Origin of the sequence: Segatella buccae ATCC 33574 (assembly GCF_000184945.1) — a bacterium.
GTDB classification, from domain to species: Bacteria; Bacteroidota; Bacteroidia; order Bacteroidales; family Bacteroidaceae; genus Prevotella; species Prevotella buccae.
Genome location: NZ_GL586311.1, coordinates 2,169,436 through 2,259,600, shown reverse-complemented (window position 1 = coordinate 2,259,600; position 90,165 = coordinate 2,169,436). Strand labels below are relative to the sequence as shown.

The following is a 90,165-nucleotide window of genomic DNA, read 5'->3' as shown; positions in this document are numbered from 1 at the left end:
GGGCCCGAATTGGCTTGTCAAAGGGCCACAGTTGACATGCAACTGTGGCCCTTTGAACTTTCAAGTGTGGCTCTTTCACTGACTCGAAAAGCCAAAACCGGAAAACGGCTGGGACTTTATCGTCTTGAAAGACCAATCTCCCACTTTATTTGACGGATTTTATCGGCAGTGTTTTCGTAAAAGAAAATCATCATACCCCGACATCTTGCACCGCTGCATTCCGTCTAAATTTATAGGTGAATGGCCTGAATACGGGATGTTCCCGAAACAAGAGGTTGGTCATTGACGGCCCAAAAGGCAAAAAGGTGCGGTAGATAGTAGGGAGACATATCGACGGAGATTTGGGCTATTCTGCCATTCTCAATTCTTTCCTGATATAGCTGCGGACTTCTTTTCTGGCAATTCCCAACCCGTTTTCTGCACTCTTATAGTTGATGCCGAGCCTTTTCGAGATTTCAGAAACGCGCAGACCCTCATAGATGTTCAGACTATACACAGCCTGTTGTTTATCCGTAAGCCGGGCAATGCCTTGTTCCAATAGATTCGTGATTTCGTGGGCAGAATAGACCGACTCTGCATCGGCACCAAATGTCTGTCTAACATCTCCGCTTATGATATAATGCTCATATTCTTCGATTGTACGGCGGTGACGCCAGAAGTCACAGATGAGATTCCGGGCAGTCGTATAGACCAGGCAAGGCAGTGTCACTTCGGTAATCATCTTGTGGGAAGAAAGCAGACGGAGGAAGACATTTTGTACAATGTCTTCGGTAGCTTCATCAAATGCCAAGCGTTTACCCACGAAGTTTTTTAACTCTTCGTAGTGCCGAGAATAGTATTCGGCAATGATTTCGTTTTTAGAGCCTGTACCTTCCATGATCAGTCGTTCATGTATGTTTTATCGTTATCGCAAAGTTAATGATTTTTTTGAGTACCATGATGCGATTTCCAATTAAAAAAGCAGAAATGAAACATATTTCACCATCTTATGATACATTTACACTGCCATTTTGTGGCAAATACAACGTTTGGCATAAAGTTTGCGAACATGAGGGGTAAAGTTTCAAAAATAAATCTATATACATATTATGTCACAAAAAGGTAATATTGGGGTTACGACCGAGAACATCTTCCCCGTCATCAAAAAGTTTCTGTATTCCGATCATGAGGTGTTTCTGCGTGAAATGGTGTCAAATGCCGTGGATGCGACTCAAAAGATGCGCACCCTTGCAGCCCAAGGCGAGTTTAAAGAAGATTTGGGAGATCTGACAGTCCGTGTTGCATTGGATGAAAAGGCAGGGACATTAACTTTCAGCGACCGCGGTATAGGGATGACGGAAGAGGAGATAGACAGATATATCAACCAGATTGCTTTCTCCGGTGTAACCGACTTCCTTGATAAATACAAGGAGAATGCCAATGCCATTATTGGGCATTTCGGCCTCGGTTTCTACTCGGCTTTTATGGTGGCCGACAAGGTGGAAATCATCACCAAGAGCTACAAGAAAGGCAGCAAGGCCATCAAGTGGTCGTGTGACGGTAGTCCGTCATACGAGATTACCGATGCCGAAAAAAGCGATCGGGGAACCGATATCGTGCTTCATATCTCAGACGATTGCAAGGAATTCCTTGAAAAGCAGAAAGTGGAAAGCCTGCTCAACAAGTATTGTAAGTTTATGGCAGTCCCCGTTGCTTTCGGCAAGAAAATGGAGTGGAAAGACGGCAAGCAGGTGGAGACCGGGGAAGACAACATCATAAACAGCGTGGAACCGTTGTGGACGAAGGCTCCATCAACATTGAAGGATGAAGACTACAAGGCTTTCTATCGCACTCTTTATCCCATGCAGGATGAGCCTTTGTTCTGGATACATCTCAATGTGGACTATCCGTTCAACCTGACAGGCATTCTGTATTTCCCGCGGGTTCAGTCAAACATCGAATTACAGCGCAACAAGATTCAGCTCTATTGCAATCAGGTGTTCGTGACCGATCAGGTGGAGAATATCGTACCGGAGTTCCTGACTCTGCTGCATGGTGTGCTTGATTCGCCGGACATTCCTCTGAATGTGAGTCGTAGTTATTTGCAGAGCGATGCCAATGTGAAAAAAATATCGACTTACATCATCAAGAAAGTTGCCGACCGGCTCAGTTCTATCTTTAAAGAAGATCGCAAAGGTTATGAGGAGAAATGGGATAGTCTGAAACTTTTCATCGATTACGGTATGCTCTCTCAAGAGGATTTCTATGATCGTGCAAAAGATTTTACCCTGCTCAAAGACGTTGAAGGAAAATACTTCACCCTTGATGAATACAAAACCCTCATTAAGGACAACCAAACAGACAAGGACGGAAATGTTGTCTACCTTTATGCCAACAACAAGGATGAGCAGTATTCATACATTGATGCAGCAAAGTCGAAGGGTTACAACGTACTGCTTTTGGACGGTCAGCTGGATACACCTTTGGTGGGATTGCTTGAACAAAAACTTGAGAAAAGCCGTTTCACCCGTGTGGATGCTGACATCGTTGAGCATCTGATTGTGAAAGATGATGAAAAGAAAGAACCCTTGGAACAGGGATCGAGTGACAACTTGTCAGAGGTGTTCCGTTCTCAGATGCCAAAATTGGACAAGGTAGAATTTATGGTAGAGGTTCAGCAGCTTGGTGAAACCAACTATCCGGTCATGATTACGCAAAATGAGTACATGCGTCGTATGAAGACCATGAGCCAATTCCAACCCGGAATGAGTTTCTATGCGCAGATGCCCGATAGTTACACGCTCGTCTTGAACAGCGACCATCCGTTGGTGAAGAAAGTGATTGACGATGCCGACGCTTCCGTTAAGGAGCAACTGACACCCATTGACAGCGAAATCAAGGGGCTGCAAGCACGCCTTGCAGTGCTTCAGCAGTCAAAATCAGCCAAAAAACCGGAAGAAGTGACACAAGAGGAGAAAGATGATATCGCTTCGACCGAAAAGGCTATCAGTGAGCAACGAAGCAAGAGAAATGCCGTCCTCGCTGATTATGCGAAAGGCAATAACGTGGTGCATCAGCTGATAGATTTGGCACTTCTTCAAAATGGCATGTTGAAGGGAGCTGCCCTCAACGACTTCTTGAAACGTAGTGTCGATTTGATTAAATAATCGGTGAGTTTCCACTCTCGAATTTTGTGGAGGCGTATATATTCTGAGAGAGAATATATGCGTCTTCTTTTTATTGTCATCATGAAACATTACTATTTGTCATTAAGCCCAAAAACTATCATTGAAGATTATTGCTGTCCGGTAAAACTTAAAATGAATATCCGCAATCATCCATAGAAAAGGTTTACCGGACTGCAATATTTCCGAATATTTACTTTAATTTTGCACTTGCTTTTGGAATCTGTCGAATCCGCCGAGATAGTTAAAAACGTTAAATCATCATATATTTTGCATTGGGAACTGATGATAACAAACATAAAATGCTTATCTTTGCATTGATATCGAAGTTAAATAAGCTTATGACAAAACAGATACTCACCATTGTGTTTGCATCATTGGTTGCGTGGGGGACACCAACTCTGATGCGTGCGACACACGCGATAGAAATCATTGATAACGAATCTCAAATGCCGGTTATATCTGTTACCGGTTCGAGTTTGCGCATAGTCGGTGCCAATGGGCAGTCGGTGTCAATATTCAACGTCACGGGGGTGAGGGTTCTTGCTTTCAAAGTAGAAGGAAACGACAAGCATTATGAACTGAGCTTACCTAAAGGGTGTTACATCATCAAAGTCGGTAAAACCGTCCGTAAAGTTTCTATCAGTTAGGCTTTATAATTAAAAGGTAAGCGTGTAATCTCTAATTTTGTGAGTCAATGAAAGTGTCATGCACGGCGATGGTCATGCTGCCATTGGTGGCAATCATGTTGCTATCGTCTTGCCGAAAGGAAAAAATAAATATAAACAAAAATCTTGATATTGAAGCGTATCAACGATTTTCCGTTCCACAATACAGACTCAACGCCCGCCATATAAAAAACTATTTGCAACGCTTAACTCGTAATGACCGTGATTCGATGCTTCCTGACCGGTACACCAAGCGGTATTATTTGGACAAAAAAGATTTTTTGTGGATAAATAGATGCGGCATAGATGCGGCTCAGATAAGATCTCTTGTAGACTGTGCTGACATCATTGTACAGATGGGATTTGATACCGAGAAATTTCGTGTTGGTCAAATAATTGAAGATTTACGGCGCATAGAGAAATTATCCTTTGATTCTGCCCACAATAATATAAATCATGTTTATGCGCGGTTGGAATACAATCTGACCAAGTTTTATTTGCGTTACACCTACGGTCAACGGTTTGGTTTCGTGAATCCCATCTATTTATATAACCGGATCGATGTCCGGGATTCTACTGACGGCAATGTCATTTATCGCCAACTTTTTGCTTTAAAAATGGAACGTCCGGGGCCTTATTTCGCGGAATTGGCCATGAATAAGATTCGTAAAGACAGTCTGACCTACTTTTTGAAGGCAGTTCAACCAGTCAGCCCTTTGTATGCCCGATTACTCAAACGCCTCCACCAAGTAGATGTTGGAAGATATGAAAAAGCTAAGATTTTATGCAATATTGAGCGCTGCCGATGGCGTTTGAAAGATTATCCCCAGCGGTATAAGAAATATGTTCTTGTCAATATTCCTTCCTTTAAGCTTTGTGCTGTTGATGGTGACAGTGTCCTCGAAATGAGAGTGGGGTGTGGGACATTTGAAACCAAGACTCCGTTGTTGTATAGCCAGATCAAGCGGATGGATATAAACCCTCAATGGATCATCCCCCGCAGCATTGTAAAAAAGAGTATCATCAAACATGTTGGTGACAAAAATTATTTTGAGAGTAGGGGATATCTTATAAAAAACATACATACCGGTGAAGAAATAGACCTTGATAAAGCATCTCTCGGCATGTTGGAAAACAGAGAGTTTGCTGTAATACAACGTGGGGGAAAAGGAAACTCGTTAGGGCGAATAGTCTTCCGCTTCGACAACGACTTCTCTGTTTATCTTCACGATACACCTTCACGTGACTTCTTCTCACGTGAGGATAGGGGAGTCAGCCATGGATGTATCAGGGTACAAAAGCCGTTTGAATTAGCTAAGTTTATATTGGGAAACGCCAATGACGAACTCATAAGAAAGATTGCATATTCAATTCAAGCAGACATTTCCATCCATCGGGATGACAAAAACAAATCACTTCCTATAGATACATTAAATCGAAAACTGCTAATCAGAACATGTTATGTCAAGCCAAAAGTGCCCCTGTTTATCATATACTTTACCATCTATCCTGATAAGAACGGGGTGTTGACGTTTTATGATGATGTTTATGGTTATGATCAAGTAATTTATAGACAACTCAAAAATTACATGTAACACACCTTAGAATGACAGAGCAACAGCTTCTTGATAGTTTATCGCAACCATCTACTCGCCGGCAAGGTTTTTCAGAGGTTGTCAAGCAATATAGCGAACCGTTATATTGGAAGATCCGTAAGCTTGTGCTCTGTCATGACGATGCTAACGATATTCTCCAAAACACCTTCTTGAAAGCATGGAATAATATCCAATCTTTTGAGGGTAAATCAAAATTGTCTACCTGGCTTTTCAGAATTGCCATAAATGAGTCGCTTGATTTCCTTCGCAAACAAAAAGCAAATGAAATGGTGAGCAGTGATGCTGATTGTAATGTAGCCAACAAACTTTTGGCAGACGATTTCTTTGATGGAGACGAAACACAAGCCCAGTTGCAGCAAGCTGTAGCACTGTTGCCTGAAGTACAACGTACAGTGTTTACCATGCGGTATTTTGATGACATGCCATATAGTGAGATAAGCCTGATATTAGGAACATCCGAAGGAGCCTTAAAGGCTTCTTATCATCTTGCAGTCAAGAAGATTACTGATTATTTCCACCACATAGATTAAACTTTCTATAGAGAGGTGCGTCAAATAAAATATAAACGAAAAAATAATATCGGTAATGAATCAGGAAGAATCAATTCTCTACAAAACCGTTGGAAGGAAGAATCATTTCAAAGTTCCCGACGGCTATTTTTGTGATTTCAATGATCGTATGATCGCGCTATTACCGGAGTTGGAGAGCGGGAAAGTGAAGCATACTCCCAAAATCATTAAGCTCAGACATGCACATAATATGCAGCTCAAGATTGTCGCCGCTGCTTGTTCGTTGGCATTCATTTTGGGGATAGGAGTTCTCTCTTTGAGACAAGTCGACAATCAAATGGCACAACAAAATTCTCATAATAATTCTCACCACCACAAGGCCTCTCCGCAAATGGGGGCCACATATACGGCTACTGATGCAGCAGCAGATTATAGCATGCTTGACAATGAGGATATCTATGCTTTTGTCTCTGAATATTAAGTCTTAATGAATAAGAATCATATACAATGAAATCTCTTTTTCTCCTCATATCATTTTCCATTTGTCTGTCCATGCCTGTGATTGGTCATGAGGCTGAAGCTGTTGGTTGGCAAAGACAAAATGTTTGTACGAAACACCAGAAGGAGACCTTTGATCCGGCACGCTTTCAGAGAGAGTTGGAGCAGTTTATTGTAGGAGAAGCTTGTCTTTCACCACAAGAGGCGTCAGTATTCTTCTCGGTTTATCGTGAATGGAAAACCAAAGAACGAGCTTTGTGGGGGCAACGCCGACGCTACCGACATATTGATCCTTCAAATGACACAGAGGCCCTGGAGGCGATTCGTCAACAAGACAAACTCGACATAGAAACAAAAAAGCTGCAACAGCAGTATCATGAGAAAATTCTGAAAATGCTTCCGGCAGGCAAAGTTTTGCAAATCATTATAGCCGAAGATAAATTCCATCGCAAGGCTTTTAGGCGCGCATTCAAAGTCGAAGGAGAGCGGAAGGAATAATGCAACTTGTTTTTATCTATCGTATTTTGCTTTCATTTATTTCTCGAGAAAGTAGTGGATTATTTCCCAACACTTGTTTGCTATTTATCATAATGCCAATTATAACAAAACGTGGCCTCGAAAATATATTATTGTTGGTAGAGTCAGGCATATTCCAAATATCATGGTAGTAATAAGGAAATGCTCTGTTGGCATTTGAGGCACATCATGATGCGAAAACGAACTTGCTAATTGCCGATATGGAGAAAGGTGCATGGCTGTTGCACGCATCGTGCGAGAACTCTGCACCATTTGTGCAAGGGTCATGCGCAAATAGTGCAAGAACTTCGAACAAAGGCTGAATGTAGCTGCTGACATTAGCATGTTAAGGCAAACGGCAATCAATCATGATGATGTTATGCCATTGCTCGTTGCCATTGTAGATGAAGGGCTGATAAAACTACGATGAATTCGGTGTCGCCAACAAATCACAAGATGTGTAGACGGAGGATGTTCTTTGTAGACGGACTTATGCGAAAACGGTTGTCCGGCCGTTCTTTGACAAGCCAAATGATATGGTCATTTTGTTCGGTAATGACTAATTGATTGCGTCTTTGGATTACGGAAGCTTTGATATTGGTGAGATAATCGCTCACTAATTTTGTGCCGGACATCCCGAAAGGGATAAATCTATCACCGTTTTGGATGGCTCTTATTTTCAAGGGGAATGCAGTCTTTTCTGCATCCAAACATGCAACACTTTTATCTTTCTCCAGTTTAAATGATTTTATGGGGATGGGGTCCACATTGAGTTTCTGGCCTGTAGGCAAAATGTAGACACCCGGTTCGGGAATGCTCATTTCCCGAAATTTTTCCTTGGACTTCTTGGTTATGATAAGTTGCTGACGGTCAATGATTGCTTCATATTCGTTAGAGAACCAAGTGCGACTACAAAAGTCTCCTTCACTGTCGCGAATCTTTAATTTGCTTACGATATCATCAATCTGTGAGGAATTAAAGTGATACCCTTTAATCAATTCATATAAAAGAAATCTTGCAGAAGGTGATGCCAGCAACTTGGGGATGTCAATGGATAAATATTGGCTGTCAGACAAGGTGTTGGTGTTCACATCATTAGACGGACAAGAGGAATATGAATCCATGACAGCAACTCCATGTGACATAAATTGTTTGGTAACATCGTCTAAAACTACCTTGGCATCAACAAGATTGTGAATGGTTTTGGCTATATTATCTACAACGGCCGGATTCAGGCCTTCAAGCATGGGGATAACGTTTAGTCTGATTTTATTCCGCAACACATCATCTTCCAAATTGGTACTGTCAATGACAAAAGCCTGATTTATAGAATGCAAGTATTCTCTTATTTCTTCGTGTCGCACATCCAGAAGCGGCCTCAACACAAAACCATTCCTTGAAGCCATTCCTGTAAGTCCTTGAATACCTGTTCCTCTAATGAGATTTAGAAGCAATGTCTCCACATTGTCGTTTAGATGATGTGCTACGCAAATGCCCTTTGCCCCTATCGCTAATCTAAGTTGGTCGAAATAGTGATAACGCAGATTACGTGCGGCCATCTCGATGCTGACTTTATGCAGATGCGCATATTCGAACGTATCAAAATGAGCGCGGTGGAGTTTTATCCCCCTACTTGCACACAAAGACACACAAAAGTCTTCATCCCTTTTCGACTCCTCACCGCGGAGATTGAAATTACAGTGTGCAGCTTCGACAGAATAGCCCAATTCTTTGAGAATCAAGAGTAATGCTACACTATCAGCTCCCCCCGATAAGGCTACAATGTAAGTTTCACCACTTTGCAATAATTGATGCGAGTGGATATATCCCTTTACCTTATCTATTAACATCATATCAGTTGTTCTGCACGCTTCAGATCTTCCGGGGTGTCAATCCCTACGGTTTCGATGTCGGTCAGCCCCACCTTAATTTTATAACCATTTTGCAACCAACGTAACTGCTCCAGGCTTTCTGCCTTTTCAAGACTACTTTGAGGGAGTTTGGTGATATTCTTCAACACTTCTTTACGATAGGCATAGACACCAATGTGCTTTAAGAAAGGAAATCTCTCTATCCATTCATTCTCCTCCACATTGCGAACAAAAGGAATAACACTCCGGGAAAAATACATGGCAAAACCTTGGTTGTCAACGACGATTTTGGGGCTATTCACATTTCGTACGGCTTCCATGGTTGCAAAAGGCTTGCCCAAGGTGGCTATCTGTGTCGATTCGTCCTCAAAGCAACGGCAAACTGCTTCCACTTGTTCCCGTTGGATAAATGGTTCGTCACCTTGCACGTTGACTATGACATCCCAGTCACCTCCTATCTTTTCAATGGCTTCCGCTATGCGGTCTGTACCACTTTGATGGCTGCTGCTTGTCATTACCACCTTGCCTTCAAAGCTAAGCACCATATCAAATATCCGCCTGTCATCAGTGGCTACATACACATCATCCAACACATCTTTCACCTGTTCATACACGCGTTGTATAACTGATTTGCCCCCAAGCATGGCTAAAGGTTTGCCCGGAAAACGGGTACTGGCATATCGCGCCGGGATAATTCCTATAAACTTCATATACGATATTGGATGATTAGTTTGTTTTTTATGTGAAAATCAAGAAACGGGATTACTCACCGCCGAAGTCCCCTACTCCACATAGAGAACGAGGCCTTTAAGGTATTCACCTTCCGGATGATAAATATTGATGGGATGATCTGCCGGCTGGTGCAACTGATGAAGGATGCGAACCCTGCGTCCTGCTTGTGCTGCAGCAGTAAATACCGCATTGCGGAAATGGTCTTTTGTCACCACCTGAGAGCAACTGAAGGTGAATAGAATCCCCCCTTTCTTTATGCGCTGCAATCCTTTCACATTCAGGCGGGTATATCCTTTCAGGGCGTTGTGCAAAGCCCCACGGTGTTTGGCAAAAGCCGGCGGGTCGAGAACTATGAGATCGTATTTGGCGTCATTGGCGTCGAGATACTTGAAGGCATCCTCGCAAAAAGCCTCATGACGCATGTCGCCGGGGAAGTTCAACTCAACATTTTTCTTGGTCAATTCTATGGCCTTCGCCGAGCTGTCTACAGAGTGTACCAACTCTGCCTCCCCCCGCATGGCATAGACGGAGAAACCACCGGTATAACAGAACATGTTCAACACTCGTTTACCCTTAGAGTAATGCTCTAATAAAGTGCGATTCTCCCGTTGGTCGACAAAGAATCCTGTCTTTTGACCTTTCAGCCAATCCACATGAAATCTCAATCCATTTTCAAAGGCCGTATTCTCATTGGTGTTGCCGTAAATAAAACCGTTTTCCTGCCCTAAATCCGCCTTGAAAGGGAGCGTGGTTTCACTCTTATAATAGACATTTTTGATACGATTGCCCATCACCTGAACAAGCGCTTCGCAAATATCCATTCTTGACACATGCATACCCACACTATGGGCCTGCATGACGGCTGTGTCACTATAGCAATCAATAACCAGTCCCGGAAGGTTGTCCCCCTCGCCATGCACAAGGCGATAGGTGTTGTTTTGCGGACTGTCTGCGATTCCTACAGCAATGCGCATTTGCAAGGCAGACTCAAGGGAAGCACGCCAAAAGGAAATGTCGATATGCTCATCGTGAAAGCTTAATACCCTTACGGCGATAGAACCTATCTGGTAATGGCCAACGGCGATAAACTCTCCGTCGGCAGTGATAACTCTTACAATTTCGCCTTCTTCTATTCCCTCATCTGCATGGTGGATGGCTCCCGAAAATATCCACGGGTGAAAACGCTTGAGACTTTCCTCCTTGCCTCGCTTAAGATATACGTTTTTGTACATAAGTCAATTTGTTCGTTTGATATGGTCTCCTTGCCTCATTGTTCCTCTATCACGGGTACAATTGGTTTGTCGACTTTGATAAGTTCATAATCTCCCGTTCTTTTCAGCCGTTCAATCTCTTCATAGAGTTTGATGCAGGTCCAGGCATCAGTTGCTGCATATTGCTTTTGCGAATCTTTCAGCACATCCGCCTCCCAGTTTGTCAATCGCTGGTTCTTGCTTATCTTCTCTTGGAACAAGTTGGCATAGAGCTTTTGCAGGCTCCGGTCTTCAATTCCCAGATCGCCCACAATGTCCTGCAAGTCTATGAAACTTCCTACTTGAAAGGGCTTTCTACGCTGAAGGCTCAGTATGTCATCATGCCACGACAGCCCTATTTTTTTGACGGTATTGTCCTCCAACAGGCGAATGATATCAGAAGTCATGCCCGTATAGTTCAATCGGAACAGGATGCAAGCGTCTCTGTTGGCCACTTGCAGCAGCGCCACCTTGGAGTGCTGCCCCCGCCTGAACACGGGCTTGGTCTCTGTGTCAAATCCCAAGATGTCGCTCGACAACAGATAGTCGACAGCCTTCTTGGTGTCATCGGGAGATATAATCGTGACAATCCGTCCGGGAAACACTGCACGAGGCATCGACTGGATGGAATTCTTGTCAACCTTGTTATAGATTCTTTTCTTCATGATGCAGTTGTAACAATCTGCAAAATTAGAAAAAAGTCATGGAAAAATGCGCATGTTTCGGTTTTTTCCTCTATTTTTGCAATGAAAATTATAAATATAGGTTTAAATGGTTAGAAAAAAAACTGAACGTAAACCCAAGAGCCTTGGCGAAGCGGTCGGCTTCAAAAATATATTCAGTAACGAAAAAGCTGATTTCTTTCTCGGTATTGTACTCTTTCTGTTTGCGATTTATGTTACAATAGCCCTGGTCTCTTATTTTTCAACGGGACAAGCAGATCAAAGTCTTTTAGAGAATCTCAGACCGGGAGAATGGCTGAACCCGAATCACGAGTTTGAAAACTATTGTGGCTCCATTGGAGCAATTCTATCATATAAACTGATTACCGTCAACTTCGGCCTATCGGCTTTCCTCATTCCGGCATTCATTTTTATGGTGTCACTGCAACTCATGCAGGCATATAAGGTCAATCTTTGGAAATGGTTTTTCGGCATGGCCTTGGTCATGGTGTGGTGTTCCGTGACATCTGCCAAATTTCTGACTCCCATTTTTGGAGGTCTTGTATTCAACCCTGGTGGCAAACATGGTCTTTTCTGTGTCCAGCAACTGGAAAACATTGTCGGCCCTCCGGGACTGACTGCCATTTTGATGGTCGTAGCCATTGCCTTCCTCACTTATTTGAGTGCCGAGACCATCACCGTTATTCGTAAGGCCCTCAACCCGATAGGGTATATCTCAAGTAAAGTGAAGTTTACAATCACCAATCATCAAAAGACATCCGGAGGCGACTCGACAGATGAAAGCGAAACCACCGTCCAAGATGAACAGGAAGAGAAACTTTATCCCCTTCATGAAGAGGAAGCACCCGTAGAAATAGATTTGACCGATGTAGGTACACCAAATGTATCGATGGCTGGAAATGACATTTCGCCCGAAAATGCGGTTGTAGATACCAACTTGGGAAACCCTGAAGCAAACCCGGAGAGAAATGACGATATCGGTATCAAAATTACCCCTACCCAAGAGAACGAGAAAGCCAAGGGAGTCATATTGGACAATTTCAATGCCCTCGACGCTCCTATCAATCCGCGTGAACCTTTTACAAGATACAAGTTTCCTTCGCTCGACTTATTGAAAAAGTATGATAACGATGACAAACCGTATATTGACGAGCAAGAGCAGATAGCCAACAAAAACCGCATTATTGAGGTGTTGGGCAATTTCGGTGTGCAGATCAAGACTATACGCGCGACCGTCGGACCGACGATCACCCTCTATGAAATCCAACCCGCAGAGGGTGTGCGCATATCCAGAATCAAAAATCTGGAAGACGACATAGCCTTGAGCCTTGCCGCACTCGGTATCCGCATCATTGCCCCCATCCCCGGCAAAGGCACTATCGGTATCGAAGTGCCCAATGCCAAACCGAATATCGTGTCAATGGAGAGTATCCTTAACTCGCGCAAGTTTCAAGACACGAAAATGGAACTGCCCGTGGCTTTGGGTAAGACCATCACTAACGAGGTGTTTATGGCAGACTTGGCCAAGATTCCCCATTTGCTCGTAGCCGGTGCCACCGGTCAAGGTAAGTCTGTCGGCCTGAATGCCATCATCACATCGCTGCTCTACAAGAAGCATCCAAACGAACTCAAATTCGTGCTCATCGACCCCAAAAAGGTAGAATTCTCCATCTACTCTCCCATCGCCGACCATTTCATGGCAGTAGTCGACGATGAGGACGAGCCCATCATAACGGATGTGACCAAAGTGGTGCGCACCCTCAACTCGCTATGCGCGTTGATGGATCATCGCTACGACTTGCTTAAACAGGCCGGAACAAGAAATATCAAGGAATACAATCAAAAATTTGTCAACCATAAACTCGATCTCACCAAAGGACATGACTTCATGCCTTATATCGTGGTCATCATCGACGAGTTCGGAGACTTGATAATGACCGCGGGCAAAGAGATTGAACTGCCCATCGCGCGCATTGCCCAGTTGGCACGTGCCGTGGGCATCCACATGGTCATTGCCACCCAGCGCCCCACGACCAGCATCATCACCGGTAACATCAAAGCCAACTTCCCGGGACGCATTGCGTTCAAGGTGAGTGCCGGTATTGACTCAAAGACCATTCTCGACCGCACCGGTGCCCAACAGCTGATTGGACGGGGAGACATGCTCTACCTCAATGGCAATGAACCCGTTCGTGTGCAATGTGCCTTTGTGGACACGCCCGAAGTGGAACGCATCAATGAATATATCTCCGACCAGCCCGGCCCCGTAGAGCCCCTGCTTTTGCCCGAACCGCAAGAGGGAGATGGAGGTGCCATTGGTGGCGGTGGTGTTGATGCCCGTAGTCTTGACCCCTACTTTGAAGAAGCAGCCCATGCCATTGTCTTGACCCAGCAGGGTTCTACAAGCATGATACAGCGCAGATTCTCCATCGGATATAACCGTGCCGGGCGTTTGATGGATCAGCTTGAGAGTGCGGGAATAGTGGGTATAGCCCAAGGTAGCAAACCACGCGATGTCTTGGTGCAAGATGAAAACCAACTCAACGCTATCATTGCTCAATTAAGGGGTAACGCATAACTCCGTTTGAGATATTGGCATTTAGCTAGCGACACTTTCAAACAGAGTAGAAACAAAACATACGCAAATATGAAAAAGAAGATTGTTTTGATGGCACTGGCCATCGTCGTAAGCCTCTGCTCCCAAGGACAGACAGCCCGGCAGGTACTTGACAAGACCGCAGCAGTCATAGGCCGCAAGGGAGGTGCGCAGGCAAACTTCAAATTGACAGGCTCCCAATATGGGACAATCAGCGGCACATTGGCCATTAAAGGCAATAAATTCCAAGCCAACACCTCAGAGGCCATCGTCTGGTACGACGGCAAAACGCAATGGAGCTATTTGCGAAAAACAAATGAGGTGAATGTCACACATCCCACGCAGGCACAGCAAATGGCCATGAATCCGTATAGCTTCATCAACATCTACAAGACCGGATATGATGCCACGCTTACCACCACCGGCTCCAACCATGTGGTGCATCTGTCAGCGCAAAACAAAAATCGCACGGTTCAGGAACTATATATCACCATAAACCGCACGACCCATGTGCCCTCGCTTGTGAAGATGAGGAATGGCACTAACTGGACTACTATCAACATTTCCAATTTCAAGGCCAAGAACCAGTCGGATGCTACCTTTGTGTTCCGTTCGAAAGATTTCCCCCATACCGAGGTCATTGATCTCAGATAAGAGAGCAGGCCTACAGAGAGGCTCCATTCCTCCACTTGACCGCCTAAAGGGTTAATACTTCTTAAAATATCAGTCATACTTGCGCGGTTCTCTCGCTTCTATCCGCAAAAATTAGTAACTTTGCGCGCGATTTAGTCCGTGGAGGCTTGGGAAAGTATGGGCATGATGCCTGTCGCCTTGCGGAGAAACCCGTTTATATTATATAAATAATGTACGCAATTGTAGAAATTAACGGTCAGCAGTTCAAGGTAGAGCAGGGCAAGAAGCTCTTCATCAACCACATCAAAGATGTTGAAACCGGTAAGACTGTTGAATTTGACAAGGTGCTTCTCGTTGACAACGACGGCACGGTCACAGTCGGCGCGCCTACTGTAAATGGTGCAAAGGTAGTAGTAGAAGTTGTGAACCCGCTCGTGAAGGGAGACAAGATCATTGTCTTCAAGATGAAGCGCCGCAAGGGCTATCGGAAACGCAATGGCCACCGCCAGCAGTTCACAGAGGTTGAAGTTAAATCAGTAATCGCTTAACGTTAGGAGGAACAAGAAATGGCACATAAGAAAGGTGTAGGTAGTTCTAAGAACGGCCGTGAATCAGCTTCACAGCGGCTTGGTGTTAAGATTTGGGGTGGTCAGAAGATCATCGCCGGCAACATCATCGTGCGTCAGCGTGGTAACAAGCATTTCCCCGGCGAGAACGTAGCTCAAGGCAAAGACGACACACTCTATGCATTGACCGACGGTGTTGTGTACTTCCACAAGGGACGTCGCGACAAGAGTACAGTCTCAGTGCTCTCTCCTGAGGTTTACGCCGAGAAGACCAAGAAAGTCGAGGCCTAAAAGCAAAACACTATTCCAAACAAACATAGAATGCCAATTCCCACCCGGGAGTTGGCATTTCTGCGTTTATGAGACACCAGTTCAAAAGTTCTTGCTGCCGGGAGGCCGGTCTCTCCCCTATTGCCCTGTACTGAAGTGACAGGTTTGCCCTGATGGTAGCGATTCCGCCTCATCCTCTTCCTTCCCTAAGTGATTTTGTCAATACAATTCTGCACACGTTTGCATTTGGTGACATTTTATTGTAACTTTGCACCGGCAAGGGAAGCATATAAGTGCTTCCCTTTTTCTTTATACGACCGTTTGGGGGCTCCATTCGGGCCAAACAGCACGGTAATCCAGCTACAGTGAGCTTTTGACTAAGCCCAAATTGCGTGTCAAGTGTGGCCCTTTTACTTTGCCGTTAGGGCCCCGTGACCGTGAAGTTGCATAAATCCGAGTTTCCACATCCGGTCAGCACACATGGGCATTCTTCCACAGAGGGAAAGTGTGTAAATTATTTTCAAAACTTAGATAAGTTTCGCTATATACGATTCATCCTGCTATTTTCCGGCAAATAAAGTTGACAGAATAAAGCAAACAGCCCCATGCCGGCTTGTTTTTAACAGCCGCACATGCATTTAACCGTCTCCTTGATATTTTTCTCCAAAAAAAACTGTATCTTTGCAAGCAAGAAAAAGATTACGTAATTAAAAATATTAACAAGCTATGCTTACACTTAAACTCATCAGTGAGGAAACCGAGCGTGTTATCAAAGGGCTTGAGAAAAAGCACTTTGATGGAGCCCGTGAAGCTATTGAAAAGGTCTTGGCCATCGACACCCGGCGTCGGGATGCCCAACAGAAGTTTGACCTCAACAAGCAAGAGGCCAACAGATTGTCAAAGCAAATCGGTGCCTTGATGAAAAGCGGAAAAAATGAGGAGGCAGAAGCTGTCAAAATGAAGGTGGCTGAATTGAAAACCACTTCAAATGAGCTGAAAGAAGAACAGGAAAAAGCGGAAAAAGAGCTGGTGGAACAGCTCTGCGCCATTCCCAATATTCCCCATGAGGACGTGCCCGAAGGTAAGGACGCGTGCGACAATGTTGTCGTGAAAGAGGGCGGAGAGAAACCTGAATTGCCTGCCGGTGCACTCTGCCATTGGGATCTTCTGAAGAAATACAATCTTGTGGATTTCGACTTGGGCGTGAAAATCACGGGAGCCGGATTCCCCGTTTATCTTGGCAAGATGGCCCGTTTCCAACGTGCCCTTGAAGCTTTTTTCCTTGAAGAAGCCCGCAAAGCAGGCTATCTGGAGGTACAGCCCCCGTTTGTCGTCAATCAAGCTTCGGGCTATGGCACAGGACAGTTGCCCGATAAGGAAGGCCAAATGTATCATGCCAACTTGGACGATCTCTACCTCATACCGACTGCCGAGGTGCCGGTAACCAACATTTTCCGCGACGAGATACTCGACGAGAAAGAACTCCCCATCAAGCGTTGTGCCTATTCGGCCTGCTTCCGCCGCGAAGCCGGAAGTTACGGTAAGGATGTGCGCGGACTCAACCGTCTGCACCAATTTGACAAAGTGGAGATAGTGCGCATCGACACTCCTGAACATTCTTATGATAGTCTCAACGAAATGCTCAATCACGTAGAAGGTCTGTTGCAGAAGTTGGAACTACCCTACCACATTCTTCGCCTGTGCGGTGGAGACATGAGCTTTACCTCTGCCATTTGCTACGACTTCGAGACATGGAGTGCAGCACAGCAGCGTTGGTTGGAAGTTTCTTCCGTCTCCAATTTTGAAAGCTATCAGGCCAATCGTCTGAAGTGCCGCTACCGCCACTCCGACGACAAGAAGATAGAACTTTGTCACACCCTGAACGGTTCGGCACTCGCCCTACCGCGCATTGTGGCCACTATCATTGAGAACAACCAGATGCCCGAAGGCATCCGTGTGCCGAAGGTGTTGGTTCCCTACTGCGGTTTTGAAATGCTCGACGACAAGAACTTCTAAGCAGTTCTCGCGCCAAGTTTCATAAACTAACATAAGAGGGGTTCCTAAGAGAATGGAGGGCTTTTAGCCTCACTCTGCTATTTTTTCGTCACGTGTGGCAGACACGCAGTTTGGCATTCTCTTAGGGACCTTTTTAATAATCTCCACAACCCGAAAAACATTATGAACAAGATTATCCGAAAAGAGCAGTTTTCCGAAAAGGTCTATTGCATCGAGGTTGAAGCACCGTTGATAGCCAAGAGCTGCAAGCCCGGCAATTTCATCATCGTCCGTGTAGACAAAAAGAGTGAGCGGGTTCCTTATACCATAGCCAAGTCTGACGCGCAGCGAGGCACACTGACACTCGTCATCCAGACCGTCGGCCTGTCATCCCTCAAACTCTGCCGACTCAATGTGGGAGATGAGGTGCAAGACATCGCGGGCCCCCTCGGTACGCCGTCGCACATAGAGAATTACGGTACGGTGCTCTGTGCAGGAGGCGGAATCGGCATTGCCGCCATTCTTCCCATACTGACGGCATTCAAACAGGCCGGAAACAGAGTGGTATCGGTATTGGCCGGCAGGACAAAAGACCTGGTCATCATGGTTGATGAAGTGAAGAAATATTCCGACAAGGTGATTATCATGACCGATGACGGCTCATACGGCGAAAAGGGTGTCATTACTGTGGGCATGGAAAAGATCTTCAATGAAGAGCACGTAGACAAGGTATTGGCCATCGGTCCACCCATCATGATGAAGTTCTGCTCGCTCATGGCCAAAAAATATGGTATCCCCAACGATGTGTCCCTCAACACGATTATGGTTGACGGTACGGGGATGTGCGGTGCCTGCCGCCTGACGATAGGCGGCAAGACCAAGTTTGTGTGCATTGACGGGCCAGAGTTCGATGGTGATCTTGTTGACTGGGATGAGATGTTCAGTCGCATGGGCACATTCAAGCGTGTGGAGCAAGAAGAGTTGGAGCACTATCATCCGGAACTTGCCCGACAGGCCGGCCAAACTGATGCCACACGCCACAGCGACGCTAATGCAACTGTCGGCAGCCCCCACTCTATGGAGGCAGAGAGTGACAGTCAGTCACTCACCGACCGAAGTGCGGCATGGCGTGTCGCCTTACGAAAAAGCATGAAGCCTAAAGAGCGTACTGCCATTGAGCGCGTCACAATGCCGGAACTGGATCCGGTCTATCGCGCCAAGACCCGTCTGGAAGAGGTGAACAAGGGCCTAACTAAAGAGTTGGCCATGAGAGAAGCCAAACGTTGTTTGGATTGTGCCAAACCCTCATGTGTCGAAGGCTGTCCGGTCAACATAAACATTCCTTCGTTTATCAAAAATATCGAGCGTGGGGAAATACTCAATGCAGCCAAGGTGCTGAAAGAAACTTCTGCTCTACCCGCCGTATGTGGGCGCGTTTGCCCTCAAGAGAAGCAGTGCGAGAGCCGGTGCATCCATCTGAAGATGAACGAACCGGCCGTGGCCATAGGTTATCTTGAACGTTTTGCGGCCGACTATGAGCGGGAAAGTGGCTGCATGGCCTTACCCGATGTGGACCCGGCCAATGGCATCAAGGTGGCTGTTGTTGGTTCGGGGCCGGCCGGTTTGAGCTTTGCCGGCGACATGGTCAAGCGCGGTTTTGACGTTTATGTGTTTGAGGCTCTCCACGAGATAGGGGGTGTCTTGAAATATGGCATTCCGGAATTTCGACTCCCCAACAAGATCGTCGATGTCGAAATTGACAATCTGCGAAAGATGGGAGTCCATTTCCAGACCGATGTCATTGTCGGCAAAACCATTTCTATTGCCGAATTGCAAAGCAAAGGATTTAAGGGAATCTTTGTGGGCTCCGGTGCCGGACTGCCCAATTTTATGGGCATTCCCGGAGAGAACTTCATCAATGTCATGTCGTCCAACGAATATCTCACACGTGTCAATCTTATGGATGCAGCCAATCCCGAAACGGATACGCCCATCAATATTGGCAAAAAAGTGATTGTTGTGGGGGGCGGCAACACAGCGATGGACTCTTGTCGCACGGCCAAACGCCTTGGGGCAGATGTAACGCTCGTCTATCGTCGCTCTGAAAAAGAAATGCCGGCACGCCTTGAGGAGGTGAAACATGCCAAGGAAGAAGGTATACGTTTCCTCACACTCCATAATCCCAAAGAATACACGGCGGATGAGGCCGGGCGCGTTAATGGAGTTATTCTTGATGTCATGGCCTTGGGAGAGCCCGACTCCTCCGGTCGTCGTAGGCCGGAGGCAACGGGTGAAACCGTCAAGTTGGAATGTGATCAGGTGGTGGTGGCAGTCGGCGTAAGTCCCAATCCACTTGTTCCCAAATCCATAGAAGGACTCGAACTTGGTCGCAAAAACACGATAGTCGTAGATGAACAGATGCGCAGTTCGCGACCGGAGATTTACGCCGGTGGTGACATCGTGCGCGGTGGGGCCACCGTGATTCTTGCCATGGGCGACGGACGGCGGGCGGCAGCCAATATGGCAGGACAGCTCCTTGCGTAGGGCTTCAATAACCGTAATTACAGTTTTCCATATCCTATCTGCAAACGTTTAATACTTTTATGGCATTTGCATAACATGATATGACAAATAATGGCAAACAGAAAGGCTTTCATTGACAGCCTCTGTTTGCCACATCTTACTTTCTCTGAAAAAGGCGAATTAGGCCTTCAGAAAAGGGTGTCATCGCGTTCTTAAAATAAAAAAACGCCAAATGTTTTCTTGTCTCGTTTTTTTTTCTTACCTTTGTAATTCACGAGAAGAATGGAAGAAAATTTTAATAACTAAAATCTAAAAACGCATGAACAAGTATTTTGCCGAATCTGAATTGATTATCAATGGTGACGGGAGCATTTTCCACCTTCACCTCAAGCCGGAACACCTTGCCGATAAGATTATTCTTGTAGGTGATCCCGGGCGGGTATCATTGGTGGCATCGCACTTCACAGATATTGAAGAAGAGGTCGAAAATCGGGAGTTCCGCACCGTGACCGGCCGATACAAGGGGAAACGCATTACCGTCCAGTCCACCGGCATCGGATGCGACAACATAGACATTGTCGTTAACGAAATGGATGCTTTGGCCAACATCGATTTCGCTACACGTACGGAGAAGTCGGAGTTCCGCCAATTGACTTTTGTCCGCATCGGTACATGTGGTGGACTTCAAATGTACACTCCTACCGGAACGTTTGTTGCCAGCCAAAAGAGTATCGGTTTTGACGGACTGCTCAACTTCTACGCCGGGCGTAATGAGGTTTGTGATCTGGAGTTTGAAAAAGCTTTCAAGGCACACATGAACTGGAACCCGCAACTGTGTGATCCCTATACGGTTGATGCCGATAAGGAACTGCTCGATCGCATAGCTCAGGATGATATGGTGCGGGGCGTGACAATAGCCTGTGGTGGTTTCTTTGGACCGCAAGGACGCGAACTCCGCATTCCATTGGCCGATCCGAAACAAAATGAAAAAGTGGAGAACTTTACTTACGACGGCCTGCACATCACCAATTTTGAGATGGAGAGTAGTGCCGTTGCCGGTCTTTCAAAACTCATGGGTCATAAGGCTCTTACATGTTGTCTGGTCATCGCTAATCGCCGTGTCAAGGAGGCGAATACAGGATATAAAAATACGATAGATCAGCTTATCGTTAAAGTCCTGGATAGAATTTAATCCGGACCGTTGTAATTTCGCATAAAAAGAGAATGCCGAATAATTTGACAACCAATACCATTTGCGCTCTCGCCACTCCGGCGGGAGGGGCAATTGGTGTTGTCAGGGTCAGCGGATCCGAAGCCATCAAAATTGCAGACCACATATTCAAGGCAAAAAGTGGACGGAAACTGGCAAATGCTAAGGGAAACACGCTCCACTATGGAGAGATCGTCAATCACAACCGTGAAACTATTGATGATGTAATGGCAAGCGTCTATCGGGCCCCTTTTAGCTATACAGGAGAAGATGCTGTTGAATTTTCTTGCCATGGCTCACAATACATCTTACAAGAAGTACTTCACCTGTTAATCCAAAATGGGTGCAGACAAGCAGAACCGGGAGAATACACCCAACGAGCCTATCTAAATGGGAAAATGGATCTCTCACAAGCAGAAGCCGTTGCAGATTTGATAGCATCGACAAACCGTGCAACCCATAAAATGGCAATCAGTCAATTGAAAGGGCATTTTTCAAACGAACTTATATTATTACGCGACCGACTTCTGAAAATGACATCTTTGCTTGAGCTTGAACTCGATTTTTCAGACCACGAAGAACTGGAATTTGCAGATAGGAAGCAACTTTTGGAGTTAGCTTGTCAGATTGACGAGAAGATTACATCTTTAATACAAAGTTTTGAAACGGGAAATGCTCTCAAGAATGGTATTCCCGTTGCCATTGTCGGCAAGACTAATGTCGGAAAATCAACCCTTCTCAACCGACTTCTTCACGAAGAGCGTGCCATCGTGTCTGACATTCATGGTACAACCCGTGACACTATAGAAGACACCACCCTGATCAATGGTGTCGCTTTCCGCTTTATCGACACGGCCGGCATACGGAAGACAGAAGATGAAGTTGAACGGATAGGCATTGACAGGACATATCAAAAAATAGATCAGGCTACCGTTGTTGTCTGGATGATTGACACTTCTCCCTCCGCTTTGGAACAAGAAGATATGAGGAGCAAATGTATCGGGAAAAACGTAATACTTGTGCATAATAAAGTGGATATTGCCCTGACACATTCTCCTTCTTACCCTCAAGAATGTCTACATGGTTTTCAAGAAAGATCGCATTGCATCAAAGAGAAAAAAGAAGCACCATCTTACTCTAAGAAAACACAACTTTATTCCAAGGAGAGGCCAGATTCTGATAACGCATCAGGGTCTCCCATTCTTTATCCCTCTCCCACTCAACTTGAGTGGATATATGATGAGGTTTTCATATCAGCCAAACAAGGCTTCAATATATCTAATCTTGAGGCAGCTATCTACAAAGCTTCCAATATTCCAAATATCTCAGAAAACGACATTATTGTCACCAATGCACGTCATTACGATGCCCTTCTCCATGCCAAACAAGATATTATCCGTGTGCAAGATGCCCTTCATGCTAATCTTAGTGGCGATCTCGTCAGCGAAGAACTTCACATCTGCCTCGACCAACTATCCGAAATTACAGGTGGGCAAATCACCCCTAACGAAGTCCTCGCCAACATTTTCAAACACTTTTGCATCGGCAAATAACTTTGCAAAACAACCATTAACAAAACACCTATAATTTAAAGTAAGTAGCTCATATAGAATTTACTTACTTCGTTTTATTTGCTATGAAAAGGCGAACTTCTCAATTTTATGATAACACCAGGAGATGTTGATGACCGTAAGCCTTTGGAATACAAGGCGTTTGTAGATTTCATATATGGGAAGCTGGTCGGTGACAAGGGCTACATCGGCAAGAACCTCTTCCAAAAACAGTTCGTTGATGGAATACAACTTATCACCAAGTTGAAAAGTAACATGAAAGGAGCTTTAATGAGCGTTTCTGACAAACACTTACTCAGAAAAAGATCCATTATAGAAACCGTGAATGATGAGCTTAAGAACATTGCGCAAGTAGAGCATTCCGGACATAGGTGCTTTGATAATTTCATCGTCAATTTACTGGGAGCCATTGTTGCATATTGCTTGTTCCCAAAGAAGCCGTGTGTCAATGTACAAAGGACTATTGACACACAGTTCTCGCTTTGTTCTAAATTCGTCGAACTCACGTTAATTTAAGTCGAATTTACCCGGCTCGATTACATCCTGTTATCGGAATCAGATAATTATCCGATTGAAAATATCAATACAAAGGAGTTGTCTTCATATTTTTAGCTTGTCAGAATCAAAATCTTAGATTTTTTATTTATTTTTGCAATATAAACAGACTAAATCCATCAAAATGAAATATCTGTATTCGCTTCTTATTATACTCTTTACTGCACCTGTAAGTGCCCAAAAGAATGAAATATTTAGCCCACGCATTGCGACATTGCAAGTTGTGGCAGGCCAAAACTGGTTGTCCCCTCCTGTTGTCGATTTGTACAGCAATCAACCGTTAAATATCTCTTTTGATGATCTCACGCACGAATATCACCGTTATGTATATAAAATAGAACATTGCGAAGCCGATTGGTCTGTCTCTCAGGGGATCTTCCTGAGCGATTACCTTGAAGGCTTTACCGATGCTCAAACGATAGACGACATGGCAGAATCTGTTAATACCAATGTCTTATACACTCATTACCGACTGAAAATACCCAATGAGCGATGCAGGATAAAGATGAGCGGCAACTATCGACTGAGCGTTTATGACGAGAACAACGATAATGAGCTCATGTTTCAAGCATGCTTTATGGTTGTCGAGCGGGAGACAACCGTCACAATGGAAGCAACTGCAAATACAGAACTTGGGATGAATAGTGCCTATCAACAGATAAATTGGCAACTGAACTATAACAATATAAGCGTGGCGGCTCCAGACAGCCAGATTAAGACGGTTGTGATGCAGAATGGGCGTTGGGACAATGCAGTGATAAATGCACGGGCGCAATTTGTCATGAGAGATGGTCTGCGGTGGTCTCACAACCGCAATTTAATATTTCCTGCAGGCAATGAGTATAGGAAGTTTGAAATGCTTGATGTGAGTCACACGACCATGGGGCTTGAGCGGATCGGTTGGGATGGCCACACATATCATGCCTACGTTGGGGCGGATGAACAGCGCAGAAATTATATCTATGACGAGAGTGCCAATGGCTCTTTTTATATAAGGAATAGCGATAATTGGGAAAACGATGTGACCTCAGAATATCTCATGGTGCATTTTACTTTGTTTTCCCCCCGAATAGAAGGTGACATATATCTTAATGGCACATGGACTAACGACCAATTCATTGACAGGTATAAAATGGTATATAATGAGGAAAAGCATCTATACGAAGCCTCTGTCATGCTCAAGCAAGGTTATTACTCCTATCAGTACCTTCAACAGAAAAAAGATGGCTCCCTTGCACCATTGCCAAGTGAAGGCTCTTTTTATCAAACTGAGAATCAATATCAAGTGTTGGTTTACTATCGTGGCAATAATGACAGGACAGATCGCTTAGTTGGATATCAAGAAATTAGGACAAAATAAAAGGAGGGACTCACAAGAATATGGCCCCTCGCATTTTTATCGTTCTTATTTTCCAAAATAGCGTTTGTACAGTCCGGCAAAGCCTGCACAATGGCGTGCTTCGTCCTTGGCCATCTCATGTACAGTATCATGGATAGCATCGGAGCCTTGTTCCTTGGCCAACTTTGCAATGCGGAACTTGTCTTCACAAGCCCCTTTCTCCGCAGCGATGCGAGCTTCCAGATTGCTCTTGGTGTCACCGAGCACTTCCCCCAACAGCTCTGCAAAGCGTGAGGCGTGGTCGGCCTCTTCATAGGCATAACGCTTATAGGCCTCGGCTATCTCGGGATAGCCCTCACGGTCGGCCTGACGAGCCATGGCAAGATACATACCAACCTCTCCGCATTCACCGTTAAAGTGATCCTTCAAACCTTTAATTACTTCCTCGTCAACAGGATCCTTATAGGCTTGTCCCAACACATGCACTGTGGCAAATGTGAGATCGCCTGAAGCGGCATCTTCCATTACTTTGAATTTACTGGCAGGAGCCTTACAAATAGGACACTGTTCCGGTGCTTCGGTTCCTTCGTGGATATATCCACAAACGGTGCAAATAAACTTTTTCTTCATAATGTTTTTGTTTTGTATAATATAATGATATCAAAAATGGTCTAAAAACCATATCCATTGCCAAAGCAAATAGAGCCCCACTCTTCACAGAGCGGTTAAAGTCTACTGCAACAAAGATTTATCCGACTGCTGCCGTTGGGCACATTCGGCACACACACCTTTATAATATAATTGTTTTTCTTCAACAATATTACCATCAATCTTGTATGAATCCCCCAATGCAGGAGCCTGTTCGTCAAACAAATCAATGACCTTGCCACATTCTTTGCAGAAGAAATGTACATGAGGACTCGTATTACCGTCATAGCACACTCGATGGTCATCAATGGTTATCATGGTCGCAGCCCCCCGCTCGGAAAATAAACGCAGCGTGTTGTAAACGGTTGTACGGCTCAATGTTGGTATTTTATCGCACAATCCTTGATACACCTGTTCCACCGTCGGGTGATTGAAGTGCGTCATGAGATATTGCATAATGGCCAATCGCTGGACGGATGGTTTAACCCCATGCTCAATCAGCCGCTGATATCCTTCACTATCTCTCATCATAATCTTTTTATTTAAAAACACTGTCCTTAAAAGTTACAATGCAAAGGTAGTGTATTTTTTCCAAATTTCCAAACAAACATTTGGATAAATTACAGAGATAGGACCGACTTTCCTATTTATTCGATTCTATAGATCGACAAGGCTCATTTGAACCTTACACCGGAGTATCTTATCAATTTTACTTTTTTCCCTTTGGCTATATACGGCTTATTCCAAGTCCCATCAAGGATGAGAATAGAGGTTTTCCCGTTTGAGGGTACATCATCAATGGCCGTTTGCAAATCCATATAGTTGCCTCTCCCCTCTTTAGATACTACATAATCGTAATGCCTCACATATTTTCTGAGAGCCGGAATTTTTGCGGAGAGTTCTGCAGCAAGAGCGTCTGCCACGATACGGGCACCATATACATTATAATGTGTGTTGTCCTGTCGGCCCTTGGGCAGCGAACTGATTTCGCCGGGTTTGTACCAGACATGCAGTTTGCGGGAACCGACCACACCATATCGTTGTTCTATGTCGTGGGTTATCCGGTTGGCATCAATGAAAACAACCTTCATTTCCTTGGCAATGCGTTCCGGCACCAGACGATATTCGCCATGTGTGTCTATCAGCGTATCGCTATTTATCAGTTCATCCCCTTCATAGCTTTTGTTTCGCAACTTTTCATCATCATCGTTGTGGTCATTCTCCAAATAGAATTTACGGCGCACCACGGCATTCAGCAATACGGGAAAGCCTCCTTTCTCGCGCGTTTCCCTTACATACCGTCTGAGGTTGTCATCGAATGTGGAGCCCGGCTCCGTATGCCTGTCGGGAGCCGGTTTCTCGTCATTATGGCCAAACTGTATAAGCACATAATCGCCCGGAGCGATTCTGTCGACCACCTTTTTCCATCGGCCTTCATCCCAAAAACTTTTCGAAGAACGTCCGTTGACGGCATAATTGTCTACCAAAATGTCTTCCGTAAAACATCCTTGTAACACCATCCCCCACCCTCGCTCGGGATTTGTGGCTGGTGAAGACTTTTCGGCTGCGGTAGAATCACCAATGATAAAAATAGTCACTTTCCGGTTGGATGAAGTCAGACCAATGGCGGTTAGACAAGTCAAAAGAAAAATGGAAACAGTTTTAGTAGAATGTTTCATTGTCGTAAGGTTTAAGTAGTTGTTGTCTGTAATGAAACACTGCACAGCAACATGCTATTGTTCCAATGGCATGTCCTGCGCTGTGTTTATTATGGTTGTCAGCCTTGTATACAGGTTATAGCCTCTGCAGGGCTTACTTGTCGCTGCTCGCCGGTCTCCATATTTTTGAGGGTCACTTGCCTTGTTTGCATTTCATTTTCCCCCGCCAAAACGACGAATGGTATCCCCTTGGCATTGGCGTAATTCATCTGCTTTTTCATTTTGGCACTATCCGGATAGATTTCTGCACGTATCCCGGCATCGCGCACTTGTTTCAAGATGGGCAAGCAATAGGCTGTTTCCTGTTCACCAAAATTGATGAATAAGACTTGAGTGGAATTGACGGCCTCCTTGGGGTAGAGATTGAGTGTGTTCAACACATCATAGATGCGGTCGGCCCCGAATGATATGCCGACTCCGCTCAGCCCCGGCATACCGAAGATTCCTGTCAGATTGTCGTATCTTCCTCCACCGGTAATACTTCCCATTGGCACATCAAGAGCCTTCACTTCAAAGATAGCTCCCGTATAATAGTTCAATCCTCTGGCCAAGGTCAAGTCCAGTTGAATGTCATTTTTCAAGCCGAGGAGCTCCAGAGTGTTTAAAATGAAGCGTGTTTCTTCCACTCCCTTTAAGCCTGTTTCCGATGTTTCAAGCACGGCTTGAATCACCTTGAGTTTATCTCCGTTGCTTCCGCTCAAAGAGATAATCGGTTGGAGTTTTTCGATGGCTTCGCCACTGACACCGGCTGACTTCAACTCGTGATTTACATTTTCAAGTCCAATTTTGTCAAGTTTGTCTATAGCAACGGTTATGTCTATGATTTTATCGGCCTCTCCAATAACTTCTGCTATGCCGGTAAGGATTTTGCGGTTGTTGATTTTGATTTGTACGTTGATCCCCAACTTCGTAAAAACCGTATCAACCATCTGCATCAGTTCCACCTCATTGAGCAGAGAGTCGGAGCCTACGATGTCGGCATCGCATTGGAAAAACTCGCGATACCTCCCCTTTTGCGGTCTGTCGGCCCGCCACACTGGTTGGATTTGAAAACGCTTGAACGGCAGTTGCAGTTCATCCCGGTGCATAACCACATAGCGTGCAAACGGCACCGTCAGGTCGTACCGGAGCCCTTTCTCGCATAGCTTGGCTGCCACGTGGAGTGAATTTTTCTCCTGCAACTCTTCGTCCGACAGCTTGTTCATGAAATCGCCGGAGTTAAGCACCTTAAACAACAGTTTGTCTCCCTCCTCGCCATATTTCCCCATGAGGGTTTGCAAGGTCTCCATGGCGGGAGTTTCTATTTGTTGAAAACCATAAAGGGCATATACTTCCTTGATGGTGTCGAATATATAATTTCGCTTTGCCATCTCCACGGAACCAAAGTCGCGGGTTCCTTTGGGGATACTTGGTTTGTTGGCCATTATGTTTATTTGGATTGAGATTAAACTTTTTATTTGCTCTCCGATATTTCCAGAGGGCACAAATTGATTGCTGCAATCCTGCGGGTTGCCTGTATCAAGCGTCCCCACAGGATTATATTGCACATACTATTATAACGTGATGATTTTATTGGCGGACTACCGTTTGGTCACGATCCGGCCCGAGTGAGATGATCTTGATGGGGGTTTCAAGGAAGTCTTCAACGAACTTGATGTAGTCTTTAAATGCCTTAGGGAATTGCGCCTCATCAGTAAATGCAGTCATGTCTGCCTTCCAACCAGGCAATTCCCGATAGATGGGCTCTACACCCTCCAGCTCATACGGGAGTTCAGTTGTCGTATCTCCATTGGGGAGTCTGTAGGCAACACATGCCTTGATGGTATCGAAATCATCGAGCACGTCGCTCTTCATCATAATCAGTTCGGTCACGCCGTTGATCATGACAGAATAGCGCAACTGAACGAGATCGACCCATCCGCAACGGCGCTCTCTCCCGGTCACGGCACCATATTCGTGTCCAAGGTCGCGAATTTTTTTGCCCGTATCGTCAAAGAGCTCTGTGGGGAATGGTCCTGCGCCGACACGTGTGCAATAGGCTTTCATGATGCCATACACGTTGCCCACCCGATTGGGCCCAATGCCCAGTCCGGTGCAAGCACCGGCACAAATTGTATTGGACGATGTGACAAAGGGATAGCTGCCAAAGTCTACATCAAGCATTGTACCTTGCGCTCCTTCACATAATATGCTCTTGCCGGACTTCAGCAAGTTGTTGATTTCGTGTTCACTGTCGACAATATGAAACTGTTTCATGTATTCGACACCTTCCATCCAAGTGTTTTCCACCTCCTCAAAACCGCTAAAATCAGTCCATCCGAGATTGGCGAGCATTTGCATGTGGCGAGCCTTGTGAGCAGCGTATTTTTCTTCAAAATGGTCAAGAATGTCCCCTACTCTCAAGCCATTGCGTGAAATTTTGTCTGTATAAGTCGGGCCGATACCTTTGCCCGTGGTGCCCACTTTATCCTTACCTTTGGCAGCCTCGTAGGCCCGATCGAGCACTCTGTGGGTGGGCATGATAAGATGGGCCTTCCGGGATATGTGGAGACGCTCTTTGAGTGGATGGCCGCTCTTCTCCAGTTCCTTGGCCTCATTCATAAACAAATCCGGGGCCAAAACCACACCATTGCCTATGATGTTGACCTTGCCCCCTTGGAAGATACCCGACGGAATGGAACGAAGTACATACTTCTTGCCTTCAAACTCCAATGTATGTCCGGCATTAGGACCGCCTTGAAACCGAGCCACGACATCATACTTAGGTGTCAGCACATCAACAATCTTTCCTTTGCCTTCATCGCCCCATTGGAGACCTAAAAGGACATCAACTTTACCAGTGTTCATTGTAATATCGTTTTTCTTTTAAGATTTCGCTTTCTTTTGATCTTATTTGTCCACGTCGTTTGCGTTTCCTTGCTTGCGCTTTCGGGTTATGGCCGACTGGCAGGAACTGCACACTCCATAGATATATAGTGTAAACTCATCCTTGCGGAATCGTTTCAACTTGAGGGTATCAAGAGCCCTTACGACTGTCGGCGCACTAATCTCTGTCACTTTCCCACAAACGGTGCATACTTGATGACAATGACATCCTTTGTCATAGCACGCTTCATACTTTGTGCCATCTTGAAGACGGTGCCTTATCACAAGACGAAGTTCTAAAAACAACCGCATCGTATTGTAGAGCGTGGCTCTGCTCACGCGGAAGTTGTCCTTTCCCAGCCGGGCATCCAACTCTTCTAAAGAGAAGTGTCCGTCCATACTGTACACGGCATCCAGAATCGCATAACGCTCCGGTGTCTTGCGATGGCTCCGCAATTCAAGATAACTATCAAGAATTTCTCTTGCTTTTTTCTTAATGTTACCTTTCATATCCAGCCACTAAGTTACATAAAACGCACAAAGATACTAATAATTTGGCACATACAGAAAAGCTATAATTAAAAAAAACTAAATAGAATCAAATCCACATAAAACATTGTGATTTCATTTCAGGAAAGCGTGACAGGTAATCACAATAGTTTTAGTATGAAGGTATTCCGGTTTACCTGAAAAAGCAATATTACTCCACTTTACCGCCATGCCTACACAAAACAACTCAAGAGTGGAAGCGTCTTCTTTCTGTTCGAGGCCTTTGCACGCTCTGTGCAAGGCTGCCGAACGGTTTGTGCACAGCCTCTGCACAGATGGCGCAAAGGCACTGAACCAAACCGAATGCGGGGCATATATGATGAAAGGGGATGGAAAGAAAAAGTGAGGAGTAAGGGGATGATGATTGGCTAAAACACAAAATGAAGAGATGCATATAACTGTGCGCCCAACACATAAAGTACAAAAAGCACTGCTATATGCCTTAACCCCTCCGACAAGGAGTCCACAAGTTCGGAAAAGCCTTGGTAATGGCCGCTCAACAACCCGAAGCTCCCTCCGGCGACTACGGCCATGAATGAAAGTACGGGTATGATGCTCGCGCTGAAACTGCCGGGAAACAGATGTCCCGTCACATTAAGGAGAATGGCGTGGGGAATAGCCGTGAGCAACAACATCACGACGATGCACAGGGCTATCTCAGCGATGACGAGCCGCATGGCCAACCGATGCCGATAGAGGGAAGGCTGATAATGGAATATGCCACATTTGTCCAATGCTCCCCATGCCATGCCCAACAGTAGGAGCCAAACAAGGACGGGGGTCTGAAGGTTGTCGACAAAACGACCGAAATACCACCTGATGCCTTCACTACTTAGCAGTGAATGCACTGTTTTGTCGGGGTAGGCGGCCGTGATGAGCCATGACAGCAAAATCAAGATGAGTTGGCTTGCCGACAGGAGAATTACAATATAGGTGGCCGCTTTATTCCTCATCTGCTTCAAGCCGGTCTATATCCAATATCTGCAACTCAAGTGCTCTGACCACCAGGCGGGTGGCATTCACCCCCAATCCGCCATTACCGTTCGGGAAAAGTTTCTGCACCAACTCGTTCTGGCGTTTCTCAAGACTTTTTACACCGAATGGCATCCCACGCAAATTAGAAATCTGATCTTTGGTGAATCCTAAAGCAAGATGGCGCAAGAAACGCTCGTCGTATTCGTCAATCTCGTAGTTGACTAATGCTTCCTGACGCATCAACTGCCTGTTTATGCTTTGCTTGAAGCGCTCGACAATCTTTTCCAAGATGGGTTGGTTGAAGACCATCTTTTTTCCGTTCATACAACTGGCGACATCTCCACGCGTGAGAAGTTCTCCACTTTTCAAGATGATGCCGTCGCATCCAGCATCAAGAACATCCACCCAAAGTTTTTCATTGAGGATTTCTCCGGTGAAAATAAGAACTCTCACATGCGGATGCATCTCTTTGGTCTGTCGGCATATTTCCACGCCGACAGTCGTGCTTCCTCCCAATCCTAAATCAAGCAAGACAAGGTCGGGGAGCTGTTGCTTAAGAGTTTTCCAATAAGCCTGCTCGCAGTCTGCCGTGCCGATAATCTCAGCCTCAGGAATTTCATTTCTGAAGATTCCCTCTGTCCCCTTTAGTTCCAAAGGCACATCTTCCACTATGATGACTTTAAACTTATCCATATCTATTTTCCAATTACGTTTTCTAAACTTTTGGGTAGGACAATCTCTATGACACCCAAGCCATGCTCATCTTTAAAGGCCCGAATGCCGCATCTCCGCATATTGAAAACCTCGCCGATTTCGCGAACAATCTGCCTACATAGCAGGAAGTTGAGATTGTCTGTGAGCGGGGTGAACAATCGGCGAAGATACTCCTCGTCGTTGCGAAGATGAGGAATCTTCACCATATATATAACGTAAAGACTGTCCTTTTCTGATTTTAAAAGCTCAAGTTTATTTCCTCCCGATTCTTTTCTTAGCATATCAAAGAGATATTCCACTATTGCTTTGTCAAGTTTGACATTTCCAACAACCTGCTGCATAGCCTGTTCGGAGAGCATCGTGTACAGTGATTTGTAATAGCCGACAAGTTCGCTCAAAGCCTCCACATTTTCCGGATTGTCGTCAATCAGTTGTCTGATGCGAGAAGGGTAATACATGGTTTCGTGTTTCAAGGCCGACAGACAGTTGTCAAGCACACTATTGCTGATATAAAGTTTGTCATTTTCATATTCGCTGCGATGAAGCTCATCCTCAGCAAGTTCAATGCTGACCTCCTGATTTTGATGATAAGCGACGCTCTTTTCCAAGGCCTTCTCTATTTGCCTTACCACATCGTGCAGGCGGGGGCTGACTCTCAAAATCGGCTTTTCCTGCCATATTTGCCGGATGTTTTTCAATTTGTCTTCATCCGACTGTTCTGTGAGCAAGATGGCGTTGATGGTATTAACCTGCTCCACAGCAAGCTTATAGGCAACGACATGACGATAGTAGAGGAGGTAGTAGGCAGGGAAAATGAGCACCAACAAGACTATCAATAAGATGATGGCCACCATTTTGGAGTTCTCTGAGGCTTGCATGGTGCGCACATAGTTGTCGAGTGTGTCATCTGCTGACCGTTCCCGGAAGAGTTGTGTGTAGACCTTGTTGTTGTAGGTGTATAATTGCCATTCATGGAGAGCCAAGGCTGCAACTGCCGATTCGTTGCGTATGTCGAGTATGACGCTGTAACGCGTGACAAGCCCATCGTGGAACCAACGGATTTCGGCCGGTTCCCCACTCGTGGCGTATGCTTTCATCAAGAACTTGCCTTCCGGATGTTTTTCAAGGTAATAGGCATTGAGATATTTCCGTGCTGAATCGGCAAACTCAAGCGTGCGTCTGTAACGCCCGTTGATGTTGGAAAAATAGGCACTGTCGGCATAACGGCCGGCAAGAACCAGACTTTGTGGCATATTCTCCACTCCATGATGGACGGATTCGCCTGAAGCCATAGCCGATGACAAGCCGACTGCCATACTCACCATCACGAGGAAGAGCCTAAGCCCTCGCACAAGGCCCTTGGGCAAGCGGAAAAAGAACTTGCTTCCCTTTCCCTTTGTGCTCTCAACACCAATCTCGCATACCTTAAATAGTGTGCTTATTTTTTTGTATTTCTCTATGATGCCTTTGCAGTTGAGCAGTCCGAAACCATGCCCGCCGGTATATGTATGATCGAAAATATGTGAAAGTTGCTCACCGTCCATGCCTTTGCCTGTATCTTCTATGCGGATTTCAACATACTCATCGGTCTCTTGGGCATAAATATGTACTTCTCCCCCACTCCCCGTAAACTTGCGGGCGTTGTCGGCAATGGTATTTACCATGAATAGTGTCAGCGTCCTGTCTGCCTTCACGACGGCCTGCGTATCACCTATTTTCAATGTGATACCTTTCAATAGAAAACTCATCTTCCCTTTCTTGACAACATTGAACAATAGTTGCAGTGGGAAACTCTCAATGTGCAGGCTGAGTGCTCCTTGGCGCATTTGAATCCAATGTGTAAGCACATCATTGTATTCGCTTATCTTGTCTGCCACTTCCGAGATGTAATCAAACCTCTCTTTGCGGATGACAGCAGTCTCTTGTTGGGTTGATAGTTTTGCCACTTCATGGACGATACGGTCTATAAGTGGAGTAATACTGTTGACCAACTGCACTTTGGCACGCTGTTCAAGATTGCGGCGTTTGTTCTCATCAATATGTTGCTTGACGATATTCTGTTTCTCTTCTATCTCAGCTTGGCGTTCAAGCAGACTGTTTACTTCTTGCTCGTTATGTTCTTTCCACACATTCAGCGGGTCAAGAAGTTTGTCATAAGAAAATCTTTTGTTATTTCTGCGACGCATGATGCCAAAGGCAATCAGTAGGACAATGACAAAGACGATCATTGTGATTACGGCAATAATCATCCAGTTCAGTTGTGCGGCATTCTTGTCCAACTGTGCTGCACGGGCTTCAAGCTGACGGTCTTGGCGAGTCTGCTCTTGCAAATCAAGGTAGAGATTTCTGTTTCTGTCACTGTTGGGCTTGTCATCAATAGCTGAATAGACCAGGCTCAACTGCTCACGGATGCTTGCCACCAAATCGGGAGCTTCATTGATAGCCTTGTTTTTGGTAAGTGCTGTCTCCAAGCAGATGGCCGCCGACTTATAGTCATTGATGCACCAATAGCATTGCGCCAATGTGCGGTAGGCACCGGCTGTCTGGTACACATCGCCATATTTCATGAAGAGTTCCAGAGAACGTTGGGCTAAATTACCGGCAAGTAGGCTGTCATTCATCTGATCAACGTTGATGAATTTGATAGCGGATTGGTTGTTCTTAATCAGATACCGGCGAATCACATCCGATTGTAGATGCTCACTGATGGCTTGCATGGAGTTAGCTTTCCAAAATGGATAATTGGAGCCATCAGCAAGAAGATAGCATCTTAGCAAATAGTTAAACTCGGTTTGGGCGACTTCCTCCCGAGTGCCTTGAATGGCACCGCCGGCTCCGATGCAATATAGATAATTGAGATATTGGGCCGTATCTTGTTCCACTTCTACAGGGTTGATGGACTCTAAAGCCTCTATAAAGGGCTTTTCCAATCCGACATAATATAAATAGGTGGAATTTACGATGCCGAATTCGGAACGTGCATAGACCATTCTCAGTTTCTGCCGGCGGGAGAGGTTGTCCCCCTCCTCATCTATACGTTTCAGACGGCGTGCTGCACGCTCCCGGAAATCATAGAAGTCCTTGTTCCGTGATTCACGTTGGCAAAGTCTCATCTGCTGAATGTCGGCAACAAGCAGTTCTATCTGGTCATCGGTATGGGTAGACACTTTTGCAAGAAGTTTGTAGGCACCAGCATAATCCATGTGCATGATGTCAACGAAAGCAAGGTTGTTGCAGGCCTCAGCGTAGCCTTGTCCATAGTCATCAGAGAGTTCTAATGCCTGTAGTGCATACTTCTTGGTAGAATCCAAATCCCGATAATGGAAGGCATAAGATTTGTCATTCAGCTTGTCAACCTCTATCTGATGGGGAGGACGACAAGCCGAGAACCAAAGGAACGTCACCAAGAGGGAGACACCCTTCAGTAGCAGCTGTGTTATTTCAAGTTTAGTCTTCAAATGAAAATGTAGGGATGGTCTGTCAGACCGATCCCTACAACCTTTATATTTAGTTAATTATCTTTTGTAAAAAGAGATGAGGTCTGTTCATTTCCCATTCCGTTTGATTTACGAACGGGCCTCTTTGATATATCCGAGAGCCTCTGCACATTTGTCGGTAATAGCCTGCCAGTTTCGGGCGGCAATCACCTCCTTAGGGAAAAGTTTGGAACCCATACCAACACAAAGTACTCCGCTCTTGATCCACTCGGTGAGATTGTCCTTGTCCGGAGACACGGCCCCCGTCACCATCACATTGCTCCAGCGCAACGGTCCAAGAATATTCTTGACAAATGAAGGGCCACCTACATTGCCGGCCGGGAATACCTTGGTAACATCGCAGCCTGCCGCTTGGGCGTTGCTGATTTCCGATACAGAACCACATCCGGGAGAATAAGGAACAAGGCGACGATTGCAAACGGGAGCAATCTCCGGATTAAAGTTTGGCCCGACAATAAAGTTGGCTCCCAACTGAATGTACAATGCTGCTGTAGGGGCATCTATCACCGTACCTGCACCGAGTATCAACTCCGGGCATTCTTTGGTTGCCCATTTCACCAACTCCCCGAAAATCTCATGGGCGAAATCACCACGATTGGTAAACTCAAACACGCGCACGCCACCTTCATAACATGCTTTGATTACATTTTTACAGGTGTCGAGGTCACTATTGAAAAACACAGGTACCATACCGGTTTCCTTCATAGCCTGCATGACCTGCATCTTATTAAACTTTGCCATTATTTGAATACTTAATTTATACGAAGTGTGTAAATGATATCTATTTTATGTCTTATTATTTTCTCGACAAAAGAGACGAGATGCGCCTATCTCTGCACACGACCGCTAGCATTACCACCGGCGAGGCTTTCCACTTCATCTACAGAAACAAGATTGAAGTCTCCGGGAACGGTATGTTTAAGCGCCGATGCAGCTACTGCAAATTCCAAGGCCTCCGCTTGGGTGGGCTTTGTAAGCAACCCATGAATTAAGCCTCCGGAGAACGAGTCACCGCCACCGACACGGTCAATGATGGGCATAATGTCGTAACGCTTACTTTGGTAGAACTCCTTACCGTCGTAAATAAGAGCCTTCCAACCATTATGTGTTGCAGAGAAAGACTCACGGAGCGTAGATACTACATATTTGAAACCAAACTCCTTCATCATACCTTGGAAAATGCCATAATATCCCTCAGCATCAGTCTTTCCGCCTTCTACATCGGCATCGGGTTTGAAACCAAGACAGAGTTGTGCATCCTCTTCATTACCAATACATACATCAACATATTGCATCAATGGGCGCATCACAGAGATGGCTTTTTCCGAAGTCCAGAGTTTCTTGCGGAAGTTCAAATCAACGGAAACTGTTACTCCGTGACGCTTTGCGGCTTCACATGCCAGTTTAGTCAGCTCTGCGGCCTTGTCGCTAATGGCAGGAGTAATTCCAGACCAATGGAACCATTTGGCACCTTTCATAATGGCATCGAAATCGAAATCGGAAGGAACAGCCTCGGCAATGGCACTATGAGCACGGTCGTAAATAACTTTAGAAGGCCGCATGGAAGCTCCTGTCTCAGCGTAATAGAGACCAACACGCTCTCCTCCACGAGCGACAAACTGAGTGTTCACACCATAGCGCCGAAGGGCATTGACGGCAATCTGACCAATCTCATGGTTGGGCAACTTAGAAACAAAATATGCTTCATGTCCATAATTTGCCACGCTGACAGCAACATTTGCCTCACCGCCACCGGGGATGATGCGGAATGAGTCACTCTGAATGAATCGGTCATTGCCTTCCGGAGAAAGACGAAGCATGATTTCGCCTAATGTTACGATTTTAGCCATTTTAAATAGTTTAATTTGTTATTCGTTTTACTAAATTGTTAGTTAATTGATTTGTTTTCTTCGCAAAAATAGTCATAATTTACCAAACGAAGAAATAAAATCATGGAAAAATTAGATTTTGTGCAAAATATTGGACTGTGCTTCCGCACAATTCAACTTTTATTAGTATATTTGTACCGAAAATAGTATATGTGTGCGGGCACAACGCTGTTTTTTACAGTTGTTTCTTGCCGGTCACACAGCAAACAACTAAAAACTATGGCAACAAAAATCAGAATCAAAGACATTGCCGAAAGGGCCGGTGTTTCGGTGGGGACGGTTGACAGAGTGCTCCACGACCGCCCCAATGTGTCGCCGCCTGCTCGTGAAAAGGTAGAGAAAGCACTCAAAGAGATGAACTACCAGCCCAATATGTATGCAAGTGCATTGGCATATAATAAGTCATACACTTTCTTCCTTTTGATTCCCATGCACGAGTCAGAAGCCTATTGGGAAGAGATAGAGGAAGGTGCCAAGAAATGTGAAGACACCCGGCGGGACTTCCATATTGATGTGGAAATCAGATACTATCAAAGATTCAATGAAGACTCCTTCAAGGATAAGTGCATTGAAATCCTCAATTCCAGTCCTGATGGTGTTGTCATTGTTCCTGCACAACTTGACATTACACGACGCTTTACGGACAAATTACACGATCACAACATCCCGTTTGTTCTTCTTGACTCTTACATGCCAGATTTGCGGCCCTTGTCATTCTATGGCCAAGACTCTTTTTGCAGTGGGTATTTTGCTGCCAAGATGCTAATGTTATTGGCTGCACAAGAGAAAGAAATCATGCTCATGCGCCAAACTAAAGACGGCAAATTGGTCAGTAAGCAGCAGGATAACCGAGAAGTGGGATTCCGGCATTACATGCACGACCATTTCCCCGAGATAGAGATTGTCAACCTCGACCTACCCCTGCAAGGCACTCGTAAGGAATATGAGCACACCATGGAGAATTTCTTCATCCAACATCCGCATTTGCATCATTGCATCACGCTGAATTCTAAAGCGTATCTGGTGGGTGAGTTCCTGCTCAAAACCAATCGACGGGATGTACAAATCATGGGCTATGACATGGTTGCCAAGAATGTGGAATGTCTCCGGCAAGGTTCCATCTCTTTTCTGATAGCGCAACATGCTTATTTGCAGGGCTACTCGTGTGTTGACACATTGTTTAATGCAATCGTACTCAAAAAGAAAGTAACTCCGGTGAATTACATGCCCATTGAATTATTGTCAAAAGAGAATGTGGATTTTTACAGGAGGACACAACTGTAATTTTCAGGTATGATGCCACTTTAACGGTGTGAGGAGGCTTTGCGACCAAGATATGCACAATTATACAAAAGACAAATAACAAAAACGAAAGAAAACAAATCTATGGAACAATCAAGCTTTATCAAAATCAATCGGGCAGACTCCGTATTCGTATGTCTGCGTCCGATGAAGAAAGGCGAAACCGTTGAAATAGACGGTAAGAGCATAGAGCTGCGTCAGGACACGCCGGCCGGGCATAAAGTGCTCATCAATGATGTCAGCAAAGGTGCCGACATCATCAAGTATGGCTACCCCATCGGCCATGCCAAGGAAGACTTGAAAGCCGGGCAGTGGGTCAATGAGAATAATTTGAAGACCAATCTGGCCGGAACCCTCGAGTACACCTACCATCCGGTTACGGAGACTCTCAACATTGCTAAAGAGAACAGGACTTTCAAGGGTTACAAAAGGGCGAATGGCGAAGTCGGGGTGCGCAATGAGATTTGGATCGTGCCGACTGTGGGATGTGTGAATGGCATTGCTGAGCGGTTGGTTGAAATGCTGAAAGCCGAGACCCGCTTGGAAGGTATTGATGCTGTACATGCCTGGCACCATAATTTCGGTTGTTCGCAGTTGAGTGGTGACCATGAAAACACCCGAAAGGTGTTGCGCGACATCTGCCTGCATCCCAATGCCGGCGGTGTTTTGGTGCTTTCACTTGGGTGTGAAAACAACCAGCCTGACCAATTCATGGAGATGCTTGGAGACTACGACAAGAAGCGTATCAAACTTCTTGTGACCCAAAAGGTTGAAGGAGATGAGCTCGAGGAAGGAATGAGGATTCTCCGAGAGTTGTATACTGTGGCCAAAGAAGACCGGCGAGAGGATGTCCCGTTGAGTGAATTGCGTGTCGGATTGAAGTGTGGCGGTTCCGACGGATTCAGCGGAATCACTGCCAATCCGCTGGTAGGCGAATTTTCCGACTACCTCGTTGCGCAAGGTGGAACGACCATCCTAACGGAAGTCCCGGAAATGTTTGGTGCGGAAACCATCTTGATGAACCGCTGCAAGACTCCACACCTGTTTGAACAAACGGTCAAGTTGATTAACGACTTCAAGGAATATTTCCTCTCTCACGGCGAACCTGTCGGTGAGAATCCCTCTCCCGGCAACAAGGCCGGTGGCATATCCACCCTTGAAGACAAAGCCTTGGGGTGTACGCAAAAATGCGGCCGCGCATTGGTGAGCGGTGTCTTGGGCTATGGCGATCGCCTGAAAGAGCGGGGACTCAATCTGCTATCGGCTCCCGGCAACGACCTTGTGGCCTCCACAGCACTGGCTTCAGCCGGCTGCCAACTGGTGCTTTTCACTACAGGCCGGGGCACACCGTTTGGCACTTTCGTCCCGACAATGAAAATCTCAACCAACAGCACCCTCTATAAAAACAAGCCTAACTGGATTGATTTCAACGCAGGAGAACTGGTAGAGGGCACCGGCATGAAAGAACTGACCGAGAAGTTTATTGATAAAATCATTGCTGTGGCCAGTGGAGAACTCACTCGCAATGAGGCCAACGGCTATCGGGAGATTTCCATATTTAAAAATGGTGTGACACTATGAAGTAAAAATCATCAGGAAGACGGGAATAGTCTGGAAAGGCATTCCTGTTTTCCTCTTATCGCACAACGACTTGAACAACAAGAAAGGAATACTGGCTCTCTCGCCACTGCTGCTTTTCATCCTGCTCTATGTAGGCTTGTCGGCCATAGCAGGTGACTTTTACAAGGTACCCATGACCGTAGTTTTCATGATTGCCAGCATCTATGCTGTCGCCATTTCGGGCAATCTGCCACTGAAAAAGCGCATTGACACCTACAGCCGTGGTGCAAGTTCGGGAAACCTTCTCTTGATGCTTTGGATATATGTCCTGGCCGGTGCCTTTGCAGCTTCTGCCAAACAGATGGGGGCCATTGATGCCACAGTCAACATGGCTCTGACCTATCTGCCTGCCAACATGCTGCTGCCCGGTCTTTTTTTGGCTGCCTGCTTTATTTCCCTTTCCATAGGCACAAGTGTTGGAACCGTTGTAGCCCTCGTGCCGATAGCCGCAGGCATCGCCTCTTCGGCCGATGCCAATGTAGCTCTTACAACTGCCGTTATCGTGGGAGGAGCCTATTTCGGAGACAATCTGTCGGCCATCTCCGACACCACCATTGTCGCTACCCAGAGCCAAGGGTGCAACATGAGTGACAAATTTCACGTCAACATTCTCATCGTTTGGCCGGCCGCCCTGCTCATTCTTGTCGTTTACGGCATTCTCGGAGCCGACATGGAACCACCGCGGAACGTGGCTCCCGTGGAATATTTGAAAGTCATCCCCTATATTGTCGTACTTGTTTCTGCCATTGCGGGAATGAATGTCATGGCAGTTCTTGTCTTGGGCATAGCCCTTTGTGCCGTCATCGGTCTGGCTGAAAACACGTATGGTCTTTTCGGTTGGCTGGAGGCTATGGGGCAGGGCATCATGGGCATGGGCGAACTTGTCGTCATTGCGATGATGGCCGGTGGAATGCTTGAGATGATTCGAGAGAATGGTGGCATTGACTATATTATAGATAAACTGACAGCCCACGTGGAGAGTAAGCGAGGTGCAGAATTGTCGATAGCGGCATTGGTGAGCCTTGTCAATGTATGTACGGCCAACAACACCGTGGCCATCCTCACCGTAGGGGCCATCTCCAAGAAAATAGGCGACAAATATGGAGTGGATAACAGAAAGGCGGCAAGCATTCTTGACACTTTCTCGTGCACTGTGCAGGGAATCATCCCCTACGGTGTGCAGATGCTCTTGGCTGCGGGGCTGGCCCATGTCAGTCCGATGGCCATCCTGCCCTATCTCTATTACCCGTTTGCCATCGGTATCTGTGCCCTGCTAGCTATTCTCCTGCGCTATCCCAAACGGTATTCATAAAACATCGAGACTATGGACTTCTTACAACGTAATCTATTCACGAGACTCCGAGCTGAAATATTCCACACTGCCGAAGAGATGGAACCCATGACCACTTACAAGCATGGCAAAATAGAGCAGATGATCAGAAACATCGAGTCAGTCCCTGCCGGAGAAGTGGCTTTGAGCAACGGTTTCCTCAATCGAAGGCTCATCAAGATTCAAACGGAGGAGCGCCATGCCATCGACACTTCTGTGGAGACGCTCTACCTGCTGCGCATCATCGTGAGCAACATCACCGGCACACTCACAATGGGCATCCCCCTGCGGGGCATCACACAACTCGGGCTCTATCTTCGCACGCGGGGCGACAAGGTTGATTTCGTGAAACTCGACAAATGGCTCGACCGGCTTCACATACGCCGGATGGCCCAACTGCAAGGCTCCATCCTAATAGAGTTTTTCGATTTTGATGCTGATGAGATCCCATTTGTCCACCATCTGGAGAGCAGTGCCTATAAGTCCACGCTGCGCTCACTCAACTATAATGCGCAAGACTATGACGAGCAAATGCACTTCAGACAGAATGCGACGGGCTTTGTCAGTACCAACAGCCGCAATCTCAGGCGCAACCTCCGAAGGAGTATCCGCTACTTTGACTTGGCTCCAATAGAGACAACAAGCAACTTTGTGTACAAGTTTTTCAAGAGTCTGTCCGAGATAGAGGAATAAGCAAAATATATTTAATTTATTTTGTCGGTAACTTGATTTGCACTATATTTGCAGGTTATGAAGAAACTTCTGTTTTTTATACTATATTTGTTTACAGCTACAAGCCTGATGGCGCAAGTGGAGTGTGAAGACACCTGCTCGCACATCCACGGCATTGACTTGAGTCACTATCAGGGCACTGTCTTTTGGGAAGCTATCGGTGACAATTCAAAAATGGCATACGTCTATCTCAAGGCCACTGAAGGCGGCAATAATATAGACAGCAGATATAAAGAGAATATTGATCTGGCTCACAAATACGGGCTGAAAGTGGGCTCTTACCATTTTTATCGGCCAAAAGTGGAACAGGAAGTACAACTTCGCAATTTCATGACTCAATGCCGTCCGGGCGATCAAGACTTGATTCCCATGATAGACATCGAGACGAAAAGCGGATTGCCGACGGAGGAGTTTTGCGACTCGCTCTTCAAATTTCTTCGACTGGTGGAAAAGGTCTACAAGCAAAAGCCGCTTATCTATACCGGCACCAATTTTTACAACAGCTACCTCTCCGGCAAATTGGATGCCTATCGGCTGATGATTGCTCAATACACCCGCAGAGAACCTGTGCTCAATGACGGGCGCGACTTCGAGATGTGGCAGTACACCGGTAAAGGTCATCTGAACGGTATCAACGGCTACGTGGACAAGAGCAGGTTTATGAGAGGCCACAGATTGAAGGAGATCAGATTCAGACACCGACAAGATTAGAGCGGAACGGAAAATCGTTTTTGCATCATTTTTCTTTTTCCTCCAAGCGGACCATACAATAACACGTTCATAAAATCAACATCATATCATGGCTATCATCAAATGCCCTGAGTGCGGACATCAAATCAGTGACAAAGCACCCGTTTGCCCCAACTGCGGCGTAGAAATAGCAGGCAAGGTGACACAATGCCCCAATTGCGGGGAAATATATTTCAGGAATGAAGACTCATGCCCCAACTGCCATCGCCCCACTACTGCCCGTCGGCAGGAGACGCAACCGGCTGAGGCTATGCCAACAGTCGCAGAGGTGTCTTCTTCCCCCACTCCACCGCCACCTCCCACTTCCCGACCGGCCTGTCCGGCAACGGATGAGGCCCCCAATCACATGACCGACAACACACCAAAGAAAAAGTCGCACGCTGCCTTGATAGCGGCATTCATCATTGCCTTAGCCATCTGTGGCGTATGTTTCTATTTCTACAATCAGGCCAAAGACAATAAAGAACATGAGGCATACGAATATGCCATGACCAGCAACGACCCTATGGTGCTTCAAAGCTACCTCGACACCTATCGTGCCGATGCGCCCGAAGAACATATAGACTCCATCCAGTCTCATCTTGCCATGCTCAGGCAGCAGGATCAGGAATGGACCAATGTGCTTGTGAGCGGTTCGAAGGCGGCACTTGAAGACTATCTTGCCAAACATCCGGACACGCCACATCGGGGCGAAATCAACAACAAGCTCGATTCGTTGGACTGGGTGGATGCCCAAAGGCAGAATACAGTCGATGCCTATCAGGAATACCTGAACAGTCATCCCGAGGGGGCGCACATAGATGAGGCTGCGGAGAACATCAAGAAAGTGAAATCAAAGGAAGTGCAACCGGAGGAGCGGGCACGCCTGAACGATCTTTTCAGGAAGTTTTTCCAAAGCATCAATTCTCGCAACGAGGATCGCCTGACCGACCAGGTGGAAGACGTGCTTGCTTCATTTTTGGGAAAAGACGGCGCGACGAAGAGCGATGTAATCAGCTTCATGCATAAAATTTACAAAGAAGACGTGACCAACATGAACTGGCATCTCGCCAACGATTACACCATTCAGAAGCGCGAGGTTGGAGAGGATGAATATGAATATCAAGTGCAATTCTCTGCCAAACAGAATGTGGAGTATTCTGATGCATCCAAAAACTCGGAGACACGCTACAAGATAACGGCTACCGTTTCGCCCCAAATGAAGATTTCTTCATTCAATATGGTGAAAATAGTTGAATAACCGTTTGGATGACATGTTGGTCGGTGGGCATTGACCGCCCATATCTGGCATATAGGAATAAAATCTCAAAACCGGACATTTCAATATAGAAGAGGTGCTTTTACAAACACCTCTTTTTTGTTTGCTGATTTTTCAGATATACGTGTCGATTCTTGCACAGATTCAGTATGCCTATCGGTAGCCGGTATTCTGTCAGCCTCTCGCAACTTGCAGAGCTGAAAAGCATATAGTGACAAACTTAGTTGATATATGAAAATGGTTTACATGATCTCTTCTCTGGAACCTATAGTGTCCCGACACAATGCACAAAAAACGTAAAGGAATATGTCTTTTAAAGGCTTATTCGGCCCGAACGAGGAGATAAAAGGGGCACACTTGGAAGACGGTAACAATCGAGTGATACCTTCATTCGGGCCGGATGACAGGCCTGTTTTGGCCGAATAACCACCGAAAACACAGATGGATACAAAAAAAAGGAAGCATCTGCGTGCTTCCCTTGCCATTGCAAAGATACAACCCAAAATGGCAAAATGCAAATCAGTTGCGAAAAAATCAGACACCCGGTTTATCAGAAAAACTGCCAAACGGGGCTTGGGTCCACTATCGTTCGTTGCAAGCCTTAATGATGCTCGGGCACAATGGCCAGATACACTAAATCGTGGTCGGTGAGGTTTTCCATATAGTGGGAGTGCCCCTCCGGACAGTAGTGTACCTGCCCTACCCTCACTACTTCCACCTCGTCATCGTAGTGGAAAGTCGCCTCTCCGCTAATGACATATACGATCTCGCAATTCCCCTCGTGCGTATGAAGTCCGCTTGATGCTCCGGGGCGCAAGGTGCTATACATGATTTTCACTTTGTCATCGACAAAGTTACGGGTATCCAATTTGCCATTTCCGCCCTTAAAGCCCTCAAGATGGGCTTCCCTAATGCGGTCAAAATCTATTTTCATAATGTAGTGTATTGATATTTGAATGCAAATATAATAAAAGAATCGGATATTCCGCATAGGAATATCCGATTTTCTCTTTGATAGAACCTACCGTAATTGGGTAGCCGACAATGTTCAGAAAGTGTATTTCAAACCTATCTGACCGCGCCAGCGGCTGTAAAGTTCACTATAGGTGCGGGCTGCACGGCCGCCTGTGAACTGATAGTGACCACCACCCATGTAGTTGACAGGGCTGCTGTATATGCCGAAGCCGTCACCGTAGGTGTGTCCCCAATCCTTGTTGAGGAGGTTGCCGAGATTGATGATGTCGAAGGTGAGCTCAACGGAATTCAGCTGACCGGCCACCTTGAAGCTGTACTTCTGACCGAAGTGGAAGTCGAAATGATGCTCAAAGGGCAGGTTGTCGGCATATCGTTTATAGTATTCGCCACGATGTTTGCTCATGTAGGAATCTTCTCCGATCCATGTCTTCAGCAGCGTACGTTGCATTTCTTGGGTGAGCACGCCATTAAAGCCTTCACCGAAGGCTTTCACAATCAATCTATTGCCATTCTTTGAATTGTCAAACTTCGTTTCGTCGAAGATCATCTTGTCTATCTGTGCGTCCGTAGGGATGTAGAACAAATCGTTACCATTGGCTCCATCCTCGTTCACATCACCATAGTAGTAAAGGGAATACGGAGACCCGCTCTTCGCTTGATAAATCAGTCCGAGGGTCGTCAGCCAAGAGTTGTTCTTGCCATATTTGAGATGGTAGTAGGCACTGGCCTGAATGCGATGCGGAATGTTGTAGGCGGAATTGCCAAGTTCCGGTGCATTGGGGTTGCGATAGGTGTAGTTGTAACGCCAGTTACTTTCGGCCACCATCGAGCCACCATTGTTCACGCTCTTGGACTGGGTCCATGTGTAGCTGGCCATCAGGTCGAGACCGAAATTGAAATGTTTTTCTGCCTTCAGGGAGAGATTGACAGTATATCCTTTGGAGGTGTTACTCAAGGCATAGATATTGTCAAAAGCCGTGCCATTGGTTCTCTTCTGGAAAAGCGGACGATTGTCTTCTACCGGCACTCCTTTCGAACCGTAAACCTGCGCGTATGTCTTGCCGGACATTTCGTAAGCAAGATTCTGGTAGAGTATATCGTTCAGTGTCTTTGAGTACAAGGCCTCTGCCGTCCAGTTGATGCCGAGGAGCTCAAAGTCGAATCCAAGGTTGAAACGCAGGTTTTGGGCAAACTTGAAGTTGTGGTCATACACGTTCACGATCTGATTGCCCGTAACGGCTTTCAGCTTTTGCGCATTGGCCCCCTGGCCGTTGGGATCCAATATGAGGTCTATTCCCTTAGGATTATTCACGTTGTAGGTGGTGAGCTGCACACCGGTGTTGGAGTAATTGTTGCTGATCCAGACAAAGGGAATGCGGCCGGTGAAGACTCCTACACCGCCACGGAGAATGTACTTGCGGTTGTTGGCTATATCCCATCGGAATCCCACGCGGGGGCTCCACATGGGGGTGCTGGAAAGTTTGTGGTTGGTTTTCACGTTCCATCCCTGTTGGGCAGCATACTCGTTGAAGCCTTTGTTGGCCGTAGGCGTGTCGAAGAAGATGGGTATGTCCATACGCAGTCCGTATGTGAACTGGAAGTTGTCGGTAGCATCCCATTTGTCCTGAACATAGAAACCCAACTGGGCTGCACCGAAGCTTGCCTTCCATCGGGGATCACCTGTCACGTCGACATTGGCGTAGCCATAGCGATACTGATAAAGGTAAGCCTTGGTGGGATCTACATTTCCGGCCATATAGTCCTTATAGTAATCATTGAACTTGTCCGGGTTTTGGAAAATGTATGTTCCATAGAGGTCTTGGATGTAGAGATTGCTGAAATCATAAATCTCATTATGGGTACCGAAAGTGAAAGTGTGGTTGCCTTTATACCATGTCAGGTTATCCTCTATGGTGTAGACATCTTGGTCAAGACTGTTGGCCATCGAGGAGCGTTCGTTACCGAGATTGACCGAACCCTTGCCCACATTGTTGATCATGACAGATGGGAAAGGAGCACCCACGGCCCGCTTGTCGCGCACGCGTACATAGTTGGCACGGAACTCATTGCTCACCACCGGGGAGAGGCGGCTCTGGAGTTCGGCAACGAATGTGTTGGTATTGTTCTCGAAAGGATAGCTGTAAAGGTTGTCATTGAGGGCGGATTTAGAGCCGGCGTTGTTAAGGCGTTTGGCAGTAACAAGGCTCCAACGCACGCTGGCTTTATTGAACTCGTTGATGTTCCAGTCGAGTTTCACTCCGGCCTTTTCGCTCTTGGTATAGATATCTTCGGTCGTGAAGACACCGGGATAGGTCACTCCCTGCTTTTTGGCCATCTCGACAATCTTCGTGTAGATACTCTCAGCTTCAGCCTTGCCTACGTCGGAATAGTCTGAACCAAAGGCGTAGAGGTTGGGGTAAGACTTGTTGTTCTTCTCATAGTTCACGAAGAAGAAGAGCTTGTTCTTGACAATGGGGCCACCGAAGGTCACACCGAAGTTATAATCTTTCTCCTTCTGGTAGCGGGGGGCATACCCAGAACCGTCGGCAAGCTTATAGTGGTGGCCAAGAAGATTTTGGTTGTAGCCATAGCCATAGAGCGAACCGTGGAACTGGTTGGTACCACTCTTGGTAATGGCGTTGATAGCACCTCCCGTAAAGCCGCTCTGGCGCACGTCAAAGGGGGCGATGTTCACCTGAATCTGCTCAATGGTTTCCATAGACACGGGTTGGGCTCCGGCCTGTCCGCCGTTGGTGCCCGTACCGGCAAGACCGAATACATCGTTGTTGGCAGCACCGTCGATGAGGAACTGATTGTAGCGATTATTGGTACCGGCAAATGACATCACTCCCGAACTGGTGGTTGTCAACTGCGGATTCAAACGTGCGACATCGGCAATACCATGAGTGATACTCGGCATGTCGTTTATCTGTTGGGCATTCATGCTCGTAGCCGCACCGGTTTTGGTGGCGTTGAGTCCGGCTCTCCCGGTGACCACGATCTCTTGAAGCTCTTTGGAGTCTTCCTCTATCGAGCAAGAGATATTTCGGGTTTCACCAAGGTTGAGAGTTACGCCATTAAAGACTTTAGGCTGATGCCCAACGTATGTGATTTCCACTTTGTAAGGGCCGCCTACACGCATACCTTGAATAGTGTAACGACCATCGATGTTAGTCACGGCACGATAAAGTGTTCCTGAAGGCTGGTGGACAGCCGTAACGGTGGCACCGATAACGTCTTCGCCCTGGCTCGTCACTTTACCGGTGATACCGGAAGTAGTGATTTGTGCCATTACGCCTGATGTAAAGAACATCAGCATCGCAATGAGAAAATGCAATCGTTTCTGCATACCTTTTTAATAGAAATTTGGTTAATAATCAAGGGAACATTCCCTGTTAATACTTTATGTCGCAAATTTACTTAATTTTTTTGAATTAAATGTTACGAACGGTTGAAAAAAATAGAAATATTACAAAAAACGGAATAGCCACAGAAGCTATTCCGAAATATATAAGTGATGGATGCATTTTCTTTGTTTATAAAGAGAGGAAGGTCAATAAAGACGGGGATTCCCTGTTAATAGCTATACACCGTCAGGCTTATGTTTCCAAATGCTGATGATTTTGCGCCGGATAGCAAACAGATTTAACAAAGTCACGACAGCAAACAAGGTGCTTCCCAAGCATATTGCCGGCAGTATGCTTCCTTCATCAATCTGTGGGAAGAGGGTCTCAAGGAATCCCATGTAGTAGTTGCGCATCATGAAAAGTGCTATCCATGTCATCACGAGGACACAGGCGTTCAGCGAAAGTGTAAGCCACAAATAGGGGGTGGCCACCTGTGACGGCGAATAACCTATTAACAACAGGTTTTCCAATTTGGATGAGTTCTTCTGCACAAGCAGGTAGATGCTGAGCATAAGAATATAGAAACTTAAAATGGATATGACAAGACCAATAAGCATGACAAGGCTCACCATCATCTTCAAGAAATAGGTTGTTTTCTCTGCATCCAACTTGTCGTTTTCTACCTCGTAGCCTTTTTTTTCAAGATAGGAAGTGATTGTGTCATCGGTCGGGTTACCTACTTCAACGATAAGGCGGGTGGCTTCGCTGTGGTCGGCGGGGGCAAATTCGTGATTACTCCAATCCATAAAGGCCTGTGGAACAAGTATTGAATTGAGTCTGCTTGAAAAACCGATCACCTTGCCTTTAAATTGTCGCTGCTTGCCGTCACCTTGTATGAATATATGAAAATCGATCATGCCTACTAATCCTTCGGAGATCTTGGGCAATGAGTGACTTTGAGCGAAACCGAAGTTGTACATATTGATGTAGGTGCGTGGGAGGATGATAGGCACTTCCCCGTCTCCCGGCTGGTATTTCCAATCTTTTAAGGGAACATCTACAAACTCATCGGGAACGCTTTCAAAGAAGAGTTCGGAATTGAGCACATTCGTCCCGGCAACGCCCATGGAAGCATCGACTTTGTATTCGGTGGAGGTAAACTTCCCCACTTTCTTGACAAAAGGCTGGTTGGCTACCTCATCGACCTCGCTGCCACTGAAAGAATTTGAGCGTCCACTGATGGTATTGCCCGTGCCAACCTTCTTGCTCATGATGAGATAGTCGGCTTTCATAAAGCTGTCTTCAGCGGTGAAGACGGGCAATACATCCCGATAGAACTGAAAACCGAACAGCACGATAAACATGCCAAAAAGATTGGCAAAGAAGAAACCGACAAACTGTGGTAAGCTGATATGTCGGCGCAATAATTTCCAAACCAGATTCATAACTTTAATGTCTGCTCGTAATTAAGATCAATGTGTTTGCCTATGCTGGTGACTATCACCCCTGCGCCCTGCCGTTTGGCTTCAGACATCATGATGTCGCCCATTGCACTTGAGTTGGTATCGTCAAGATGACTGATGGGTTCATCGGCCAAAATGAAGTCAAACGGCTGGACAAGAGCTCTGATCATGGCCACTCGCTGCTGTTGCCCGAAAGACATGTGTCCGATCTTAGCATCAAGTTTGTCGCCTATGCCAAGTGCATCAAACCAGTCTGTTATCTCTTTTTTACTTTTAAAATTGGTAAGCTTATTCTTGATTTCCACATTCTCATACGCCGTCAGTTCGGGAAAAAGCCTGAGTTCCTGAAAAAGATGGCTGATGTGTCGACGCCGTATGCGTATCCAATCGGTCATGCGAAATTCGTGTGTATCATCGTTGTCAAACGATATGCGCCCCGTATAATCATGCCGATAGCCGATAACATAACTGCAAAAGGTGCTTTTCCCCATGCCGCTATCGGCCTCGACAAGGTAGAGATGGCCCTTGTTGAACGTCACCTGTTGCTTCCACACTTCCGAACTTAAATTGTCGCGCTGTGCAAAAACCTCGGGCAACACGTTGTCCAAATGAATCTGTTCCATTATCTGATACTGTAAAAAACTTTATTGACATCACCGAACAACGGTTTGAGGAATGAGGCTATCGATGTTCCCTCCATGTCACCAAGCGACAAAAGGTTGAGCACCATGACAAGCCTTTTGCCGATGAGCTGTTTTTCCAAAGGCTGATCCACTACTCCTTTATAATATCGAAGGCTCATCACCATATCAATGTCCGTGCCACAAAAGAAGTTTTTGTTTAACGAACCGAAATAAAACTTCATATCACCGTTTGTATATACATATCCCGGTACAGATGAAGGCTTGGTTTGGTCGAATCCGTAGGCAGTGATGGTGCTTCCTTTAGGACACGATTTTTTCCAATAGTCGATATCCTTCCAAAAGCCAATGTCAGCCAACTCTGCCCCCATACACATATCCGCATGACCTTCCGACAGGTTGTTGACTTGGATAACAATATGCCCATCAACACAGCGAAGGATATTGTCCATATCCACAGCCGAATTGATGCCGACAAGAAAGGCCTGGAAGGCTTTGTTCTGTTGCAGGATCGGAAGGAATTCCCGTCCGTTTACATTGAGGAATAGCGTCATCAGCTTATCTGAAAAGACGAAATCCGAGTAGTGCCCTTCAAGCGGTCTGAAGACCTGATTGTTTTTCTGCAATTTGGCATCAATGGCCTTATTAAACGAGAAAGTGTGCCCGTCAATATCCAAACACTGACCGTTAACAGCAATCTTTGCAGCAATCACAATCTGCGAAGGATCGGCTTCTTTGGGAGCTCCGAGGATAAATGGGGCCACAAACTTCTCCGGAAAAGCTTGTGTCTGTGCCACCATGGCCATAGGAGACGAAATGGTATCAATACAAGCAAACATCGGGCTACTCTTGATACCGGCTTCTTCCTTGGCTTTAAGATATCTTACCATCTGCTGGCGCAATTCGGCTTGGGCACTCCCGACGACAGGCCCCATCACCAGCAGTGCCTCATCGGAGAATCCTACCAGCCAGCTGTTTTTCATCACTGCGAAATGGCAGCCTCGACGCTCGGAAAGCGAAGTGCAGATACCTTTGGCGGAAAGTTTCTCCTGCCAATGTTTCAAATCGCCGGAATCTTTGACCTTGGCACATAGCCCCAAGTTGCCATCCGGTGCCTCAAAAAGATAAAACTTGGCACTTACATCCAATCCACAATCCGAGAGGTCATCGACATGCAGCATGTTTTTCAGCGACAAAAGCCTGCTGTCGGCCTTTCCTTTTGCCTGCTGCGGCATGTCAATGGAAATCAATGCCATGCTCCCACCGGGAATAGCATTGACATAATTATCGCCATCCGAACAAGAAGAGAGGGTGGCTATCAAAGCAGCCAACATCCAAAAGGGATGTTTGACATAACGCAAACAAAATTTACCCATATCCATAAGACTAATATCCATTGAGTATTTCCATTATTGGATTCTGCGGGCCAGATTGGCCATCATTACAGCCGAAAGCCCTGCGGTCTCCGTTCGCAAACGACTTCTCCCGAGGGATACCGATTCATATCCTTTCTCTAAAGCCAGCTGCACCTCGTCTACCGAGAAGTCACCTTCCGGCCCAACAAGTACAAGGATATCTTCATTATCCTCATAGTCAATAGTTTCCTGAATTTCACTAAAGAAATCCTTCTTTGGAAACTCCTCATAGCAATGACAGATGTATTTCCTACCGGGATGCTCAACGGCCATAAATTCGCCAAAGGAACACATCGTGTTGACAACAGGTTTCCATGCCTTGCGACTCTGCTTCATGGCTGAGACAACAATCTTTTCCACTCGATCGGCCCGCAACACCTTACGTTCTGAGAACTTACATCCCAAGAAGGAGATTTCGTCAAAGCCCACTTCCGTTGCTTTCTCAACCATCCACTCCATGCGTTCCATCATTTTCGTCGGTGCAATGGCCAGATGGATATGGCCTCGCCACGTGGGGTGTTGGGGAAAACGGTCTTTTATCTCATACATGCAATGTTTTCCGGCAGCAACGGTGACTTCTGCCCGGAAAAAGGTTCCGACTCCATCCATGAGAAACATCTCGTCTCCGGCTTTGAGCCGTAGCACACGTAGGGCGTGACCGGCTTCCTCTTCCGGCAATTCCGATTGCCGAGCGGCATCGGGTACATAAAAATATCTTGTTTCTTTCATTTCAAAATCGCCCTTTCATTAAAACATCTTCAAAGCGTCATTGGTCGGCCTTACGTCGGTTTATCTCATCGCGCAGATGGGTGGCCAATTCATAGTTTTCGTCTTCCACGGCTTTAGCGAGGGCACTTGACAGCATTTCGTCAGTCAGTGCATTGACCGGAATCCTCATTCCTTTAGCCTGCACCGTATATGGAATGCTTTGCCTAAGCATCAAGCCTTGTTCGACGAAAAGCGGGATGTCGGAGATAACGGAAAGGAGAATGGCATCACCCACCTTGATGGGCACAATGTCAAGCGTAGAGGTGTTGATCAGCATGGCTTTATATTCGCCTCCTTTCAAGGCAGAGATGACCAGTTCGAAAGGGTCATCAGAGAGTTTGCCGATGACCTGCACCAAGACTTCCGGTAGCAATTTTTCCATCTCCGGGGCTTGCTGCAGCCGAAGTGACAGCTGATGGATCATTTGCTTGTCGCAAGTGACAGCCAACTGCCGTTCTTCCTTTTCATCAACAAGCACCAGCAGACCTATGTCGCTGGTGCCTACAATTTCAGAAATACTTTTAAAATTTACTTTTACTTTATTCATGCAGAAACATCCTCTCTTCTGGGCCGGAACATCAAGGCGAACGAGACGCCTACAAGTAGTGCATAGCCGGCAAAGATGAACCAACACGACTGCCAGTCGGTGACGCCATCCACCGTGTGGCTATTCACAATGGCCTGTGCCGACAGGGTGCCCACCGTCGCGCCGATGCCATTGGTCATCAGCATGAAAAGTCCTTGCGCACTCGAGCGGATGGCCGGGTCGGTAGTTTTGTCTACAAACAATGAACCGGAAATGTTGAAAAAGTCAAAGGCTACACCATATATCAGCATGGAAAGCACAAACATCCAGACTCCGGGACCGGGGTTACCCAAACCGAACAGTCCGAAACGGAACACCCAGGCAAACATGGCTATCAGCATGACATTCTTGATGCCGTAGCGCTTCATGAAGAATGGAATCAGCAGGATGCAGCAGGTCTCGCTCATTTGCGACAGGGAAATGAGAATATTGGCATGTTGCACCCCGAAGGTGGAGGCGTACTCGGGAATGCTCTTAAAGGAAGTGATAAATGGATTGGCAAAACCGTTGGTTATCTGAAGGCTTACGCCAAGAAGCATCGAGAAAATGAAGAAAATGGCCATCTTCTTTTGCTTGAACAGTGCAAAGGCCCGCAACCCGAAAGCGTCGATGAAACTCTTCTTGCTGCCTCCTGCGTTGATGGGACAAGCAGGCAGGGTAAAGGTGTAGAGGAAAAGAACCATGCTCATGATACCCGACACAACAAATTGCTTCTCATTGGGCTGGAAGCCAAGCAAATCGATCATCCACATGGTGCATATAAATCCGATGGTGCCAAAGACGCGGATGGGAGGAAAATCCTTTACGGTATCCATTCCGGCTTGGGTGAGTGCATTGTAAGCCACGGAATTGGTCAGGGCCAAAGTGGGCATATAGAAGGCCACACTTATCGTATAGAAGGGGAATAGAAGCGAATGGAGGCCGCTTATGCCGCAATAAGCACTTGCAAACATAAATAGGCCGGCAGCAAGGTGGCACAGGCCAAGCAGGCGCTGGGCAGGCACCCAACGGTCGGCAACTATGCCCATCAGAGCCGGCATGAATATAGACACGACACCCTGAATGGCATAAAACCATCCAATTTGTGATGCCATACCGATGTTTACCAAATATGTTCCCATAGAAGTAAGATAAGCTCCCCATACTGCAAATTCAAGGAAGTTCATCGCAGCCAAACGTACTTTTAGATTCATGATTGTTAAAGTTATATTCGGTTGCAAAGATAATCAATTTAATCGGAACAAAAGGACTTTATAGGAGTTTTTTCGTCTTCGCTTGTAAAAATTGCCGTGCATTAATGTCCTTCTCGGAAAAAGCCTGCAAACAAAGAAGATTTGCCGACGATCCTTCCTTTCAGACAGGTGGTTTGGAAATACAGAATCTTCCATAGGATAGCTTTACATGACCTATAGCACAGAACTAATCGAAATTGCGAAAAAGCCTTACATGAATTTTTCTCATCCCCACCCGTCCGACCTATTCCATTCTCCATATCTGTCCCATTTGGCCTTTCAAAATTTCCATCCGGCCCAAATGACCGTGCAAAAAGGCCACACTTAAAAGCTCAAAGAGCCCGGATGATCGGTTCAATGTGCCCCTTTCACAAGCTTGTTTTGACCAAAAATCCTCTTTAGACGGATGGGGAGCTAAAAAAAGGAAGCATCTTTGTGCTTCCTTTGCCATTGCAAAGATAATACAAACTTGACGCAAATGCAAATCAACAGGGAAAATCATTGACATTATGTAGCTTCAGGACATAGGTAACTAAACTCCCATTGACCCAAACCTTTGGATAGAAAAAAGAGATGGGATATATAATAAAAAAAATTGATTGTCTCACGACAACCAATCTTTATAACCTTAATAATCTAATACCATGAAAAACATGGTGCAAAGTTATTGATTTTTTGGGTATCTGCAAACTTTTCAATTAGAATTTATATCCAATATAACATTATTTAAAGGTTTCACCGTTCCATTTAAGCCTTCTTTGCAAGAGAATGGCCTCAAGCAGTTTTTTGTCTGCACTTTCTACCAATGGAGCGGAACGATGAAACACTATTGAGGGGCCATTCGCCGAGAGTTCGGCCCACCCCATAACAGGTTCGAGCATGGCAGACAAATCTTCAAAGCGGGATTGCGCCATGGTGTCGGGCTTGGCTACGAGCGACTTGACCATGCCATCAAAGCATTTTCCGGCAAACGCGTGTTTCAATTCGATTTTCAGCCACTGTTGGTTATAAAACGCCACCTCGCTTTCTTTGGCTGGTGCGGAATAGGTCTTGACTACGCATACGATGGTGTCGCCATTCTGCATGGGCAAGCGGCACATCTCAAAAATGGCAGCCGGCGACAACGAAACGCGCATATAGTCGGCCGTCAGCGTGTCAAGCGTGGTCTCTCCTTGCAGCAGGTTGGCCACTTCCGGGCGCCGGCCTTGTTGCTTCAAGTCAACGAGCTCCCTCCGGAGCGTGGCACTGAGAGAAGGTACAAAAGAGTCCGGCATCGAAATCCACGCATCTGTAATGCTGTATGCCGATGCCGAGATGGCAATGAAAAATGTCAATAACGATAGTAAGGTAAACCTACGCATATCGGCCTGTGGCAGTTTTAACGTTTGACATTCTTGAACGGCCCAAAGCGCAACTGGGCAGTCCATCGGCCGTCCATGGGCGAAGTGAAGATGGTAAACAACTTGCCATAGCCCAAAGGAGAAGTGCCTCCTTTATAGAACACATCGCCCCCGTCCTCTTCATCGTAGGAGATTTCATACTTCTTGCCCATCACTTTTGAAAGGAATTTCAATCGTTGTCTGGCTACGCTTTTGTTGGTACAAAAGATATAGAAGCGGGCCTGATTGAAAACACAGTCCCCTTTCTCCTGTTCGAAATAAAATTCCACCTTGTCATAGCGGACACCGTCATAAAGTCTGTTCATAAAAACAACTTTGGCGGAGTCGCTCATCGCCGGTTCTCCAAAAGTTTGTTTCAACTTGGTGATTGCCATGTCATAACTTGTTCCGAAATCTACGTTTGCAACGCCGGTGTCTCCTTTGGCATTCACGGCCAACGAAAACAGGAGTACAAACAACATTAACATTTTCTTCATTTTATCAATCTTTGAATTTCTACTTTTATATAAACGTGAGTATCGGGTATAAATTGCATTCCACTTACTTTTTGTGTGGCATGAAAACAACATCTTATTTCACAAATATAAGCGGACACGCTCTTTTAGAGACATGTCCGCCTACTATCATGAGGTTGGTTGTTTACTCTTCCACTGCTGCTTGGGCGGCCGCCAATCTTGCAATCGGCACTCTGAACGGAGAGCAACTCACGTAGTTGAGGCCCACACGGTGACAGAACTTAACAGATGAAGGCTCACCGCCATGTTCGCCACAGATGCCACAAACAAGCTCAGGACGGGTGGCCCTACCCTTCTCCACAGCCATCTTGACCAGTTGGCCCACGCCATTCTGATCAAGCACTTGGAACGGGTCGACACTCAATATCTTCTTTTCCAAATATACGGGCAAGAAGCTGGAAATATCGTCACGGCTGTAGCCGAATGTCATTTGTGTCAAGTCGTTCGTGCCAAAGCTGAAATATTCGGCTTTCTTGGCGATGATGTCGGCGGTGAGGGCAGCACGGGGAATCTCAATCATGGTGCCCACACGGAAAGGTACCTCCACCCCCTCAGTGGCAAAGAGTTCTTTTGCCGTCTTGCGGATGACTTCCTCCTGAGCGTCAAACTCGTTGACGATACCGATAAGTGGAACCATAATCTCCGGATGGGGATCCATACCTTCTTTCTTCAACTGAACGGCTGCACCCAGAATAGCCTTTGTCTGCATGGCCGTGATCTCCGGATAGGTATTGCCCAAGCGACAACCGCGGTGTCCCAGCATGGGGTTGTGCTCACTCAGCGAGTTGACACGCTGCTGTATTTCTTGAACCGATACACCCATCTCATCGGCCATAATCTGCTGGCCTTCAAGGTCATGAGGAACAAACTCATGCAATGGTGGATCGAGCAGACGGATGTTGACGGGATAACCGTTCATGGCTTTCAAGATGCCATAGAAATCTTTTGTTTGATAGGGCAACAGTTTTTCAAGTGCTTTTTCACGACCTTCCTTGCTGTCAGCAAGAATCATCTCGCGCATAGCCTTGATTTTATCCGCATCGAAGAACATGTGCTCGGTACGACAAAGGCCGATGCCAACTGCACCGAATTTCCGGGCAACTTCTGCATCATGCGGCGTGTCGGCATTGGTTCTCACCACGAGTTTTGTGTGCTTGTGACACAACTCCATCAAGGCGGCAAAATCACCGGTCATTTCAGCGGGCTTGGTTTCCACCTCACCTAAATACACTTCACCTGTAGAACCATTGATAGACAGATAGTCACCCTCTTTCAACAAAACACCGTCGATTTCAACAGTCCGGTTCTTATAGTTAACATTGATGGCACCGGCTCCCGACACACAGCACTTACCCATTCCACGGGCAACTACCGCTGCATGGGATGTCATGCCACCCCGAGCAGTCAGAATGCCTTCCGCAGCAGACATGCCGGCCAAGTCTTCAGGAGAAGTTTCGATGCGAACCATCACCACCTGATGGCCTTTGGCATGCCATTCCTCTGCATCATCGGCAAAGAATACTATTTGTCCACATGCGGCCCCCGGTGATGCAGGTAATCCACGTGTCAGTACCTTAGCAGCCTTCTTTGCCTCTTTGTCAAACACCGGATGCAAAAGTTCGTCAAGTTTGTTAGGCTCACAGCGCATCAAAGCCGTTTTCTCATCAATCTCACCTTCAGCCAACAAGTCCATGGCTATCTTTACCATAGCGGTGCCCGTGCGCTTGCCGTTGCGCGTTTGGAGGAACCACAGTTTGCCCTCCTGCACGGTGAACTCCATGTCCTGCATATCGTGGTAATGATGCTCGAGTTTGTCTTGCAATCCATTCAGTTGTGCAAAGATCTCGGGCATGGCTTCTTCCATAGAGGGATATTTGCTGACACGCTCTTCTTCGGGAATCTCCTGCTGGGCAGCCCAACGCCGGGATCCCTCCTTTGTTATCTGCTGGGGCGTGCGGATACCGGCCACAACGTCCTCTCCCTGAGCATTAACCAGATATTCACCATTGAAGATATTTTCACCGGTGGCAGCATCGCGACTGAAACAAACACCGGTTGCTGAAGTGTTGCCCATGTTGCCGAACACCATAGCCATCACGGTAACGGCTGTTCCCCACTCTGCAGGGATGCCTTCCATCTTGCGATAGAGAATGGCACGCTCGTTCATCCATGAGTCAAACACGGCACATACGGCACCCCACAACTGTTCCATAGGGTCGGTGGGGAAGTCCTTGCCCGTCTGTTTCTTGATAGCTTCCTTGAAAAGCAAGACAAGTTTTTTCAACTCATCGACATTCATTTCATTGTCAAGTTTGATGCCACGCTCGGCTTTCACCTGTTGGATAATGGCCTCAAACGGGTCAATGTCGGTTTTGTTCACCGGTTTCATGCCGAGCACCACATCGCCATACATCTGTACAAAGCGGCGATAGCTGTCGTATGCAAAGCGCTCGTTACCGGTCTTCTTGGCAAGGCCTTCCACCACTTCATCGTTCAAACCAAGGTTGAGAATGGTGTCCATCATACCCGGCATGGACGCACGGGCACCCGAGCGTACGCTTACAAGCAATGGATTTTGGACATCGCCAAACTTTGAGTTCATTAAAGTCTCAATGTGCTTTACTGATTGTTCGACTTCTGCCTTCAGTAATGCTACTACTTTTTCTTTTCCTTTTTCGAAGTATTCGTTACATACATCGGTCGTAATGGTAAAACCGGGAGGTACAGGCACACCGATTAGATTCATTTCTGCCAGATTGGCTCCTTTACCTCCAAGCAGATTTCGCATATCTGCCTTTCCTTCAGCTTTACCATTGCCGAAGGTATAAACTCTTTTCTCATTCATAATTGATAGGTATTCAATGCTTTATAGTATGTTTCTTTTTGTGTTGCAAATATACCTTTATTTTTCAAATTACACAAACTTTTAGTATTCTTTCTGCCATCTCGAGTTTACATTTCAGACTGTTTGCGCAAACAGTCCGAAAATGTAGAATGCAAAATGGGGGAAGATGGAAGAAAAATCGTAACTTTGCATCAAAAATACAAAGATGTTATGGGAAAAAGAAACAAACCCTTGCCCCTCTTGGAAAATGTAACCATAGAGTCGGTGGCAGCTGAAGGAAAATGTGTCGTTCATCATAATGATATGGTGATTTTTGTGCCTTTTTGTGTGCCCGGGGATGTTGTCGATTTACAAATACGCAGGAAGAAACACCACTATTGTGAGGCGGAAGTCGCCAGATTCATTAAATATAGTAATGTACGTGAGACTCCATTTTGCAGTCATTTCGGAATATGTGGCGGATGCAAATGGCAAAACCTGCCCTATCAAGAACAAATCAAAGCAAAACAACAGCAAGTCTATGACCAGCTGTCACGCATCGGCAAGGTGGAACTTCCGGAGTTCCGCCCCATCATGGGCAGTGTGAAAACGCAGGAATATCGCAACAAGATAGAATTCGGATGCTCGAACAAGCGATGGCTGACTAAGGAGGAGGTAGCTTCCGGCACAGAGTTTACCAACATGAATGCTATCGGATTTCACATCACGGGAGCGTTCGACAAAATATATCCCATTGAGAAATGCGGCTTAATGGATGACCTGAACAATCGGATTCGCAATGCGATACGCGATTTCGCCTTTGCCACAGAGATATCGTTTTATGACATTCGTCAGCAACATGGACTGTTGCGGGATGTGATGATTCGTAATTCAAACACCGGAGAATGGATGGTGCTCGTGCAGTTCCATTACGATGAGGAAGGGGATGAGGCAAAGGCGTTGGCTCTGTTGCAGCACATAGGTGACAAGTTTCCGGAAATCACTTCTCTGCTCTATGTTGACAACCAGAAGTGTAATGACACATTCGGCGATTTGCCCATTAGTGTATATAAGGGCAATGACCATATTTTTGAGGTGATGGAAGGGCTCCGGTTCAAGGTCGGTCCAAAGAGTTTTTATCAGACCAATACCGAGCAGGCATATCATTTATATTCCGTCGCTCGCGAATTTTCCCAACTTACAGGCGATGAATTGGTTTACGATTTGTACACGGGCACAGGAACCATCGCTAACTTTGTTGCCCGGGAGGCAAAACAAGTAATCGGGATAGAATATGTGCCGGAAGCCATTGAAGATGCAAAGGTCAACTCTGAAATCAACGGTATCGACAACACGCTATTTTATGCGGGCGATATGAAAGATATCCTCAATGACGAGTTCATCCGCCAACATGGCCGTCCGGATGTCATCATCACCGACCCTCCACGCGCAGGTATGCATGCGGATGTGGTGAACACAATTCTCCATGCAGCCCCAAGGCGTATTGTCTATGTGAGTTGCAACCCGGCTACACAAGCACGCGATTTGAACCTCTTAGATGTGGATTATCGTGTGGAGGAGGTTCAACCGGTCGACATGTTCCCCCACACGCCCCATGTGGAGAATGTAGTTTTGCTTGTTAGAAGATAAAGCTCATACACAGGTATCATAAAAACAAGGAATAAGATTGCGGAAAATAGTCTTTTCTTTGCTGTCTTATTTCTTGTTTTATTTGTAGTTTTTGGAAATTTTGTCTACATTTGCAAAAACAAATAATAATCAAATAACTAAAAGCTCTCATTCTATGAAAAAAGGAATCATAATGACATTGTTTGCTGTCATTTTTCATACAGCCGATACGTTGGCCCAAATGCCTGCCTGGCTGAGTAATGTCAAATTATCCGGATATGGTATCACACAATACCAATACAGTTCACAAGAAAATGCCAAATCCAACTCGTTCAATCTGCGTTTGGCCCGTATTTCACTTGATGGACGGATTGTAAACGACTTCTATTGGAAAGCCCAAATACAATTCAACGGCAACACCTCTACATTGGGAAGTAGTCCGAGACTCGTCGATCTGTTTGCCGAGTGGCAGAAATATGATTTCTTCCGTGTCAAACTTGGCCAATACAAAAATCCGTTTACATTTGAAAATCCGATGCACCCCATCGACCAAGGTTTCATGAGCTGCGGACAAGCTGTTCTGAAACTTGCGGGTTTCAGTGACAGGGCCGGTGCACACAGTTCGAACGGTCGTGACATCGGTTTACAATTTCAAGGAGATTTCCTCAAGAATAACAAGGGTCGCAATCTGATACACTATCAAGTGGGTGTATTCAACGGGCAGGGCATCAATGTAAAAGACGTTGATCAGCAAAAAAATATTATTGGCGGTGTATGGGTTATGCCCGTTCAGGGGTTGCGAATCGGTACATTCGGCTGGACCGGTTCGTATGCACGAAAAGGGAGTTGGACGGAAAAGAACATGCAGAGTGGCGTGGAAGAAACAAAAAGTGGAATACGCAGACTCCAGCAGCGCCGTTATGCCTTCTCGGCAGAATATCTCATAGACGATTGGACATTCCGCTCCGAGTATGTACATTCCACGGGATTGGCATTTGCCAAAAGTTTGAGCAACACCAACGATGCCTCTGCAAGCAACTGTAACCTATCGGCAGACGGTGACAAAGCCCAAGGCGTTTATGCACTCGTGATAGCCCCTATCATTAAAAAGAAATTACATGCCAAGGCACGATACGATATGTATCAGCCTTCCGGTGATGCCGGCAAGCAAAGAACGCAATATGAAATCGGACTTGACTATGAGTTCCATAAGAACTTTGAAATAAGCGGTGAGTACGCTTTCATCAATGACCACTCATTACTCAAACACAATTATTCCTTGATTGATGTGGAAGTTTCATTTCGTTTCTAAACACTAAATGGTCATTGCCCTCCCCTTTCCACTCATCATGGATAAAGGGAAAAATAGGGCTCCGTCGATATTTAGCAGGGAGGCATCCCGGCTGAATGATTGTCAAACAATTTATTCGTTTTCGGCTTCTCTGCTTGCGATTTTTACAACGGAAGGCCCCCTCGCTGCAAATGAGCAATTTTTGACGGTAACTTCAAGATGCTGACTATCAACAGTTTGAATTTTATTGACACGCATCCGGACCCGAAAACGGGCTTAAAAGGGCCCGGACGGGCTTGCAAAATGGGCACAGTTGCATCGCAACTGTGCCCATTTCTGCGCCCAAGTGTAGCTCTTTCACAAACACGAAGAGCCTGAACAAAAAAATCGGAGAGCTATTTCTGTCGTCTGAAACCGACTTTCCGTTCTGGTTGGAAAATTTTGGCAGATGTCTTTTTGTTGATATTTATTGCTGCCCGGTAAAACTTAAACAGCATAAATTTCCTTGTGGGATTGCCTTCAAATAGTCAATTCCGTATCATTTTTTAAAAACCAAGCCCCCCTTAATCAAATAAGTCAAGTTCTTTTAGTAGTGCATTTGCTCTTTTTACCATTATCATGAGTTCATCATTCTGTGGATTTTCCATAAATGAGATGAAACCGGTATAATACATCAGTGTAAGTCTTAACATGGTTACCAGCTGCGAGAAAGACACGTGCCTTTTATTATTCTGGAAATAACCGTACAGAGCGGATTCGCAATGAGTACCACCCATGTCTGTATGGTATTTACACTGTCACCATAGAAGAAATGTTGGGGGAATGTTTTGTTTGAGCTGCTTATAGAGGGACTCTATAACCCATCTTCGCTTGTAAATCTCCTTAATATCCCTCAAAGTTCAAAGTTATTCATTCACTCCACTCATAGCACCCGATGTCGGGATTGTCGTCGCGCCGTCTGCCCAGTCGGTCGGTTGGCAGTGCTGTGGCTTTGTCCGCCGCTCCGATGGCCAGTGATATTTTGCGCAAGCGGAAGTCGTAGCGCAGTTTCCCGGCATCGATTTTCACAAAATGCTTCTCGCCCGTCTTCACAGTGTCTTTGGGATCTTCAAAAACAACGTGGGTGAAACACACACTATCCTTGGTTTCAAGCTTCGGAGTACGGATAATGCAATGGTCGAAGGCATAGTTGAAGTCAATGCTGTCGGTTTTGTCACCAACCATTACATCGTCGGCATAGCCCGTGATGAGCGAGTTGGTCACTGTGAGGTTGAGTCCCAGCGAACGGTGGTTGGCAAATCTGATGGCGGCACCGCGCTTGGAGTCGAGGGGATAAAACTGCGCCAATGTACATTGATTGATGTCCACGCGCCCGCCGCTAATCCCCACACAGTTGCCCAACGTGTTGGTAAACTGGCAGTTGCGGGCTATGACTGCCGCATGGGTTACGCTCAATCCGGAACCCTGCACGTTATGCAGCGTGCTGTTTTCGAGCGTAAGTGTGGTGCGGGACACATCGGCCGAGTCGCAGAGAACGCCATAGTAACCGCCATGGATGTCGGTGAATGTTATTTCGTTGTCATAGCTTGATGTGCGCAGACGCACTCCCTGCCAGTGTCCCGGTGTGAGGTCGTAAGGCAGATAGTCGAACATACGATCAATGCGGTCGCCCCGCAATATCACCTCGCGCCCGGCCTCACCCTTGCTCAGCAGCCGACCGCTCACGTCGATACCTGCCCGATCGTGGAAATAAAGTGTGGTGCCGGGAGCAATGGTGAGCGTGGCTCCCTCTGCCACTTTGATGTCACCATAGAACACCACAGGCCTATCGGGGGCGATAGTCGTGTCGTGTCTAACCTCCAGTCCGCGCAGCAAAGTGGCATCCCAACTATAAGCGTTGAGCCGCACTTTTTGCTGGACTCCGCTTTCAAGGGTAAATATCAGGTTATCTTCCACCGGCAAGGGACCGTTGCCGTGATTGTAGGCCGAGGTAAGTTCCACAAACACGCGCACGCTGTCCCCCTTGCGCACCTCTACATTTTGCACCTGATAGCCGGCCGACGGACTAAGATAGGTTCCATCTACATTCACACGGAAGCCCGTTTGGTTGCCATGCTCAAGACGCACTCCGGCACAACGGACATTGGCTCCTGTCCGATTGAACACCCAAAAAGTGCATGTAGCCGTGGGCACATTGGAGAAAGTGGTGTCAAGCCGCACGGTATCGGTGGAAAAGGCCAGGCGATAGGCCGCCGATTGTGTGAATGTGTCGTCTTCGGCACAAGCTGCCACAAGCGTTGTAAGCGTGGCAAACAAATATATATATTGCAACAAACGTTTCATTGACAATATAACGTGGAAGACCATTATTTATTGCAACATCTTTTCCGTTAAGTGGCAGGTGATGGATGACGGGTGTTAAATGGTGGGTAATGTTTCTGTGTGAGCACAAGAAATCCGACTGTGTCGCCGCCAAAGAGCATGAAACATCAAGGGACATCAAGAGAATCAAACCGTGAATCAAGGGATTTTTAAATGTTAAAAGAATAAAAAAGACGACGCTGATATTTGTTAGTTTGGAAATAACCTTTTACCTTTGCGCTGCCTTTCAGGACAAGGGCGTTTAGCTCAGCTGGTTTAGAGCATCTGCCTTACAAGCAGAGGGTCGGCGGTTCGAATCCGTCAACGCCCACCACAGGGTGGTTTCCAGAGCGGCCAAATGGGGCAGACTGTAAATCTGCTGTCTTTCGACTTCGGTGGTTCGAATCCATCACCACCCACAAAAAATCTTATCCCGAAACGAGATAAGATTTTTTTATTGCTTTTTTCATCATGCACGCTCCGCCATCATGCACTAACTTTGTTTGTCTTTCTCATGCCAAAATGCAAATTAACATTTGTGGGTCATGATGTTGAGTACCATGTCATCGGTCGTACACATGGCTTCCTTGCCGATGCCTGTAAGGTTGTGTATGCTGCGATCTACATCTTCATCAATAATGCCCTCGGCTGCTGTGACATGTTTGCCTTCACGTGCAAGGATAGCAGAGAGCAAGGCGGTGGAAACGCCCGAGCATATTTTGAGAGAACAACTGGGCTTGGCTCCATCGCATATCATGCCTGTGAGGTTGGCTATCATGTTCTTCACCGCATGGCACACGTCGCCGTAATCTCCTCCCATAAGGTAAGTGATGCCACAACTTGAGCCGATACCGGCTACCACACAACCACAGAGGGCACTAAGGGCCCCGAGACTCTGCTTGATGTAGATGGCTGTAAGGTGGCTCAGGGTGAGTGCACGAATCAGTTCTTCTTCGGTGTTTTTGTTCTCAAGGGCATACACAGCCACAGGGTTGGTGGCGCAGATTCCCTGATTTCCCGAACCGCTATTACTCATCACCGGAATCATCGCCCCACCCATGCGGGCATCGCAAGCGCTGGCAGTCTTGGAGATAATATGCGAAAACATAGTATCACCGAAGATGCCATGGCTCAGCGGTCGATCCATCGTCTTGCCCAGACAATGCCCATAATTGCCTTTAAGCGACTCTTCGGCAGCCTTGAGATTATAGTCACGGGTCTTAAGGATGAAGCTGATTTCGTTAGTGGGTGTGGTGGTGGAAAAGTCGTAGACCATCCTCATATTGAGGTTTACATCTCCCTCCTCTTCCACTCCACTTACGCCTTTCATTCGGTCGAAAAGCACCTTTCCATTTAGTTCTTCATAGACAAAGCAGGTGTGCGTGCCTGCAATGATGGCCACAGCTTTGTTGCCGCAGCATTCGCAAATGATTTCTATGTAGAGTTTGCTGGTCGTATCGCCCTTCAGCCTTATATCAATAGGATTCGTTTCAAGATAGGCCTTACCTTCGGCAAGTGTTTCGGGTGTAAGGTCTTTGATGACCTCCAACTCATATTCCGACTTTCCGACAAGTGCTCCGAGGGCTATGGCTATTGGTAGGCCTATCATCCCCGTACCGGGGATACCCACGCCCATGGCATTCTTGAGGATATTGGCACTGAGCCGTGCAGTGATTTTCTCCGGCCGACAACCGAGAAGTTCGGTGGCCCGTGCCGTACAGAGCGCCACGGCCATAGGTTCGGTGCACCCTACAGCCGGCACTACTTGCCGACGGATAAGTGCAATGATTTGTTGCCGAATGATGGTATTGAGCATAACTAAATTCTCCTTCAACTTAATCTTTATCGGGTTTTGAAGCTCGCCAATCCCCTATCCAAAAACTCTATATAGGCAGGCACATCCTCCTTATAGCTGTAAGCCCCCGTGAGTGGATTGCCATCGCTGTCGACAGCCACATAGAAAGGTTGCGCGTTGGCACCGAACTTATGGCTTTGCAAGTAGCTCCACTTGTCGCCCACGGTGCGCAAAGTGCGCTTGCGACCGTTGTCATCCACCTCCATGGGAGAGGCTAGCGGTGTCTTGTCGTCCACAAACAGACTAATGAGCACATAGTCTTTCGTCAGCCGGTCGGCCACCGAAGCATCAGTCCACACAGCCGCTTCCATCTTGCGGCAGTTCACACAACCGAATCCGGTAAAGTCGATGAGCACCGGTTTTCCTTGCGCCTTGGCAGCTGCCATACCCTGTTCATAGTCGGTGTAGGCTGCTTCCACAGTCTTGGTATTGAGGTTGAAGTCCTGCGTATTGATAGGTGGAGCAAAGGCACTCACCGCCTTGCAGGGCGCACCCCACAGGCCTGGCACCATGTAGAGGGCAAAAGCCAACGACAACAGTCCCCCCATGATGCTTGGTACCGGCATCGGACGGGCGATGTCGCCGCCTGTCTCGTCACTGCGGAACTTGAGCCAACCCACAAGATAGGCCCCAAGGGCAACGAAGATGATTATCCAAAGCGAGAGAAAAGTTTCACGGTCGAGGATGTGCCACCCGTATGCAAGGTCAGCCACGGAGAGGAACTTGAGCGCAAAGGCCAATTCTATGAAGCCTAACACCACCTTGATTTGATTCATCCATGCACCGCTCTTGGGTGACTTTTTCATCAGCGTAGGGAATAGAGCAAAAAGCGTGAACGGCACAGCCAAAGCCAATGCAAAGCCGGCCATCCCCACAGCGGGGCCCACCCAGTTGCCGGAGGTGACGGTTTCCACCAGCAACAGCCCGATGATAGGGGCCGTGCATGAAAAACTCACCAGCACGAGGGTAAAAGCCATGAGGAATATCGAGAACAGTCCGGTGGCCTCACCGGCCTTGGAATCGACTTTGTTGGCCCAACTGTCGGGCAGTTTTATCTCAAACCAACCAAAGAAACTCACGGCAAAAACCACGAGCAAAAGGAAGAGGAAGATGTTGAAAACAGAATTGGTGGAGAGGGCATTGAGCGTGTTGGGGCCAAAGGCGGCAGTCACAAGGATGCCCAGCCCCAGATAAATAACAATGATGGATATGCCGTAAGTCACGGCATCGCGGATTCCTTTTCGGCGGTCATCTTTGGCCCGTTTGAGAAAGAAACTCACTGTCATGGGGATGATGGGCCAGATGCAAGGCATCACGAGGGCCAACAGTCCACCCACAATGCCCATAAAGAAGATATAAAAGAGAGAGTGATTGCCAAGATTGCCATTGCCCCCCAGTTGCTGCAACTTGTCTGCCACAGGCCGCCAGAGTACATCTTTGTCTGCTGCTGACAAAGACTCTCCTGCCGACGGGGCTACTTGGGTGGACGAATCGACTTTCAAAGCGGCAAGAGAATCAGCTGCCGAAGCTGCGGTAGGAGCTCCTTTAGTCACTTCCTGCCCGGAAGCCGGAGAAGCCGGATCTGCCGGCTGCTTCGTCGCACCCTTATCTAAGCCTTCCTTGCCGGCGGTTACGGCAGGTGATTTGCCGGAACTCTTGAAATCAACAGAAGTTGGAGGCAGACAGCTTTGGTCGTTGCATGCGCCATATTCAAGATAGGCAGCAATCTTATAAGTGGGCTTGGTAAACCTCACCCGCTGCGCAAACTGCACGCTCCCTTCAAAGTAGCGCAGTTTCATTCCAAAAAGTTTATCATAGTTGGACAACTCGTTTCCACGGGCTTTGAGCTTGCCCACGAGTTCCACTCCATCCAGCCGATCGGTATGGAAAGTGGCACCGAAGGGCCCGTCGTTGCCCAAGTCGGTGGAATAGACATGCCAACCGGCATCTATCTTACCACTAAATACGATCTCAGCCTCTGCCGAACCGTTGGTTACGAGCCGTGCGGTAAACTTCACGGGAGTGAGCATTTGTGCGTTGGCCGCTATCACCGCTATCAGCAGGAGCGCCAGTGTCATCGCTTTCTTCATTGTTCTGTTCATTTAGCTTTGTGTTATGGTGTACCTCAAGCAAATCGTCCCAAAGGTCATCTCCACAGTCCGAATCTTTTTCAAGTCAGGAATCTCAATATGATAAGGGAGACGCCAACTGGCCCAAAAGTCTGCAAGAAGATATTTCTTGCCTTTCACCAGTTTGTCGTCAGACTTAGAGCTTGTCTGTCCACCGACAGTTGCCGTCACGATCGCCTGCACTTTAGCTGCGCCTGTGGCAACAACCATTGCAAAGATAACAAAGATTTTTTTTATATCATTCATTTTTCTATGTTTTGTGTAATTTTTCCATTACACGAGTTGTTGATGGCATCTTGTGGAAAAGGCTTAGTCTAAAGATGCTTCGTGGGCGAGAGCTCTGCATAGGCATTAGCAGCAAAGTAGAACGAGTAATTTTCGGGGCAGTTGTCCCCCAGCAGCGTGGGCGTAACACTAAAAGGAAAAAGCGAGACCACCACTTCTGCCATTTCCCGCCGCAACGGGATTCCATCAAGAATGGTGCGGAGCCTTTGCACGCACCGCGCTTGGCTGCCGAACGGATGGTGCAAGGCCCATGCACCGATGGTGCAAAAGCCTCGCACGGAAAAGGATGCAGGGAGACAAGAAAACTCGGATGCCGTTGTGCCAACGCATTTAAGGTTGAAAAATAACATGTAAGAACGATTTCTTACAGTTCTTTTCATCCAATCTAAAACTTTTTTACAGCTACTCCGCGCTTATTCTCGAAAAAAGATATAAATTTGCAGATAGAAGACTTTACCTTCATAAAAGCCGGGAAAAAACGCCATTCATGCTAACAAGACATGACGACAACACCCACACACCAGAATTCGTTGACCACTTTACAACTTAAAAGTATAGCTATGAAGCGCTTGGGCATATTCCTTTTAGTAATGTTGGCTTTCTCCCATGCCGGAATCATGGCACAGGGAAAAGACAGTCTTGTCCTATCGTTGATAGATGATAGCCGGTGGTTTGACTTACGAAGATTATACCGTAGCGAGTCTTCCGAATGGAATGATTATACCAGAAGATATGCCGATGCCATGATAGGAAATGCCTTTCTCCAAAAAGGTAGCTACAAAAAGATGAAGCGTCTCTTAAAAGACAAACGCACGGACGACGAGACCCAGTTGTGGCTCTCCTATCTGCTGGCCTCCAACCTGTCCAGGCGGGGCAAAAACTCTAAGGCTGCATCACTGCTGGAGAAGTGGCTGAAACAAAAGCAAGAAGTCTTCGGCAAAGAGGTGTTGGCGGGCTATGCAGCCTATTGGCAATACTACAAGACCATCGGAAGAAACAAGTCCATGCACTATGTCCGGCCATACGGAGGAGTGGAAATACCATTCCAAGTTGACACCGTGAGACAGCATGACATGCAGTCGGTTGTCATGCTGATTGAGGGTGAAATCAACGGTGAGCGAGTCCGATTTATATTTGACACGGGAGCAGCCATGAACGTGGTGTCACAAGAGTTGGCCGACCGGTTGAACCTGACAAAAACCGGTGTAAGTATGCCCGTAAGAGGAAGCAAGGACTTGGAGGAAGCTTTGGTCATAGCCCGGGAAATGAGTGTGGGGAATGTCGTGTTCGGGCACGTGCCGTTCATCGTCAGTAATCTGCCTGACATGAACTCCAACATAGGCTATTCACATAAAATCAATGCCATCGTGGGAGTGCCGATGATGCTTGCTTTAAGCCGGCTTGACATCGACTTTAAAGCACGGCGCATACGCGTTGACACAGAGGCCGGTGCGCCGTCTGAACATATAGAGCCGAACCTGTGTTTTGACAGTCAGACCGGCGGCCTGCGGATGGAATATGAACACGAGGGAAAACATTATATGTGCATGCCCGACTTCGGAGCGCCTTGGAGTATGCTCGGAAAACATTTTTTCGAAGGGAATAAAGAAAAGATAATCCGGCTCCCCACCGACACGATAAGCTATTGGGGCATCGGAGGAATACAAAATATCAGGCAACATTCCCTGCACGACTTCATCCTGACTATCGGAGGACTACGGTGCAAAATGCCCGAGGTGAGGATTGTCGAAGACCGGGACTTCACCGACTTGTTGGGCATGGATGTCTTTCAGTGGTTTAGCAAAGTGATATTCGATCTCGACAACATGCGCCTGCAAGTAATTCCTTGAGAGCGGCCTCTATCAGAAACTACTTGATGATCGTATAGCGGGCAAATTTCAAGAGCAGCTGTTTCGTGCCCGTATTCTTAAACTCAATGGTGGCCTTGGCGTTTTCACCGCTTCCTTCCACCTTAATTACTGTTCCTATACCAAAGCGTTGGTGCTCTATGACTGTGCCTTCGGCCAATGCTCCTACTTGAACAGAAGAGGAAGGGGAGGAAGGGGTTTCTGCAACCTGCCGCATAGGCTTCAGCGACTGCATACCGGACACGGAGCCGGGAGCACCACTTCCCCGCTCCACTTTCTGAGACGGTTGGTACACGGCACGGGGAGTCGGTGTGTGCCCTTGATAGGAAGATGATGCCGGGCGGGGATAGCCTAGCCTATCCTCCATCCACTCAGGCGTGTCATTCCGAGAGAAAGGCAGGTCTTGGAAAGCATCACCGTAGGAGTCCCCATTCCGCCCCGTACGGAAAGATTTTCCACCCGAATAAGAAGCTCCCATCCTTTCTTCCTCAATAAGTGACGGATCGATGTCGTATATAAAACGACTGGGAGTGTCAAACTGCATGGAGCCAAAACGCCAACGATTTTGAGCGTTGGTGAGTATGCAGTGACGCTCGGCGCGGGTGATGGCAACATAGAGCAGGCGGCGCTCCTCCTCAAGTTCGCGGGGAGAGTTGGCCGACAACGGACTGGGGAAGATGTTCTCTTCCAACCCTACGATAAACACTGTGGGAAACTCCAATCCCTTCGCGGCATGAATGGTCATCATCACCACCCGGTTGGTGTCGTCGCCCTCGTCGCTGTCCAAATCGGTGAGAAGTGACACCTCTTGCAGGAAATCGGCCAAAAAGACCTGATTCTCATTGCCTTCCTCGCGCTGACTCTCCACAAAATCCTGCATTCCTGCAAGAAACTCCTCAAGGTTTTGCTGACGGGAAAGGGACTCGGGGTCAACCCCTGAGAATATATCTTTCGAGATTCCACTCTCCTTGATAATCATTTGTCCCAACTGATAAGCGTCCAACTCGAGACTTTTAAGCATGAAAGAACTTATAAGACTGCGAAAAGCATCTATCTTGGCCAAGGTTCCCTTATTGACCGAGAGCCCGTAATGTCCGGGCGACATGATGACCGTCCAAAAGCTGACACCCTGTTCGACAGCCGTCGCAGCAATTTTTTGGATGGTGGTGTTACCGATTCCCCTTGCCGGATAATTGATGATGCGTTTGAAAGCCTCCTCGTCGTCGGGATTGATCACAAGGCGGAAATAGGCTATGATGTCTTTGATCTCCTTGCGCTGATAGAAACTCAGTCCGCCATAGATGCGGTAAGGGATGTGCTGCTTTTTCATCTCCTCTTCAAGGCTGCGGCTCTGGGAATTGGTGCGGTAAAGAATGGCGAAGTCACGATAGTCGCCTCCCTCCTTGCGCTTGATGCGCTTGATTTCATTGCACACAATGACAGCCTCTTCCTTATCGCTGTAGGCAGGTTTGTAGATGAGCTTCTCCCCCTCGTCATTCTCGCTATACACATCTTTGGGTATCTGTCGCTCGTTGTGTTTCATCAAACTGTTGGCCGCCTTCACAATATTGCGGGTGGAGCGATAGTTCTGCTCCAATTTAAAGAGCTTCGGATCGTTGTACAACTCGTTAAACTGCAAGATGTTATCAATATTGGCTCCACGGAAACCGTAAATGCTCTGATAGTCGTCACCCACCACGCACACACGCTGATGATCGCGTGTGAGTTGGAGCACAATGCACTGCTGGACATAGTTGGTGTCCTGATACTCGTCTACAAGCACATATTCAAAATGATGGGCATATTTTTCCCTTATATCAGGATGCTCAGCAAAAAGCTGGTAAGTGAGTACGAGCAAGTCGTCGAAGTCCATGGCATTGGCCTGCCGGCAACGATCGGCGTAAAGAGTGTAAATACGACTTATGGCCGGCATATTTTGTTGACGGTCGCGTGCCATTAGAGCCGAATCATTGGCATATTTTTCAGCCGTAATCAAACGGTTTTTGGCCCGGGAGATACAGTTATGCACAGTGGCAGACTTGTATTGTTTCTCATCCATCTTCTCGTTTCCGGCTGCAAGTTCCTTGACAATAGTCTTAATCAACGAGCGTGAGTCCGACTCATCATAGATGGTGAAATTGGAGTTGTAGCCTATATGTGCCGCCTCGACGCGCAGAATGCGGGAAAACACGGAGTGGAAAGTGCCCATGCGCAAGGCCAAAGCGTCCCGTTCGCCCACCAGTTTGCCGATGCGCGCTTTCATCTCAGTCGCCGCCTTGTTGGTAAATGTGAGGGCAAGAATGTTGTAGGGTCTCACGCCGCGTTGTAGTAGATAAGCAATCTTGTAGGTCAGTACACGGGTTTTCCCAGAGCCGGCACCGGCTATGACAAGCGAAGGCCCATCTATATATTCCACCGCTTCGCGCTGGGAATCATTGAGTTCGGAAAGCAAATCTACCATAGTTGTGCTTAATGATTATTTCTTGTAGGCTCCTCCTACAACGGTTTTCGGATCGACATCTTCCCCTTCTTTCGGGAAGGAGGGGATGAAGCGCATCTCATGCTCTATCTGGCGTTGACGTTTGCGCATGTATTCACCCGGGGCCGCACTGTTGAAACGACGGGGATTGGGCAGCGTGGCAGCTATGAGTGCACACTGGCTGCGTGACAGCTGGGAGGCCGTGGTGTTGAAATGATATTCTGCCACGGCATCCACACCATAGATGCCGTCCCCCATCTCAATGCTGTTGAGGTAGACTTCCATGATGCGTTGCTTGCTCCACATCATCTCTATCAGAAAAGTGAAATACACCTCAAAGCCTTTACGAATCCACGAGCGGCCGGGCCACAGGAAGACATTCTTGGCCGTCTGTTGACTGATGGTACTGGCCCCGTGTCTCTTCCCGCCTTTCATGTTGTGGATGGCAGCCTTCTCGATGGCATTGTAATCGAAGCCATGATGCTTGAGGAAGCGTTGGTCTTCACTTGCCATCACCGCTACCGGCATGTGACGGGAAATTTCCTCCATCGGCACCCAATGATGGTGCATCTTGATTGACTCACCGCCGCCCACCTGTTCCACGCAACGGATAACCATAAGGGGCGTGATGAAAACCGGAATGAAGCGAAGGCATACCACTGCCAAAATGGTAGAGACAAAAAAGCCTACCAAAATCCATCTAACGATTCTTAACAGTTTCTCCAGCATGGTTTTGATATAAAAACATAAAAAAGGCGCACACGGAGGCGCGCCTCATTGACTTAATTCATTGCATTTAATCTGTCAGAACACTATTTCAAAGTGCCGTTGTTAGCCGCATTAACCATCTCTTGACTGGCATAAAGATAGACCTCCACGCGACGGTTAACCTGACTGACAGCCGCATTTTCGATTTCATTGGCACTGCCAAAACCGGTCACATTCTTGAATGAGGAAGAGCCTACGCCCTGTTTTCTTAAATAAGAGGCAACGCTCTCTGCCCGACTTTGACTCAAAGGTATGTTGATTTTGTCCCCGCCCGTACGGTCGGTGTATCCTTGAATGTCGACAGCCAACTGAGGATCATTCTTCAATACCGTGGCGAATTTGGCCAGTTCGGTCTTGGAACTTGCACTCAACGTGCTTTTGTTCAACGGAAAGAGCAAGCCACTGTCGAAAGTCACCTTGACGGCTTTCAGACCGTTGGCATCGGTTACCTCCTCCACTTTGGCATTGCTCACCTGCTGTTCCACCTCTTTCTTCACCTTGTCCATGTGTCGGCCGATAAGATTGCCGGCGGTCCCACCGACAACAGCCCCGATGGCAGCACCCACCAAGGCACCGGTTCCATGATGGCTGTGATTGAGAATAGCTCCAAGGGCGGCACCTGCGGCAGCACCGGCACCGGCACCGATATAACTTCCATTACGTGTACTCGAACCGCTTGTCCCGGCAACGTTGTTCACCGTGCTGCAACTCATTACCAAAAGCGCACACATTGCTGCGACGGACATTTGCATCTTTTTCATAATCTCTAATTATTTGTTTCGTTTAAATACGTCGTGCAAAGATAATGCTTTTTTCATCAATATATGTTTTTTACCAACTTTTTTTAGTACTTTTGCACGCGAAACAAGACTTCCGAGTCTCTTTATTAGGAAATTGAAATATAAAAAACATAAGCAATTATGGCAAAAGAATTAAAAGATTTGACCAAACGCGCCGACAATTACAGTCAGTGGTATAACGATTTGGTAGTTAAGGCCGACTTGGCTGAGCAGTCACCGGTGCGTGGCTGTATGATTATCAAACCATACGGGTTTGCCATTTGGGAGAAAATGAAAGAGCAACTGGACAAAATGTTCAAGGAGACCGGTGCTCAAAACGCTTATTTCCCTTTACTTATCCCCAAAAGCTTTCTCTCACGTGAAGCCGAACATGTCAAGGGCTTTGCCAAGGAGTGTGCCGTGGTTACACACTATCGACTGAAATCAAGCGAAGACGGTTGCAGCGTAGAAGTTGATCCCGCAGCCCGCCTCGACGAAGAACTTGTCATCCGCCCGACATCGGAAACCATCATTTGGAACACCTATAAAAACTGGATTCACTCCTGGCGGGATCTCCCCATCATGTGCAACCAGTGGTGCAATGTGATGCGGTGGGAAATGAGAACACGCCCGTTCCTCCGCACCTCCGAATTTCTTTGGCAGGAAGGCCACACGGCCCATGCCACACGGGAAGAGGCGGAAGAAGAGGCCAAGAAGATGTTGCACGTATATGCTAAGTTTGCCGAAGAGTGGATGGCCGTTCCTGTAGTGCAAGGTGTGAAGAGCGAAACCGAACGTTTCGCCGGAGCTTTGGACACCTATACCATTGAGGCCATGATGCAAGACGGCAAAGCTCTCCAAAGCGGCACTTCACACTTCCTCGGGCAGAACTTTGCCAAGAGTTTCGATGTTACCTACTTAAATAAAGATAACAAGCCTGAATATGTCTGGGCCACTTCTTGGGGTGTTTCCACTCGTTTGATGGGTGCTTTGATTATGGTGCATTCAGACGACAATGGCCTTGTACTTCCTCCCAAGTTGGCTCCCATTCAAGTGGTGATTATCCCCATCACCAAAGGTGCCGACCAACTGCAGGCCATCAATGCTAAACTTCAACCTGTTATCGACCGGTTGCGCGACATGGGCATCAGCGTGAAGTATGACGATGCTGACAACAAGCGTCCGGGATTCAAGTTTGCCGACTACGAACTTAAAGGCGTTCCCGTGCGTCTTGTGATGGGTGGTCGCGATCTTGAAGACAACACCATAGAAATCATGCGCCGCGACACGCTTGAGAAAGAGAGCGTCAGCTTTGACGGCATTGCAGAACGCGTGGAAGGACTTTTAGAGGACATTCAGAAGAATCTTCTCGAAAAAGCCAAGAATTATCGTGATGCCCACGTCTACGAATGCGACAACTATGAAGAATTCAAGGAACGTATCAAGGACGGTGGTTTCTATCTTTGCCACTGGGACGGAACACCTGAGACAGAGGCCAAGATCAAAGAAGATACGCAGGCCACCATACGTTGCGTGCCCTTTGCCTACGAGCAAACTCCGGGTGTAGACATGGTAAGCGGCAAACCGGCCAAATGTCGCGTCATTATTGCACGCAGCTATTAAGCGTACATTGCACAAATTTTATATAAAAGCAGCACGTCCTTATGGTGTGCTGCTTTTTCTTTTTAAAAACTAAAGTCTAAAATTGTCCATCTGCCGAAGTTTTCGTATATTTGTTGGCCTTATGGCTTAAAACTTCAATATCATGGCTAAAGATAAAATCGCATACGTTTGTAACAACTGTGGACAGGAATCTCCCAAATGGGTCGGAAAATGCCCGAGTTGCGGACAATGGAACACGTTTAAGGAAATCAGAATCTCCGGAGACAACGGAGGAGAAGCTGCCCGCCATGCCGCCATGACCTTGCGGCATGGCGGAGCTGCATCAATGTTTGGCGGTAGGGGAAGCGGACGCACCATCAAGTTGCGTGACATCTCTTCACAAGCCGAGCCCCGCATTGACATGCACGACAATGAACTCAACCGCGTGCTGGGCGGTGGCATGGTTCCGGGAAGTATCATTCTGTTGGGGGGAGAGCCCGGTATCGGTAAAAGCACACTCACCCTTCAGACCATCCTGAGTATGGGCGACCGCCAGATACTCTACGTAAGCGGAGAAGAGAGCGAGCATCAAATCAAGTTGCGGGCCGAGCGCATCGCAGCCGGCATCACAACCTCTCAAGAACACACAGGGCAGGCCGCAGGTGACAATATATCCATTCTTTGCGAAACGTCATTGGAAAAGATTTTCGAGAACATCAAAGAGGTCAAGCCCGAAATTATCGTTATAGACTCCATCCAGACGATTTCCACCGATCAAGTGGACAGTTCGCCGGGCAGTATCACCCAAGTGAGGGAATGCGCCGCATCGCTCCTTCGTTTTGCCAAGACCAGTGGTGTGCCCGTGATTCTCATAGGACACATCAACAAGGAAGGCACATTGGCCGGTCCTAAAATATTGGAGCACATCGTGGACACCGTCATTCAGTTTGAAGGCGACCAGCATTATATGTACCGCATCTTGCGAAGTATCAAAAACCGCTTCGGAAGCACCTCTGAATTGGGAATCTACGAGATGCAACAAAGCGGTTTGCGCCCCGTAGCCAACCCTTCGGAACTGCTCCTGACAGAAAACAGGGAGGGTCTTTCCGGAATAGCCATCAGCAGTGCCATAGAGGGTGTTCGCCCTTTCCTTGTCGAGACGCAAGCCCTTGTCTCAAGTGCTGCATACGGCACGCCCCAACGTTCGGCCACGGGTTTTGACCAACGCCGTCTCAACATGCTTTTGGCCGTGTTGGAGAAGCGTGTGGGATTCAAGCTCATGCAAAAGGACGTATTCCTCAACATTGCCGGCGGTTTGCGAGTCACCGACTTGGCTATGGACCTTAGCGTCATAGCAGCCGTACTCTCAAGCAATGTGGACACAGCCATTGAGAATGGCTGGTGCATGGCCGGTGAAGTAGGGCTTAGCGGCGAAGTGAGGCCGGTGAGCAGGATAGAGCAGCGCATTGCCGAAGCTGAGAAACTCGGGTTTCGGCACATTATTATCCCCAAGAACAACCACAATGGTTTCGACCACAGAAAGTTTCAGATAGAAATTCATCCCGTGAGGAAAGTGGAAGAAGCCTTGCGCGTATTGTTCGGATAGGCAAGACACCCCCCACTCCATTTTCCAACATATCAGTAACACCAATCACCATATTATATTCAATAGGATATGAAAGATTCAGCAATCATTGTCAGTGGAGGCATGGACTCCATCACGCTGCTTTATGACAAAAAAGACGAGATAGCCCTCGGTATCTCTTTCGACTACGGCAGTAATCATAATGCCCGGGAAATACCCTTTGCCCAAATGCACTGCGAGCGTCTCGGCATCAAACACATCGTCATCAATCTCGATTTCATGCACCGCTATTTTAAAAGCAGTCTGTTGGATGGGGCTGATGCCATCCCCGAGGGGCACTATGAAGCCGACAACATGAAATCGACCGTGGTGCCCTTCCGCAATGGCATTATGCTCTCCATTGCCATAGGCATTGCAGAAAGCCACAACCTGAAAAAGGTGCTGATAGCCAACCACGGTGGTGACCATACCATCTATCCTGACTGTCGCCCCGAATTTATCCACGCCATAGACAAGGCCGCACGCTACGGGACATTCATCAACGTAGGTGTCTCAGCTCCTTATACGGACATCACGAAAGGCCAAATAGCAAGCATCGGCAAACGACTTGGCATCGACTATCGCGAGACATGGAGCTGTTATAAAGGCGGAGTTGTGCATTGTGGGAAGTGTGGTACCTGCATAGAGCGGAAAGAGGCACTGGCCGAGGCAGGCATCGAAGACCCGACGGTGTATGAAGGATAAAAGTCGGAGCCACTCGACGGTTTTGGCAACTCGACTTTACATTCGCCGATTGTAACGCACAAAAATACAAAAAACTTCTACAAAGGCGTTGAGATGTAAATAAAAAACAGTAAATTTGCAAGTGTTATAAAGCCTAAGTATTATAAATCGATAAAATAATTTAAGGTAAAAATGAAAATCGAAGACTTCAACTTTGCCGGTCACAAGGCAATTGTGCGTGTGGACTTCAATGTCCCCTTGGATGAGAACGGTCATGTAACCGATGACACCCGCATTCGCGGTGCTCTCCCTACACTGAAAAAAGTGCTTAACGATGGTGGCGCACTGATCATGATGAGCCACATGGGTAAACCCAAAGGCAAAGTTAAGCCCGAACTTTCACTCTCTCAAATCGTGAAAAATGTCAGCGATGCTTTGGGCGTAGACGTAAAGTTTGCCAAAGACTGCGCCAATGCCGATGCAGAGGCTGCAGCTCTGAAGGGTGGCGAAGCTCTATTGCTTGAGAACCTCCGCTTCTATCCCGAGGAGGAAGGCAAGCCTGTAGGCGTGGAGAAAGGTACACCCGAATATGATGCAGCTAAGGCTGAAATGAAAGAACGCCAGAAAGCGTTTGCCAAGAAGCTCGCCTCCTACGCAGACGTTTACGTGATGGATGCCTTCGGAACTGCTCACCGCAAGCATGCTTCCACTGCCGTGATAGCCGACAGTTTTGATAAAGAACACAAGATGCTCGGCTTCCTCATGGAGAAGGAAGTGAAGGCCGTGGATGCCGTTTTGGGCAACATCCAACGTCCCTTCACAGCCATCATGGGAGGCTCTAAAGTATCCACCAAGATTGGCATCATTGAGAATCTGCTGACTAAGGTGGACAATCTGATCCTCTGTGGCGGTATGACCTACACTTTCGCCAAAGCTCAGGGTGGTAAAATCGGTAAGTCAATCTGCGAGAATGATAAGCTCGATGTGGCTCTCGACGTGATGAAGAAGGCTAAAGCCAACGGGGTAAACCTTGTCCTCGGAACCGACTCCATCATCGCCGATGACTTCAAGAACGATGCCAACCAGAAAGTTGCACCCTCCAACGACATTCCCGATGGTTGGGAGGGCATGGATGCCGGCCCCGAAACCCGCAAGGCTTTTGCTGCCGCTATCAAGGGTGCCAAGACCATTCTTTGGAACGGACCTGCCGGTGTCTTTGAGTTCGACAACTTCACCGGTGGTTCCAGAGCCATTGCCGAAGCTGTGGCCGAAGCAACCAAGGAAGGTGCCTTCTCCCTCATCGGTGGCGGCGACTCCGTGGCATGTATCAACAAGTTCGGTCTTGCCGACCAAGTTTCTTACATCTCTACCGGTGGCGGTGCCCTGCTTGAGGCCATTGAGGGCAAGGTGCTTCCCGGTGTAGCAGCTATCGAAAAGTAATTGAGACAGAATGGATTGGTTAATAAATCTATTCAGACAACAGGATGGAGTAGCGCACATAGCACTACTCTATTCTATTGTTATAGCGGTCGGTGTCTATCTGGGTAAGATTAAAATAGGCGGCATCTCCTTGGGTGTGACTTTCGTTCTGTTTGCCGGCATTGTTGCCGGACACATCGGTTTCACCGGTCCGCTGCCGGTGCTGAACTTCCTTCAGGACTTCGGCCTCATTCTGTTTGTCTTCATGATCGGTTTGCAGGTGGGTCCGGGCTTCTTCGAGAGCTTCGGAAAAGACGGCATCAAACTCAATATGCTGAGCACCGTCACGGTGATGCTCAACATCCTTGTGATGTTTGCCTGCTACTACATCTTCTTCGATACCGGCAATCCCGTAAACCTACCCATGATGGTGGGTACGCTCTATGGAGCCGTGACCAACACCCCCGGACTTGGAGCTGCGAGCGAAGCCCTGCATTCCGTATTTCCCGACGGGCAGGCTCCCTCTATAGCTTCGGGCTATGCGTGTGCCTATCCGTTAGGCGTTTTGGGTATTATCGGAGCCACCCTCGCTATAAAGTTCATTTGTAAAGTTAAGTTTGAAGAAGAGAACGAACTGTTGAAAGACGCGGAAGCTGATAATCCTCATGCCAAGCCCCACCCGATGCACCTGCGAGTGGACAACTCCTACATTGCCGGACGCACGTTGCAAGAGATTTCCCAGTTTCTCAACAGGGACATTGTTTGCACGCGCATCATGCACGAGGGGCATCTCAGTACTCCCAATCGCGACACCAAGTTTGAACTCAACGACGAAGTGCTAATCGTTTGCGCTGAGTCTGATGCCGAAGCTATTCAAGCATTTATCGGCCCCGTCATCAATGTAGACTGGGACGAGGAGCATCAGCCCCAACCCATGATCAGCCGTCGTATTGTGGTGACCAACTCATCAATGAACGGAAAATCGCTCGGCAAGATGCACTTCTCCAGTCTCTACGGTGTGAATGTCACACGCATCACCCGCCAAGGCATGGATCTTTTTGCCAGCCGTAATCACCACTTCCATGTGGGCGATCGTGTTATGGTGGTAGGTCCTGAAGAGAATGTGAATCGCGTAGCTGAAATGATGGGCAACTCGGAAAAGCGTCTCAATGCGCCCAACATTGCCACCATCTTTGTAGGTATCATTGTAGGCATCATCTTCGGAAGTCTGCCCATAGCACTGCCCGGTATGCCGGTGCCTTTAAAACTGGGTCTGGCCGGTGGCCCGCTGATCATAGCCATCATCATTGGTCGTTTCGGCTATCGCATGGGGCTTGTCACCTATACGACCACCTCGGCCAACATGATGCTGCGGGAGTTCGGCCTTGTCCTTTTCCTTGCATCGGTCGGCATCAAGGCCGGTGATGCATTCTGGCATACGGTTGTCCAAGGTGACGGATTGAAATACGTGTACACGGGTTTCCTCATTACGATTATCCCAATTCTCCTTGTAGGCACATTTGCAAGATTGAAGTATAAGTTCAACTACTTTACGATTATGGGAATGATCTCAGGAAGTTACACCGATCCGCCTGCATTAGCTTACGCCAACAGTGTTTGTAATGGCGAAGCTCCAGCAATAGGCTACTCCACTGTGTATCCGTTAAGCATGTTCCTCAGAATCTTTACGGCACAGCTCATCGTATTATTCTTCTGCGGAGCGTAAAAGAAAATGTTTTCCGGCATATAGGATAAGGGAAGACCGCTACAAGGTCTTCCCTTATTTTATACCTTCTACCCTCTTCATCCGTTTTCACAAGCATATAGTGCAAATTATAGCAAAAACGAGAAAAGGCTTTACATCCTGTTTTCATCCAAAAATATAGCGGCCACCCTAAAGTTCATTTAAGAGTTCGGAACGCAGTCAAAAAAAGGTGGTTCGGGCTGAACGATCATGCAAAAGGGCCATACTTGGAAGCTCGTTTGGGCCGAGTGAGAGGCTCGGAGTGGCTCTTTTAGAAAGTCATCCTTGCATGAAAAGGCCCCCTTTAGCAGGTTGGGAGCAGGAGGGAGCGTTGGAGACTTAAAAAAGGGAAACGTCTACACGCTTCCCTTGCCATTGCAAAGATACGACTCAAAAGTCGGGAATGCAAATCTGTTAAGAAATTCCAAGACAATGCAGAGCCCCCATACGCATCATGAAGACTTGGATAGTCTCCCCTTCGCTCCCTTTGTTTGTGCATCCTTTTCTGCCTTGCACCGTTTGCGTTTGAGCCGGTCATGGATGGCACAGCCCGCACATCCATAACACTTGTCATTCGCATGGCAAATCGTCTCTCTGATGAGATAAGCCACATAGAAAAGAGCTGCAAGCAGGATGAGTCCGACTATGATATATTGTAGCACCATCGTGAATGGTTGGTTTATAGTTTTGCTTTCAAAAAATGGCCCGTAATGCTCTCTCTACAGTGGGCAACTTCCTCCGGTGTGCCGGCAATAACGAGGTTTCCCCCTTTGTCGCCGCCGTCCGGCCCCAAATCAATGATATGGTCGGCGCACTTGATGACATCCATATTATGTTCAATGACAATTACAGAGTGGCCTCGCTCTATGAGGGCATTCAGGGCAGCCATAAGGCGCTTGATGTCATGGAAATGCAGTCCCGTGGTCGGTTCGTCAAAGATGAACAAGGTGGGTTCCTGTCGCTCCTGACCGATGAAATAGGCCAGTTTGACGCGCTGGTTTTCACCACCGGAGAGCGTGCTTGAGTTCTGACCAAGTTTGATGTAACCGAGACCGACATCTTCAAGAGGCTTCAGGCGCGAAACGATGGTCTTCTCGCTGTACCGACCAAAAAACTCTATCGCTTCGGATATGGTCATATTGAGCACATCGTTGATGTTCTTTTCATGAAACCGGACATCCAGTATGTCACGCTTGAACCGTTGTCCGTGGCACGAATCGCACTCAAGAACAAGGTCGGCCATGAATTGCATCTCAACAGTAATGACACCGGCCCCCTTGCACTCTTCGCATCTTCCCCCTTCGGCATTGAACGAGAAATACTGTGAAGTAAAGCCCAACTGCTTGGACAACGGCTGTTCGGCAAAAAGATTGCGGATGGCATCGTAGGCCTTTACGTATGTGGCCGGGTTGGAACGCGTGCTTTTGCCAATAGGATTCTGGTCGACAAACTCCACATGTTTGATCTGCTGCCAGTCTCCGCCAAGGGCTGTATATTCGCCCGGCGCATCGCACACCTCGTCCAAATGGCGTTTGAGTGCAGGAAAGAGAATGCCTTTGACCAAAGATGACTTTCCCGAACCGCTGACACCCGTAATCACATTGAGCACATTGAGTGGAAATTCGACCGTGATGCCTTTCAGATTATTCATCCGGCAACCTTCGAGTTTGATGGCGTAGTTCCATCTTCGTCGGCTGGCCGGAAGTTCAAGGACATCTTCTCCGGTCAGAAATTTCACCGTGTGGCTCAACGGATAGTCAAGGGAGGCCTGACGGCTGACAGCAGCTTGCGCACTGTCTTCCCCGGTCAACAGCTTCAAAGGCCCCTCAAACACAATCTCGCCCCCAAGACGGCCCGCATCAGGGCCAATGTCGATGATGTAGTCAGCCGCACGCATGATTTCTTCATCGTGCTCAACGATGATGACCGTATTGCCCAAATCTCTCAACTCCTTCAACACGTGAATGAGCCGGTCAGTGTCGCGGCTGTGCAGGCCTATGCTCGGTTCGTCAAGGATATAGAGGCTGCCCACAAGCGAACTGCCCAACGACGTGGTGAGGTTGATGCGCTGGCTTTCGCCCCCCGAAAGAGAGTTAGAACGCCTGTTAAGTGTAAGGTAGCCTAAACCGACATCCAGTAAAAATTGCAAGCGGTTGTTGATCTCCGTAAGCAGGCGCTTGCCCACTTCAGTCTCATGGTCGGAAAGCCGGAGTTTGTCAAACCATTCTTTCAGATTGGTGACCGGCATTTCCACCAAGTCACTGATGCTCCTGCCACCGATTTTCACATAGCCGGCTTCCTTCTTCAGCCGTGTGCCGTGGCAATCGGGACACACCGTCTTGCCACGGTATCTGCTCATCATGACCCGGTATTGGATCTTGTATTGATTCTCCTTCACCATCTGGAAGAAAGAGTCAATGGACACCTGCTCGTGAATGTCGTTTCCGCGCTCGGAAGGCAGACCATGCCAAAGCATGTCTTTCTGCCGGCGGGTCAGTTCAAAGTAGGGTTTGAAGATGGGAAAATCATCTTTGGCAGCCCTCCGGCAAAACTCAGTCTGCCACATTTTCATCTTGTCGCCATGCCAACACTGCACGCATCCGTCATAGACACTGAGCGACGTGTTGGGTATGACGAGTTTTTCGTCAATACCAATGATCGATCCGAAGCCTTCGCAAGTGGGGCAAGCACCCAACGGAGAGTTGAAAGAAAACATATTGTCGTTGGGCTCCTCAAACTTGATGCCGTCGGCCTCGAAGCGGGTGGAGAAATCAAAAGTCTGGTTGCTTGGCAGTATGAGCAGACGACAAGCACCGTCACCCTCGTAGAAAGCGGTTTCGGCCGAATCTGTCAGACGGGATATCTGGTCTTTTTCCTCGCTGACACTCATGCGGTCGATGACCAGAAATATATCTTTACCTTCCTCTTTTTCTGTTAGGCACTGCCCCTCTGCATCGGAAGTGGAAGAAGCAAGAAAATCATCTATACGTACTATCTCCCCATTCTTATATATTCGGGAATAGCCTTCCTGAATGTACATTTCGAGTTGTCGGGATAGTGTACGCCCTTCCACGATGTGCAAAGGAGCAAGGACACAAAACTTAGTGCCGACTCCAAACTGCCGGAGACACGCCAAAACATCTTCTGTCGTGTGTCTCTTGACTTCCTCACCACTGACCGGAGAGATGGTCTTTCCTATCCTTGCAAAGAGCAGTCGCAGATATTCGTAAATCTCTGTAGACGTGCCGACAGTAGACCGGGGATTACGTGAAATCACCTTTTGCTCGATGGCTATGGCCGGTGGCAAACCTTTGATGAAATCACATTCGGGCTTGCCCATGCGGCCCAAAAACTGGCGGGCGTATGAAGACAAGCTCTCTACATATCTTCGCTGCCCCTCGGCATACAACGTGTCGAAAGCCAACGAAGATTTGCCGGAACCGCTGACACCGGTCACGACAATCAACTTGTTGCGGGGTATCTTCAACGAAATGTTCTTGAGGTTGTTTACCCTTGCCCCTTTTACCTCTATATATTGATTGGCCATAGCAATGATTCTTTTTACCTAAATGACAAACGTACTGTCTCTGAAAACTCTTCTCCTCCTACCTGCGGGCACACCGATGGCATAACAGCCTATTCATGGTGATAAGGCTCACCCTTAATAATCGTACAGGCACGATATATCTGTTCCGTGAATATGAGCCTGATCATCTGGTGGGAAAAAGTCATACGCGACAACGAAACCTTCTCGTCGGCCCGATCGTATACGGCAGAGGAAAAGCCGTAGGGCCCACCGACAACAAAAACAAGCCGCCGGGCAACGTTGCGCTTTTTCCCAAGCCATGTCGCAAACTCAAGCGAACGAAACTCTATCCCGTGCTCATCGAGAAGTACCACCGTATCAGAAGGCTGCAAAAACTTCAATATCATTTCCCCTTCCCGCTCCTTCTGCTGACTCTCAGAAAGATTTTTGGTGTTCTTAAGTTCCGGAAGGGTCGTTATGTTAAAGGGCATGTAGTGACCTATACGCTCGGTATAGTCGGCAATACCGGCTACAAAATGTCTATTGACAGTCTTACCCACCAACAACAATTCGGTCTTCATGAAATCTACATTAATAATTGAAGATTGAAAAGTCCAACTATATTTTAGTTGTCTTCCGGCGGAAGACGGTCATATTCGCCTTTCCGCTTGGGATTCATCGGAAACCAGCCTTTCTCAACCCGCTTCTTTTGGGCAAAAATTTCACCTATAGCCCAAAGCGACGAAGCACCGATGACACCAAGGAAAGAAGAGGTGATGACATTGGGCACGCAAAAGGCTCCCGCAATAAGAAAAATGCCTACCAAAAGAAATAGCCACCAATAGCGGGTACCCGTATAGTACTCCACCTTGATGACTACGGGATGGAAGATTCCTATGATGAGGAACGTTCCGACGGCTATGATAACGCCAGTATAGTTCAGTTGCATGTGCGATTACTTGTTATAAGACCACAAAATTACAAAAAAAACTCCATTCTCACTTGTTTTATCATTTAAAATGATTATCTTTGCGATATAATTTACATTTTTAACACTTAACAAACTTATGGCAAACAACACAGAATTAATTGCTCAATGCGAAGCAAAAGCAAAGACATGGCTTTCTCCTGCGTTCGATGAAAACACACGCAAGGAAGTGGAAGCAAAAATCAAGGCTGACGACAAGACGGAACTCATTGAGAGTTTTTATAAGGATCTCGAATTTGGTACAGGCGGACTGCGCGGCATCATGGGAGCCGGCAGCAATCGCATGAATATCTACACCGTAGGTATGGCAACACAAGGCTTTGCCAACTACCTGAAAAAGAATTTTGCCGGGAAAGACGACATTGCTGTGGTTGTGTGCCACGACTGCCGCAACAACAGTCGGAAATTTGCCGAGACAGTAGCTGATATTTTCTCAGCCAACGACATCAGAGTGTACCTCTTTGACGATATGCGCCCCACGCCCGAATGCTCTTTTGCCATTCGCCATTTCCACTGTCAGGGAGGCGTGAACATCACAGCCAGTCACAACCCCAAGGAATACAATGGCTATAAGGCCTATTGGGAGGATGGCTCGCAGGTGCTGTCTCCCCATGACAAGGGCATCATTGATGAAGTGAACAAAGTGAAGGTAGAAGATGTCAAGTTTAAAGGCAATAAAGCCCTTATACAGACTATCGGTGAGGAAGTCGACCAGCTCTACATTGAGAAGATCAAAACCTTGAGTATCGATCCCGAAGTCATCAAGCGGCAACATGATTTGAAGATTGTCTACACACCGCTCCACGGTACAGGTATGACCATGATTCCCCGGTCGCTGAAATATTGGGGCTTTGACAACGTGCATTGCGTCAAGGAACAAATGGTGAGAAGCGGCGATTTCCCCACCGTTGTCAGTCCGAATCCTGAAAATGGCGAGGCGTTGACCTTAGCTATACGCGACGCAAAGGCATTGGATGCAGACATTGTAATGGCGTCTGATCCCGATGCAGACCGCGTGGGTATGGCCTGTAAAAACGACAAGGGCGAATGGGTGCTCATCAACGGTAACCAGACTTGCTTGCTCTTTCTTTATTATATCATCACCAACCGCAAGGCTAAGGGATTGCTCAAGCCGACTGATTTCATCGTCAAGACCATTGTCACAACAGAGGTTATCAAGAAGATTGCCGACAAAGCCGGCATCGAGATGCGCGATTGCTACACCGGATTCAAGTGGATTGCACGAGAAATCCGCATTTCCGAAGGTAAGCAAAAGTATATCGGTGGCGGTGAAGAGAGTTATGGCTTCCTTGCACAGGACTTCGTGCGCGACAAGGATGCCGTGAGTGCCATGAGTCTGTTGGCTGAAATTTGCGCTTATGCCAAGGATCAGGGCAAGACCTTGTACGAACTGTTGTTGGGCATTTATCTTGAATACGGTTTCTCTAAAGAGGTGACGATCAATGTAGTGCGCCCCGGTAAAACCGGTGCTGACGAAATCAAACAGATGATGGAAAACTTCCGTCACAATCCTCCAACAGAACTTGCTGGCTCGAAAATCACCGTATGGAAAGACTTCCAGACACTTGAGGCCCGCCACGCTGACGGCTCTGTTACCAAACTCGACATGCCCGACACGAGCAATGTGCTTCAGTGGTTCTGTGAAGATGGTACCAAGGTGAGTGTTCGTCCTTCCGGCACCGAACCTAAGATCAAATTCTATATTGAGGTTAAGGGCCAAATGAAATGCGAAGGCTGCTACGAACGGTGCGACAAGGAAGGCACCGAAAAGGCTGAGGCCATCAAGAAGCAGTTGGGACTTGTGTAAAGCTCTTTGGGTAGGACTCAAATGCCCTCAAAACCGGCTTGAGTCCCCTCCCTTTCTTAAAAACAAAAATAGAAGAGCGGGCTTATATGACAAAAAGAGACCTAAAATGGGTCTCTTTTTGTCATATAAGCCTAATTTTCCTTTTTCAAGCGACGGCGTCCTATAAAATAACGTTTACAGTCTTTACAAAACCAACGCTGATAACCATTCTCCTTACCCTTTTTAATGGTGCGATGAGAGCCGCAATGAAAGCAGATTTTTTGTCATCGAAAAGTTTTTGCCCAAAACTATAGTAAATAAAGGGATTACAAGAGATTTTAGGTCTCTTTTTGTCACTTATGCCGAAGAGCGTAATTTAAAAGCGTACCTGTCAAATAAGTGGGTATCCTTTCACAGGATATCCACTTTTTCTTTGCCAATGTGCAAGTTCAGGAATATCTTCAATTATTGCTGTCCGGTAAACCTTTTCCACATATAAAAGTTAATGAATATCCCCAATCATCCAAATCAGTAAATTCGATGTTTGAAACTCGTTCTATTAGTACATGCGCAGAGTTCAAGCTTTTCAAAAAGGTAGAAGCTGAAATATCTCCGGTTGAACTTATAGCAGAACTCATTGAGATAGAGCTGCAGGAAGTCTGCTTTGACATCGTGATATGTGTCAAGAATACTGCGTTTGGCATTGCTGATGGATATGTGTACCCACGGGAGCACCCTGCCGACCATGGCCTTGTCCTTCATGACATAAGTTTCATGTCCGGCAACCACACCATTCCTGACGAGTGTTGAATAAGAATCGGCGGCATCGGTCGTTGCCTCCGCCTTCGCATCCACCGACCTCTTTACCCTGTCTTCCTCCGTTGCAGCTTTCAAGTCAGGTATGACCATCATCTTGATGTGACCGACCTTTTTACACGTACTGTATTTCTTGGCTGGCATATCTGTGGGGACAGAACTCTCCGCCATGACAAGGACTGCCTTTTTCCGTTGGCTTCCGTGCCCGCGTTTGAAAGGGTCGCACTTCCCGCTGTCAGGCGTTTCCGTGGTGAAGAAACCCTCGTCGAGTTCCACTTGGTCAAACAGCCGATAGAGACTGTCCTGCTTTCCCATCACGTCACGCAGCTTATGCATCATTTCCCAGACCGGCTGATACCGCTTCCTTCCAAGCCGGCGCTGTACCTCCAAAGCGGAAATGGCCCGCTTGGTGCCTGCAATCAGAAACATTGCCACGAACCAGTCGAAAACCGGAAGTTTGCCCTGCATCACGGTAGCTGAACGAAGAGTCGTCTCATGATCGCAATCCGTACATGTCCAAGACCTGTGACTTGGATTCCAACTGAGGTGCAGACCGCCACATTCCGGGCAATAAAGGGTGTTGCATTCGCGATATTCCCTGAGAGCACGCTCACAGGCTTCCTCGTCCGGATAAGTCTTGTAGAAATCAGTCAGATTCATAGTAACTCCTTTCTGTTAGTCAATAATACAGCTACAAAGTCTGCGCCAAGTACAATAATGGCAGTGCAAACTC

Annotated in this window: 71 protein-coding genes, 2 tRNA genes and 1 pseudogene; 33 read left to right on the top strand and 41 right to left on the bottom strand. The window is 47.1% G+C overall.

The window, feature by feature from the left end; translation table 11 throughout:
* Nucleotides 1-346: 346 nt before the first annotated feature.
* On the bottom strand, nt 347-877 hold the full coding sequence (locus tag HMPREF6485_RS08840; protein WP_004341934.1) for an RNA polymerase sigma factor: 531 nt from the start codon (nt 875-877) through the stop codon (nt 347-349).
* 211 nt (nt 878-1,088) lie between these two features.
* Between HMPREF6485_RS08840 and htpG the strand changes: the two genes are divergently transcribed.
* The 6 genes from htpG (at nt 1,089) to HMPREF6485_RS08810 (ending at nt 6,953) form a co-directional block, all read left to right on the top strand.
* Entirely contained in the window at nt 1,089-3,146 is a 2,058-nt protein-coding gene (gene htpG / locus HMPREF6485_RS08835) for a molecular chaperone HtpG (protein ID WP_004346069.1), read from the top strand.
* 359 nt (nt 3,147-3,505) lie between these two features.
* Nucleotides 3,506-3,814, top strand: a complete 309-nt coding sequence (locus HMPREF6485_RS08830; protein ID WP_036927975.1) for a T9SS type A sorting domain-containing protein — start codon at nt 3,506-3,508, stop codon at nt 3,812-3,814.
* A 47-nt stretch (nt 3,815-3,861) separates the two neighbouring features.
* The gene (locus tag HMPREF6485_RS08825; protein ID WP_248622270.1) at nt 3,862-5,427 is read left to right on the top strand and encodes a L,D-transpeptidase family protein; all 1,566 of its coding nucleotides are present in this window, start codon (nt 3,862-3,864) and stop codon (nt 5,425-5,427) included.
* Nucleotides 5,428-5,438: 11 nt separating this feature from the next.
* Nucleotides 5,439-5,978: an RNA polymerase sigma factor gene (locus HMPREF6485_RS08820; protein WP_004346065.1), complete on the top strand. Its 540-nt coding sequence runs from the start codon at nt 5,439-5,441 to the stop codon at nt 5,976-5,978.
* Nucleotides 5,979-6,033: 55 nt separating this feature from the next.
* Nucleotides 6,034-6,438 carry a hypothetical protein gene (locus HMPREF6485_RS08815; protein ID WP_004346064.1) on the top strand — a complete coding sequence of 135 codons (405 nt, stop codon included), beginning with the start codon at nt 6,034-6,036 and terminating at the stop codon, nt 6,436-6,438.
* 26 nt (nt 6,439-6,464) lie between these two features.
* Nucleotides 6,465-6,953 carry a hypothetical protein gene (locus HMPREF6485_RS08810; RefSeq protein ID WP_007412375.1) on the top strand — a complete coding sequence of 163 codons (489 nt, stop codon included), beginning with the start codon at nt 6,465-6,467 and terminating at the stop codon, nt 6,951-6,953.
* 467 nt (nt 6,954-7,420) lie between these two features.
* Here HMPREF6485_RS08810 and tilS read toward each other — a convergent pair whose 3' ends face one another.
* The 4 genes from tilS to HMPREF6485_RS08790 form a co-directional block, all read right to left on the bottom strand.
* Nucleotides 7,421-8,824 carry a tRNA lysidine(34) synthetase TilS gene (tilS, locus tag HMPREF6485_RS08805; protein ID WP_004346060.1) on the bottom strand — a complete coding sequence of 468 codons (1,404 nt, stop codon included), beginning with the start codon at nt 8,822-8,824 and terminating at the stop codon, nt 7,421-7,423.
* Nucleotides 8,821-9,552, bottom strand: a complete 732-nt coding sequence (kdsB, locus tag HMPREF6485_RS08800; protein WP_004346059.1) for a 3-deoxy-manno-octulosonate cytidylyltransferase — start codon at nt 9,550-9,552, stop codon at nt 8,821-8,823. The genes tilS and kdsB overlap by 4 nt, the downstream gene beginning before the upstream one ends.
* A gap of 72 nt (nt 9,553-9,624) precedes the next feature.
* Nucleotides 9,625-10,806 carry a class I SAM-dependent rRNA methyltransferase gene (locus HMPREF6485_RS08795; protein ID WP_004346057.1) on the bottom strand — a complete coding sequence of 394 codons (1,182 nt, stop codon included), beginning with the start codon at nt 10,804-10,806 and terminating at the stop codon, nt 9,625-9,627.
* Between the two features lie 35 nt (nt 10,807-10,841).
* The gene (locus HMPREF6485_RS08790) at nt 10,842-11,489 is read right to left on the bottom strand and encodes a 3'-5' exonuclease (RefSeq protein ID WP_004346056.1); all 648 of its coding nucleotides are present in this window, start codon (nt 11,487-11,489) and stop codon (nt 10,842-10,844) included.
* A gap of 106 nt (nt 11,490-11,595) precedes the next feature.
* On the opposite strand from HMPREF6485_RS08790, the gene HMPREF6485_RS08785 reads away from it, so the two are divergent.
* The 10 genes and pseudogenes from HMPREF6485_RS08785 to HMPREF6485_RS08740 all read left to right on the top strand — a co-directional run bounded on the left by HMPREF6485_RS08785 (nt 11,596) and on the right by HMPREF6485_RS08740 (nt 24,786).
* The gene (locus HMPREF6485_RS08785) at nt 11,596-14,085 is read left to right on the top strand and encodes an FtsK/SpoIIIE family DNA translocase (RefSeq protein WP_004341955.1); all 2,490 of its coding nucleotides are present in this window, start codon (nt 11,596-11,598) and stop codon (nt 14,083-14,085) included.
* Between the two features lie 69 nt (nt 14,086-14,154).
* The gene (locus tag HMPREF6485_RS08780) at nt 14,155-14,757 is read left to right on the top strand and encodes a LolA-like putative outer membrane lipoprotein chaperone (RefSeq protein ID WP_004346055.1); all 603 of its coding nucleotides are present in this window, start codon (nt 14,155-14,157) and stop codon (nt 14,755-14,757) included.
* A gap of 209 nt (nt 14,758-14,966) precedes the next feature.
* A complete protein-coding gene (gene rplU, locus HMPREF6485_RS08775; protein ID WP_004341959.1) occupies nt 14,967-15,284 on the top strand; it encodes a 50S ribosomal protein L21 in 318 nt (105 codons plus the stop codon).
* Between the two features lie 18 nt (nt 15,285-15,302).
* Nucleotides 15,303-15,593: a 50S ribosomal protein L27 gene (gene rpmA / locus HMPREF6485_RS08770; protein ID WP_004341960.1), complete on the top strand. Its 291-nt coding sequence runs from the start codon at nt 15,303-15,305 to the stop codon at nt 15,591-15,593.
* A 705-nt stretch (nt 15,594-16,298) separates the two neighbouring features.
* On the top strand, nt 16,299-17,588 hold the full coding sequence (serS, locus tag HMPREF6485_RS08765) for a serine--tRNA ligase (protein WP_004346054.1): 1,290 nt from the start codon (nt 16,299-16,301) through the stop codon (nt 17,586-17,588).
* Nucleotides 17,589-17,750: 162 nt separating this feature from the next.
* A complete protein-coding gene (locus tag HMPREF6485_RS08760; RefSeq protein WP_004346052.1) occupies nt 17,751-20,111 on the top strand; it encodes a bifunctional dihydroorotate dehydrogenase B NAD binding subunit/NADPH-dependent glutamate synthase in 2,361 nt (786 codons plus the stop codon).
* A 298-nt stretch (nt 20,112-20,409) separates the two neighbouring features.
* Nucleotides 20,410-21,282: a nucleoside phosphorylase gene (locus HMPREF6485_RS08755; protein WP_004346051.1), complete on the top strand. Its 873-nt coding sequence runs from the start codon at nt 20,410-20,412 to the stop codon at nt 21,280-21,282.
* A 32-nt stretch (nt 21,283-21,314) separates the two neighbouring features.
* On the top strand, nt 21,315-22,853 hold the full coding sequence (gene mnmE / locus HMPREF6485_RS08750; RefSeq protein WP_004346050.1) for a tRNA uridine-5-carboxymethylaminomethyl(34) synthesis GTPase MnmE: 1,539 nt from the start codon (nt 21,315-21,317) through the stop codon (nt 22,851-22,853).
* Nucleotides 22,854-22,940: 87 nt separating this feature from the next.
* Nucleotides 22,941-23,387: pseudogene (locus tag HMPREF6485_RS08745) on the top strand (transposase); the annotation flags it as partial.
* Between the two features lie 163 nt (nt 23,388-23,550).
* Entirely contained in the window at nt 23,551-24,786 is a 1,236-nt protein-coding gene (locus tag HMPREF6485_RS08740; protein ID WP_004346048.1) for a type IX secretion system plug protein, read from the top strand.
* Between the two features lie 45 nt (nt 24,787-24,831).
* Here the strand turns inward: HMPREF6485_RS08740 and HMPREF6485_RS08735 are convergent, their stop codons facing one another.
* From HMPREF6485_RS08735 to HMPREF6485_RS08685, 11 genes are all read right to left on the bottom strand, one after another.
* Nucleotides 24,832-25,395 carry an NADH peroxidase gene (locus HMPREF6485_RS08735; RefSeq protein ID WP_004340983.1) on the bottom strand — a complete coding sequence of 188 codons (564 nt, stop codon included), beginning with the start codon at nt 25,393-25,395 and terminating at the stop codon, nt 24,832-24,834.
* A gap of 102 nt (nt 25,396-25,497) precedes the next feature.
* Nucleotides 25,498-25,941: a Fur family transcriptional regulator gene (locus HMPREF6485_RS08730; RefSeq protein WP_036927389.1), complete on the bottom strand. Its 444-nt coding sequence runs from the start codon at nt 25,939-25,941 to the stop codon at nt 25,498-25,500.
* A 146-nt stretch (nt 25,942-26,087) separates the two neighbouring features.
* Complete coding sequence (locus tag HMPREF6485_RS08725) at nt 26,088-27,092, bottom strand: rhamnogalacturonan acetylesterase (RefSeq protein WP_004346045.1); 1,005 nt, start codon at nt 27,090-27,092, stop codon at nt 26,088-26,090.
* A gap of 98 nt (nt 27,093-27,190) precedes the next feature.
* Nucleotides 27,191-28,555 (bottom strand): histidine--tRNA ligase, encoded by a 1,365-nt coding sequence (gene hisS / locus HMPREF6485_RS08720; protein ID WP_004346043.1) that lies wholly within the window; start codon nt 28,553-28,555, stop codon nt 27,191-27,193.
* Between the two features lie 145 nt (nt 28,556-28,700).
* On the bottom strand, nt 28,701-29,978 hold the full coding sequence (locus HMPREF6485_RS08715; RefSeq protein WP_004346041.1) for an adenylosuccinate synthase: 1,278 nt from the start codon (nt 29,976-29,978) through the stop codon (nt 28,701-28,703).
* Between the two features lie 42 nt (nt 29,979-30,020).
* A complete protein-coding gene (locus tag HMPREF6485_RS08710; RefSeq protein ID WP_004340976.1) occupies nt 30,021-30,506 on the bottom strand; it encodes a Fur family transcriptional regulator in 486 nt (161 codons plus the stop codon).
* 407 nt (nt 30,507-30,913) lie between these two features.
* Nucleotides 30,914-31,498 (bottom strand): AbgT family transporter, encoded by a 585-nt coding sequence (locus HMPREF6485_RS08705; RefSeq protein WP_004346033.1) that lies wholly within the window; start codon nt 31,496-31,498, stop codon nt 30,914-30,916.
* Nucleotides 31,488-32,213, bottom strand: a complete 726-nt coding sequence (locus tag HMPREF6485_RS08700; protein WP_004340973.1) for a DUF5932 domain-containing protein — start codon at nt 32,211-32,213, stop codon at nt 31,488-31,490. Before HMPREF6485_RS08700 ends, HMPREF6485_RS08705 begins: the two co-directional genes overlap by 11 nt.
* Before the next feature lie 2 nt (nt 32,214-32,215).
* Complete coding sequence (locus tag HMPREF6485_RS08695) at nt 32,216-35,692, bottom strand: sensor histidine kinase (protein ID WP_004346031.1); 3,477 nt, start codon at nt 35,690-35,692, stop codon at nt 32,216-32,218.
* A gap of 108 nt (nt 35,693-35,800) precedes the next feature.
* A complete protein-coding gene (locus HMPREF6485_RS08690) occupies nt 35,801-36,472 on the bottom strand; it encodes a bifunctional 4-hydroxy-2-oxoglutarate aldolase/2-dehydro-3-deoxy-phosphogluconate aldolase (RefSeq protein ID WP_004346029.1) in 672 nt (223 codons plus the stop codon).
* 86 nt (nt 36,473-36,558) lie between these two features.
* Nucleotides 36,559-37,581, bottom strand: coding sequence for a sugar kinase (locus tag HMPREF6485_RS08685; RefSeq protein WP_004346027.1), 1,023 nt, complete (start codon nt 37,579-37,581; stop codon nt 36,559-36,561).
* A gap of 258 nt (nt 37,582-37,839) precedes the next feature.
* Between HMPREF6485_RS08685 and HMPREF6485_RS08680 the strand changes: the two genes are divergently transcribed.
* The 6 genes from HMPREF6485_RS08680 to HMPREF6485_RS08655 all read left to right on the top strand — a co-directional run bounded on the left by HMPREF6485_RS08680 (nt 37,840) and on the right by HMPREF6485_RS08655 (nt 44,594).
* Entirely contained in the window at nt 37,840-38,904 is a 1,065-nt protein-coding gene (locus tag HMPREF6485_RS08680) for a LacI family DNA-binding transcriptional regulator (RefSeq protein ID WP_004340966.1), read from the top strand.
* 102 nt (nt 38,905-39,006) lie between these two features.
* The gene (locus tag HMPREF6485_RS08675) at nt 39,007-40,503 is read left to right on the top strand and encodes a UxaA family hydrolase (RefSeq protein ID WP_007411659.1); all 1,497 of its coding nucleotides are present in this window, start codon (nt 39,007-39,009) and stop codon (nt 40,501-40,503) included.
* A gap of 70 nt (nt 40,504-40,573) precedes the next feature.
* Entirely contained in the window at nt 40,574-41,854 is a 1,281-nt protein-coding gene (locus HMPREF6485_RS08670; protein WP_004346024.1) for a Na+/H+ antiporter NhaC family protein, read from the top strand.
* Between the two features lie 12 nt (nt 41,855-41,866).
* Nucleotides 41,867-42,565, top strand: coding sequence for a hypothetical protein (locus HMPREF6485_RS08665; protein ID WP_004346023.1), 699 nt, complete (start codon nt 41,867-41,869; stop codon nt 42,563-42,565).
* A 57-nt stretch (nt 42,566-42,622) separates the two neighbouring features.
* Nucleotides 42,623-43,315 (top strand): glycoside hydrolase family 25 protein, encoded by a 693-nt coding sequence (locus HMPREF6485_RS08660; protein WP_004346022.1) that lies wholly within the window; start codon nt 42,623-42,625, stop codon nt 43,313-43,315.
* A gap of 88 nt (nt 43,316-43,403) precedes the next feature.
* Nucleotides 43,404-44,594, top strand: coding sequence for a zinc ribbon domain-containing protein (locus tag HMPREF6485_RS08655; RefSeq protein ID WP_004340957.1), 1,191 nt, complete (start codon nt 43,404-43,406; stop codon nt 44,592-44,594).
* Nucleotides 44,595-45,213: 619 nt separating this feature from the next.
* Here the strand turns inward: HMPREF6485_RS08655 and HMPREF6485_RS08650 are convergent.
* From HMPREF6485_RS08650 to ppdK, 11 genes are all read right to left on the bottom strand, one after another.
* Nucleotides 45,214-45,546, bottom strand: coding sequence for a cupin domain-containing protein (locus HMPREF6485_RS08650; RefSeq protein WP_004340955.1), 333 nt, complete (start codon nt 45,544-45,546; stop codon nt 45,214-45,216).
* Between the two features lie 114 nt (nt 45,547-45,660).
* On the bottom strand, nt 45,661-48,936 hold the full coding sequence (locus HMPREF6485_RS08645; protein ID WP_004346018.1) for a TonB-dependent receptor: 3,276 nt from the start codon (nt 48,934-48,936) through the stop codon (nt 45,661-45,663).
* A 234-nt stretch (nt 48,937-49,170) separates the two neighbouring features.
* Entirely contained in the window at nt 49,171-50,379 is a 1,209-nt protein-coding gene (locus HMPREF6485_RS08640; RefSeq protein ID WP_004346017.1) for a membrane protein, read from the bottom strand.
* Entirely contained in the window at nt 50,376-51,020 is a 645-nt protein-coding gene (locus HMPREF6485_RS08635) for an ATP-binding cassette domain-containing protein (protein ID WP_004346016.1), read from the bottom strand. The genes HMPREF6485_RS08640 and HMPREF6485_RS08635 overlap by 4 nt, the downstream gene beginning before the upstream one ends.
* Nucleotides 51,020-52,414: a DUF4836 family protein gene (locus HMPREF6485_RS08630; RefSeq protein WP_044125990.1), complete on the bottom strand. Its 1,395-nt coding sequence runs from the start codon at nt 52,412-52,414 to the stop codon at nt 51,020-51,022. Before HMPREF6485_RS08630 ends, HMPREF6485_RS08635 begins: the two co-directional genes overlap by 1 nt.
* A gap of 33 nt (nt 52,415-52,447) precedes the next feature.
* The gene (locus HMPREF6485_RS08625; protein WP_004346013.1) at nt 52,448-53,182 is read right to left on the bottom strand and encodes a 16S rRNA (uracil(1498)-N(3))-methyltransferase; all 735 of its coding nucleotides are present in this window, start codon (nt 53,180-53,182) and stop codon (nt 52,448-52,450) included.
* Between the two features lie 37 nt (nt 53,183-53,219).
* Nucleotides 53,220-53,768 carry a bifunctional nuclease domain-containing protein gene (locus tag HMPREF6485_RS08620; RefSeq protein ID WP_004346012.1) on the bottom strand — a complete coding sequence of 183 codons (549 nt, stop codon included), beginning with the start codon at nt 53,766-53,768 and terminating at the stop codon, nt 53,220-53,222.
* Nucleotides 53,765-55,000, bottom strand: coding sequence for a nucleoside permease (locus HMPREF6485_RS08615; protein ID WP_004346011.1), 1,236 nt, complete (start codon nt 54,998-55,000; stop codon nt 53,765-53,767). Before HMPREF6485_RS08615 ends, HMPREF6485_RS08620 begins: the two co-directional genes overlap by 4 nt.
* A 761-nt stretch (nt 55,001-55,761) precedes the next feature.
* Entirely contained in the window at nt 55,762-56,373 is a 612-nt protein-coding gene (locus tag HMPREF6485_RS08605) for a DUF3256 family protein (RefSeq protein WP_248622268.1), read from the bottom strand.
* 44 nt (nt 56,374-56,417) lie between these two features.
* Nucleotides 56,418-56,915, bottom strand: a complete 498-nt coding sequence (locus HMPREF6485_RS08600) for a hypothetical protein (protein WP_004346008.1) — start codon at nt 56,913-56,915, stop codon at nt 56,418-56,420.
* A gap of 163 nt (nt 56,916-57,078) precedes the next feature.
* Nucleotides 57,079-59,799: a pyruvate, phosphate dikinase gene (gene ppdK / locus HMPREF6485_RS08595; RefSeq protein ID WP_004346007.1), complete on the bottom strand. Its 2,721-nt coding sequence runs from the start codon at nt 59,797-59,799 to the stop codon at nt 57,079-57,081.
* A 210-nt stretch (nt 59,800-60,009) separates the two neighbouring features.
* On the opposite strand from ppdK, the gene rlmD reads away from it, so the two are divergent.
* Nucleotides 60,010-61,428, top strand: a complete 1,419-nt coding sequence (gene rlmD, locus HMPREF6485_RS08590; RefSeq protein WP_044125984.1) for a 23S rRNA (uracil(1939)-C(5))-methyltransferase RlmD — start codon at nt 60,010-60,012, stop codon at nt 61,426-61,428.
* A 154-nt stretch (nt 61,429-61,582) separates the two neighbouring features.
* Entirely contained in the window at nt 61,583-62,719 is a 1,137-nt protein-coding gene (locus HMPREF6485_RS08585) for a porin (protein WP_004346003.1), read from the top strand.
* A gap of 888 nt (nt 62,720-63,607) precedes the next feature.
* Here the strand turns inward: HMPREF6485_RS08585 and HMPREF6485_RS08575 are convergent.
* Nucleotides 63,608-65,065 carry a right-handed parallel beta-helix repeat-containing protein gene (locus HMPREF6485_RS08575; protein ID WP_004346001.1) on the bottom strand — a complete coding sequence of 486 codons (1,458 nt, stop codon included), beginning with the start codon at nt 65,063-65,065 and terminating at the stop codon, nt 63,608-63,610.
* Between the two features lie 250 nt (nt 65,066-65,315).
* On the opposite strand from HMPREF6485_RS08575, the gene HMPREF6485_RS08570 reads away from it, so the two are divergent.
* Both HMPREF6485_RS08570 and HMPREF6485_RS08565 read left to right on the top strand, forming a co-directional pair.
* Nucleotides 65,316-65,393, top strand: a tRNA-Val gene (locus HMPREF6485_RS08570).
* Between the two features lie 2 nt (nt 65,394-65,395).
* Nucleotides 65,396-65,478: transfer RNA gene (locus tag HMPREF6485_RS08565), tRNA-Tyr, on the top strand.
* A 110-nt stretch (nt 65,479-65,588) separates the two neighbouring features.
* Here the strand turns inward: HMPREF6485_RS08565 and HMPREF6485_RS08560 are convergent.
* From HMPREF6485_RS08560 to HMPREF6485_RS14365, 4 genes are all read right to left on the bottom strand, one after another.
* Nucleotides 65,589-66,875: an L-cysteine desulfidase family protein gene (locus tag HMPREF6485_RS08560; RefSeq protein WP_004346000.1), complete on the bottom strand. Its 1,287-nt coding sequence runs from the start codon at nt 66,873-66,875 to the stop codon at nt 65,589-65,591.
* A 26-nt stretch (nt 66,876-66,901) separates the two neighbouring features.
* Nucleotides 66,902-69,004, bottom strand: coding sequence for a protein-disulfide reductase DsbD family protein (locus tag HMPREF6485_RS08555; RefSeq protein ID WP_169310393.1), 2,103 nt, complete (start codon nt 69,002-69,004; stop codon nt 66,902-66,904).
* Nucleotides 69,005-69,016: 12 nt separating this feature from the next.
* Nucleotides 69,017-69,289 (bottom strand): hypothetical protein, encoded by a 273-nt coding sequence (locus HMPREF6485_RS08550; protein ID WP_004345998.1) that lies wholly within the window; start codon nt 69,287-69,289, stop codon nt 69,017-69,019.
* A 68-nt stretch (nt 69,290-69,357) separates the two neighbouring features.
* Nucleotides 69,358-69,708, bottom strand: a complete 351-nt coding sequence (locus HMPREF6485_RS14365) for a hypothetical protein (RefSeq protein ID WP_248622266.1) — start codon at nt 69,706-69,708, stop codon at nt 69,358-69,360.
* A 180-nt stretch (nt 69,709-69,888) separates the two neighbouring features.
* Between HMPREF6485_RS14365 and HMPREF6485_RS08540 the strand changes: the two genes are divergently transcribed.
* Nucleotides 69,889-71,178, top strand: coding sequence for a pepsin/retropepsin-like aspartic protease family protein (locus tag HMPREF6485_RS08540; RefSeq protein ID WP_004345994.1), 1,290 nt, complete (start codon nt 69,889-69,891; stop codon nt 71,176-71,178).
* 19 nt (nt 71,179-71,197) lie between these two features.
* Here HMPREF6485_RS08540 and HMPREF6485_RS08535 read toward each other — a convergent pair whose 3' ends face one another.
* The 3 genes from HMPREF6485_RS08535 to HMPREF6485_RS08525 all read right to left on the bottom strand — a co-directional run bounded on the left by HMPREF6485_RS08535 (nt 71,198) and on the right by HMPREF6485_RS08525 (nt 75,204).
* Nucleotides 71,198-73,657, bottom strand: a complete 2,460-nt coding sequence (locus HMPREF6485_RS08535; protein WP_004345993.1) for an ATP-dependent helicase — start codon at nt 73,655-73,657, stop codon at nt 71,198-71,200.
* Nucleotides 73,658-73,672: 15 nt separating this feature from the next.
* Nucleotides 73,673-74,404 (bottom strand): monofunctional biosynthetic peptidoglycan transglycosylase, encoded by a 732-nt coding sequence (gene mtgA / locus HMPREF6485_RS08530; protein ID WP_004345992.1) that lies wholly within the window; start codon nt 74,402-74,404, stop codon nt 73,673-73,675.
* Between the two features lie 83 nt (nt 74,405-74,487).
* Nucleotides 74,488-75,204: an OmpA family protein gene (locus tag HMPREF6485_RS08525; protein WP_004345990.1), complete on the bottom strand. Its 717-nt coding sequence runs from the start codon at nt 75,202-75,204 to the stop codon at nt 74,488-74,490.
* Between the two features lie 159 nt (nt 75,205-75,363).
* Here HMPREF6485_RS08525 and proS point away from each other — a divergent pair, with 159 nt between their 5' ends.
* The 5 genes from proS (at nt 75,364) to HMPREF6485_RS08500 (ending at nt 82,277) form a co-directional block, all read left to right on the top strand.
* The gene (gene proS, locus HMPREF6485_RS08520) at nt 75,364-76,845 is read left to right on the top strand and encodes a proline--tRNA ligase (RefSeq protein WP_004345989.1); all 1,482 of its coding nucleotides are present in this window, start codon (nt 75,364-75,366) and stop codon (nt 76,843-76,845) included.
* Nucleotides 76,846-76,987: 142 nt separating this feature from the next.
* Nucleotides 76,988-78,430, top strand: coding sequence for a DNA repair protein RadA (radA, locus tag HMPREF6485_RS08515; RefSeq protein WP_004345987.1), 1,443 nt, complete (start codon nt 76,988-76,990; stop codon nt 78,428-78,430).
* 69 nt (nt 78,431-78,499) lie between these two features.
* Nucleotides 78,500-79,153 carry a 7-cyano-7-deazaguanine synthase QueC gene (gene queC, locus HMPREF6485_RS08510; protein WP_004345985.1) on the top strand — a complete coding sequence of 218 codons (654 nt, stop codon included), beginning with the start codon at nt 78,500-78,502 and terminating at the stop codon, nt 79,151-79,153.
* 171 nt (nt 79,154-79,324) lie between these two features.
* A complete protein-coding gene (locus HMPREF6485_RS08505; RefSeq protein WP_004340896.1) occupies nt 79,325-80,572 on the top strand; it encodes a phosphoglycerate kinase in 1,248 nt (415 codons plus the stop codon).
* A gap of 10 nt (nt 80,573-80,582) precedes the next feature.
* A complete protein-coding gene (locus HMPREF6485_RS08500; RefSeq protein ID WP_004345984.1) occupies nt 80,583-82,277 on the top strand; it encodes a putative transporter in 1,695 nt (564 codons plus the stop codon).
* Nucleotides 82,278-82,747: 470 nt separating this feature from the next.
* On the opposite strand, the gene HMPREF6485_RS08495 is transcribed toward HMPREF6485_RS08500, so the two are convergent.
* The 4 genes from HMPREF6485_RS08495 to HMPREF6485_RS08480 form a co-directional block, all read right to left on the bottom strand.
* Nucleotides 82,748-82,960 (bottom strand): hypothetical protein, encoded by a 213-nt coding sequence (locus tag HMPREF6485_RS08495; protein ID WP_004345983.1) that lies wholly within the window; start codon nt 82,958-82,960, stop codon nt 82,748-82,750.
* 14 nt (nt 82,961-82,974) lie between these two features.
* Nucleotides 82,975-85,842 (bottom strand): excinuclease ABC subunit UvrA, encoded by a 2,868-nt coding sequence (gene uvrA / locus HMPREF6485_RS08490; protein WP_004345982.1) that lies wholly within the window; start codon nt 85,840-85,842, stop codon nt 82,975-82,977.
* Nucleotides 85,843-85,931: 89 nt separating this feature from the next.
* Nucleotides 85,932-86,402 (bottom strand): 23S rRNA (pseudouridine(1915)-N(3))-methyltransferase RlmH, encoded by a 471-nt coding sequence (rlmH, locus tag HMPREF6485_RS08485; protein ID WP_004345981.1) that lies wholly within the window; start codon nt 86,400-86,402, stop codon nt 85,932-85,934.
* Nucleotides 86,403-86,446: 44 nt separating this feature from the next.
* Complete coding sequence (locus tag HMPREF6485_RS08480; protein WP_004345980.1) at nt 86,447-86,770, bottom strand: DUF4491 family protein; 324 nt, start codon at nt 86,768-86,770, stop codon at nt 86,447-86,449.
* A 118-nt stretch (nt 86,771-86,888) separates the two neighbouring features.
* Here HMPREF6485_RS08480 and HMPREF6485_RS08475 point away from each other — a divergent pair, with 118 nt between their 5' ends.
* Nucleotides 86,889-88,637: a phospho-sugar mutase gene (locus tag HMPREF6485_RS08475; RefSeq protein ID WP_004345977.1), complete on the top strand. Its 1,749-nt coding sequence runs from the start codon at nt 86,889-86,891 to the stop codon at nt 88,635-88,637.
* A gap of 131 nt (nt 88,638-88,768) precedes the next feature.
* On the opposite strand, the gene HMPREF6485_RS14530 is transcribed toward HMPREF6485_RS08475, so the two are convergent.
* Nucleotides 88,769-88,894 (bottom strand): IS1/IS1595 family N-terminal zinc-binding domain-containing protein, encoded by a 126-nt coding sequence (locus HMPREF6485_RS14530; protein ID WP_456154110.1) that lies wholly within the window; start codon nt 88,892-88,894, stop codon nt 88,769-88,771.
* A 250-nt stretch (nt 88,895-89,144) separates the two neighbouring features.
* Nucleotides 89,145-90,092: an IS1595 family transposase gene (locus tag HMPREF6485_RS08470; RefSeq protein WP_004345976.1), complete on the bottom strand. Its 948-nt coding sequence runs from the start codon at nt 90,090-90,092 to the stop codon at nt 89,145-89,147.
* Nucleotides 90,093-90,165: the final 73 nt, after the last annotated feature.

What these genes read in the sequence shown, in the direction of transcription:
- HMPREF6485_RS08665 (WP_004346023.1), top strand. Translation starts at nt 41,867, where the DNA reads ATGGACTTCTTACAACGTAATCTATTCACGAGACTCCGAGCTGAAATA.
- HMPREF6485_RS08600 (WP_004346008.1), bottom strand. Translation starts at nt 56,915, where the DNA reads ATGAAGAAAATGTTAATGTTGTTTGTACTCCTGTTTTCGTTGGCCGTG.
- radA (WP_004345987.1), top strand. Translation starts at nt 76,988, where the DNA reads ATGGCTAAAGATAAAATCGCATACGTTTGTAACAACTGTGGACAGGAA.
- HMPREF6485_RS08785 (WP_004341955.1), top strand. Translation starts at nt 11,596, where the DNA reads ATGGTTAGAAAAAAAACTGAACGTAAACCCAAGAGCCTTGGCGAAGCG.
- HMPREF6485_RS08660 (WP_004346022.1), top strand. Translation starts at nt 42,623, where the DNA reads ATGAAGAAACTTCTGTTTTTTATACTATATTTGTTTACAGCTACAAGC.
- hisS (WP_004346043.1), bottom strand. Translation starts at nt 28,555, where the DNA reads ATGGCCAACAAACCAAGTATCCCCAAAGGAACCCGCGACTTTGGTTCC.
- rlmD (WP_044125984.1), top strand. Translation starts at nt 60,010, where the DNA reads ATGGGAAAAAGAAACAAACCCTTGCCCCTCTTGGAAAATGTAACCATA.
- HMPREF6485_RS08540 (WP_004345994.1), top strand. Translation starts at nt 69,889, where the DNA reads ATGAAGCGCTTGGGCATATTCCTTTTAGTAATGTTGGCTTTCTCCCAT.
- HMPREF6485_RS08760 (WP_004346052.1), top strand. Translation starts at nt 17,751, where the DNA reads ATGAACAAGATTATCCGAAAAGAGCAGTTTTCCGAAAAGGTCTATTGC.
- HMPREF6485_RS08680 (WP_004340966.1), top strand. Translation starts at nt 37,840, where the DNA reads ATGGCAACAAAAATCAGAATCAAAGACATTGCCGAAAGGGCCGGTGTT.
- htpG (WP_004346069.1), top strand. Translation starts at nt 1,089, where the DNA reads ATGTCACAAAAAGGTAATATTGGGGTTACGACCGAGAACATCTTCCCC.
- HMPREF6485_RS14365 (WP_248622266.1), bottom strand. Translation starts at nt 69,708, where the DNA reads ATGAAAAGAACTGTAAGAAATCGTTCTTACATGTTATTTTTCAACCTT.
- HMPREF6485_RS08655 (WP_004340957.1), top strand. Translation starts at nt 43,404, where the DNA reads ATGGCTATCATCAAATGCCCTGAGTGCGGACATCAAATCAGTGACAAA.
- HMPREF6485_RS08480 (WP_004345980.1), bottom strand. Translation starts at nt 86,770, where the DNA reads ATGCAACTGAACTATACTGGCGTTATCATAGCCGTCGGAACGTTCCTC.
- HMPREF6485_RS08495 (WP_004345983.1), bottom strand. Translation starts at nt 82,960, where the DNA reads ATGGTGCTACAATATATCATAGTCGGACTCATCCTGCTTGCAGCTCTT.
- HMPREF6485_RS08630 (WP_044125990.1), bottom strand. Translation starts at nt 52,414, where the DNA reads ATGGGTAAATTTTGTTTGCGTTATGTCAAACATCCCTTTTGGATGTTG.
- HMPREF6485_RS08620 (WP_004346012.1), bottom strand. Translation starts at nt 53,768, where the DNA reads ATGAATAAAGTAAAAGTAAATTTTAAAAGTATTTCTGAAATTGTAGGC.
- HMPREF6485_RS08780 (WP_004346055.1), top strand. Translation starts at nt 14,155, where the DNA reads ATGAAAAAGAAGATTGTTTTGATGGCACTGGCCATCGTCGTAAGCCTC.
- serS (WP_004346054.1), top strand. Translation starts at nt 16,299, where the DNA reads ATGCTTACACTTAAACTCATCAGTGAGGAAACCGAGCGTGTTATCAAA.
- tilS (WP_004346060.1), bottom strand. Translation starts at nt 8,824, where the DNA reads ATGATGTTAATAGATAAGGTAAAGGGATATATCCACTCGCATCAATTA.
- HMPREF6485_RS08825 (WP_248622270.1), top strand. Translation starts at nt 3,862, where the DNA reads ATGAAAGTGTCATGCACGGCGATGGTCATGCTGCCATTGGTGGCAATC.
- HMPREF6485_RS08535 (WP_004345993.1), bottom strand. Translation starts at nt 73,657, where the DNA reads ATGGTAGATTTGCTTTCCGAACTCAATGATTCCCAGCGCGAAGCGGTG.
- HMPREF6485_RS08550 (WP_004345998.1), bottom strand. Translation starts at nt 69,289, where the DNA reads ATGAATGATATAAAAAAAATCTTTGTTATCTTTGCAATGGTTGTTGCC.
- mnmE (WP_004346050.1), top strand. Translation starts at nt 21,315, where the DNA reads ATGCCGAATAATTTGACAACCAATACCATTTGCGCTCTCGCCACTCCG.
- HMPREF6485_RS08710 (WP_004340976.1), bottom strand. Translation starts at nt 30,506, where the DNA reads ATGAAAGGTAACATTAAGAAAAAAGCAAGAGAAATTCTTGATAGTTAT.
- HMPREF6485_RS08795 (WP_004346057.1), bottom strand. Translation starts at nt 10,806, where the DNA reads ATGTACAAAAACGTATATCTTAAGCGAGGCAAGGAGGAAAGTCTCAAG.
- HMPREF6485_RS08575 (WP_004346001.1), bottom strand. Translation starts at nt 65,065, where the DNA reads ATGGTCTTCCACGTTATATTGTCAATGAAACGTTTGTTGCAATATATA.
- HMPREF6485_RS08470 (WP_004345976.1), bottom strand. Translation starts at nt 90,092, where the DNA reads ATGAATCTGACTGATTTCTACAAGACTTATCCGGACGAGGAAGCCTGT.
- HMPREF6485_RS08615 (WP_004346011.1), bottom strand. Translation starts at nt 55,000, where the DNA reads ATGAATCTAAAAGTACGTTTGGCTGCGATGAACTTCCTTGAATTTGCA.
- mtgA (WP_004345992.1), bottom strand. Translation starts at nt 74,404, where the DNA reads ATGCTGGAGAAACTGTTAAGAATCGTTAGATGGATTTTGGTAGGCTTT.
- kdsB (WP_004346059.1), bottom strand. Translation starts at nt 9,552, where the DNA reads ATGAAGTTTATAGGAATTATCCCGGCGCGATATGCCAGTACCCGTTTT.
- queC (WP_004345985.1), top strand. Translation starts at nt 78,500, where the DNA reads ATGAAAGATTCAGCAATCATTGTCAGTGGAGGCATGGACTCCATCACG.
- HMPREF6485_RS08475 (WP_004345977.1), top strand. Translation starts at nt 86,889, where the DNA reads ATGGCAAACAACACAGAATTAATTGCTCAATGCGAAGCAAAAGCAAAG.
- rlmH (WP_004345981.1), bottom strand. Translation starts at nt 86,402, where the DNA reads ATGAAGACCGAATTGTTGTTGGTGGGTAAGACTGTCAATAGACATTTT.
- HMPREF6485_RS08560 (WP_004346000.1), bottom strand. Translation starts at nt 66,875, where the DNA reads ATGCTCAATACCATCATTCGGCAACAAATCATTGCACTTATCCGTCGG.
- rplU (WP_004341959.1), top strand. Translation starts at nt 14,967, where the DNA reads ATGTACGCAATTGTAGAAATTAACGGTCAGCAGTTCAAGGTAGAGCAG.
- HMPREF6485_RS08810 (WP_007412375.1), top strand. Translation starts at nt 6,465, where the DNA reads ATGAAATCTCTTTTTCTCCTCATATCATTTTCCATTTGTCTGTCCATG.
- HMPREF6485_RS08735 (WP_004340983.1), bottom strand. Translation starts at nt 25,395, where the DNA reads ATGAAGAAAAAGTTTATTTGCACCGTTTGTGGATATATCCACGAAGGA.
- HMPREF6485_RS08625 (WP_004346013.1), bottom strand. Translation starts at nt 53,182, where the DNA reads ATGAAAGAAACAAGATATTTTTATGTACCCGATGCCGCTCGGCAATCG.
- HMPREF6485_RS08645 (WP_004346018.1), bottom strand. Translation starts at nt 48,936, where the DNA reads ATGCAGAAACGATTGCATTTTCTCATTGCGATGCTGATGTTCTTTACA.
- HMPREF6485_RS08700 (WP_004340973.1), bottom strand. Translation starts at nt 32,213, where the DNA reads ATGGATAAGTTTAAAGTCATCATAGTGGAAGATGTGCCTTTGGAACTA.
- HMPREF6485_RS08650 (WP_004340955.1), bottom strand. Translation starts at nt 45,546, where the DNA reads ATGAAAATAGATTTTGACCGCATTAGGGAAGCCCATCTTGAGGGCTTT.
- HMPREF6485_RS08585 (WP_004346003.1), top strand. Translation starts at nt 61,583, where the DNA reads ATGAAAAAAGGAATCATAATGACATTGTTTGCTGTCATTTTTCATACA.
- uvrA (WP_004345982.1), bottom strand. Translation starts at nt 85,842, where the DNA reads ATGGCCAATCAATATATAGAGGTAAAAGGGGCAAGGGTAAACAACCTC.
- HMPREF6485_RS08500 (WP_004345984.1), top strand. Translation starts at nt 80,583, where the DNA reads ATGGATTGGTTAATAAATCTATTCAGACAACAGGATGGAGTAGCGCAC.
- HMPREF6485_RS08675 (WP_007411659.1), top strand. Translation starts at nt 39,007, where the DNA reads ATGGAACAATCAAGCTTTATCAAAATCAATCGGGCAGACTCCGTATTC.
- HMPREF6485_RS08635 (WP_004346016.1), bottom strand. Translation starts at nt 51,020, where the DNA reads ATGGAACAGATTCATTTGGACAACGTGTTGCCCGAGGTTTTTGCACAG.
- proS (WP_004345989.1), top strand. Translation starts at nt 75,364, where the DNA reads ATGGCAAAAGAATTAAAAGATTTGACCAAACGCGCCGACAATTACAGT.
- ppdK (WP_004346007.1), bottom strand. Translation starts at nt 59,799, where the DNA reads ATGAATGAGAAAAGAGTTTATACCTTCGGCAATGGTAAAGCTGAAGGA.
- HMPREF6485_RS08815 (WP_004346064.1), top strand. Translation starts at nt 6,034, where the DNA reads ATGAATCAGGAAGAATCAATTCTCTACAAAACCGTTGGAAGGAAGAAT.
- HMPREF6485_RS08505 (WP_004340896.1), top strand. Translation starts at nt 79,325, where the DNA reads ATGAAAATCGAAGACTTCAACTTTGCCGGTCACAAGGCAATTGTGCGT.
- HMPREF6485_RS08525 (WP_004345990.1), bottom strand. Translation starts at nt 75,204, where the DNA reads ATGAAAAAGATGCAAATGTCCGTCGCAGCAATGTGTGCGCTTTTGGTA.
- HMPREF6485_RS08840 (WP_004341934.1), bottom strand. Translation starts at nt 877, where the DNA reads ATGGAAGGTACAGGCTCTAAAAACGAAATCATTGCCGAATACTATTCT.
- HMPREF6485_RS08640 (WP_004346017.1), bottom strand. Translation starts at nt 50,379, where the DNA reads ATGAATCTGGTTTGGAAATTATTGCGCCGACATATCAGCTTACCACAG.
- HMPREF6485_RS08715 (WP_004346041.1), bottom strand. Translation starts at nt 29,978, where the DNA reads ATGAACACTGGTAAAGTTGATGTCCTTTTAGGTCTCCAATGGGGCGAT.
- HMPREF6485_RS08830 (WP_036927975.1), top strand. Translation starts at nt 3,506, where the DNA reads ATGACAAAACAGATACTCACCATTGTGTTTGCATCATTGGTTGCGTGG.
- rpmA (WP_004341960.1), top strand. Translation starts at nt 15,303, where the DNA reads ATGGCACATAAGAAAGGTGTAGGTAGTTCTAAGAACGGCCGTGAATCA.
- HMPREF6485_RS08790 (WP_004346056.1), bottom strand. Translation starts at nt 11,489, where the DNA reads ATGAAGAAAAGAATCTATAACAAGGTTGACAAGAATTCCATCCAGTCG.
- HMPREF6485_RS08555 (WP_169310393.1), bottom strand. Translation starts at nt 69,004, where the DNA reads ATGAAGAAAGCGATGACACTGGCGCTCCTGCTGATAGCGGTGATAGCG.
- HMPREF6485_RS08820 (WP_004346065.1), top strand. Translation starts at nt 5,439, where the DNA reads ATGACAGAGCAACAGCTTCTTGATAGTTTATCGCAACCATCTACTCGC.
- HMPREF6485_RS08725 (WP_004346045.1), bottom strand. Translation starts at nt 27,092, where the DNA reads ATGAAACATTCTACTAAAACTGTTTCCATTTTTCTTTTGACTTGTCTA.
- HMPREF6485_RS08740 (WP_004346048.1), top strand. Translation starts at nt 23,551, where the DNA reads ATGAAATATCTGTATTCGCTTCTTATTATACTCTTTACTGCACCTGTA.
- HMPREF6485_RS08690 (WP_004346029.1), bottom strand. Translation starts at nt 36,472, where the DNA reads ATGGCAAAGTTTAATAAGATGCAGGTCATGCAGGCTATGAAGGAAACC.
- HMPREF6485_RS08685 (WP_004346027.1), bottom strand. Translation starts at nt 37,581, where the DNA reads ATGGCTAAAATCGTAACATTAGGCGAAATCATGCTTCGTCTTTCTCCG.
- HMPREF6485_RS08755 (WP_004346051.1), top strand. Translation starts at nt 20,410, where the DNA reads ATGAACAAGTATTTTGCCGAATCTGAATTGATTATCAATGGTGACGGG.
- HMPREF6485_RS08705 (WP_004346033.1), bottom strand. Translation starts at nt 31,498, where the DNA reads ATGAGGAATAAAGCGGCCACCTATATTGTAATTCTCCTGTCGGCAAGC.
- HMPREF6485_RS08730 (WP_036927389.1), bottom strand. Translation starts at nt 25,941, where the DNA reads ATGAGAGATAGTGAAGGATATCAGCGGCTGATTGAGCATGGGGTTAAA.